The 115,343-nt window shown below is 51.7% G+C and carries 106 protein-coding genes (2 of these 106 only partly in view); 71 read left to right on the top strand and 35 right to left on the bottom strand.

The window, feature by feature from the left end; translation table 11 throughout:
* The 7 genes in view from ycjQ to CHU32_RS02855 are tightly spaced (at most 57 nt apart) and all read left to right on the top strand, a layout consistent with a single transcriptional unit that may run on beyond the window.
* Positions 1 to 40, top strand: partial view of a D-guloside 3-dehydrogenase gene (gene ycjQ / locus CHU32_RS02885; RefSeq protein ID WP_103676505.1) — the final stretch only. Its footprint begins 1,013 nt before the window's first position; the window shows 40 of its 1,053 coding nt (coding positions 1,014-1,053); its start codon lies beyond the left edge, outside the window; its stop codon occupies positions 38 to 40.
* A gap of 18 nt (positions 41 to 58) precedes the next feature.
* Complete coding sequence (gene ycjR / locus CHU32_RS02880) at positions 59 to 847, top strand: 3-dehydro-D-guloside 4-epimerase (protein WP_103676504.1); 789 nt, start codon at positions 59 to 61, stop codon at positions 845 to 847.
* Positions 848 to 857: 10 nt separating this feature from the next.
* Positions 858 to 1,913, top strand: coding sequence for a D-glucoside 3-dehydrogenase (gene ycjS, locus CHU32_RS02875; protein WP_103676503.1), 1,056 nt, complete (start codon positions 858 to 860; stop codon positions 1,911 to 1,913).
* Entirely contained in the window at positions 1,910 to 4,180 is a 2,271-nt protein-coding gene (locus tag CHU32_RS02870) for a glycoside hydrolase family 65 protein (RefSeq protein ID WP_103676502.1), read from the top strand. The genes ycjS and CHU32_RS02870 overlap by 4 nt, the downstream gene beginning before the upstream one ends.
* On the top strand, positions 4,177 to 4,839 hold the full coding sequence (gene pgmB / locus CHU32_RS02865; protein ID WP_103676501.1) for a beta-phosphoglucomutase: 663 nt from the start codon (positions 4,177 to 4,179) through the stop codon (positions 4,837 to 4,839). The genes CHU32_RS02870 and pgmB overlap by 4 nt, the downstream gene beginning before the upstream one ends.
* 10 nt (positions 4,840 to 4,849) lie before the next feature.
* Positions 4,850 to 5,932: an ABC transporter ATP-binding protein gene (locus tag CHU32_RS02860; protein ID WP_103676500.1), complete on the top strand. Its 1,083-nt coding sequence runs from the start codon at positions 4,850 to 4,852 to the stop codon at positions 5,930 to 5,932.
* A 57-nt stretch (positions 5,933 to 5,989) separates the two neighbouring features.
* Positions 5,990 to 6,892, top strand: a complete 903-nt coding sequence (locus CHU32_RS02855) for an OmpG family monomeric porin (RefSeq protein ID WP_103676499.1) — start codon at positions 5,990 to 5,992, stop codon at positions 6,890 to 6,892.
* 41 nt (positions 6,893 to 6,933) lie between these two features.
* Here the strand turns inward: CHU32_RS02855 and CHU32_RS02850 are convergent, their stop codons facing one another.
* Positions 6,934 to 7,944 (bottom strand): LacI family DNA-binding transcriptional regulator, encoded by a 1,011-nt coding sequence (locus CHU32_RS02850; protein ID WP_103676498.1) that lies wholly within the window; start codon positions 7,942 to 7,944, stop codon positions 6,934 to 6,936.
* A gap of 153 nt (positions 7,945 to 8,097) precedes the next feature.
* Here CHU32_RS02850 and CHU32_RS02845 point away from each other — a divergent pair, with 153 nt between their 5' ends.
* From CHU32_RS02845 to tyrR, 3 genes are all read left to right on the top strand, one after another.
* Positions 8,098 to 9,495, top strand: coding sequence for a YcjX family GTP-binding protein (locus tag CHU32_RS02845; RefSeq protein WP_103676497.1), 1,398 nt, complete (start codon positions 8,098 to 8,100; stop codon positions 9,493 to 9,495).
* Positions 9,492 to 10,559, top strand: a complete 1,068-nt coding sequence (locus CHU32_RS02840) for a YcjF family protein (RefSeq protein ID WP_103676496.1) — start codon at positions 9,492 to 9,494, stop codon at positions 10,557 to 10,559. Before CHU32_RS02845 ends, CHU32_RS02840 begins: the two co-directional genes overlap by 4 nt.
* A 711-nt stretch (positions 10,560 to 11,270) precedes the next feature.
* Positions 11,271 to 12,812: a transcriptional regulator TyrR gene (gene tyrR / locus CHU32_RS02830; protein ID WP_103676494.1), complete on the top strand. Its 1,542-nt coding sequence runs from the start codon at positions 11,271 to 11,273 to the stop codon at positions 12,810 to 12,812.
* Between the two features lie 410 nt (positions 12,813 to 13,222).
* Here tyrR and tpx read toward each other — a convergent pair whose 3' ends face one another.
* On the bottom strand, positions 13,223 to 13,729 hold the full coding sequence (tpx, locus tag CHU32_RS02825) for a thiol peroxidase (RefSeq protein ID WP_103676493.1): 507 nt from the start codon (positions 13,727 to 13,729) through the stop codon (positions 13,223 to 13,225).
* A 90-nt stretch (positions 13,730 to 13,819) separates the two neighbouring features.
* On the opposite strand from tpx, the gene ycjG reads away from it, so the two are divergent.
* Positions 13,820 to 14,785 carry an L-Ala-D/L-Glu epimerase gene (ycjG, locus tag CHU32_RS02820; RefSeq protein WP_103676492.1) on the top strand — a complete coding sequence of 322 codons (966 nt, stop codon included), beginning with the start codon at positions 13,820 to 13,822 and terminating at the stop codon, positions 14,783 to 14,785.
* On the opposite strand, the gene mpaA is transcribed toward ycjG, so the two are convergent.
* Positions 14,776 to 15,489 carry a murein tripeptide amidase MpaA gene (gene mpaA, locus CHU32_RS02815; protein ID WP_103676491.1) on the bottom strand — a complete coding sequence of 238 codons (714 nt, stop codon included), beginning with the start codon at positions 15,487 to 15,489 and terminating at the stop codon, positions 14,776 to 14,778. The two genes, ycjG and mpaA, sit on opposite strands and share 10 nt — an antisense overlap.
* 137 nt (positions 15,490 to 15,626) lie before the next feature.
* Here mpaA and CHU32_RS02810 point away from each other — a divergent pair, with 137 nt between their 5' ends.
* Positions 15,627 to 17,240 carry a peptide ABC transporter substrate-binding protein gene (locus CHU32_RS02810; protein ID WP_103676490.1) on the top strand — a complete coding sequence of 538 codons (1,614 nt, stop codon included), beginning with the start codon at positions 15,627 to 15,629 and terminating at the stop codon, positions 17,238 to 17,240.
* A gap of 283 nt (positions 17,241 to 17,523) precedes the next feature.
* Positions 17,524 to 17,760 (top strand): YgdI/YgdR family lipoprotein, encoded by a 237-nt coding sequence (locus CHU32_RS02805; RefSeq protein WP_103676489.1) that lies wholly within the window; start codon positions 17,524 to 17,526, stop codon positions 17,758 to 17,760.
* Positions 17,761 to 17,927: 167 nt separating this feature from the next.
* Here the strand turns inward: CHU32_RS02805 and CHU32_RS02800 are convergent, their stop codons facing one another.
* Positions 17,928 to 18,857 carry an aromatic alcohol reductase gene (locus CHU32_RS02800; protein WP_103676488.1) on the bottom strand — a complete coding sequence of 310 codons (930 nt, stop codon included), beginning with the start codon at positions 18,855 to 18,857 and terminating at the stop codon, positions 17,928 to 17,930.
* Between the two features lie 118 nt (positions 18,858 to 18,975).
* Between CHU32_RS02800 and CHU32_RS02795 the strand changes: the two genes are divergently transcribed.
* Positions 18,976 to 19,899: a LysR family transcriptional regulator gene (locus CHU32_RS02795; RefSeq protein WP_103676487.1), complete on the top strand. Its 924-nt coding sequence runs from the start codon at positions 18,976 to 18,978 to the stop codon at positions 19,897 to 19,899.
* A gap of 24 nt (positions 19,900 to 19,923) precedes the next feature.
* Here CHU32_RS02795 and CHU32_RS02790 read toward each other — a convergent pair whose 3' ends face one another.
* Positions 19,924 to 20,667 (bottom strand): SDR family NAD(P)-dependent oxidoreductase, encoded by a 744-nt coding sequence (locus CHU32_RS02790; protein WP_103676486.1) that lies wholly within the window; start codon positions 20,665 to 20,667, stop codon positions 19,924 to 19,926.
* 86 nt (positions 20,668 to 20,753) lie between these two features.
* On the opposite strand from CHU32_RS02790, the gene CHU32_RS28775 reads away from it, so the two are divergent.
* The 3 genes from CHU32_RS28775 to CHU32_RS02770 all read left to right on the top strand — a co-directional run bounded on the left by CHU32_RS28775 (position 20,754) and on the right by CHU32_RS02770 (position 23,129).
* Positions 20,754 to 21,305 (top strand): TetR/AcrR family transcriptional regulator, encoded by a 552-nt coding sequence (locus CHU32_RS28775; protein ID WP_103676485.1) that lies wholly within the window; start codon positions 20,754 to 20,756, stop codon positions 21,303 to 21,305.
* Between the two features lie 302 nt (positions 21,306 to 21,607).
* Positions 21,608 to 22,744, top strand: a complete 1,137-nt coding sequence (locus CHU32_RS02775) for an MFS transporter (RefSeq protein WP_103676483.1) — start codon at positions 21,608 to 21,610, stop codon at positions 22,742 to 22,744.
* 1 nt (position 22,745) lies between these two features.
* Positions 22,746 to 23,129: a VOC family protein gene (locus CHU32_RS02770; protein ID WP_103676482.1), complete on the top strand. Its 384-nt coding sequence runs from the start codon at positions 22,746 to 22,748 to the stop codon at positions 23,127 to 23,129.
* A 51-nt stretch (positions 23,130 to 23,180) separates the two neighbouring features.
* Here CHU32_RS02770 and CHU32_RS02765 read toward each other — a convergent pair whose 3' ends face one another.
* From CHU32_RS02765 to CHU32_RS02745, 4 genes are all read right to left on the bottom strand, one after another.
* Positions 23,181 to 24,203 (bottom strand): YsnF/AvaK domain-containing protein, encoded by a 1,023-nt coding sequence (locus tag CHU32_RS02765; RefSeq protein WP_103676481.1) that lies wholly within the window; start codon positions 24,201 to 24,203, stop codon positions 23,181 to 23,183.
* Between the two features lie 41 nt (positions 24,204 to 24,244).
* Positions 24,245 to 24,601, bottom strand: a complete 357-nt coding sequence (locus tag CHU32_RS02760; RefSeq protein WP_103676480.1) for a DUF2382 domain-containing protein — start codon at positions 24,599 to 24,601, stop codon at positions 24,245 to 24,247.
* A 489-nt stretch (positions 24,602 to 25,090) separates the two neighbouring features.
* Positions 25,091 to 25,318, bottom strand: a complete 228-nt coding sequence (locus tag CHU32_RS02750) for a YgdI/YgdR family lipoprotein (RefSeq protein WP_103676478.1) — start codon at positions 25,316 to 25,318, stop codon at positions 25,091 to 25,093.
* A 90-nt stretch (positions 25,319 to 25,408) separates the two neighbouring features.
* Positions 25,409 to 27,538 carry a putative bifunctional diguanylate cyclase/phosphodiesterase gene (locus CHU32_RS02745; protein WP_103676477.1) on the bottom strand — a complete coding sequence of 710 codons (2,130 nt, stop codon included), beginning with the start codon at positions 27,536 to 27,538 and terminating at the stop codon, positions 25,409 to 25,411.
* 315 nt (positions 27,539 to 27,853) lie between these two features.
* On the opposite strand from CHU32_RS02745, the gene zntB reads away from it, so the two are divergent.
* The 3 genes from zntB to dbpA all read left to right on the top strand — a co-directional run bounded on the left by zntB (position 27,854) and on the right by dbpA (position 30,696).
* The gene (gene zntB, locus CHU32_RS02740; protein WP_103676476.1) at positions 27,854 to 28,837 is read left to right on the top strand and encodes a zinc transporter ZntB; all 984 of its coding nucleotides are present in this window, start codon (positions 27,854 to 27,856) and stop codon (positions 28,835 to 28,837) included.
* Between the two features lie 275 nt (positions 28,838 to 29,112).
* A complete protein-coding gene (gene ynaL / locus CHU32_RS02735) occupies positions 29,113 to 29,295 on the top strand; it encodes a proline-rich small protein YnaL (protein ID WP_103676475.1) in 183 nt (60 codons plus the stop codon).
* Between the two features lie 27 nt (positions 29,296 to 29,322).
* Complete coding sequence (gene dbpA / locus CHU32_RS02730; protein WP_103676474.1) at positions 29,323 to 30,696, top strand: ATP-dependent RNA helicase DbpA; 1,374 nt, start codon at positions 29,323 to 29,325, stop codon at positions 30,694 to 30,696.
* Positions 30,697 to 30,737: 41 nt separating this feature from the next.
* On the opposite strand, the gene ttcA is transcribed toward dbpA, so the two are convergent.
* The 6 genes from ttcA to nifJ all read right to left on the bottom strand — a co-directional run bounded on the left by ttcA (position 30,738) and on the right by nifJ (position 38,146).
* Complete coding sequence (gene ttcA, locus CHU32_RS02725; RefSeq protein ID WP_103676473.1) at positions 30,738 to 31,673, bottom strand: tRNA 2-thiocytidine(32) synthetase TtcA; 936 nt, start codon at positions 31,671 to 31,673, stop codon at positions 30,738 to 30,740.
* Positions 31,674 to 31,835: 162 nt separating this feature from the next.
* Positions 31,836 to 32,165, bottom strand: coding sequence for a DUF2623 family protein (locus tag CHU32_RS02720; RefSeq protein ID WP_103676472.1), 330 nt, complete (start codon positions 32,163 to 32,165; stop codon positions 31,836 to 31,838).
* 118 nt (positions 32,166 to 32,283) lie between these two features.
* On the bottom strand, positions 32,284 to 32,718 hold the full coding sequence (gene uspF / locus CHU32_RS02715) for a universal stress protein UspF (protein WP_103676471.1): 435 nt from the start codon (positions 32,716 to 32,718) through the stop codon (positions 32,284 to 32,286).
* An 86-nt stretch (positions 32,719 to 32,804) separates the two neighbouring features.
* The gene (locus tag CHU32_RS02710; protein WP_103676470.1) at positions 32,805 to 33,023 is read right to left on the bottom strand and encodes a KTSC domain-containing protein; all 219 of its coding nucleotides are present in this window, start codon (positions 33,021 to 33,023) and stop codon (positions 32,805 to 32,807) included.
* 139 nt (positions 33,024 to 33,162) lie between these two features.
* Positions 33,163 to 34,284, bottom strand: coding sequence for a porin OmpC (gene ompC, locus CHU32_RS02705; RefSeq protein WP_103676469.1), 1,122 nt, complete (start codon positions 34,282 to 34,284; stop codon positions 33,163 to 33,165).
* A 337-nt stretch (positions 34,285 to 34,621) separates the two neighbouring features.
* Positions 34,622 to 38,146, bottom strand: coding sequence for a pyruvate:ferredoxin (flavodoxin) oxidoreductase (nifJ, locus tag CHU32_RS02700; protein ID WP_103676468.1), 3,525 nt, complete (start codon positions 38,144 to 38,146; stop codon positions 34,622 to 34,624).
* A gap of 286 nt (positions 38,147 to 38,432) precedes the next feature.
* Here nifJ and CHU32_RS02695 point away from each other — a divergent pair, with 286 nt between their 5' ends.
* On the top strand, positions 38,433 to 38,702 hold the full coding sequence (locus CHU32_RS02695; protein ID WP_103676467.1) for a putative hemolysin: 270 nt from the start codon (positions 38,433 to 38,435) through the stop codon (positions 38,700 to 38,702).
* Here the strand turns inward: CHU32_RS02695 and hslJ are convergent.
* The 3 genes from hslJ to CHU32_RS02680 all read right to left on the bottom strand — a co-directional run bounded on the left by hslJ (position 38,699) and on the right by CHU32_RS02680 (position 42,346).
* The gene (gene hslJ, locus CHU32_RS02690; RefSeq protein ID WP_103676466.1) at positions 38,699 to 39,136 is read right to left on the bottom strand and encodes a heat shock protein HslJ; all 438 of its coding nucleotides are present in this window, start codon (positions 39,134 to 39,136) and stop codon (positions 38,699 to 38,701) included. The two genes, CHU32_RS02695 and hslJ, sit on opposite strands and share 4 nt — an antisense overlap.
* 278 nt (positions 39,137 to 39,414) lie before the next feature.
* Positions 39,415 to 40,404 (bottom strand): 2-hydroxyacid dehydrogenase, encoded by a 990-nt coding sequence (locus CHU32_RS02685; RefSeq protein ID WP_103676465.1) that lies wholly within the window; start codon positions 40,402 to 40,404, stop codon positions 39,415 to 39,417.
* Between the two features lie 154 nt (positions 40,405 to 40,558).
* A complete protein-coding gene (locus CHU32_RS02680) occupies positions 40,559 to 42,346 on the bottom strand; it encodes an EAL domain-containing protein (RefSeq protein WP_103676464.1) in 1,788 nt (595 codons plus the stop codon).
* A gap of 286 nt (positions 42,347 to 42,632) precedes the next feature.
* Between CHU32_RS02680 and CHU32_RS02675 the strand changes: the two genes are divergently transcribed.
* From CHU32_RS02675 to CHU32_RS02610, 13 genes are all read left to right on the top strand, one after another.
* Positions 42,633 to 45,245, top strand: coding sequence for a YdbH family protein (locus CHU32_RS02675; RefSeq protein ID WP_103676463.1), 2,613 nt, complete (start codon positions 42,633 to 42,635; stop codon positions 45,243 to 45,245).
* Positions 45,246 to 45,254: 9 nt separating this feature from the next.
* Positions 45,255 to 45,446, top strand: coding sequence for a YnbE family lipoprotein (locus CHU32_RS02670; protein ID WP_103676462.1), 192 nt, complete (start codon positions 45,255 to 45,257; stop codon positions 45,444 to 45,446).
* 7 nt (positions 45,447 to 45,453) lie between these two features.
* Positions 45,454 to 45,777, top strand: coding sequence for a YdbL family probable chaperone protein (locus tag CHU32_RS02665; RefSeq protein WP_103676461.1), 324 nt, complete (start codon positions 45,454 to 45,456; stop codon positions 45,775 to 45,777).
* A 45-nt stretch (positions 45,778 to 45,822) separates the two neighbouring features.
* Positions 45,823 to 46,422, top strand: a complete 600-nt coding sequence (locus tag CHU32_RS02660; protein ID WP_103676578.1) for a CDP-alcohol phosphatidyltransferase family protein — start codon at positions 45,823 to 45,825, stop codon at positions 46,420 to 46,422.
* On the top strand, positions 46,422 to 47,339 hold the full coding sequence (locus CHU32_RS02655; RefSeq protein ID WP_103676460.1) for a phosphatidate cytidylyltransferase: 918 nt from the start codon (positions 46,422 to 46,424) through the stop codon (positions 47,337 to 47,339). The genes CHU32_RS02660 and CHU32_RS02655 overlap by 1 nt, the downstream gene beginning before the upstream one ends.
* 4 nt (positions 47,340 to 47,343) lie before the next feature.
* Positions 47,344 to 48,000: a lysophospholipid acyltransferase family protein gene (locus tag CHU32_RS02650; protein WP_103676459.1), complete on the top strand. Its 657-nt coding sequence runs from the start codon at positions 47,344 to 47,346 to the stop codon at positions 47,998 to 48,000.
* Positions 47,978 to 49,735 carry a bifunctional alpha/beta hydrolase/class I SAM-dependent methyltransferase gene (locus CHU32_RS02645; protein ID WP_103676458.1) on the top strand — a complete coding sequence of 586 codons (1,758 nt, stop codon included), beginning with the start codon at positions 47,978 to 47,980 and terminating at the stop codon, positions 49,733 to 49,735. Before CHU32_RS02650 ends, CHU32_RS02645 begins: the two co-directional genes overlap by 23 nt.
* Entirely contained in the window at positions 49,732 to 51,009 is a 1,278-nt protein-coding gene (locus CHU32_RS02640) for a phosphatase PAP2/dual specificity phosphatase family protein (RefSeq protein ID WP_103676457.1), read from the top strand. The genes CHU32_RS02645 and CHU32_RS02640 overlap by 4 nt, the downstream gene beginning before the upstream one ends.
* A complete protein-coding gene (locus CHU32_RS02635; protein ID WP_103750777.1) occupies positions 50,985 to 51,380 on the top strand; it encodes a hypothetical protein in 396 nt (131 codons plus the stop codon). The genes CHU32_RS02640 and CHU32_RS02635 overlap by 25 nt, the downstream gene beginning before the upstream one ends.
* A 43-nt stretch (positions 51,381 to 51,423) precedes the next feature.
* Positions 51,424 to 51,918 (top strand): hypothetical protein, encoded by a 495-nt coding sequence (locus CHU32_RS02630; RefSeq protein ID WP_103676455.1) that lies wholly within the window; start codon positions 51,424 to 51,426, stop codon positions 51,916 to 51,918.
* 791 nt (positions 51,919 to 52,709) lie between these two features.
* Positions 52,710 to 53,114, top strand: coding sequence for a hypothetical protein (locus CHU32_RS02620; protein ID WP_103676453.1), 405 nt, complete (start codon positions 52,710 to 52,712; stop codon positions 53,112 to 53,114).
* The gene (locus CHU32_RS02615; RefSeq protein ID WP_103676452.1) at positions 53,108 to 53,698 is read left to right on the top strand and encodes an aminopeptidase; all 591 of its coding nucleotides are present in this window, start codon (positions 53,108 to 53,110) and stop codon (positions 53,696 to 53,698) included. Before CHU32_RS02620 ends, CHU32_RS02615 begins: the two co-directional genes overlap by 7 nt.
* Positions 53,699 to 54,097: 399 nt before the next feature.
* Positions 54,098 to 54,463, top strand: coding sequence for a hypothetical protein (locus CHU32_RS02610; protein ID WP_133159255.1), 366 nt, complete (start codon positions 54,098 to 54,100; stop codon positions 54,461 to 54,463).
* 1,392 nt (positions 54,464 to 55,855) lie between these two features.
* Here the strand turns inward: CHU32_RS02610 and azoR are convergent.
* On the bottom strand, positions 55,856 to 56,461 hold the full coding sequence (gene azoR, locus CHU32_RS02605) for an FMN-dependent NADH-azoreductase (protein ID WP_103676450.1): 606 nt from the start codon (positions 56,459 to 56,461) through the stop codon (positions 55,856 to 55,858).
* A gap of 200 nt (positions 56,462 to 56,661) precedes the next feature.
* On the opposite strand from azoR, the gene hrpA reads away from it, so the two are divergent.
* From hrpA to CHU32_RS02570, 5 genes are all read left to right on the top strand, one after another.
* Positions 56,662 to 60,564, top strand: coding sequence for an ATP-dependent RNA helicase HrpA (gene hrpA / locus CHU32_RS02600; protein WP_103676577.1), 3,903 nt, complete (start codon positions 56,662 to 56,664; stop codon positions 60,562 to 60,564).
* A 116-nt stretch (positions 60,565 to 60,680) separates the two neighbouring features.
* Positions 60,681 to 61,016, top strand: coding sequence for a hypothetical protein (locus tag CHU32_RS02595; protein WP_103676449.1), 336 nt, complete (start codon positions 60,681 to 60,683; stop codon positions 61,014 to 61,016).
* Positions 61,017 to 61,375: 359 nt separating this feature from the next.
* Positions 61,376 to 61,660: a hypothetical protein gene (locus CHU32_RS28510; RefSeq protein ID WP_245880170.1), complete on the top strand. Its 285-nt coding sequence runs from the start codon at positions 61,376 to 61,378 to the stop codon at positions 61,658 to 61,660.
* A 70-nt stretch (positions 61,661 to 61,730) separates the two neighbouring features.
* On the top strand, positions 61,731 to 61,979 hold the full coding sequence (locus tag CHU32_RS02580) for a hypothetical protein (RefSeq protein WP_103676448.1): 249 nt from the start codon (positions 61,731 to 61,733) through the stop codon (positions 61,977 to 61,979).
* 274 nt (positions 61,980 to 62,253) lie between these two features.
* Positions 62,254 to 62,553, top strand: coding sequence for a hypothetical protein (locus tag CHU32_RS02570; RefSeq protein WP_103676447.1), 300 nt, complete (start codon positions 62,254 to 62,256; stop codon positions 62,551 to 62,553).
* A 101-nt stretch (positions 62,554 to 62,654) separates the two neighbouring features.
* Here the strand turns inward: CHU32_RS02570 and CHU32_RS02565 are convergent, their stop codons facing one another.
* The 3 genes from CHU32_RS02565 to CHU32_RS02555 are packed head-to-tail and all read right to left on the bottom strand — an operon-like array spanning position 62,655 to position 66,785.
* Positions 62,655 to 64,034 carry an efflux transporter outer membrane subunit gene (locus tag CHU32_RS02565; protein WP_103676446.1) on the bottom strand — a complete coding sequence of 460 codons (1,380 nt, stop codon included), beginning with the start codon at positions 64,032 to 64,034 and terminating at the stop codon, positions 62,655 to 62,657.
* Complete coding sequence (locus tag CHU32_RS02560) at positions 64,031 to 65,113, bottom strand: HlyD family secretion protein (RefSeq protein WP_103676445.1); 1,083 nt, start codon at positions 65,111 to 65,113, stop codon at positions 64,031 to 64,033. The genes CHU32_RS02565 and CHU32_RS02560 overlap by 4 nt, the downstream gene beginning before the upstream one ends.
* 19 nt (positions 65,114 to 65,132) lie before the next feature.
* The gene (locus CHU32_RS02555) at positions 65,133 to 66,785 is read right to left on the bottom strand and encodes an MFS transporter (protein WP_425444874.1); all 1,653 of its coding nucleotides are present in this window, start codon (positions 66,783 to 66,785) and stop codon (positions 65,133 to 65,135) included.
* Between the two features lie 205 nt (positions 66,786 to 66,990).
* On the opposite strand from CHU32_RS02555, the gene CHU32_RS02550 reads away from it, so the two are divergent.
* Together CHU32_RS02550 and aldA are read left to right on the top strand one after the other, a co-directional pair.
* Positions 66,991 to 67,779, top strand: a complete 789-nt coding sequence (locus CHU32_RS02550; RefSeq protein WP_103676444.1) for a YdcF family protein — start codon at positions 66,991 to 66,993, stop codon at positions 67,777 to 67,779.
* Positions 67,780 to 67,941: 162 nt separating this feature from the next.
* Positions 67,942 to 69,381, top strand: a complete 1,440-nt coding sequence (aldA, locus tag CHU32_RS02545) for an aldehyde dehydrogenase (protein ID WP_103676443.1) — start codon at positions 67,942 to 67,944, stop codon at positions 69,379 to 69,381.
* A 153-nt stretch (positions 69,382 to 69,534) separates the two neighbouring features.
* On the opposite strand, the gene CHU32_RS02540 is transcribed toward aldA, so the two are convergent.
* The gene (locus CHU32_RS02540) at positions 69,535 to 70,467 is read right to left on the bottom strand and encodes an alpha/beta hydrolase (RefSeq protein WP_103676442.1); all 933 of its coding nucleotides are present in this window, start codon (positions 70,465 to 70,467) and stop codon (positions 69,535 to 69,537) included.
* 189 nt (positions 70,468 to 70,656) lie between these two features.
* On the opposite strand from CHU32_RS02540, the gene cybB reads away from it, so the two are divergent.
* From cybB to CHU32_RS02515, 5 genes are all read left to right on the top strand, one after another.
* Complete coding sequence (gene cybB, locus CHU32_RS02535) at positions 70,657 to 71,187, top strand: cytochrome b561 (protein ID WP_103676441.1); 531 nt, start codon at positions 70,657 to 70,659, stop codon at positions 71,185 to 71,187.
* 181 nt (positions 71,188 to 71,368) lie between these two features.
* The gene (locus CHU32_RS02530; protein WP_103676440.1) at positions 71,369 to 71,569 is read left to right on the top strand and encodes a hypothetical protein; all 201 of its coding nucleotides are present in this window, start codon (positions 71,369 to 71,371) and stop codon (positions 71,567 to 71,569) included.
* Between the two features lie 190 nt (positions 71,570 to 71,759).
* Positions 71,760 to 72,035 carry a metal/formaldehyde-sensitive transcriptional repressor gene (locus CHU32_RS02525; RefSeq protein WP_103676439.1) on the top strand — a complete coding sequence of 92 codons (276 nt, stop codon included), beginning with the start codon at positions 71,760 to 71,762 and terminating at the stop codon, positions 72,033 to 72,035.
* Between the two features lie 32 nt (positions 72,036 to 72,067).
* Positions 72,068 to 73,186 carry an S-(hydroxymethyl)glutathione dehydrogenase/class III alcohol dehydrogenase gene (locus CHU32_RS02520; RefSeq protein WP_103676438.1) on the top strand — a complete coding sequence of 373 codons (1,119 nt, stop codon included), beginning with the start codon at positions 72,068 to 72,070 and terminating at the stop codon, positions 73,184 to 73,186.
* A gap of 152 nt (positions 73,187 to 73,338) precedes the next feature.
* A complete protein-coding gene (locus CHU32_RS02515) occupies positions 73,339 to 75,027 on the top strand; it encodes a methyl-accepting chemotaxis protein (protein WP_103750775.1) in 1,689 nt (562 codons plus the stop codon).
* Positions 75,028 to 75,151: 124 nt separating this feature from the next.
* Here CHU32_RS02515 and CHU32_RS02510 read toward each other — a convergent pair whose 3' ends face one another.
* On the bottom strand, positions 75,152 to 76,075 hold the full coding sequence (locus CHU32_RS02510) for a LysR substrate-binding domain-containing protein (protein WP_103676436.1): 924 nt from the start codon (positions 76,073 to 76,075) through the stop codon (positions 75,152 to 75,154).
* A gap of 322 nt (positions 76,076 to 76,397) precedes the next feature.
* Here CHU32_RS02510 and hglS point away from each other — a divergent pair, with 322 nt between their 5' ends.
* The 3 genes from hglS (at position 76,398) to rimL (ending at position 80,217) form a co-directional block, all read left to right on the top strand.
* The gene (gene hglS / locus CHU32_RS02505) at positions 76,398 to 77,741 is read left to right on the top strand and encodes a 2-oxoadipate dioxygenase/decarboxylase HglS (protein ID WP_103676435.1); all 1,344 of its coding nucleotides are present in this window, start codon (positions 76,398 to 76,400) and stop codon (positions 77,739 to 77,741) included.
* A gap of 216 nt (positions 77,742 to 77,957) precedes the next feature.
* A complete protein-coding gene (locus CHU32_RS02500) occupies positions 77,958 to 79,613 on the top strand; it encodes a glucan biosynthesis protein D (protein ID WP_103676434.1) in 1,656 nt (551 codons plus the stop codon).
* Between the two features lie 46 nt (positions 79,614 to 79,659).
* Complete coding sequence (rimL, locus tag CHU32_RS02495) at positions 79,660 to 80,217, top strand: 50S ribosomal protein L7/L12-serine acetyltransferase (RefSeq protein WP_103676433.1); 558 nt, start codon at positions 79,660 to 79,662, stop codon at positions 80,215 to 80,217.
* Here rimL and ydcK read toward each other — a convergent pair.
* Complete coding sequence (gene ydcK, locus CHU32_RS02490; protein ID WP_103676432.1) at positions 80,209 to 81,189, bottom strand: YdcK family protein; 981 nt, start codon at positions 81,187 to 81,189, stop codon at positions 80,209 to 80,211. The two genes, rimL and ydcK, sit on opposite strands and share 9 nt — an antisense overlap.
* A gap of 114 nt (positions 81,190 to 81,303) precedes the next feature.
* Between ydcK and tehB the strand changes: the two genes are divergently transcribed.
* Positions 81,304 to 81,900 (top strand): tellurite resistance methyltransferase TehB, encoded by a 597-nt coding sequence (tehB, locus tag CHU32_RS02485; protein ID WP_103676431.1) that lies wholly within the window; start codon positions 81,304 to 81,306, stop codon positions 81,898 to 81,900.
* Here the strand turns inward: tehB and pepT are convergent.
* On the bottom strand, positions 81,897 to 83,126 hold the full coding sequence (gene pepT / locus CHU32_RS02480) for a peptidase T (RefSeq protein WP_103676430.1): 1,230 nt from the start codon (positions 83,124 to 83,126) through the stop codon (positions 81,897 to 81,899). The genes tehB and pepT overlap by 4 nt on opposite strands.
* A 118-nt stretch (positions 83,127 to 83,244) precedes the next feature.
* Here pepT and CHU32_RS02475 point away from each other — a divergent pair, with 118 nt between their 5' ends.
* The 13 genes from CHU32_RS02475 to CHU32_RS02415 all read left to right on the top strand — a co-directional run bounded on the left by CHU32_RS02475 (position 83,245) and on the right by CHU32_RS02415 (position 95,984).
* Positions 83,245 to 84,837, top strand: coding sequence for an ABC transporter substrate-binding protein (locus CHU32_RS02475; RefSeq protein ID WP_103676429.1), 1,593 nt, complete (start codon positions 83,245 to 83,247; stop codon positions 84,835 to 84,837).
* Positions 84,838 to 84,964: 127 nt separating this feature from the next.
* Complete coding sequence (locus tag CHU32_RS02470; RefSeq protein WP_103676428.1) at positions 84,965 to 87,571, top strand: sigma 54-interacting transcriptional regulator; 2,607 nt, start codon at positions 84,965 to 84,967, stop codon at positions 87,569 to 87,571.
* 112 nt (positions 87,572 to 87,683) lie between these two features.
* Positions 87,684 to 88,490: a sorbitol-6-phosphate dehydrogenase subunit gene (locus tag CHU32_RS02465; protein WP_103676427.1), complete on the top strand. Its 807-nt coding sequence runs from the start codon at positions 87,684 to 87,686 to the stop codon at positions 88,488 to 88,490.
* Positions 88,491 to 88,514: 24 nt separating this feature from the next.
* A complete protein-coding gene (locus CHU32_RS02460) occupies positions 88,515 to 88,937 on the top strand; it encodes a PTS sugar transporter subunit IIA (protein WP_103676426.1) in 423 nt (140 codons plus the stop codon).
* Entirely contained in the window at positions 88,930 to 89,427 is a 498-nt protein-coding gene (locus tag CHU32_RS02455; RefSeq protein ID WP_103676425.1) for a PTS sugar transporter subunit IIB, read from the top strand. The genes CHU32_RS02460 and CHU32_RS02455 overlap by 8 nt, the downstream gene beginning before the upstream one ends.
* A gap of 2 nt (positions 89,428 to 89,429) precedes the next feature.
* Positions 89,430 to 90,167, top strand: coding sequence for a PTS mannose/fructose/sorbose/N-acetylgalactosamine transporter subunit IIC (locus CHU32_RS02450; RefSeq protein ID WP_103676424.1), 738 nt, complete (start codon positions 89,430 to 89,432; stop codon positions 90,165 to 90,167).
* A 7-nt stretch (positions 90,168 to 90,174) separates the two neighbouring features.
* The gene (locus CHU32_RS02445; protein ID WP_103676423.1) at positions 90,175 to 90,993 is read left to right on the top strand and encodes a PTS system mannose/fructose/sorbose family transporter subunit IID; all 819 of its coding nucleotides are present in this window, start codon (positions 90,175 to 90,177) and stop codon (positions 90,991 to 90,993) included.
* A 12-nt stretch (positions 90,994 to 91,005) separates the two neighbouring features.
* Entirely contained in the window at positions 91,006 to 92,145 is a 1,140-nt protein-coding gene (locus CHU32_RS02440; protein WP_103676422.1) for a mannitol dehydrogenase family protein, read from the top strand.
* Positions 92,146 to 92,172: 27 nt separating this feature from the next.
* Positions 92,173 to 92,835, top strand: a complete 663-nt coding sequence (dhaL, locus tag CHU32_RS02435) for a dihydroxyacetone kinase subunit DhaL (RefSeq protein WP_103676421.1) — start codon at positions 92,173 to 92,175, stop codon at positions 92,833 to 92,835.
* Entirely contained in the window at positions 92,819 to 93,826 is a 1,008-nt protein-coding gene (locus tag CHU32_RS02430; protein WP_103676420.1) for a dihydroxyacetone kinase subunit DhaK, read from the top strand. Before dhaL ends, CHU32_RS02430 begins: the two co-directional genes overlap by 17 nt.
* 9 nt (positions 93,827 to 93,835) lie before the next feature.
* Positions 93,836 to 94,474, top strand: a complete 639-nt coding sequence (gene hxlA / locus CHU32_RS02425) for a 3-hexulose-6-phosphate synthase (RefSeq protein ID WP_342749243.1) — start codon at positions 93,836 to 93,838, stop codon at positions 94,472 to 94,474.
* Positions 94,475 to 94,483: 9 nt separating this feature from the next.
* Positions 94,484 to 95,047: a 6-phospho-3-hexuloisomerase gene (hxlB, locus tag CHU32_RS02420; RefSeq protein WP_103676418.1), complete on the top strand. Its 564-nt coding sequence runs from the start codon at positions 94,484 to 94,486 to the stop codon at positions 95,045 to 95,047.
* A 271-nt stretch (positions 95,048 to 95,318) separates the two neighbouring features.
* Positions 95,319 to 95,984, top strand: a complete 666-nt coding sequence (locus CHU32_RS02415) for a DUF3313 domain-containing protein (RefSeq protein WP_103676417.1) — start codon at positions 95,319 to 95,321, stop codon at positions 95,982 to 95,984.
* Positions 95,985 to 96,030: 46 nt separating this feature from the next.
* Here CHU32_RS02415 and CHU32_RS02410 read toward each other — a convergent pair whose 3' ends face one another.
* Complete coding sequence (locus CHU32_RS02410) at positions 96,031 to 96,936, bottom strand: DMT family transporter (protein WP_103676574.1); 906 nt, start codon at positions 96,934 to 96,936, stop codon at positions 96,031 to 96,033.
* Between the two features lie 183 nt (positions 96,937 to 97,119).
* Here CHU32_RS02410 and CHU32_RS02405 point away from each other — a divergent pair, with 183 nt between their 5' ends.
* Positions 97,120 to 97,992 carry a helix-turn-helix domain-containing protein gene (locus CHU32_RS02405; protein ID WP_103676416.1) on the top strand — a complete coding sequence of 291 codons (873 nt, stop codon included), beginning with the start codon at positions 97,120 to 97,122 and terminating at the stop codon, positions 97,990 to 97,992.
* Here CHU32_RS02405 and CHU32_RS02400 read toward each other — a convergent pair.
* Complete coding sequence (locus CHU32_RS02400) at positions 97,966 to 99,156, bottom strand: benzoate/H(+) symporter BenE family transporter (protein WP_256098358.1); 1,191 nt, start codon at positions 99,154 to 99,156, stop codon at positions 97,966 to 97,968. The two genes, CHU32_RS02405 and CHU32_RS02400, sit on opposite strands and share 27 nt — an antisense overlap.
* A 71-nt stretch (positions 99,157 to 99,227) precedes the next feature.
* On the opposite strand from CHU32_RS02400, the gene CHU32_RS02395 reads away from it, so the two are divergent.
* Both CHU32_RS02395 and CHU32_RS02390 read left to right on the top strand, forming a co-directional pair.
* Positions 99,228 to 99,764 carry a helix-turn-helix domain-containing protein gene (locus tag CHU32_RS02395; RefSeq protein WP_103676414.1) on the top strand — a complete coding sequence of 179 codons (537 nt, stop codon included), beginning with the start codon at positions 99,228 to 99,230 and terminating at the stop codon, positions 99,762 to 99,764.
* A gap of 70 nt (positions 99,765 to 99,834) precedes the next feature.
* Positions 99,835 to 101,799 (top strand): peptidase U32 family protein, encoded by a 1,965-nt coding sequence (locus CHU32_RS02390; RefSeq protein WP_103676413.1) that lies wholly within the window; start codon positions 99,835 to 99,837, stop codon positions 101,797 to 101,799.
* A 223-nt stretch (positions 101,800 to 102,022) separates the two neighbouring features.
* Here CHU32_RS02390 and CHU32_RS02385 read toward each other — a convergent pair whose 3' ends face one another.
* Genes CHU32_RS02385 through CHU32_RS02375 form a run of 3 tightly spaced genes read right to left on the bottom strand, consistent with a single transcriptional unit; the run spans position 102,023 to position 104,561 of the window.
* On the bottom strand, positions 102,023 to 102,151 hold the full coding sequence (locus CHU32_RS02385; RefSeq protein WP_103676412.1) for a DUF2474 domain-containing protein: 129 nt from the start codon (positions 102,149 to 102,151) through the stop codon (positions 102,023 to 102,025).
* A complete protein-coding gene (gene cydB / locus CHU32_RS02380; RefSeq protein ID WP_103676411.1) occupies positions 102,151 to 103,161 on the bottom strand; it encodes a cytochrome d ubiquinol oxidase subunit II in 1,011 nt (336 codons plus the stop codon). The genes CHU32_RS02385 and cydB overlap by 1 nt, the downstream gene beginning before the upstream one ends.
* A complete protein-coding gene (locus tag CHU32_RS02375) occupies positions 103,161 to 104,561 on the bottom strand; it encodes a cytochrome ubiquinol oxidase subunit I (RefSeq protein ID WP_103676410.1) in 1,401 nt (466 codons plus the stop codon). The genes cydB and CHU32_RS02375 overlap by 1 nt, the downstream gene beginning before the upstream one ends.
* Positions 104,562 to 104,730: 169 nt before the next feature.
* Between CHU32_RS02375 and CHU32_RS02370 the strand changes: the two genes are divergently transcribed.
* The 4 genes from CHU32_RS02370 to CHU32_RS02355 all read left to right on the top strand — a co-directional run bounded on the left by CHU32_RS02370 (position 104,731) and on the right by CHU32_RS02355 (position 108,812).
* Entirely contained in the window at positions 104,731 to 106,140 is a 1,410-nt protein-coding gene (locus tag CHU32_RS02370) for an aminotransferase-like domain-containing protein (protein WP_103676409.1), read from the top strand.
* A 169-nt stretch (positions 106,141 to 106,309) separates the two neighbouring features.
* Positions 106,310 to 107,734 carry an aminobutyraldehyde dehydrogenase gene (gene patD, locus CHU32_RS02365; RefSeq protein WP_103676408.1) on the top strand — a complete coding sequence of 475 codons (1,425 nt, stop codon included), beginning with the start codon at positions 106,310 to 106,312 and terminating at the stop codon, positions 107,732 to 107,734.
* A gap of 106 nt (positions 107,735 to 107,840) precedes the next feature.
* Positions 107,841 to 108,356: a hypothetical protein gene (locus CHU32_RS02360; protein WP_103676407.1), complete on the top strand. Its 516-nt coding sequence runs from the start codon at positions 107,841 to 107,843 to the stop codon at positions 108,354 to 108,356.
* 9 nt (positions 108,357 to 108,365) lie between these two features.
* The gene (locus CHU32_RS02355) at positions 108,366 to 108,812 is read left to right on the top strand and encodes a DUF421 domain-containing protein (protein WP_103676406.1); all 447 of its coding nucleotides are present in this window, start codon (positions 108,366 to 108,368) and stop codon (positions 108,810 to 108,812) included.
* A 59-nt stretch (positions 108,813 to 108,871) separates the two neighbouring features.
* On the opposite strand, the gene yncL is transcribed toward CHU32_RS02355, so the two are convergent.
* Positions 108,872 to 108,967 carry a stress response membrane protein YncL gene (gene yncL / locus CHU32_RS02350; protein ID WP_072094343.1) on the bottom strand — a complete coding sequence of 32 codons (96 nt, stop codon included), beginning with the start codon at positions 108,965 to 108,967 and terminating at the stop codon, positions 108,872 to 108,874.
* A 192-nt stretch (positions 108,968 to 109,159) separates the two neighbouring features.
* Between yncL and CHU32_RS02345 the strand changes: the two genes are divergently transcribed.
* Entirely contained in the window at positions 109,160 to 109,333 is a 174-nt protein-coding gene (locus CHU32_RS02345; protein ID WP_103676405.1) for a GhoT/OrtT family toxin, read from the top strand.
* Positions 109,334 to 109,368: 35 nt separating this feature from the next.
* Here the strand turns inward: CHU32_RS02345 and CHU32_RS02340 are convergent, their stop codons facing one another.
* The 3 genes in view from CHU32_RS02340 to CHU32_RS02330 are tightly spaced (at most 4 nt apart) and all read right to left on the bottom strand, a layout consistent with a single transcriptional unit that may run on beyond the window.
* Positions 109,369 to 111,507: a virulence factor SrfC family protein gene (locus CHU32_RS02340; RefSeq protein WP_103676404.1), complete on the bottom strand. Its 2,139-nt coding sequence runs from the start codon at positions 111,505 to 111,507 to the stop codon at positions 109,369 to 109,371.
* Complete coding sequence (locus CHU32_RS02335) at positions 111,504 to 114,473, bottom strand: virulence factor SrfB (protein WP_103676403.1); 2,970 nt, start codon at positions 114,471 to 114,473, stop codon at positions 111,504 to 111,506. Before CHU32_RS02335 ends, CHU32_RS02340 begins: the two co-directional genes overlap by 4 nt.
* 4 nt (positions 114,474 to 114,477) lie before the next feature.
* Positions 114,478 to 115,343, bottom strand: partial view of an SrfA family protein gene (locus CHU32_RS02330; protein WP_103750774.1) — the 3' portion only. Its footprint extends 418 nt past the window's final position; only the last 866 of its 1,284 coding nucleotides appear in the window; its start codon lies off the right edge, out of view; its stop codon occupies positions 114,478 to 114,480.

The following is a 115,343-nucleotide window of genomic DNA, read 5'->3' as shown; positions in this document are numbered from 1 at the left end:
GCATCCGGATCTGAGCATCAAAATGGGCGTGACGTTTTAAGGTTAAGGACAACAAACAATGAAAATCGGAACACAGAATCAGGCTTTCTTCCCGGAAAATATCCTTGAGAAATTCCGCTATATCAAAGAAATGGGCTTCGATGGTTTTGAAATCGACGGCAAACTGCTGGTCAATAACCTGGAAGAAGTGAAAGCTGCCATCAAAGAGACCGGTCTGCCGGTCACCACTGCCTGCGGCGGCTATGACGGCTGGATTGGCGACTTCATTGAAGAGCGCCGCCTGAATGGCTTAGCGCAGATTGAACGCATTCTGGAGGCGCTAAGCGAGGTCGGGGGCAAAGGCATTATTGTCCCTGCCGCCTGGGGAATGTTTACCTTCCGTCTGCCGCCGATGGTGTCACCACGTAGCCTGGAAGGTGACCGCAAAATGGTCAGCGACTCCTTGCGTGTTCTGGATAAAGTGGCCGCCCGCACCGGGACGACCGTCTACCTGGAGCCGCTCAACCGCTACCAGGATCACATGATCAATACTCTGGCCGATGCGCGTCGCTACATTGTGGAAAACGATCTGAAACATGTGCAGATCATCGGTGATTTCTATCACATGAACATCGAAGAAGATGACATGGCGAAAGCACTGCACGACAACCGCGATCTGCTGGGGCATGTACACATTGCGGATAATCATCGCTATCAGCCGGGTACCGGCACGCTGAATTTCAAACAACTCTTTGATCAGCTGCGTAGCGACAATTATCAGGGTTACGTGGTCTATGAAGGGCGTGTGAGGGCGGAGAATCCGGCCGAAGCTTATCGTCAGTCTCTTGCCTGGCTGCGTAACTGCTAAGAGGTCGTTCGTGAAGAGTACAACGAAAACTTCTCCGCTGCGCGTGGCCATTATTGGAGCCGGGCAGGTGGCGGATAAAGTTCACGCCTCGTACTACTGCACCCGTGACGATCTGGAACTGGTGGCTGTCGCAGACAGCCGCCTTTCCCAGGCGCAGGCGCTGGCGGAGAGATATGGCAACGCTCAGGCCTGGGACGATCCTCAGGCGATGCTGCGTGAAGTTCGCCCGGATATCGTCAGCGTTTGCTCGCCGAATCGCTTTCACTATGAACATGTGATGCAGGCGCTGGAGGCAGGTTGTCATGTGATGTGTGAGAAGCCGCCCGCCATGACGCCGGAGCAGGCTGATGAAATGTGCCAGGCCGCGCATCGGGCTGGCAAAGTACTGGGTTATGATTTCCATCATCGTTTTGCCGAAGATGCGCAGCTTCTGCGCCAGCAGGTGCTGGACGGTAAGCTGGGGGAAATTTACGTCACTACCGCAAAAGCGCTGCGTCGCTGCGGCGTACCGGGCTGGGGCGTTTTTACCAATAAAGCGCTTCAGGGCGGCGGGCCGTTGATTGACCTTGGCGTGCATATGCTGGATGCGGCGATGTACGTACTTGGTTTCCCGACGGTAAAAAAGGTTACGGCTCACAGCTATCAAAAAATTGGTACCCGCAAAAACAACGGTCAGTTTGGCGAATGGGACCCTGCAACTTACACGGTAGAAGATGCGTTATTTGGCACCATTGAATTTCACAACGGTGGCATTTTACGTCTGGAAACATCGTTTGCGCTGAACATCGTAGAGCAGTCGATCATGAACGTCTCTTTCTGCGGCGATCGTGCCGGGGCGACGTTATTCCCGCTGCATATTTATGATGATAACAACGGCGAACTGCGTACGTTAATGCAGCGTGAAACGGCCGACGATCGGCGTCATTTTCGCAGTATGGAAGCGTTCATCCGCCATGTGCAGGGTGAGCCAATCATGATTGCCGATGCTGAGCAAGGACGCATCATTCAGCAACTGGTTGCCGCGCTATATCAGGCCGCCGAAACAGGGAAATGTGTAGAGTTATGATGGACGCCACAACGCTTAACGAACCGGCCTTTGGCCCGCACAGTCTGAACAAATATGCCTCTTTAATGGCATCAGGCAATGGATACATGGGTGTCCGGGCAACTCATGAAGAGGATTACACGCTACAGACACGCGGAATGTACCTGGCCGGTTTGTATCATCAGGCAGGCAAAGGTGAAACTAACGAACTGATCAACCTGCCGGACGTCATCGGGGTGCAGATTGAACTCAACGGCGTTCCTTTCTCGCTTTTGAGTGGGCATATTGAGCAATGGCATCGTGAATTGAATTTTGCCACAGGTGAACTGCGGCGATTTGTAGTGTGGCAGTCGCCTTGTGGCGCTCAATTTGCCATCGAAAGCCGACGCTTTGCCTCTGCTGCACAGCCTGAGCTCTTCGCCATGCGCTTAATCATTACGCCGCTGGATAGCGAAGCCAGTATCACACTGGTGACGGGCATTGATGCCACGCAAACCAACGCCGGGCGTCAACACCTTGATGAAACTCAGGTGCGTGTTTTCGGCCATCACTATCTTCAGGGCGTTTACAGCACGCAGGATGATGCGGCAGAAGTGGTGATCTCGTCATTTTGCCATGTCAGCGGTGAGGCGCAATGTAATGTCACGGCGAAGAATCGCCGCCTGTTGCAAAACAGCTCGCTCACTGTAGCCGCCGGGGAAAGCGTCACGCTGGAGAAACTGAACTGGATAACCTGGTCTGACGATCGCCGTGTCGATGTGGACACGTTAAGTCGGCAAAACCTGGAGGCGCTTCGTGGTTGCGCGTCGCTCGGTTATGACAGTTTATATACCGCCTCCAGAGAAGCCTGGCGCGATTACTGGCAGCAGAGCCGTATAGAAGTTGAATCCCGCGATCCGCGCGATCAGCAGGCGCTCGATTATGCGCTTTATCATCTGCATATCATGACGCCGGAACACGATGAGCGCAGCAGTATTGCGGCGAAAGGGCTGACCGGCGAAGGCTATAAAGGGCATGTTTTCTGGGATACCGAAGTTTTCCTGCTGCCGTTTCATCTGTTCACCCGGCCCGCGATTGCCCGCCAGCTGCTGCGCTATCGCTGGCATAATCTGCCCGGCGCACGCGAAAAGGCACGGCGTAATGGCTGGCAGGGCGCGCTGTTTCCGTGGGAAAGCGCGCGTCGCGGCGGGGAAGAAACGCCGGAATTCGCCGCTATCAATATTCGTACCGGCGTGCGTCAAAAAGTGGCCTCGGCGCTGGCGGAGCATCACCTTGTGGCGGACGTGGCCTGGGCAGTCGTGGCTTACTGGCACGCCACTGGCGATGAAAGCTTTATGGCGCATGAAGGCGTTGATCTGCTGATCGACACGGCAAAATTCTGGATAAGCCGTACCGTAGAATGCCATGGTCGCCTGGAGATCCACGATGTAATCGGCCCGGATGAGTACACCGAACACGTTAATAACAACGCTTACACCAACTATCTGGCGCATGAAAATGTGGCTCAGGCCGTCCATTTCGCCCGCCATTTTGCGCGAGCAGATGAGGCATTTTATGCCAGCGCCGAACGCTTTTTAGAACGGCTTTGGCTGCCAGTCTGCGATAAGAATGGTGTACTGGCGCAGGATGACACCTTCCTGGCAAAACCGGCTATTGATCTGACCAAATACAAGTTAAAAGCCGGAAAGCAAACGATCTTGCTGGATTACTCGCGCGCTGAAGTTAACGAGATGCAGATCCTTAAACAGGCCGATGTCGTGATGCTGAACTATATGCTGCCCGATCGCTTTACTCCCCAGGAGTGCAGGGCAAATCTGGCGTTCTATGAACCGCGAACGATTCATGACTCATCGCTGAGCAAAGCCATTCACGGCATTGTTGCAGCACGCTGCGGCGATTTGTCACAGTCTTATCAATTCTGGCATGACGGTATAGACATTGATCTGGGTGAGGAGCCGCACAGCAGTGACGACGGCATCCATGCGGCAGCAACCGGTGCTATCTGGCTCGGAGCTATGCAGGGCTTTGCCGGACTGACCGTCCATCAAGGTGCCTTAAAATTGACGCCACGCCTGCCTGAAAGCTGGCAAAGAATGACCTTTCCACTGCACTGGCAGGGCAAGGCAATGTCCTGCACGCTGACCCACCAGCACGTTACCGTGAAAACGTCTGCACCCGTTAGTTTCTGGCTGTTTGACCAGTGGGTCACCGTGCACGATGAGACGACGTTTACATTGAGTGGCTTTATTTTACCCGCGGCTGGGACCGCGACCACGGAGGGAGAATGAAACTGGAAGCCGTGATCTTCGATCTTGACGGGGTCATTACCGACACAGCGCATCTGCATTTCCAGGCCTGGCGGCAGGTGGCCTGCGAAATTGGGATTGAGATCGACGAAACCTTTAACAATACCCTCAAAGGGATTAGCCGGGGAGAATCACTACGCCGTATCCTCCATTTTGGTGGGTGTGAGGCCGCGTTTACCCAGCCGCAGCGCGACGCGCTGGCGAGCCGTAAAAATGGTATTTACGTTGATTCGCTCAGCCAGCTTACCGCGCAGTCCATCCTCCCTGGCATTCACGAACTGCTGCTTGAACTCAGAGAGCGCCAGATCCCGACCGGGCTGGCGTCAGTGTCCCTTAATGCTCCCACCATCCTCAACATGCTGGGCATTGCGGAATTATTTACTTTCTGTGCTGATGCCGGGCGCATCACCCATTCCAAACCCGACCCGGAGATTTTTCTCGCTGCCTGTGACGGGCTGGGGGTGTCGGCACAGCGCTGCATCGGTATTGAGGACGCTCAGGCGGGGATAGATGCCATCAACGCCTGCGGAATGCATTCCATTGGCATTGGGGCGGGTCTTCAGCATGCCGGGCTTCGTCTTACCTCTACCGACCAACTTACGTGGCCGTGCCTGTCGGCATTCTGGCAACACGCACAATAAGGAAATTACGATGGCACTACTTTCATTGCGGCACATCCAGAAAATCTATGATAACCAGGTTCATGTGGTGAAAGACTTTAACCTGGAGATTGAGGATAAAGAATTCATTGTTTTCGTCGGCCCGTCAGGCTGCGGAAAATCAACTACGCTACGCATGATTGCCGGTCTGGAAGAGATAAGTTCAGGCGATCTGATGATCGACGGCGTGCGAATGAACGATGTTCCGGCCAAGGCGCGTAATATCGCGATGGTCTTTCAGAATTACGCGCTCTATCCGCATATGACCGTCTACGACAATATGGCTTTTGGTCTGAAGATGCAAAAAATCGACGCCAAAATCATTGATGAGCGGGTCAACTGGGCGGCGAATGTCCTCGGTTTGCGTGATTATCTCAAGCGCAAACCGGGCGCGCTTTCCGGCGGACAACGTCAGCGTGTAGCGTTGGGGCGGGCGATTGTCCGTGAAGCAGGCGTCTTTTTGATGGATGAACCACTCTCAAACCTCGACGCCAAACTACGTGTGCAGATGCGTGCTGAGATCAGTAAGCTGCATCAAAAACTCAATACAACGATGATCTATGTGACTCACGATCAAACCGAAGCCATGACGATGGCGACGAGGATTGTGATCCTGAAAGACGGAATTGTTCAGCAGGTTGGGGCACCGAAGACAGTCTATAACCAGCCGGCAAATATGTTTGTCGCCGGTTTTATTGGCTCACCGGCGATGAATTTCATTCGTGGGGCTATTGATGGCAATATGTTTGTCACCGAAACTCTGAAATTAACTATTCCAGAAGATAAACTGACTGTTTTACAGCAGCAGGGATATGAGCATAAAGCAATTGTTATGGGCATTCGTCCGGAAGATATTCATCCGCAAACGCACCAGAATAAGTGTATTGCGGCAAAAATCAGCGTTGCTGAACTAACCGGTGCTGAGTTTATGCTGTATACCACCGTTGGGGGGCACGAGTTTGTGGTTCGTGCCGGAGCCGTCAATGATTATTATGCCGGAGAAAATATTAATATCTATTTTGATATGACCAAGTGTCATTTCTTTGATACTGAAAGCGAAGCAGCGATTCAATAATATTGTTGTGCCGGGAAAGATCCCGGCTTTACCTCTATTATACAAGGATTTTTAATTATGAGTACTCTACTAAAAGGTGCCGCGCTGGCAATGTGCGCGGGAATTACCTGTGCGCAAGCAGCAGAAAATAATGACTGGCATTTTAATATCGGCGCAATGTATGAAATAGAAAACGTGGAGGGTCAGGGTGAGGATATGGATGGTCTGGCTGAGCCATCTATATATTTTAATGCCGCCAATGGCCCCTGGCGTATTGCTATCGCCTATTATCAGGAAGGCCCGGTAGATTACAGCGCCGGAAAACGCGGGACCTGGTTTGATCGCCCGGAACTCGAAGTCCATTATCAGTTTCTGGAAAGCGATAATTTCAGTTTCGGTTTAACCGGCGGTTTTCGTAACTATGGCTACCACTATGTGAATGAAGATGCCGATACGGCGAATATGCAGCGCTGGAAAGTCGCTCCGGACTGGGATGTGAAACTGACAGACGACCTGCGTTTCAGTGGCTGGTTCGCGATGTATCAATTTGTCAACGATCTGAACACCACTGGCTATTCTGACAGCCGTGTGGAAACGGAAACCGGTCTTAATTATACCTTTAATGAAACGGTTGGTTTAACCGTGAATTACTATCTGGAACGCGGCTTCAATATTGACGAAAGCCGCAACAACGGTGAGTTTTCAACGCAGGAAATTCGCGCCTATTTGCCGATCTCATTAGGTAATACCACTCTGACACCGTATACCCGTCTTGGGCTGGATCGCTGGTCAAACTGGGACTGGAGTGACGATCCAGAACGTGAAGGTCATGACTTTAACCGTCTTGGCTTGCTCTATGCCTACGACTTCCAGAACGGCTTATCCATGTCCCTGGAGTATGCTTATGAATGGGAAGATCATGACGAAGGCGAGCGCGATCGTTTCCACTATGCAGGCGTGGGCGTGAACTACGCTTTCTGATAGAAAGACTGCCCGGAAGAAAACGTTTTCCGGGCAATGTCTCAGGCCAGCGATGCGGTAAGGGCGATTTGCGTGCTGACTGTAATAGCCTGTGGGCTGGCCTTTCCGGCAATCCGCTTGAACAGTAAATCGCAACTCTGCTCACCCAACTCACGGGTGGGCACATCAATTCCCCCCGGCGAAGGGGTGAGAATGAAAGAGAGCATTTCGTTACTATAACCGACCACAGCGAGTTGTTGTGGAATATTGATATTTTTCTCAGCCGCCACCCGATATAAACTCATTATTTTTAAACTGTCGGTTGCAAATATAGCGTCAGGTAACTGTGGCTGGCTTAATAAATTACGAGCCGCGTCCAGCGCACTCTCATGCGTATAACCGCCATCGACAATCCATTGCGTACGCAGCGGGTAATCATGGTTCTGTAGACTGGTTTTGTAGCCATTAAGTCGGTCGATTGAGACATGGTAATCGAGCGGCGCATGCAGGCAGGCAATATTTTTATGGCCACGCAGAATTAACGCATCTGTCAATGCAACACTGTCGCGAAAGTTATCGGTATCGACAGAGTAAACATGTTGGTATTGACCTTCAACTTTACCAATAACAACGACCGGGACATTATAGCTATCGAGCCTGACAAAAAAGGATTCATCGGCGGGTGAACTAAGCATAATAATGCCTTTAATCATTTTCTGCTTTATTTTACTCTCACATTTCTGTAAATCATCTTCAGAACTGTGGGATGTCTGTAAAATAACGTCAAATCCTTCGTCTTCTGCCTTTGCCGTGATAGCGTGAAGGACTTCGGAAAAGAAAGGGTTACCGGCAGTGGTCTTCGCCGAGCGGGTAGAAATAACCATGATCGCGTCAAAGCCTGACGAGGTCAGGGCGCGAGCAAGTTTATTAGGCTGGTAATTTAATTGTTCAATGGCCAGCAGCACTTTTTCCCGCGCCTCGGGGGAAATATTGGTCTGCTTATTCAGCACACGTGAGACCGTCGATTTTGATACACCGGACACGCGTGCAATATCATAAATAGTGGGTGACATACTTCCAGACTGCTCCGTCATAGTGTTGACTGCAACTATCTTACTGGAGATGTGTCTGATTACAACAACAGCGATTAGGTTATCAACAACCCGCCCGATGTTAAAGACGGCTGAAAGCGCGTCGAAAACGGCCTGACGGGATAAAGGAAAGGGATGAAGCGACTAAAGAATGAATTAAATGCGCTGATGAATCGTGGTGTAGACCGTCACCTGCGCCTGGCTGTCACCGGCCTGAGTCGCAGCGGAAAAACGGCATTCATTACCTCCATGGTCAATCAGCTTCTTAACCTGCACGCTGGTGCACGTTTACCGCTACTGAGCGCCGTACGCGAGGAACGACTGCTGGGGGTAAAGCGTGTGCCGCAGCGGGATTTTGGCGTACCACGGTTTACCTATGATGAGGGAGTGGCGCAATTATACGCCTCGCCGCCGGCCTGGCCGACAGCGACCCGTGGCGTGAGTGAAATTACGCTGGCGCTGCGCTTTCGCTCCACGGATTCTCTATTGCGTCACTTCAGAGAAACCTCCACGCTCTACCTGGAAATCGTGGATTATCCCGGTGAATGGCTGCTCGATTTGCCGATGCTGGCGCAGGATTATCTGAGCTGGTCCCGGCAAATGGTCGGCCTTTTACAGGGACAGCGTGCCGAATGGTCCGCCGCATGGCGCGAACTGTGCCGGGATCTTGACCCGCTGGCACCCGCTGACGAAAACAGACTGGCGGACATTGCCGCTGCGTGGACCGACTATTTACATCAGTGTAAAAAGCAGGGGCTGCATTTTATTCAGCCCGGGCGTTTTGTCCTGCCCGGTGATATGGCGGGTGCCCCTGCCTTACAATTCTTTCCATGGCCAAATGTAGATGAAACAGGAGAATCACTCCTCGCGCAGGCGGGAAGGCAGACCAATGCTGGCATGCTGCGTGAGCGTTTCAATTATTATTGTGAGAAGGTGGTCAAAGGGTTCTACCGGGAGTACTTCCTGCGTTTTGACCGGCAGATTGTGCTGGTTGACTGCCTGCAACCGCTCAATAGTGGTCCACAGGCATTCAATGATATGCGGCTGGCGCTGACCCAACTGATGCAGAGTTTTCACTACGGCCAGCGCACGTTGTTTCGCCGCCTTTTTTCGCCGGTTATCGACAAATTGCTTTTTGCCGCCACTAAGGCAGACCATGTGACGCTCGATCAGCATGCGAACATGGTATCGCTGCTACAGCAATTAATTCAGGATGCCTGGCAGAATGCGGCCTTCGAAGGGATAGCCATGGATTGTCTGGGCCTGGCATCGGTACAGGCTACGCAGAGCGGGCTGATTGACGCGCAGGGTGAAAAAGTCCCGGCCTTAAGAGGATATCGTCTGGAGGACGGTCAACCGCTGACCGTCTATCCTGGCGAAGTTCCTGCCCGCCTGCCAGGCCAGGCTTTCTGGCAAAAGCAGGGGTTCCAGTTTGAAGCATTTCGTCCTCCGGTGCTGGATGTCGATAAACCGCTACCGCATATCCGCATTGACGCTGCGCTTGAATTTTTGATAGGGGATAAACTGCGATGAACGAACCACTCAAACCGCGTATCGATTTCAGCGGCCCGCTGAGCGCGGAACACGAAGAGTCGTTTAAAGCGGCTCAGCGCTTCAGTGAAGCGGACTCGCAAACCTTCGCCCCCGCGGTGACGGAGGAACCTTTATCCGAAGACGGACCGGTGGAAGCGGTCGTGGATGCAGCATTGCGACCAAAACGCAGTTTGTGGCGCAAAATGGTGATGGCGGGGCTGGCCCTGTTTGGCGTAAGCGTGGTTGGGCAGGGGATACAATGGGCGATGAACGCCTGGCAAACCCAGGATTGGGTGGCGCTCGGAGGCTGCGCGGCTGGCACTCTGATTATTGGTGCCGGGGTGGGGTCGCTTGCAAGTGAATGGCGACGCCTGTGGCGGCTTCGTCAACGTGCGCATGAACGTGATGAGGCGCGTGAACTGCTTGCCAGCCACGGTACGGGTAAAGGTCGCGCTTTTTGTGAGGCGCTGGCGCGTCAGGCGGGTATCGATCAGTCGCATCCTGCCTTGCAGCGCTGGTACGCCGCTATCCATGAAACGCAAAACGATCGGGAAGTGGTAAGCCTGTATGCGCATCTGGTGCAACCTGGTCTGGATGCGCAGGCGCGGCGGGAAATCAGCCGTTCGGCCGCCGAGTCAACGCTCATGATTGCCGTCAGTCCGCTGGCGCTGGTGGACATGGCATTTATAGCATGGCGTAATTTGCGCCTTATCAACCGTATTGCCGGGCTGTACGGCATTGAGCTTGGCTATTACAGTCGCCTGCGCCTGTTCCGCCTGGTGCTGTTGAATATGGCGTTTGCCGGAGCCAGTGAACTGGTGCGGGAAGTGGGTATGGACTGGATGTCTCAGGATCTTGCCGCCCGGCTGTCAACAAGAGCGGCCCAGGGGATTGGTGCAGGTTTGCTGACCGCCAGATTGGGTATTAAAGCGATGGAGCTGTGCCGTCCTTTGCCATGGATCGACGGTGATAAGCCCCGGCTGGGCGATTTTCGCCGTCAGCTTGTGGGGCAGCTTAAAGAAACGCTTCAGCGTAATAAAACGCAGAACGAAAAGCCGCAATAAGGGGGTAAAGACAAACCTGTTATTGCGGCTATGGTGAACATTTGCCGGGTGGCGCTGCGCTTACCCGGCCTACAAAAAAGAGCAACATCAATAAGTTATATGCAACCCGTAGGCCTGCGCAAGCGAAGCGCCGCCAGGCATTATATTTTTACCGGGTGGCGCTGCGCTGTACACCCGTAGGCCTGCGCAAGCGAAGCGCCGCCAGGCATTATATTTTTACCGGGTGGCGCTGCGCTGTACACCTGTAGGCCTGTGCAAGCGAAGCGCCGCCAGGCATTGTGTTTTTGCCGGCTGGCGCTGCGCTGTACACCCGTAGGCCTGCGCAAGCGAAGCGCCGCCAGGCATTGTGTTTTTGCCCGCTGGCGCTGCGCTGTACACCCGTAGGCCTGCGCAAGCGAAGCGCCGCCAGGCATTGTGTTTTTACCCGCTGGCGCTGCTCTGTACACCTGTAGGCCTGTACAAGCGAAGCGCCGCCAGGCATTGTGTTTTTGCCCGCTGGCGCTGCGCTGTACACCCGTAGGCCTGTGCAAGCGAAGCGCCGCCAGGCATCGTGCCACGGTATAACATTTATCATCGCTCAGAATGAGCCTTTTTACTCCCCAGCGGACCCTTTTTACACTAAGCTGTCAATATTTGTTGACAGCTCTCTTCCCGATTCTCCTCGGGTAGCTTATTATTCTTATCATCGTTGACTGTTCAGGGAAAAATCCCATGCGTCTTGAAGTCTTTTGTGAAGATCGTCTCGGTCTGGCTCGCGAATTGCTCGATCTGCTGGTATTACGCGGTATCGACCTGCGAGGTATTGAGATCGATCCGGTTGGGCGAATTTACCTTAACTTTTCCGAACTGGAGTTTGATTCCTTCAGCCGTCTGATGGCAGAGATCCGCCGCATCGCGGGCGTGACCGATGTGCGCACCGTGCCATGGATGCCTTCAGAACGAGAACATCTGGCGCTGAGTGCGTTGCTGGAAGCTATGCCCGATCCCATGCTGTCGCTGGATACTAAAAGCAAAATCGAACTGGCTAATCCGGCCAGTTGCCAGATACTGGGTCAAAGCCAGGCGCGTTTACGTAACCACACCATCGGGCAGTTGATTGGCGACTTCAATTTTCAGCGCTGGCTGGATAACAAACCTACGGAATCTCATACCGAACATGTTGTGGTGAACGGGCAAAACTTCCTGCTGGAGATCACGCCGGTATTCCTCGAAGGGGAAGACGCGCAGCCACTATTAACCGGCGCAGTGGTGATGCTGCGTTCAACTGTACGTATGGGGCGGCAGTTGCAGAATGTCAGCGCTCAGGATGTGAGCGCATTTAGCCAGATTGTGGCCGTGAGCCCGAAAATGCGCCATGTGGTGGAACAGGCGCGCAAACTGGCCATGCTCAGCGCCCCCTTGTTGATTGTCGGTGATACCGGAACCGGAAAAGATCTTATTGCCCATGCCTGTCATCAGGCCAGCCCGCGTGCAGCCATGCCCTACCTGGCGCTTAATTGCGCATCTATTCCTGAAGATGCGGTAGAAAGTGAACTATTTGGTCATGCCCCGGAAGGTAAAAAAGGCTTCTTCGAGCAGGCTAACGGCGGTTCAGTTTTGCTCGATGAAATTGGCGAAATGTCGCCGCGCATGCAGGTTAAATTACTGCGCTTCCTCAATGATGGCACTTTCCGCCGCGTGGGAGAAGATCATGAAATTCATGTTGATGTGCGGGTGATTTGCGCAACACAAAAAAATCTTCAGGAGCTGGTACAAAAAGGACTTTTCCGGGAAGATTTGTATTATCGCCTGAACGTGCTGACGCTGAATCTGCCGCCGCTTCGTGAGCGGACGCAGGATATTATGCCGCTGGTAGAGTTGTTCGTAGCCCGCTTTGCCGACGAGCAGGGGCTTTCCCGGCCCAAACTCGCCGCCGATGTGGGGGGTGTTTTAACGCGCTACACCTGGCCTGGGAATGTGCGGCAATTAAAAAATGCCATTTACCGCGCGTTAACCCAGCTTGAAGGTTATGAACTGCGTTCTCAGGATATTTTATTACCAGCCAGCAATACGCAACCAGATTTACCTGATGAGGAGGCGATGGAAGGCACGCTTGACGACATTACCAGTCGTTTTGAACGCGCCGTTCTTGTTCAGCTTTATCAGAACTACCCGAGCACGCGTAAACTGGCAAAGCGCCTCGGCGTCTCGCATACGGCGATCGCCAACAAACTGCGTGAATACGGTTTAAGTCAGAAAAAAAGCGAAGAGTAGCAATTAAGTATATTCACCCGTCAGCAGTAATAGACGGGTGAATTAGAAAAATCATTATAAATAAACTTACATCATCATTTTTAAGTTTTTTACTTTTTAGTAGTGCTTATTATAGAGACTTTATTTGAAAGATTCGAAAAAATAATCGCGGCCAATCATCTGACTATTCATGATAGCGCATTATTAATTCTTCAATTAATTAATTTTTTGCCAGAGCATGAGCGCGCGCAGGTCTCCCTCACAGGGCGAGATGCCTTTTCTGCAAATGTTATCCGTTGGATTGAGGAATATTTTAAAGAGAATTGCTCGCTGAAAGCGCGGGCAACAGCCATCGGTTGTTCTGAAGGACATGCCTCGCGGAGATTTCGCAAAGAGACCGGCGGCCCGCCAGGGCCACCTGAGATAATTTCTTACGCTTTCAATGTTTCCAGCGCCGCCGCGTAGTCTGGTTCCGTGGTAATTTCATTGACTAACTGACTGAAGACTACATTATCGTTTTCATCAATCACGATCACTGCACGCGCAGAAAGCCCTTTTAATGCACCTTCGGCGATGCCTACACCGTAATCCTGTAAAAATTCAGGGTTACGCAGGGTGGAGAGGGTAACTACATTACTTAACCCTTCTGCGCCACAAAAACGGGAATGGGCGAAAGGCAAGTCTGCGGAAATGCACAGGACGACGGTATTATTCACTTCAGTCGCAAGTTGGTTAAACTTACGGACAGACGCAGCACAAACGCCGGTATCAATACTTGGAAAAATGTTCAACACTTTGCGTTTGCCCGCATACTGGGCGAGGGTGACATCGGAAAGGTCTTTGGCTACCAGTGTAAAAGGCTGAGCCGGGGTACCAGGCTTAGGAATAACGCCTGCAACGGCGACCGGATTGCCCTGGAAATGCACGAGTTGTGACATGATTTTCTTCCTATTTACATATAATTAACGCCGACGCTAGTGTATGACATCAGTAGTTAACACAGCAAACGCTTTTAGCGAGGATTTTTAATGAGAAGCCTGAGAGTTTATGAGGAAGCGTGGCCGCTGCATACGCCATTTGTGATTGCCAGAGGGAGTCGCAGCGAAGCAAAAGTGGTGGTCGTGGAAATGGAAGAAGAGGGCATAAAAGGCATTGGTGAATGTACTCCTTATCCTCGCTATGGTGAAAGTATTGCCTCCGTGATGGCGCAAATTATGACGGTTCATGCGCAGCTCGAAGATGGCGTAACGGCTCAACAAATTCAGCAATTACTTCCCGCCGGTGCTGCGCGAAATGCCATTGACTGTGCCTTGTGGGATCTGGCCGCGCGGAAGGCGGGAAGAACGTTAATGGATTATCTGCACATAGCAACGCCACAGCATATTCGTACTGCGCAAACTGTGGTCATTGGTACGCCAGAACAGATGGCTGCCAGCGCATCAACCTTGTGGCAGAAAGGCGCGCGTTTGCTCAAAATCAAAATGGACGAGCACCTCATCAGTGAACGTATTGTCGCCGTGCGGGCTGCCGCACCTGAGGCGACGCTGATAGTCGATGCCAATGAGTCATGGAACAGTGAAGGGCTGGCTGCCCGCTGTCAACTGTTAGCTGATTTAGGCGTGGCGATGCTTGAACAGCCCCTTCCTGCCGGGCAGGACGACTCATTGTCTAACTTTATTCATCCGTTACCGATTTGCGCTGATGAGAGCTGCCACACCCGCGCAAATCTGGCTACGCTGTCTGGCCGTTATGACATGATCAATATCAAGCTTGATAAAACAGGGGGACTGAGCGAGGCGCTGGCGCTGGCGCAAGAGGCGCGCCAGCAAGGATTCGACCTGATGCTGGGCTGCATGCTTTGTACCTCTCGCGCCATTACTGCCGCGCTGCCGTTGATCAATCAGGTCCGCTTTGCCGATCTGGACGGCCCCACCTGGCTTGCTGTGGATGTAGAGCCGTCGCTATGCTTTACGACCGGCGAGCTTCATCTTTGAGGTTGCCAGCGCAACAGTCCGGTCATCGCGGATAAATAGACTTCGCTGGCTTCATCGTTCGAAACCGGCGGAAATTCTGCGGTAATACAGGGCAAAGCAATATCAGCACACCAACTGCCAAATGATCCTGGGGTGTCATAACCCACGCTACTTACCAGCGGAAGGGCAAATGCATTGGCAAGCCATTCACCCAGCGCTGAGTGGTTCGGGTCTTCAATGCAGGCCAGCGGATCGTGAAAAGACACAACCCAGGCGGGGTGGATGTGCAAAATCAACTGGCAAAGCGCCTGCGTTTCCGGTTCCGATCCGGGCGAATTACCGGTCAGTAATACAACGTCACGCTGTTGTGCGGCGCTGTTCCAGCGATAAACCGTTTCACCAGGCCGCCAGTTTGCCGACGGGAAATTACGGTTTAGATCGACGCCATTGGCATTTGACCGTAAACCAAGCTGACAGCCATCAGGATTCACCGTCAGGATCACGTGATGACGCCGCAGTTCAGGGGCGAGAGTACGCAGCGCACAGGAAAGTGTGACAATGGACGAATTTTCATCGCCATGCGTTCCGGCAATGATTAATCCGGCATCGCGCTCAGCCAGGGGGGCGGGAAACCACAGAAGCGGTGCGCCAAGAGATGTGCGTCCATAATGTTGAGTGCCTGGCGGGAATGTACCACGCTCGGCACGAGGGCGAGTCATTGTCATCGTTCACCTCATTCAGTCCATGTACTTTCACAGTATAGTAATTTGCGGCTACGTCAATTTACTGGAATAAGTCGATTGCATTTCTATTTAGCAAAACAAATAATTAATTCTTACTGATTTTATTGCCGGGGAAGCTCATGAAGTATCCTGTTTCTTTGATCTGCTGTGCGTTATGTTTTAGCTCGCTTTCAACGTTGTCATTGGCTGCGGTTCCACCGGGCACGTCACTTGCTCAGAAACAGGAACTGGTGCGGCATATTAAAGATGAACCGGCTACCCTGGACCCGGCAAAAGCGGTTGGCCTGCCTGAAATTCAGGTTATTCGCGATCTGTTCGAAGGGCTGGTCAATCAGAATGAAAAAGGGGATATTATTCCTGGCGTTGCCAGCAAATGGCAGTCCAGTGATAACCGCGTCTGGACCTTTACCCTGCGCGATAATGCCCAATGGTCGGACGGCACGCCGGTGACCGCACAGGATTTTGTTTATAGCTGGCAACGGCTGGTTGACCCCAAAACGCTGTCTCCTTTTGCCTGGTTCGCCGCGCTTGCCGGTATTGGCAATGCCCAAAATATCATCGACGGTAAAGCAACGCCGGATAAACTGGGCGTGAGTGCGGTAGATGATCGCACCTTGCGGGTGCAACTGGATAAACCGCTCCCCTGGTTTGCCAATCTTACGGCCAACTTTGCCTTTTATCCGGTACAAAAAGCCAATGCAGAAAGCGGAAAAGAGTGGACGCGTCCTGGTAAATTGGTTGGTAACGGCGCGTATGTGTTAAAAGAGCGGGTAGTTAATGAGAAACTGGTCGTTGAACCGAATAGCCATTATTGGGACCACGCCAATACTATCCTGAAAAAAGTCACTTTCGTTCCTATTAACCAGGAATCTGCAGCCACCAAACGCTACCTGGCGGGCGGTATTGATATCACAGAATCCTTCCCCAAAAATCTGTACCAGAAGTTACTTAAGGATATTCCCGGTCAGGTTTATACCCCGCCGCAGCTGGGAACCTATTATTATGCCTTCAACACTGAAAAAGGCCCCACCGCGGATGCGCGGGTTCGGCTGGCGCTGAGCATGACGATTGATCGGCGGTTGATGGCGGAAAAAGTGTTGGGTACCGGTGAGAAACCCGCCTGGCGTTTTACGCCGGATGTCACCGCCGGGTTTACCCCACAAAAAACGCAGATTGAACAACTGAGCCAGGCAGAGCTTAATGCGCAGGCGAAAACGCTGCTTCAGGCGGCAGGTTATGGCCCGGATCGACCGCTTAAGCTTACGCTGTTGTATAACACCTCGGAAAATCATCAAAAAATTGCTATTGCCGTAGCGTCAATGTGGAAGAAAAATCTCGGTGTAGAGGTGAAGCTACAGAATCAGGAATGGAAAACCTATATTGATTCGCGCAATACCGGTAACTTTGACGTGATCCGCGCATCATGGGTAGGCGATTATAACGAGCCTTCAACATTCTTATCATTGCTGACGTCGACGCACACCGGCAATATCGCCCGTTTTAAAAATCCGGCTTACGATAAAATCATTAATCAGGCCACGCTTGAGACGACCGCCGCGGCAAGAAATGCCGATTATAATGCGGCCGAGCATATCATTGCCGAGCAGGCACCGATTGCCCCGATATACCAGTATACCAATGGACGGCTGATCAAACCGTGGTTAAAAGGTTATCCGATCAATAACCCGGAAGATGTGGCATATAGCCGTACCATGTATATTATTAAGCACTAAGTCCCCATTAAGGCTGGTGCCAATTTCAGCGCCAGCTTTATTTTTACAGTGTATCAAAGCACGCTTTTACTCATTATTTAATAAAACGCAGGCAATGTACGCATCCTTTTCAAATTATTTCCTGAAATCTCCAAAAACCTTGCCATCCTGCAGTGGGTGATTATGATATTTTTATTTACAATCTTGCCAGTTGTGACTGGCGAAGAAAGCCATAATTATCCATCCTGCTTTCTACGTTTTCGTTAAGGTGTCCAGAAAACAATGCTATAAACGGAAACCTGAGATGCAAAAGTCTGTTCTTTTTACACTGTTTAGTCTGACAGTACTGATGTTAACCGGATGCACAACAAACTGGACGATGACCACCCGAACGGGACAAAATATCGAAACCCAGGGGGAGCCAGAGGTGGACGCTGCAACGGGTTTGACAAAATATGCTGACGCTTATGGTTACCACCGCGTCATTAAAACCAGTGAAATCGTTAAGACCACAAAAGGAGCAACTACGCTCGGTTGGTGATATAGACCAGCCTGTCTGACACAGAGCCTGTTGTATTGAGGTCCGGGGCGGTTCTTGCAATATATCAAGTTGCGAGACGCGTTAATGTCCAGGCAAAAATGACAACAGGCCATAAATTAATGCGTAGAAAAGGTTCGCATAAAATGGTGTCCTGAAGGATGGGAAAGTTAAATCCGGGTATTTAGCCAGGAAGCGACATCCTGCGTCGGAAAATGATGCTGTGCATTCCAGGTGTCGCGCATTGGCCACCATACGCCGTCTCCCCTGGCAAACGCCGCGCGATAGCAAAGCATCTGATCGTCCGGGTGTAAACGCAGTTCATCCAGCAGAGCGGGCAGGGTGAACACGTCTTTGTGAAAGGTTTGCCCGGTTACGTGTTCAACGGTTTGCGCCAGTTTTCCATAAGAGAGGGTTTCCCCCGCCACAAAAACCACCTCATTGATGATCGGCGGCTGATGCAAATAAATGGCAGTGGTCAGGCGGCCAATATCCGCAGGCGAGGTAACGGTGACCTGGGTTTCCCATCCTCCGAGGGCATTAATGGTGTTGTTGGACAAATTCACCACATCAAATGCCGGCTCGAAAAGAAAGCTGGTAAACATGCCGGTTGAAACAATGACCCATTGCGTTGCGTTCTGTTCCCGCAGCAGTGTTCTGACGTCATATTGGTCATCCCAGACAGGTTGACCGCTGCCTTTACCCACTACATCGTAATTTACGCCGAACTGCCAGGGAAAATAGCGGCGAACGCCTGCCGCCAGTACGGCGCGGGTGATATTTATTTGTGTTCCTGCGCCTGCGACAAAACCCATGCAGTTGATCACGGTATCAAACTTGCTGAACCGATCGGTTAACGTTTCAATTGTACTGGCTGCGATATCAACAGCGATAAATTGTGCCCCCATCTTCGCCAGACGTTGATGTGTCCCGGTCCGTAGATTGCCTTCTTTATCCCAGGATCGGGGCGATACAATAACAGAGACCGTACCTTCAAGCCGGGTTACCGCCAGGATCAGTGCTTCCAGTAGCGCTGCGCCCAATTGTCCTGCACCAAGCACCAATACCCTTTCACCAACCTGACAATTATGGACTTTCATATATGCCTCATCCTATTAATTAGCGTGTAAGTAAAGAGTAAGGCTGTGAACTGCGTTCGATAAGAGGCCAGGAGTGGGTTAGACTGTTCATAAAAATGGGATAATCAACGGGGGAGAAATGGATACGCTGGCGTCAATGCAGGTCTATGTGTGTGTGGTCGACACTCACAGTTTTATCAGGGCGGCAGAAGTGCTCGGTGTTCCACGGTCAACGGTATCGCGGGTTATTAAGGCGCTGGAATCCCGGCTTGGGGTTCAGCTTTTGCAACGTACTACCCGCAAGCTCAGCGTCACCGCAGATGGCCGACGCTACTATGAAGAATGCAAAAGGCTCCTCACGGAAATTGCAACCGTGGAAGCCTCTTTCCCAGGTAAGGCTGCGCGGCCTGAAGGCCGTTTTAAAGTCGGAATGCCACAGTCGCTTGCACGGCATTGCATTATTCCGCACATCCCGGCGTTTTTGCAGCGCTATCCTGAACTGGCGTTAACATTGTGTTCCAGCGACAACGTAGAAGACATTATTGCGCAGGGATTTGATTGCGTGATCCGCGCCGGCAGGATCGAGGATTCTACAACTCTCGTTGCACGTCCGCTGGTGAATTTTAGCTGGCAGGTTCTGGCTGCACCGGACTATATTGCTGCGCATGGAAAACCGCAAACCCCGGACGATCTGGAAAACCACCGGGCTGTTGGTTACCTGAGCCATCGTACCGGACGCACGACCGACTGGTTTTTTACGTTAAATGATGGCGATCGGGTGGTGCGAATGAACGAGTCGCTGGTTGTTGATGATACCGATGCCTACATTCAGGCTGGCGTTCAGGGGCTGGGGCTGATTCGCATTGCCAGCTATCTGGCTGCGCCATATTTACACCGCGGGGCGCTGGTGGCCTGTATGGAGAACTGCGTTTACGATCTGCCTTTATCACTGGTCTATCCGCAAAACCGCTACCTTCCGCCTGCGGTTCGCGCGTTTTACGACTGGAGCAGGAGCGTTCTGAGCCAGCCCGCACATTATTCATCAGTGTGTCGTGCAAAATGACAATCCCTGTCATACGCCAGCGTGTCAGACTGCCATAATCCCGCCATCCACAAATAGCTCGTCGCCTGCAATAAATTCACTGTCTTCAGAAGCCAGGAACAGGACCGCGCGGGCCACTTCATCCACCTCGCCGAGCCGGCCGAACGGGGTCATGTTAATTAAGGCCTCTTCCATGCCGTCATTGGCCTGTAAATATGCCTGCATGGCGGGGGTGAGGATCATGCCCGGCGAAACCACGTTCACCCGTATGCCACGCGCTTTCAAATCGGTGGTCCAGGTGCGGGCAAACGAGCGGATGGCGGCTTTGGTGGCGCTGTAGACCGACAGGCTGGCAATGCCCTTACTGCCCGCTACTGAGCCGGTAAGGATCACTGAACTTCCCGGTGTCATGAGCGGCAGCGCTTTTTGAACGGTGAAAAGTGTGCCTTTGACATTAACGCTGAATACCCGCTCAATATGGGCGTCATCAATGGTGTCAAGAGGCGCGGATTCAGATATACCCGCATTGGCGAAAAGCACGTCAATTCTGCCATGATCGCGCATGATACGTTGATAAAGCCGGTCAAGGCTGGTGGGATCGGCGACATCCCCCTGTATACCGATGGCATCATGACCAATCTCGCTAACCGCCCGATCCAGCGGCTCCTGCCGACGCGCCGTTACGTACACCTGGGCACCCTCAGTAGCAAAGCGTTTCGCGGTCGCCAGGCCGATCCCGTCGCTGCCGCCGGTAATGACGACAACTTTATTGGCAAATTTTTGGCTCATTTCATCACCTGTTTATTAAGTGGAGGGTTGTTCCACTTAACATATGATAGTAGCCTCCGTTTAGCAATCAACATTAAGAGCACACAATGAAAAACGAAACGGGATTGCGTGCCGATGCGCAGCGTAACCGCGAACGTATTCTTGCCGCTGCTGAAACGCTCTTTCTGGAGCGAGGGGCAGGTGCGTCGCTGGAAGAAGTGGCTAAACGCGCCGGCGTGGGTATTGGCACGCTTTATCGGCGCTTTCCGTCGCGAGAGGCGTTGCTGGCGGCCACCTGGAATGCGCGGTTGCTCGCTTTTGCACAGGCCAGTCGCGAGGGGGGAGAGCGCGATCCACTCAACGCCATGCGCGTCTTTCTGGAAGGGCTGGTGCGACATACACAAACATGGCAGGGGATGGCATCGTCACTCGGCACCGTGCTGCAGAGTGGAACGCCTGGTTGTCAGGCGATAACGGAAGAAGGGTGCAGACTGCTGAGCTGTGGCCAGCAGACTGGCACGCTTCGCAGCGATATCACTTTCGACGATATCGTCTACGTGATAACGGCCACTTCTCTGACTGCCGAACAGGAGAACGCCTCAGCGACACGTATCGCTCATCTGATTGATCTGTTTCTGAATGGCATTCACGCGCGATGAGTGCCTGACACCCACCCGATAACAGTATGCTTCTGGGCCGCTGGTATTATCCCATCCAACAACCTTTCCCTCATCGGTATGACATCAAGGGCGCTGTTCACCCTCACCAGATTACACTCGTTCCGGCGCGCCGCACCATAAGGCTGGCTGATGCTGTCCATCCCATTGTACGGAAACATTTCTGCCAGAGAATTGAGGGAAAAGCCTTGTTGCTATAATGACAAGGCTGCATAATCGAGCATAAAGTATCATGATCGAGCGTTTGCAGCTGGTCAGACAACCACATAGGGAAAATACGCGTAATGAATGAAAGAATCGCGACACGGTGTATCTTTTTTATTGCCGGGCTGGCAACGGCGGCCTGGGCGGTGATGGTGCCCTTTGCCAAATTGAATACTGGAGCCAATGACGCGTTACTTGGGATACTTCTTCTCTGCCTGGGGGGTGGTGCTATTGTTTCTATGCCACTCGCGGGGCCTCTGTCATCCCGTTTTGGTTGCCGACGTATAATTAGCTGTGCAGTCATTATCATCCTGATTTCTATGCCTTTCCTAACCCTGGCTGACACCCCTCTGGTACTTGGATTACTGTTATTACTCTTCGGTACGGGCATAGGGCTAACGGATTGTGCGATGAATATTCAGGCCATCCTTGTCGAGAAAAATGAGAACGTCCCTCTCATGTCAGGTTTTCACGGGATGTACAGCGTCGGCGGTATCGCCGGGGCGGGAGTCATGACCGGTTTGCTGAGTCTTGGTTTATCCATTTTAACGGCATCTTTGTTGATAAGTTTACTGGTAGGCCTGTTGCTACTCATCAGCTTCCGCCAGCTACTTTCTTACGCCAGCCCGGCAGAAGGGCCCGCATTTGCCATTCCTAAAGGGGAAGTCCTGCTGTTTGGTGCGATCTGTTTTATTGTTTTTCTCGCCGAAGGGACGGTACTGGACTGGAGTGCTGTTTATCTGGTCGAAGTCAGAAATGTTGCCGAATCTCAGGGAGGGCTTGGGTTTACCTGCTTTGCGCTGGCAATGACCGTCGGGCGGCTGAGTGGTGATGCCATCATTACACGGCTGGGACATTTACGGGTTGTCGTCACTGGCGCACTGCTGGCGTTTGCTGGCTTCTGCCTTATTTTTACCGCCAGTAGTCTTGCGCTGATTCTGGCGGGCTATCTGTGCATTGGCGCTGGATGCGCCAATATCGTCCCGGTAATGTTCAGCCAGATTGGAAAGCAAAAAAGCATGCCGCAGAGTGTGGCCGTACCGGCAGTCACCACGATGGGATACATCGGTGTACTCGCTGGCCCGGCGATAATTGGTTTTATCGCCCATCATAGTTCATTACCTCACGCCTTTGTTTTTGTCGCGGCGTTAATGGTAGTGGTTTTATTGCTCAGTATGATATTGCATAAAAATATGAAATTACGTGAAGAGGTTTAATATGAAAATTGCTCATATGGCATTATGGACCCAGGATCTGGAGCGGCAAGCTGATTTTTGGGTTACCTTTTTTAATAGCGAAATTAATGATAAATATTGCAGCAAAACCAACCACGGTTTTGAATCCTATTTTGTCAGGATTAACAACGATATTGCTATTGAGCTAATGACTAAACCCGGGCTGTCGCGGGTGGTGCCGGATAATAATATGACCGGGTGGGCTCATCTTGCTATCAGTCTGGGCAGTAAGCAGGCTGTGAATGAATTAGCAAAACGGGCAGAGGAGCAGGGTATTCTTATTTCTAAGCCGCGTACCACTGGCGATGGTTACTATGAAGCAGTCATTAGCGATCCGGACGGCAATTTAATTGAAATCGTAGAGTAAATGTTCAGCCCCCGCGAAACGGGGGCTGAAATAACATCTGATAAAAGATTATCAGAATTTTTTATCGTCATTAAAGCGATCTTTATCGGTAGCCGATTTGTCCACTTCAACTTCCTGACGACGGACTGTATCTCGTACCGTTTCAGTACGTTCAGTACGCTCGGTATCAATACCAACCTCTTCACGAATATGCGCGGTTTTATTAACGACCGGCACTTCATGAGATTCTTCGACTTCAATCGTTTTATCTGACCAGTCAACATCATGCAGGTACGCCGGCTCGTCAACGGCAGAACGGAATACGTTAGCGTGATGTTCGGTCAGGGAAATATCCTCAGAAACATCTTCTTCCGTTGTATAACGACGCAGACGGATTTTACCATCGCTGACCCGACGTTTACTGATATCAACTTCTTCTTCCGCCAGCTTGAGCGTTTCACGGTTAACATCATCGGAGAGCGCGTGCTCGCGGGTTAAATCGCGGGTTTCAGAAAGATCGTCAGTATCAGTAATCTCGTCAGAGGTACTCCAGTCACGCGTTCTTTCAGATGCGCTCAGGGTGTCGGTATCAACGGCACGTACGCCACCAACATTTGGCGGGGTATTGCCCGTTGGGGCCACGCCACTCACGCCGCCAACGCCGACACCAGAAACCGGATTGTCGACAGAACGGACGCCGCCAACATCAGCCGCAGAAGTGCTATCAACCTCGCCTAAATAATCGCGCCCGGTGGCAGGATCATAATTGCCTCGAAGTGAGGAGTAGTCACTGGCGTAACTGTCCAGCAATGCTTCTACACGGTCTGCTTCATCTTTATCTACTCGGGCGGTCAACAGGACTCCACCGAGCTGAATAGCTTTGTTGTATTCAGTAGCGTAATCATCATCAACGTCATCACCAAACAAACGTTGCCAAAAGCTGGGGTGACGGATTTCTTTGTCTTCAACTCGTAATCTTTCGCCCGAAATAATATCAATATGACTTTCTGGGATACCTTCCGCGATGAGTTTTTCTTTTGCTACTGCTGCCTGCTGGGGTTGCTCGAAGGCGGTAACGATTTTTTCATGAGCCATCTGAGATTCTCCTCGTGCTTAGGTTACGGGATGTTCAGTTTCTATTCTTCGTCCGTGGAAATATTCAATTCCTGCCGTCTTAACCAGACGCTTTCCTGAAAAGGTTCTTTAGTAACTATTTTCTGTAAGTGAATCTCCTCTACCAGCACCTGACGACGAATTATTTCCACTTCCTCCCGGATGACGGGGATGATATAAACATCACCCTCTTGCCGGGCGGCCGGAATGCGATCAGGTTGTATTATTTCATTTTTAGTAACGCGGTTTATTATTACTTCTTCATGAACAAGATCAGTCTCGACTACTTGCTCATCAGTAACCGTTTTACGAGAAATTTGGATGCGGCGATCGATGATTTTTTGTTTAGTAAGAGCAACTTTCTCTTCCGCTAGCGGCACCGTTTCATCTGGCGTTGGCGTAGTATTTTTATAGCATCTTTATTTCGCATATAACGTTTAAGCCTGTAATTTTAAGAATGTTCTTTACTCTGACAATTAATCATCAAACGTTGCTGTCAATGTATTTAAGCATAGACCAAACGGTATTTTTCGCAGGATTGTAATTATGTAAAAATGTTAACAGATGCTTTTTAAGCACTTCAATGCTGGACATAACGATCGTTTGACATGCGCATTCAGCGAACAGGCGAGAGGTGGGCAGTAAAAAAACTCTCAGGAACATGAAATCCAGATGTTCCTGAGAGAATGCAATGTGCATTATCATTACAAGGATTGCTAATTTAAGGGATAAAAGGGCAAAAAGATAGGTTATTAATAACTTTATTATTTTTGGCGATTATCTATCGCTTTCTAATGAAAGATAATCATGCGAGAGTGGTTAGCCGCAAAGCGGCTAAGGGTGAAAAGCCCCTGACGGGGCTGTTCATATCAATGCGGGACTTCAGAAACGTTTTTTACTTCAGATTTATTGATCTGTTGCTTCACGCCGTTAGCGTCTTTATAGCCCAGCAGTCCAGTTTCAGATTCCTGCGGTTTGCCATCACTGATAATGGTACGACCATCATTGGTATGAATAGCGTAGCTTGTCCGGGTGCAACCTGAGAGCGCAGCGGCGGCCAGCAGAACACTAAGGGGTATAATCAACGCTTTTTTCATGTTAATCCTCGCTACTCTGTTGTTTTGTCAGAACTTCAGTATAGCAGTGAGAGAATAGTTTGCAGGGTAACTACAAAAAATAGCAGGCACTTAGATCTGAGTTTTCACGTCAGGTACCAGCGGCGTGATTAACGTCTGCAAAGGTGGAAGGTTAACAGAAGAGGTCCTGAAGCCGGGTAATAACACAACCTCGCTGGCGGGCATGGGATGGGAAAATAAAAATCCCTGTAAGTAGTCACAACCCATACTGGTTAGTAAAAATTTTTGTTCTGCAGTTTCAATACCCTGTGCTACCACGCTCATATGCATGGAATGGGCTACGTCAATTATATTGGCGACAATAGCCATATTCTTGCCGTTGTAACGAATATCTTTGATTAAACTGCGGTTAATTTTTAGCTGCTGAACAGGTAACGCTTTTAGCAACATAATGTTGGCGTACCCGGTTCCGAAATTATCAATTGCCAGCGCAATGCCTGAAAGCATGAATTCGTTCATCACCCGCATGCTGCGCTCAACGTCGGCGAGCGCGATAGATTCTGCAATTTTTAGCGTAAGACGGGAGGGGGGTAATGAACAAGCTTCCAGCACATCACAGATTTGTTGATGGATCTCTTCCTGTTCAAACTGCGGGGCTGAAAGTGTAATAGATAAGGTGAGCTCAGTATGGCCACCATCGTTCCAGGCTTTAAGTTGGCGGCAGGATTCTTCTATTACCCAGTGACCTACCGGCAGAAGCTGGTCCGTTTTTTCCAGCAGCGGAAAAAATGATTCCGCAAGTAGAAGACCATGTTGCGGATGACGCCAGCGCAAAAGCGCTTCAACCCCCTCAATTGCTTCAGTGCCATTACGGTAGATAGGCTGATAGGCAACTTCGAATTGCTGCCGCGTCAGAGCGTGTAACACATCCTGCTGAAGCGAAGCAGTAATACTGCCTTGTTGCATCGTCAATGGATTGTACATTGCCCAGTGGTTACGCCCCTGATGTTTAACGCTGGTCATGGCAATAACGGCATTAGTCTTAAGCGCCTGTCCACTTTCTCCATGAGCAGGGAATAACGCGATACCTGCGCTGAGAGAAAGCGTAAGTAATTGTCCACTCTCATAAAGCGGGCGGCGAACGGCATCCATCATCGCGGTGATCAGGTCACAGACTTCGCCTTCACTGGTATGCGGTACCAGCAGCATGAATTGATCGCCGCCCAGACGCGCCAGCAGCATTGCAGGCTTTAAGCGTGCGCTCAATCGGTTTGCGACGGCCATCAAGACACGGTCGCCCGCTGCCTGGCCAAGGGTATCATTCAGCAACTTAAAGCGGTCTAAATCAATAACTACCACTGCGAAGGTGACGCGGCCCCGCTGCGCATTTTTGAGGTATTCCTCAATACGGACCTCCATTTGAATGCGATTCGCCAGCCCGGTAAGCGCATCGTTGCGTGACTGACGTTCCAGTTGAAAATTCAACAGCTCAAGATCTTCCGTCAAGCGGGTGGTGCGCACCCGGGAGTCGAACACTGAGAATGCCAGCATAGCCCCTAACAACAGTAACGTAGTGGCGGTAACCCAAAGTGAAAGCCCTTGCGCACTGAGTCCACCCGTTAAATCGGTAGCGTGACCCGCAAACGTCGTCGCACTCATGCCAATATAATGCACTGCAGCGACGGTGATGCCCATCACGAGGGCTGCGATGATCCGCCGGAAAAGCGCATTTCTGCGGCGCTGACGCAGACGAAATGTCAGCCACAGAGCCATACCACAGGCCGTTATAGCAACCAATATGGACAAGGCAATAAGCGGTACGCTCCACCGAAGGGTTCCTGAAAACATCAGCGCTGACATGCCAATATAATGCATCGACACGACGCCAGCACTCAGGATAGCCGTCGCCAACATCCACCTTTTTGGCGAGACAACGCTGGAGGTCACTACAACATGAAGAACCGCGGTGGCACTGGCAATCGCAACCAGCAAGGAGATCAGGGTCAGTAGAAAATCATAGCGAATGGGCAGGGGCATTTTCATCGACAACATGCCGATAAAATGCATTGACCAGATGCCCAGGCCTAACGTCGCACCGGCACAAAGACGCCAAAAAAGATCGGCTCTGCGTTTGGCGTGAGTAATTTTACCTGTGCAGTCCAGTGCCACGAAGGACGCGATGACAGCAACAATAAAGGAAATCCCAATTAACAGTGGGTTCCACGAAACGTGCATCATCATACCGCCCAGAATATAAATAAGATAAGTCTAATTTAGCAGTAAAAAACATGAATGAAGCTAATTATTCTGTTTACGGGCAAAATATTTTTTCAGCAGGCATGGTAATCCCTGCGGCAGTAACGCGTTTTATTTTTTGTTAGCAAGCTAATTAAATGTATGTGTTGATAAAATATGACCATTGATTAATGGCGGCTATGTTTTAAATGAGGAGCCACTTTCCTCTCTCCAGTCCCCACTGGTTATCCTTCGTGTACCGTTGCTTAACGGCCGTAGATGGCTAGACTAACCTCAGTAATAATAAATAAAGGAGGCGCTGTGGACGTCTTAAAGGGATCAGATGTTAATGTGCCTGATGCAGTATTTGCCTGGCAACTGGATGGTAAAGGCGGGGTCACTCCTTTACAAAACGGCGACCGAATTGACGGGCAGCATCCGTGTTGGCTCCATCTGAATTATACCCATGCGGATAGCGCAGAATGGCTTTCGACGACCCCCTTATTACCGAACAATGTTCGGGATGCGCTGGCAGGTGAAAGTCTGCGTCCCCGCGTGAGCCGTCTGGGCGAAGGGACGCTTATCACGTTGCGCTGTATTAACGGCAGTAATGATGAACGTCCCGATCAGCTGGTGGCGATGCGCGTGTATATGGATGAGCGGCTGATCGTTTCCACGCGCCAGCGAAAGGTGCTGGCGCTGGATGACGTGGTGAGCGATCTGCAGGAGGGGACTGGCCCGACAGATTGCGGTGGCTGGCTGGTCGATGTTTGTGATGCCCTGACCGATCATGCCAGTGAATTTATTGAAGAGCTGCATGACCGGATTATCGATCTGGAAGATAATCTGCTCGACCAGGAGATCCCACCGAGGGGCTTTTTAGCCCTGTTGCGTAAGCAGTTGATTGTTATGCGCCGCTATATGGCCCCTCAGCGTGACGTTTTTGCCCGGCTATCAAGTGAACGCCTGCCGTGGATGAACGACGACCAGCGGCGGCGGATGCAGGATATTGCCGACAGGTTGGGACGTGGGCTGGACGAAATCGACGCCTGCATTTCCCGCACGGCGGTAATGACCGATGAAATAACGCAGATTACGCAGGAATCATTGTCGCGGCGTACTTATACCATGTCATTAATGGCAATGGTTTTTTTGCCCAGCACTTTCCTGACCGGACTCTTTGGCGTTAACCTGGGTGGGATTCCGGGAGGAAACTGGCATTATGGTTTTGCCACCTTCTGTATCATGCTGGTCATTTTAATCGGCGGTGTTACCTGGTGGTTGCATCGTAGTAAATGGTTGTAAATTTTAACTTTTTTAACATAAATTGAACATAAAAACGGCGATTTCATTGAGCGAAGTCAATAAAATATCTACCCATTCGGTGCAATATAACTCCCGCAGGTGAATGCAACGTCAAGCGATGGGCGTTGCGCTCCATATTGTCTTACTTCCTTTTTTGAATTACTGCATAGCACAATTGATTCGTACGACGCCGGCTTAGATTAGTCGGCTTTTTTTTGCCTCCTGCACTACAGCATCTACCTTTAAAGAGATGTCCCGTAACCGAGGAGTTAAACATGTCGATTCTCTCGCTGCTTTTGCTTATCCCATCTGCGCAATCCGATCCGGTCCCGGTAGATCCTGTTCCGGTTCCCGATCCTATTCCTCGTCCACAACCGATGCCGGACCCGCCGCCGGACGAGGTACCGATTAAATTGTCGCATCAAAGCCGCATATCTGCGAGGATACGCGCCTGCTGATGATTTACTTAATAACGAGATAAGATTGTGACCGCTTTTTCCACGCTGAATGCTTTGCCTCCCGCCCAGCTCGAGAACCTTAACGAGCTGGGCTATCTTTCGATGACCCCCGTACAGGCGGCAGCGTTGCCCGCTATCCTCGCAGGGCAGGACGTGCGGGTGCAGGCAAAGACCGGGAGCGGGAAGACGGCAGCCTTTGGCCTGGGGCTGTTACAGCATATTGATGCCGGGCGTTTTCAAACTCAGTCACTGATCTTATGTCCCACCAGGGAGCTGGCCGATCAGGTCGCGAATGAGCTGCGGCGTCTGGCGCGGTTTCTGCCAAACATTAAAATTCTCACCCTCTGCGGCGGCCAGCCTTTTGGTGCGCAACGTGATTCTCTGCAACATGCGCCGCATATTATCGTGGCTACACCCGGGCGGTTGCTTGACCATCTGCAAAAAAAGACGGTGTCGCTCGCGGCCTTGCAGACGCTGGTAATGGACGAAGCGGACAGAATGCTGGATATGGGGTTTAGCGACGCCATTGATGAGGTGATTCGCTTTGCGCCGTCCTCGCGACAAACACTGCTCTTTTCAGCGACCTGGCCTGCTGCCATTGCGGCGATCAGTGGCAGAGTACAGCGCGATCCGCTGACGATTGAAATTGACAGCGTTGAGGCGCTTCCCGCCATTGAACAACGATTTTATGAAGTTTCACGCGGTGGAAAAATCCCTTTACTGCAAAAACTCCTCAGTCAGCTTCGCCCGGCATCCTGCGTGGTGTTCTGTAATACCAAAAAGGATTGTCAGGCGGTCTGTGACACCCTTAATGACGCAGGGCAGAGTACGCTGGCACTGCACGGTGATCTGGAACAGCGCGACCGCGATCGGACGCTGGTCCGTTTTGCTAATGGTAGCGCTCGCGTACTGGTGGCAACCGACGTAGCCGCGCGCGGGCTGGATATCAAATCACTTGAACTGGTCATCAACTATGAACTGGCGTGGGACCCGGAAGTTCACGTTCATCGTATCGGGCGAACCGCCCGCGCCGGCAACAGCGGACTGGCGATCAGTTTTTGCGCGCCCGAAGAAGCTCAGCGCGCCAATATTCTCGCCGAAATGCTGCACCTGAAACTTAACTGGCAGAACGCGCCTTCAGGCGTCAATATCACCCCACTGGAAGCTGAAATGGCAACACTATGCATTGAGGGTGGTAAGAAAGCTAAAATGCGGGCCGGGGACGTTCTGGGAGCGCTGACCGGTGATATGGGATTGACGGGCACAGATATAGGTAAAATTGATGTACATCCGGCACATGTATACGTTGCTGTTCGTCAGAGCGTCGCGCGCCAGGCATGGAAACAGTTACAAAACGGAAAAATTAAAGGGAAATCGGTGCGCGTACATTTGTTGAAATAGTGCGTATGGCGCTCAGGCAATAGCTGCCTGAGCGCGGGTTTTTACTTCACTTCTACGATATTCAGACGCATCTCGTCCCGCAGGGCATCGTCATCTTCCGGTTGCCAGCCCAACGGCTGGAGTGGGATCTCTTCGCGGTCGAACGCCAAATCACCGCCGTTGACCACCTCTGACTGATGATTGATACCTTTGAAGTCGAACAGGTTGATATCACTTAAATGCGAAGGCACCACGTTCTGCATGGCACTGAACATGGTTTCAATCCGGCCTGGATAACGCTTATCCCAGTCACGCAACATGTCGCCAATGATCTGACGCTGGAGATTAGGCTGTGAGCCGCACAGATTACACGGAATGATGGGGAATGCTTTCGCCTCTGAAAAGCGCACAATATCTTTCTCACGGCAGTAGGCCAGCGGGCGGATGACAATATGTTTGCCGTCATCGCTCATCAGCTTTGGCGGCATTCCTTTCATTTTTCCGCCGTAAAACATATTGAGGAATAAGGTTTGCAGAATATCATCGCGGTGATGGCCCAACGCAATTTTGGTCGCCCCCAGCTCCGTTGCGGTACGGTATAAAATGCCGCGACGCAGACGCGAGCAAAGCGAGCATGTGGTTTTACCTTCAGGGATTTTTTCTTTTACGATCCCGTAGGTATTTTCTTCTACGATTTTATATTCAACCCCTAACTTCTCCAGATACTCAGGCAAAATATGTTCAGGAAAGCCCGGCTGTTTCTGGTCGAGATTCACCGCCACCAGCGAGAAATTGACCGGTGCACTTTGCTGCAGGTTGCGTAAGATCTCAAGCATGGTATAGCTGTCTTTACCGCCTGAAAGGCAGACCATGATCCGATCGCCTTCTTCAATCATATTAAAGTCAGCAATCGCTTCGCCTACATTGCGGCGCAGGCGCTTCTGAAGCTTGTTGATATTGTACTGTTCTTTCTTACTTACGTCTGGATTCTGACTCATTGACTCGCTACTCAACTATTGAAGGCGCAACCGGCCAGTAGCACGGTTATCTATGGCGTGTATGGTACGGATTACGGCGGCGAATGCCAGCGCGTTTTGCGCCTGAGCCTGGAGTTAACACTTATGCCTGCAACTCGGGACGTAAAAAGAGACGTTTTCCTGCTAACCGCGCAGGGGAATACTGCGGGGTTGTATACGAGGGGGGAGCAGGCATTCCTGATATCCCTGGCGAAAATAGTGCAGATAGGCATCAGAACCAAACTCGGTAAAAAATTCTATCATGATGTTTTTATCGAGATGATACTGGCGAGTTAACAGGCCAGCCTGCCAGGCCGCCAGCTCTTTTTCACCACACTGCTCGCGTAACTGATGACAATACCCCAACACATAGCCACGTTTGTAATCATCATTAAACCCGGTGAAATCGGCCACCTTCCGTGGATGCTGGCCGTTAAGGCCATCAACAATCCCCGTTCCGAAATGATTGGTCATTAGACACCTCAATGCTCGTTATATAATTTATTATATAACGACTGGGCGAAATGTCTCTACCCAAAAATAAGTAAGCAGTGTAAAACGACCCGCCAGCAGGCAGCGGGTCGGGAGAGTACTAGCGGACCACCAGCACTGAGCATTTTGCATGACGTACAACCGCAGCCGCATTCGAACCCAGTAACCATGTCGACATATCCGGGCGATGTGAGGCAAGAATAATTAAATCCGCAGAAAGCGTCGTCGCCAGCTCAAGAATCTTATCTTTTGGCGAACCTTCAGCTATGTGCGTCTGTTTTCGGTCATCCGGTATCTGAAACTGCGCTGCAATCTCTTTTAGTTTGCTGATGGCTTCCCGCTGTAAATCATCCATTGAAGGAAGCTGGCCGGATTGCGCCAGACCCAGCGAAGCATAATAAGGAAATGAAGGTACCACGGTTAAAAAGTGGACCCGGGCATCATCAATATGAGCCTGTGATTCAACGTGAGATACCACACGCTGGGTTAAATCACTCTCAGATACATCAATGGGGACAAGAATTGTTCTGGTCATAACAATCTCCTCGTTAAGTACCCGCTTAAAGTTTAGTCAAATAACTTACAGGCGATACGCTTAGCGAGGGTAAAGTTATGTCTTTGCTAGCGTCCGTTGCGTTTTTTTTCCGGATATTTGCCTTTAATCACACCATCGTAAAAACGGCCTTTCGAAACAACGATAAGGAAGTCACGAAAAATACGCGCAGGGACATTCTGATATTGAATAATATCGGCATTACGGAAAACAATTTCCAGCGTGGATGAGGTTTCATCCCAGGCGACGGAAGCAATTCTGGATGATTTTACGGGATGATGTTCCATGACGCGCATCCTCTACGGCTAATCACTAATAAAGGATATCATCTATCAAGGCAGGGCGATTGCGCAACTGATAACTTATTCTAATGAAAATACTGTGTTCGGCAGTGAAGTAGCCCGCAGTGACTGCGGGCTATAAAGATTAGAACTGGTAAACCATACCCAGCGCGACGACGTCATCGGTATTGATGTCGTTGCTCGAATAGAAGCTGTCGTCGTTATCCAGCAGGTTGATTTTGTAATCAACATAGGTGGAGAAGTTTTTGTTGAAGTAGTAAGTTGCACCTACATCAGCATATTTGACCAGATCTTTGCTGGTGTCGGCATTGCCATTCAGGTCACGGCCTTTAGACATCAGGAAAGAAACGGCCGGACGCAGACCGAAGTCGAACTGATACTGAGCGGTTGCTTCGAAGTTCTGGGTTTCGTTTGCCACGCCTTCACTACCGTAAGGGGTCATGTTGCGGGTTTCTGAATACATGCTTGCCAGGTAAATGTTGTTGGCGTCATATTTCAGACCCACGGTCCATGCATCGGCTTCATCACCACCGGCCACTTTGCCGCCAGCGTTAACTTGATCGTTGGTACGATCGGAGGTGGTGTAGGCTGCGCCGAAGCTTGCTCCCATGCCTAAATCATAGGTAGTAGAAATACCAAAACCGTCGCCGTTTTGATAGCGGATATCGTCACCAGAGGCGCGGTTGTTAGTACCTTCTTCATCACTGCTATTGGATTCGTTGTTACCCTGGTACTGAAGCGCAACGTTCAGGCCATCGACCATGCCGAAGAAATCGGTATTACGGTAGGTTGCGACACCATTGGCACGACCGGTCATGAAGTTATCTGCCTGGGTGTAAGAATCGCCACCAAACTCTGGCAGCATATCGGTCCAGCCTTCAACATCGTACAGCACACCGTAGTTACGGCCATAATCGAAGGAACCATACTCACCGAATTTCAGACCGGCAAAGCCCAGACGGGTCCATGCGTTGGAGCCATCACTTTCGGTGGTGTTTGCCTGAACGTTATATTCCCACTGGCCGTAACCGGTCAGCTGGTCATTAATTTGCGTTTCACCTTTGAAACCAAAGCGCACATAAGTCTGATCGCCATCGGCATTATGGTTATCAGAGAAATAATGCAGGCCGTCTACTTTACCGTAAACGTCGATTTTGTTGCCATCTTTATTATAAAGTTCTGCGGCATTAGCTGCGCCTGCAACTAATAATGCCGGGATCATCAGGGCCAGTACTTTTCTTTTCATTAAAATAATCCTTTAGTTGTTTTTTTGCACTTACTTCCTGTGAAGGAAGCAAATACATGCTAAAGGAGACTATTCTTATATGGTAAATAACATTTGTTACGTGATGAGTAAAATCTTAAGTACTTATATCGCAGGTAACAGTGATAATTTTGGTGAATGGTTTATCTTGAATCATATAAAATAAAAATTATACAGCGCGCCGACTCTCTCGTATTATTACGTCGTTATATGCCTTTATTGTCACTGTTTTATTGACCAGTTAGCCTGTCCGTCAGGCAAACGGTATTTATGACAAGCCCGAATGTGAGTTCGGGCTTTTTTTTACGCGGCAACGAGACTATTCGCTGGCTGTTTTCTCTGCTTTACCTGCCAGTTGAGCCAGAAAGTCGTAGCGCTTTTGTAAATCCGCCGCCGCATCTTTCCAGAGTTGCTCCGCCACTTCAGGCTGCTGAGCATTGAGACGACGGAACCGCTGCTCATTGAGAAGCGTTTCAGCCAGCGCATCTGACGGCGGGCGTGAGTCCAGCGCGAGCGGTATCTTACCTTCTTCTGCACGACGCGGGTCAAAGCGGAAAAGCGGCCAGAAGCCAGTAGTGGTGAGCTGTCGCATTTGATCATGGCTAAGCGCCAGATCGTAACCGTGCTCCTCACAGGGGCTGTAAGCAATAATCAGCGAGGGTCCCGGATAGGCTTCGGCTTCCTGAATCGCTTTCACGGTCTGATTGAGCTGCGCACCAAGAGAGATTTGCGCCACGTAAACATGACCATACATCATCATGCTGACGCCAAGATCTTTACGTGCTTTGCGTTTTCCATGCTCACCAAATTTAGTCACTGCTCCCAGCGGGGTGGCCTTGGAGGCCTGGCCGCCGGTATTGGAGTAGCATTGCGTATCGAGAACCAGAATATTGACGTTTTCTGTCAGACTCATCACATGATCAAGCCCGCCAAAGCCAATATCGTAAGCCCAGCCATCACCGCCAATCAGCCAGATTGATTTCTCGACCAGCGCATCGGCATCGGTAAGTAATTGCTGCGCACCATCAGCGCCTGCCAGATGCTGACGCAAAGCGGCCACTTGTTCACGACGTACCTCGGGTGTGGCATCCTCATGCAGTGCGGCATAAAGATCCGCGGGGAGTTGATCGGCAAAAGTGTCCAGCAGACGCATCACTCGCTGGCGATGTTGATCGACTGACAGCCTGAAGCCCAGACCAAACTCGGCGTTATCTTCAAACAGAGAGTTCGCCCATGCCGGGCCGCGGCCATTGGCATCGGTGGTGTAGGGCGTTGAGGGTAAATTGCCGCCGTAAATGGATGAGCAGCCGGTCGCATTGGCAATCATCATGCGATCGCCATAAAGCTGAGTTAGCAGCTTGATGTACGGTGTTTCCCCACAGCCGGAACAGGCACCGGAGTATTCGAACAGCGGCGTAATTAACTGCGATGTGCGAATATCGATACGTTCCAGTTGGCTGCGGTCAATCTCCGGCAGGTTAAGGAAGTAGTCATAGTTTACTTTTTCCTCTTCCACATGCTCAAGGCGTGACATCATGTTAATCGCCTTGATCTCCGGGTTCTGGCGATCTTTCGCCGGACAGACCTCTACACACAAATTACAACCTGTGCAGTCTTCCGGTGCCACCTGAAGAACATATTTCTGGCCGCGCATATCGCGGGATTTTACATCCAGCGATTGCAGGGCATCTGGTGCCTGTTCCATCGCCTCGGGAGAAACCACTTTCGCGCGAATGGCCGAATGCGGGCAGGCGGCGACGCAGTGGTTGCATTGCGTACAAATTTCTGGCTTCCAGATAGGGATTTCTTCAGCAATGTTACGTTTTTCCCAGCGGGTCGTCCCGACCGGCCAGGTACCGTCTGGCGGCAGGGCGGAAACCGGGAGCGCGTCGCCAAGGCCCGCCAGCATTGCGGCGGTAACGGTTTTTACAAAATCCGGAGCAGCATCCGATACGACCGGTGGACGTTTTGCACTCTGAACATCGACCTCCTGTAGTGGCACCGCAAAAAGCGACTCGCGCGACATCGCTAGCGCCTGCCAGTTACGCTCTACCAGCTCCTGACCTTTACTGCTATAGCTTTTAGCAATGGCACCCTGTAGCGCGGTCAACGCCGTATCGCCGGGCAGAATATTGGTCAAATGGAAGAACGCCATCTGCATGACGGTGTTAATTCGTGCACCGAGCCCACACTCACGGGCGATCCTGGCTGCATTCACCACCCACAGGCGGGCCTGTTTCTGCTTCAATACCGCCTGGACTTCCTGCGGCAGACGTGACCAGACTTCATCCGGTGCGTAAGGGGTGTTGAGCAGGAAAATACCACCGGGTTTTAAGCGCTCCGCCATCTGATATTTGTCAATAAACTGGAGCTGGTGACAGCCGACAAAATCGGCATGCGAAATCAAATAGGCCGAGCGGATCGGGTGCTCGCTGACGCGCAGATGGGAAACGGTCAAGCCGCCCGCTTTTTTAGAATCGTAGACAAAATAGCCCTGGGAATACCACGGCGTTGCGTTACCAATAATCTTAATATTGTTTTTGGTGGCGGAAACACTACCGTCACTGCCTAACCCATAAAACAGCGCTTCCAGTTTGGCTTCTGCGGGCAGCGTGTTTTCCGGCAGCGGTAAAGACAGATTAGTCACATCATCATAAATGCCGACGGTGAAGCGTGATTTAGGTTTGTCCGCATTCAATTCATTAAATACGGCCAGCACGCAATCCGGGCCAAATTCTTTGGAAGACAAACCGTAGCGACCGCCAATCACTCGCGGTAAACGTTCGCGCTCACCCCGGTTAAAGGCTTCGGCCAGCGCAGTCATCACATCCAGATAGAGTGGTTCAGCCTGCGCGCCCGGCTCTTTGGTCCGATCGAGGACGGCAATCGTGCGCGCACTTTCCGGCAGGGCGCTCAGCAGATGGGTTGCGGAGAAAGGGCGATAGAGACGCACTTTCAGCACGCCGACTTTTTCGCCGCGCGTCAGTAATTCATCGACCACTTCTTCACAGGTTCCAATCGCCGAGCCCATCAGTACGATGACACGTTCTGCCTGCGGATGACCGTAGTATTCAAACGGCTGATACTGGCGTCCGGTGGCACTGGCAAAATCATTCATTGCCTCTTCGACGCGATCGTATACTGCGTCGTACCAGGGGTTGGTGGCCTCACGCGATTGAAAATAAGTATCCGGATTGGCAGAGGTACCGCGGATCACCGGATGCTCAGGATTCAGCGCCCGTGCACGGTGGGCATCAATTTCAGCCTGAGGGAGCAGGTTGCGAATGGTGTCATCTGCCAGCGGAACAATTTTATTGATTTCATGTGAGGTACGAAAACCATCGAAGAAATGAATAAATGGCACGCGGGATTTCAGCGTGGCGATATGGGAGATTAGCGCAAAGTCCTGCGCTTCCTGAACGTTCGCCGCGCAGAGCATCGCGCAGCCGGTCTGACGTACCGACATCACATCCGAGTGATCGCCAAAAATTGACAGCGCATGGGTTGCCACGGTGCGCGCGGCGACGTGCAGTACGAACGGCGTGAGTTGACCTGCAAGTTTATACAGCGTCGGGATCATCAACAGTAATCCCTGTGATGACGTGAACGAGGTAGACAGCGCGCCGGTTTGCAGCGCGCCGTGCACAGCCGCTATCGCTCCCGCTTCAGACTGCATTTCCACCACGCGCGGTACATCACCCCACACGTTTTTTACGCCATTTCCCGCCCAGGCATCAGCCTGTTCAGCCATCGTGGAACTGGGTGTAATGGGATAAATGGCGATAACTTCACTCGTACGGAACGCAACCGAGGCGGCCGCGCCATTACCGTCAATCGTGATCATATGACCTCATACATTGCTCAAAAAAGGGCATAGAAAAACCCTGAAAGAATCTCCCTATTTTAGCAAAGGTTACGGCGCTTCATTTTTGCTTTTGTGTCCTTAGCCTTGTGCGCATTAATGACGGGCGCAGTTTTAATGAAGAAAAATTGCCAGAAAATGTTTCATCGGCCGTAAATGCGGGTTTCATCTCTCGACGAACCGGATTCGTCTGCTTATTATGCTCTGGCGACGTCTGCGATAAGCGCCGGGCGACGATTTGTTTTGGCCTAACAAAAGGGGAGAAAAGATGCGAGCAGCTTTTTTAATCGGATTTGCCGCGGTGGTATTAACAGCGTGCAGCAGCAATGAACCTGTCCAGCAGGCAACGGCGGCACACGTTGCACCAGGAATGAAAGCGGCACTGTCCAGTTCGGGCCAGGCAAATTGCGCTATGATTGGGGGCTCTCTTTCCGTGGCGCGTCAGCTTGACGGCTCAAGCACCGGCATGTGTGCTCTGCCAAATGGCAAACGCTGCACTGAACAGTCGCTTGCCAGTGGTACGTGTGGAAGTTATTAACTCGCCTGATTAACGCGTTTAAAGGTTAACGTTTGATTGGCTGTGGCCAGCGTCAGTTGATCGCCGGTCAGATCGACTTGTGCCCCGGCGCTAAGCATTGCACTTATCGTATGATCGAGGGTATTCAACTGGGGATCGCTGCACATCATTCGCGTCATCGCCATATCTTTTACCTTCAGCTCGCCGGCAGACATTTTACCGGAGCCAGTAAAGCGATTGCACATTGAGCCTGATACCTGAACATGCTCCAGCGCAGTGGTTTTATCGCCAAAGGCCAGTTCAAGCGGTTTGTCACTGGCTTTAACAGGCTCTCCGTTTGCCGTTTCCAGCACAAAGCGCTGTTGTTGTAATTTCTCCGCCGTGACGGAAGTGTCTTTGTCTGTCACGCACCCGGCCAGTAATAAGGCGCAAAGTAGCGCAATACCTTTCTTCATGGATCTATACCTGTTCATTCATATGACTAATACGAGTTATTGTAGGGAAATTACGCGCGAGGTCTTCGGGGTTATTCTGAAAACAAGACAAATGACAAACCAGATTTTGCTGGCATGAGCACCGTTTTGCCGGGGAGCGTTTTCGCTTCGCCCGGCCTGTAAATCCACCCTGAGGCATTAGTCATGGACCTGTGCGAGCGAATTGCCTTCAGGCACTCATCCACAGGCTGACGTTTGTCCGCCGTCTGCTTGCTCCCCGCAGGCGAGGAGCATTACGGTTACACCAGCGCGTTAGGGCAGACATCATTGTTCTCAAGCTGACGAAGATTTTCCAGCGTGGTTTCAGAAATACTGATCAGAGCCTCGGCGGTAAGGAATGCCTGATGGCCAGTAAACAGGACGTTATGGCAGGCAGAAAGGCGGCGGAAGACGTCATCCTGAATGACATCATTTGATTTGTCCTCAAAAAACAGATCGCGCTCGTTTTCATAAACGTCCATTCCCAGTGCGCCAATTTTTTGAGTTTTTAGCGCATCAATTGCCGCCTGGGAGTCAATTAGGCCACCACGACTGGTATTAATGATCATCACGCCGTTTTTCATCCTGTCGAAGGCACTATGATTGAGCAGATGATAGTTTTCAGGCGTCATGGGACAATGAAGCGAAATCACATCGGACTGTGAGAGCAGAGTGTCAAGATCAACGTACTCTGCGCCAATATCCAGCACCGCAGCGTTAGGATAAGGATCTACCGCCAACAACCGCATGCCAAAACCTTTCAGAATACGCAGTGTTGCCAGACCAATTTTTCCGGTGCCTATAACCCCCGCCGTTTTACCATGCATAGTAAAACCGGTCAGCCCTTCAAGCGAGAAGTTAGCATCACGCGTGCGCTGATAAGCGCGATGAATACGACGGTTTAACGTCATCATCATGCCAACCGCATGTTCCGCGACCGCTTCCGGTGAATAGGCGGGCACGCGAACGACGCGCAGGCCCAGCGCTTTCGCGGCATCAAGATCAACGTTATTGAAACCCGCACAGCGCAGCGCGATAAATTTTACCCCGTGTGCTTTAAGCTCTTCGAGGACCGGGCGGCTGGCATCGTCATTAACAAAAATGCATACCCCCTCGCAACCATTAGCCGTTTTTGCCGTCTTTTCGGTAAGCAAAAAGTCAAAAAATTCCAGTTCGAAGCCATAAGCGTCGTTAACCTGTTGCAGGTATTTTTTATCGTACTGTTTGGTACTGTAAACGGCGAGTTTCATAAGACTTTCTCCGATGATTTTCTGCGATCAGATTAACATTTCTAAAATAATCTGACAATTTATAAAAAATAATTGAATGGGCGGGGTTATCCCTCAATTTTAGTCTTTTTCGCAGAATAATCACCGTCGAAGGTGAGGGCAGCAGGTGATAACGTTACAGTTTTCCTGGGGTTGAATTGGCGGCAATCCAGGTAGGGATTTCTTCAGGTGGCATGGGCATGGCAAAGTAATAACCCTGAGCTTCATCACAGCCAAACGATTTCAGCAGCAGTGCGGTTTCCCTGTCTTCGACACCTTCGGCCAGCACCGTGTAATTCAGTTCTTTAAGCATCACCACCACATTGCGGGCAATAATACGACTTCCGGGGTCGGACGTGATCTGGCTTATCAATGAACGATCAAGTTTGATGATATCGACAGGTATTCGCCGCAGGTAGTTGATATTGCTATTCCCGGCACCAAAGTCATCCAGCAGAATAATGAATCCGACAGATTTTAATATATCCAGTTCACTAAGCGCGGCCGGGCTCTCCAGCATTTTTTCCGTCTCAAGGCACTCAATGCGAATGTCTGCTGGAGTGAGTCCGGCGGCAATAATTTGCCGGGTCAACTTCAGCGAAAAACCCGTGCTGGAAAAATCGCTAACGGTAATGTTAATCGATACCGGAACACTCACGCCGCCTGCCTGCCACACTTTTATCTGGGACAACGTTCGGCGGATAACCCATTGCGTGATTTCAGACATCAGGCTGGTCCGTTCCGCCAGCGCAACGATTATTGCCGGAGACACATTACCGAGTGTTGGATGCTGCCACCGTAACAGGGCTTCCACCCCGATCACTGAACCGTCCCGCAATGAAATTTTCGGCTGAAAAGCCAGATAAAGCTGCCCCTGGGTTTTTAGGGCTTCACCAAGATCATAAAGAAGTCTGAACTCATCGTTTCTTTTCTCATCCATCAATGGATCAAATGCTCTTACCGGCACATTCTGGCGGATAGCCTCATGCAAAGCGCTTACCGTTTTACGCAGCACATCCTGGGGTTGTACCGTCGCAGGATCAAAGGTGAGATAGCCGACGTGCATACTCAGCGATATTTCAATATCGCCGGTAATTTTGGCAAGCGTCGCCGGAAAAACGACGGCTTTCTGAATGAGCTCGTCGGCCATTTCTTCCTGCATCAACAACGCATAACGGGCAGTAGCAAATGCATAAAGCGTGATCGACGGGTCGAGCTCAAGGCGAATACGTAGCAGCGGGGCGAAATTGCGGAGCATGTTTTCAACGGCCGCAATCCCCAGATAGCGGGATAATTCGTAAGCCCGGTTAATATCAATGCAGTCAAAAATAATAAGCGTGTAATTACCTGCATTTCCTAATAACGCTAAGCTATTTATTTCTTCGAGCAAACTTTGCCGGTTAGGTAAGGCCGTCAGAGCGTCCATGCGACCAACGGAATACCACGACTCAAGATAGGCGCTGGCAAGGGCGGCTAATTGTAAAAACTGGTCGATCTGATGGGGGGACGGTGTGACGGGGTGGGTATCACAAACACACAGGGTGCCAAGTACAAAGTTATCTTTGGTTTTTAGCGGTGCGGCAGCGTAGAACACAATTGCCCCTTCAATAACCAGCGGATGACGGGCAAAGCGTGGATCGAGACGCGCATCCGGGCAAATCACCGGCTGGCAGGTCCCGACCGAATATTTACACATCGTCTCGTCGACAGGCAATGTGTCAGGAACAGAAGAGAGGTTGAACGCATACTTTATGTATTGATACTTATCGTCAAAGATAGTCACAAAACAGCCGGAAACGTCAATAAGTTGCCTTGCCAGTTGTGCAAAGCCACCAAGTGCTTCATCGCGCAGTGCGTTTTCCTTGCGAAGCAATTCAAATGCAGCAAGCTTTTTGGTTTCGTTTTCATTTAACCCTGAGAACATGCATTGCTCCTGCGGGAAGGATCAACCGTCTTTTGCCGTCATACATCCTCTTTATTAACAAAATAATGACATAAAAAACACATAATGACAGTAGTGGTTGCCTTTATTTACATGATTAACAGCCATTGTCCATAAATAGCCTGCCAGGCGAGACGGGGAAAGCCGCTTATACTTACTCCTATTAAAGATGCAAGCTCGCGATCGTGGGTTCATCTCAGTGGCGTTACCTGTCACAATGAGCGGCTCCCGGACCAGTAATCGCGAATAACCAGGATATGAATTGCCCATGAAGGGTAGGTATAAAGCCGCACTTGCGCTCCTTTTACTCATAATACTTCTGCCGCTCGCGCTCTTGATGACGCTTGGCTGGTGGGTTCCTAAGCTTGCGGGCATCTGGCTGCCAGAAGGCACACGAATTGCACTGGAACGCGCACCTGAGTTATCTCTGCGCGCACTGCGTATTCCTGATATGCGTTATATTGTGGCCGATTGTGAACTGGCACATGTGAAGCAGGGTGAATTAACGCATCCCAGTCGCTGGCGTCTTACTATCGCTGAGTTGACGATCAATTCAGCGTGCTTAAGTAAACTGCCTCAAACAGAGCCCTCTGTCGTCGCCCCTCGCACCCTGGCGCAATGGCAATCCATGCTTCCCTATAGCTGGGTGAATATTGATCACCTGATCCTGTCCCCCTGGCAACAATGGCAGGGATCGCTCGCACTTGATCTCAGTGCGCAAAAACAGGCCATTCGTTATCAGGGCAAGGCTCTCTCTCTGGCGGCGCAATTGCGTGGTCAGGCACTGGTTGTTGATGAGTTTGCGCTGCGCGTACAGGCCGATCAGCCGCCAATAACTCTGAGTGGACAGTTCGTCATGCCGCTGGTGCCGGATGGTTTACCCGTTGAAGGTCATACGCGTGCCACCTTGCAGGTGCCAGCGATCCCGTCTCCGGTGGATATCGACCTGGAATGGCGCGACGGGCAGGGGCAACTTCTGGCGCTGGCGCGAGAATCAGGTGACGCCCTTGTCGATCTTCCCTGGCAACTGACAGCACAACAACTCACTATCAGTGATGGTCGCTGGAACTGGCCCTGGCAGGCGTTTCCGCTCAGCGGGCGTCTGGGTGTGAACGTGAAAAACTGGCAGCAGGGGCTTGATAAGGCCGTCATCAGCGGTCGGATGAATGTGATCACTACCGGTAACGCTGGCAAGGGCAATGCGGTACTTAATTTTGGGCCGGGTAAGCTTAGTCCTGAAAGTAGTGATATGCCAATGCAACTCACTGGCGAGGCAAAACATGACGATTTGATTTTTTATGCCGTTTTGCCTGCGCACCTTAGCGGAAGGCTTGATGATCCGCAGCTGGCATTGATGCCGGGCGCGCTATTACGTTCGCGCGGTCGGGTCATCGACTCCCTCAATCTTGATGAAATCCGTTGGCCGCTGGCAGGCGTGAAGGTGTCTCAACGGGGTATTGACGGGCGTTTACAGGCGATCCTGCGTGCGCATGAATCACAAATGGGTGATTTCATTCTCCACCTTGATGGCAAGGCACAGGATTTTTTGCCGGATAACGGCCTCTGGCAGTGGCGCTACTGGGGTGACGGCAGTTTTACTCCAATGCAGGCGCGCTGGGATGTGGCCGGCACCGGTGAGTGGCGGGATGAGCGCATCATCCTGAAAACCCTCTCGACGGGATTTAACCAGTTACGCTATGGTGCCATGCAGATGAATACCCCGCGCCTTGTGCTGGATAAACCCGTCATCTGGCAACGGGATCGGCTGCATCCGCGCTTTACAGGTGCGCTGACGCTAAATGCGGGGCAGACCACGTTTAGTGGTGGTAGCGTCCTGCCGCCTTCTTTACTCAATTTCAGCGTAGAAGGCAGCGACCCTACATTGTTCCAGTTTAAAGGCGATCTTCACGCGCAGGCCATCGGCCCGGTGCGGGTCAACGGACGCTGGGACGGCGAACGTCTGCGCGGGCAGGCATGGTGGCCTGAACAGTCGCTCACCGTCTTTCAGCCGCTGCTACCGCCGGACTGGAAAATCGATCTGCGCGACGGCACGCTTTACGCCCAGGTTGCCTTCTCTGCCGCCGCCGGGCAAGGGTTTACCGCTGGCGGACACGGTGTGGTTAATGCGGGAAGCGCATGGCTACCGGACAACAAAATTAACGGCGTCGATTTTGTTCTGCCGTTCCGTTATGGCGAGGGTAGCTGGCAGTTGGGGACCCACGGGCCGGTTTCATTACGCATCGCCGAAATCGAAAACCAGTTTACCGCCAAGAATGTTACTGCCCATTTGCAGGGACGCTGGCCGTGGAGCGAAGATGATCCGCTGTTGTTCAGCGATGTCAGCGTCGATATTCTGGGTGGCAAAATTACCCTGCTACAGTTGCGTATGCCCCAGCACGATGCGGCGCTATTGCGGGTGCAGAATATTTCCGCCGGCGAACTAATTAGCGCCATTAATCCGAAACAATTCACAATGTCCGGTCCGGTCAGTGGCGCGCTCCCTCTGTGGCTGAATAATGAAAAATGGCTTATTAAAGACGGCTGGTTAACCAACCCCGGTCCGCTTACCCTGCGCATCGATAAAGATACCGCGGATGCTATTGTCAACGATAATATGGCGGCTGGCGCGGCAATTAACTGGCTGCGCTATATCGAAATATCCCGTTCGTGGACCACAATTAACGTAGATAACCTGGGATTGCTGACGTTACAGGCAACGATTAGCGGCCTTAGCCGGGTTGAGGGAAAAAGCAATGCTATCAACCTGAACTATCATCATCAGGAGAATGTCTTCACACTGTGGCGTAGTCTGCGCTTTGGCGATAACTTACAGTCATGGCTTGAAAAAAATGCGACGCTCCCGGATAAGCAAGGAAAGTGAGGAATAATAATGAAAACTGCGATCGCGTTATTACCTGTTCTGGCCGTCGCGCTGTTTACCGGCTGTACGCCACGTATTGAAGTCGCCGCGCCGGATACGCCGATTACCATTAATATGAATGTTAAAATTGAACATGAAATTCATATTAAGGTAGATAAAGACGTTGAAACGCTGCTGAAATCACGCAGCGATTTGTTCTGAGGCGACGATGAAAAAACAGCTTATTCTGTTGTTTCTGGCACTGAGTATGTTCGGTCAAAATGCCAGCGCCCTTTCCCTGAATGATGCCCGCGCGCAGGGGCGGGTGGGAGAAACCCTGAGCGGCTACATCGCACCGCTACGCGAGGATGCCGAAACACAGGCACTGGTGAAGCATATAAACCAGGCGCGGAGTGAAAGTTATCAACGGCTGGCGGATGCTAATAATCTTCCGATGGATGAAGTAGCAAAAATGGCCGGGCAAAAATTGGTTGAGCGCGCCCGGCCCGGAGAGTATGTTCAGGGCATCAACGGGAAGTGGTTACAAAAATAATTCAGCTTTAATAAGTGATTAGCCACAGTCAGGGAGTCGGCCATGATAACGCTTTACGATATTAAACCCCGCTTTCAGGCATTATTACGTCCGCTATTGCGCCGCCTGCATAAAGCGGGCATCAGTGCCAATCAAATCACGCTTTTGGCGCTGGTGATGTCTGTGATTACTGGCATCGTTCTGGCGATTGTGCGCGATCCTTACTGGTTTATGTTATTACCCGTAGTGCTGTTTATCCGTATGGCACTTAATGCTCTCGACGGAATGATGGCGCGTGAATATCACCAGCAAACGCGGCTGGGCGCTATTCTCAATGAAACTGGCGATGTACTCTCCGATATCGCGCTTTATTTACCGTTTATGTTTCTGCCGCAAAGCAGCGTACCGCTGATAATGGCGATGCTTTTTTGCACCATCATGACCGAGTTCTGCGGCATCCTTGCACAAACTATTCATTCAGTACGCAGTTATGCCGGGCCATTTGGCAAAAGCGATCGCGCGCTGGTATTTGGCGGCTGGGGGCTTTTTATTGCGCTATGGCCACAGCTTAATACCTGGAATAACGTAGTATGGGGTGCGGCATTGCTTTTGCTGATCTGGACGGCCATTAACCGTTGCCGTTCGGTATTACGGGAGCCGTCCTGATGTCATTACTGTTTATCGCCCTGGCGGTGATTTTCTCACTGCTGATTTTCGCCTCACTGATTAATGGGCTACTGGTGTGTTGCCGCCCGCAAAAGGACTGGCGGGAGCTGACTTTGCGTATCCGCACCTGGTGGATCATTATTTTATTTTTTTCACTGGCGATGATAAGCCCCCGCTGGCTGGCGTTGACGCTCTTTGCACTGGTGAGCTTTCTCGCCCTGAAAGAATTTTTGACCCTGATCCCTTCCCGCCGCTCAGACCGGATGCCGCTGCTGTGGATGTTTCTTGCCATCCCGATCAGCTACTGGTTCATCGGCTGCAACTGGTATGGCATGTTTATTATTTTCATTCCGGTCTATGCGTTTCTTTTTCTGCCTGCCCGCATGGTGCTGACCGGCAACACCGACGGCTTCCTGCGGGCCGCATCTCAGCACCATTGGGCGCTCATGACCACCATTTTTGCGTTTGGTCACGTGAGCTATCTGCTGGTTCTGCCTGATGATGGCGGGCAAACCGGCGCGCTGCTGGTGCTGTTTTTGGTGGGTTTAACCGAATTTAATGACATAGCCCAATATCTATGGGGGAAATCGCTGGGAAGAATAAAGGTTACGCCGCGCGTCAGCCCCAATAAAACCCTCGCCGGGCTGGTCGGTGGCGTTGCCAGTACCGCCCTGGTTGCCATGATTCTCGGCCCGCTAATAACGCCGATGAGCTGGAGCATGGCGCTGGCCGCCGGGTTTTTCATCGGCGTGACCGGTTTTTGTGGCGATGTCGTTATGTCGGCTGTAAAACGTGATATTGGCGTAAAAGACAGCGGCACGCTGCTGCCCGGACACGGCGGCATTCTCGACCGGCTGGATTCCCTGATTTTTACCGCGCCGGTATTTTTCCACTTCATCCGTTATTTTTATTATTGAACTTATGGGTAAAAAAGCGCTGCGCCTGTTATTTACCATGATCATTGTCTGGCCGGTTATCTGGCTGTGGCTTGGCCTGCGGGTTAAGCATCGCCATCATATTCCCGCGGCCGGACCGGCCATCGTGGTGGCGAATCATAATAGTCATATGGATGTCTTTGCCTTGCTCTCACTCTTTTCCTTACGCTCTCAGCAGCAGGTGCACCCGGTGGCCGCTGCGGATTATTTTTTGCGTAATCGCTGGCTGGCATGGTTCACCCTCAATATCCTCAATATTATTCCAGTGACGCGTAAGGGCGCTGAAGCCGATCCGCTGGCAGGCTGTGAGCAGGCGCTGAGGCAAAATAAAATCCTGATCCTCTTCCCGGAAGGTTCGCGTGGCGAGCCGGGCACGCTGTCACCGCTGAAATCCGGTATCTGGCATCTGCTTGAGCGCGTACCGGAAACTACCGTGATCCCGGTATGGCTTGCGGGTACGGAAAAAGTCATGGCGAAGGGGAACCGCATTCCGCTGCCGCTCTTTATTGATGTCATTGTCGGGGAAGCGCTCGCGCCACACCCGGACAAACGTATTTTTATGGATAATCTTTTGCAGACCTTACTGCGCCTGCAACCTCATTCACAGGGGACTGAAGCGAATGACCATCCACCGCACGCCTGAGGAACACACTTTTCAGACCAGCGATAACCAGACGCTGTTTTATCGCCATTGGCCGGCGCAAAGCGAGACGCCGGTGCGTAAAGTCATCGTTATGTTTCATCGGGGGCATGAACATTCTGGTCGTCTGCAACATATCGTTGATGAGCTGATGATGCCGGATACCGCGTTCTATGCCTGGGACGCGCGGGGCCACGGGCACACTGAGGGCGCGCGCGGCTATAGCCCGTCTTTGGCACGCTCGGTGCAGGATGTTGACGAATTTGTCCGCTTTGCCGCTGAGGATAGCCAGCTTACCTTAGCTGACGTCGTAGTGGTGGCGCAAAGCGTAGGGGCGGTACTGGCTGCGACCTGGGTGCATGATTATGCGCCGCAACTGCGCGGCTTAATCCTTGCTTCACCGGCCTTTAAGGTCAAACTATATGTACCTTTTGCCCGTCCGGGGCTGGGCCTGATGCAGCGTTTTCGCGGGTTGTTCTACGTTAATTCTTACGTTAAAGGCAAATATCTGACCCACGATGCCCAGCGGGTAGAAAGCTTCAATCACGATCCGCTCATTACACGCGCGATCGCCGTAAATATTTTACTTGAACTGTACAAGACCTCGGAACGGATTGTCAGCGACGCTGCCGCTATCGTTGTCCCGGTGCAGATGCTGGTTTCCGGTGCGGATTTTGTCGTCCACCGCCAGCCGCAGATCGATTTTTATCAGCGTCTGCGCAGCCCGCAGAAAGAACTGCATATATTGCCGGGGTTTTATCACGACACGCTGGGCGAACAGGACCGGCACCTGGCGTTTGATAAAATGCGTGATTTTATCGACCGTCTCTACGCAGCTCCGCTGGCGCAATTTGACTATAGTGACGAAGACCGTCACAGCCCCGGCGCGGATGCCTGGCGCATTCTCAGTGGCGGACCGGAACCCTGGTCGGTTGACGATCTGGCGTACCGGGGCCTACGTTACGGCATGAAAGCCCTGGGCACCCAGTCCAGTGGGGTGAAACTCGGATTCGAAACCGGTTTTGACTCCGGCAGTACTCTGGATTATGTCTATCGTAACCAGCCGCAGGGCAGTAGCGCTTTGGGCCGGATGATTGATAAAAACTATCTTAATAGCGTGGGCTGGCAGGGTATTCGCCAGCGTAAAATCCATCTGGATACGCTCATTAAACGGGCGGTAGAGCGGCTGGTTGAAGAGGGCAAACCCGTATGCATCGTGGATGTCGCGGCGGGTCACGGGCGTTACGTGCTGGATGCGCTTCAGGGCAATCCGGCAGTCAGCAGCATTTTACTGCGCGATTACAGCGAGCTGAACGTGGCAAAAGGGCAGGAGATGATCGCCCAACGTGGTATGACGGAGGTGGCGCGATTTGAACGTGGCGATGCCTTTAACCGCGACGAACTGGCAGCGCTTGAACCGGCTCCGACGCTTGGCATTGTTTCCGGCTTGTATGAACTGTTCCCGGACAACGCACCGGTACGCGCATCACTTGCCGGATTAGCGGCGGCTATTCCTCCCGGAGGCGTATTAATTTATACCGGTCAGCCCTGGCATCCGCAGTTGAAGACCATCGCCTGGTCGCTGACCAGCCACAAAGACGGCAAGCCCTGGGTGATGCGCGTTCGTACTCAGGGTGAGATGGATGCGCTTGTGCGCGAAGCCGGATTTGATAAATGCGCTCAGTTAATCGATCAATGGGGCATTTTTACCGTTTCCATGGCGGTACGTCGCGCATGATAAGAATGGAGCGGCGTATAGTGCTTCAGGGGATAGGCTGGATAATCTTGCTCGGACCGTTTTTCTTTTTGACGTACGGGCAAGTTAATCTTTATACCGCCAGCCGCAACGATGTGGAGAGCATCGTGTTTGGCTGGGAGAGGCATATCCCTTTTATCCCGCTGAGCATTATTCCCTACTGGAGTCTGGATCTGCTCTACGGGCTGTCGCTCCTGTGTTGCCGAACGTTGAGTGAGCAACGGCGGCTGGCATGCAGGCTGCTGCTGGCATCGGCACTGGCCTGCCTGGGCTTTTTGCTATATCCGCTGCGTTTTACTTTCACCCGGCCACACGTAGAAGGCGCAGCCGGCTGGCTATTCAGCCAGCTTGAGCAGTTCGATTTACCGTTTAATCAGTCGCCGTCATTGCATATTATTCTGTGCTGGGTAATTTGGTGGCATTTTCATCAGCGTCTTACTGGCGTCTGGCAAAAAGTGTCTGACGGCTGGTTTTTACTGATTGCCGTGTCGGTTGTGACCACCTGGCAACATCATGTCATTGACGTGATTACCGGACTGGCTGTCGGAATGCTGATTAGCTGGCTGATACCTGATCGGGGAAACTGGCGTTTGCGCCGCCCTGACAGCGGACGTAAAAAACTGGCCCTGCGCTATTTTGCCGGTGCGATGTTGTGTCTGACCACGCCCTGCCTGAGCTGGGGAGCAATATCGTTGCTTATGGTAACGCTGGCCTATATGGCATTTGGCGCACCGGCAATGCAGAAAGATGCAAAGGGACGTATAGCTCCCGCCGCATACTGGCTGTTACTTCCCTGGCGTGTGGGAACACATCTTTCGGCCCTGTGGTTTACCCGCAACGTGCCCACCGTCGCGCCCGTGACGGACGGCATTTTTCTTGGCAGTTATCCGCGTCAGCCGACAACCCAGCAGGCTGTACTCGATCTGACCTGCGAATTTCCCCGCGCAGCGTCGACTGCGCACCAGTTTTATTACTGTGTACCAATGCTCGATCTGGTGGTACCTGAGGACGTGCAATTGACGCTGGCGGTTGACCAACTTGCACGATTGCGCGCTGAACATGGTACGGTGCTGGTTCACTGTGCGCTGGGGCTTTCGCGCAGCGCGCTGGTGGTTGCGGCCTGGATGTTGCGTACAGGTCAGGCCCGGACCGCAGAAGAGGCGGTGGCGGCGATCCGCGCCTGTCGCCCGCAGATTGTCATCAAACCCGGTCAACTGGAGGTGCTACAGCAATGGCAGAAAACGGCGATAATCTGACGACCAGAACGCTGCTGACGCATTCTCTGGCGAGCTGGAAATTTTTTATGCCCCTGGGGGCGCTGCCGTTACTGTGGGCAATGATAAAATTGCCTGCCGGAGGGTTGCAAATTCTGTTCATTCTCAACGCGGCTTATATTGCTTTTGGCTGCTGGCGACTCTGGCTGGATGAAGGGTATTTCCGCGTTATCGGCCAGGATAACCTCGCAGAGTGCGGAAAAATGCTGGCCTTTGTCTGGCAGCGTGAACGACTGAGCACCTTAACGTTAACTGAGCGAGAACAGGGTGCGCGGCGGCAACTGCATCTCACATTGAAGGCAACGATGCTTGCGTGGATGTTATGGTTGCTTGCGTTGGTCATCACTATTTAGCCTGACGGCGGCACGCAAAATCCGCCTTCAGCAGGAAAGAATAATGAAAATTGCTGTTTTCGTGCTTTTGTTTTTAAGCCTGGGTCAGCAGACCGCGTTTGCTGCCAGCCCGACGAAAAGCGTATGGCAAATAATACACATCCTGCGCAACAGATCCGCCATGACACCGGAAAGCGTTGAACAGGATTTAAATACCCGGCTTAGATTACAACAGCAGAACGAATATACAGTATTTTACACTGGTGAAGGCCCGGCGCTTAATGATGAACTGCGCATCGCTCACGTCGATTTCAGAATGCCCGTTACGTCGCCGCGCAACAGCTTCCTGGTACTTAGCCTGGAGGGCAAAGGATGTATCACGTTGGAGGATGTGAAAAAGCACTACGGCGGGTTAGCGCTCAGCCAGGTGCCGCATGGGCATTCTCTGGAAGAACAGACCGGATACCGCACGGTATTCAACCACTGGGCGCTGGGGTTTGGTTTCAAGGAGAAGCGACCAGACTGTCTGGCAAGCGTCGTATTTGATTCCGACAAGTGATTAAATAAAGCACTATTCATTGTTTTCAAAGAAAGGAAAAGTGCTTAAACCCTGTGGTTTTTAATTCCTGTTTTATATGAACAAATTAAGCGTTAAAATTGTATCGTGCAGATGACGGTAAGGGAATATCAGGGTGGGGCGGTAGCGTATCGCTATTTCATAATTAATGAATGTCTTTCATTTGAAATTAATAATTTTTACTGCGAATGTTTTGATGTGAATTATTTGTGAGGTCAATGTTATTGGTTGAGATTATTAATTTAATATTCCATCCTGTGTGATATTATTCTGATTGCTGAGAAAGATAATTCTATGTATGACGCGTCACTGATTGAGATGACATAGTCATGAAACTTTAAATAACATCATCCGCAGTGTTAAGCAAAGATAAGCTCTTTTTTCTGTGTTGCCTGTTTTTCTTTATGGGCACTCTGGGCGTTGAGATGGAGTACTATCCCTGGGAAGAACATAACGTGATAGAATTACCCACCCTGTTTGTTAAGCATGATGTAAACTTTCAGGCTTTTTTTGAAGCACCCACGCCGGGTGAAATGCTCAGGCCTTCACGACTCACAACTCAAGAAAATCATCGCTTAATTAACTATTGCCATATACGCTTCGGCACGACATTACCCGAATGCAGAAAAAAACTCTTCGAGAAGGCAATTGCGAATGGGTTTTATATACCTGGTTAGCGTTTGCGTAACGATTGCGTAACGATTGCATTGGATGAGAGGGATTTTATCAGGGATTCATAAATGATATGGTAATTCTATTTTGGAGCCATAAAAATGAGGCTTAAGCTGTTGGTTGCAATGGTTTATTTAATTCCATTTTTTCTGGTGGCTAAACAACAAACTGTTGTTGGCTGCTTCAGTTCCGGAAGAATTAATGTAAAACTTATACAAATAGCGGACAGGAATGTTGTTTTGGCTTATTTGATTTATGGAAAATCATCAAAATTTATACCGCTTGCTTTTATAAAAAAAACAGAAGAGGTTTTTGATGGCAGGCCATCAGAATTCACTATTTACTGGAGTGAGGTTATAGATGGGAAAATTAACGGTTTGTATGTAATTTCCTCACAAGGAGCAAGGTATAATAGATTCTATTATAGATCAAAAAGTGGACGGGAAGTCCAATTTCAGGAGAATTTAGAAGTCTATAATAATGATCGCAGTAACTGTATATGGTGATAAAAACGAGTTTACATATTATATCCGCAATGATTGAAGATAAATGCCGTAATATCATGAATGTTAATATGTGGTATAATCTTCCAGATAGTTTATTTTGGCCGATTGTTGATGCTATGGATATAAATAATGAAGAATTTGTAGTAAATACATATAAAAAAATTGAAAGACACTATCTTGATATTCTATTGCATACTCCTGTTTTGATTTCGATTGTTGAATCATTGCAAAGTAGTTTGATGGTTGAATTCATTAAGTCTATTTGTGAAAAAGAGCAAGATTCTGATGGCTTCCTCTTGTTTGATGTTGAGTCTTGTCTTTTTGTTAATTACGAAGATGATGCTGTGGAAAAAGCGGAATTGTTTAATAAAATATACAATGAGCTAAAAGAAATGGTGAATCTATCGAGGAAACATATCCATGATGAGAAGATGGTTTTTGACGATCTGAAGAAAATAACAAAATTTATCGAAATAAATAAATACGAATATTTTTCTTATGTAAGAGCATATTGGCTCAGTCTGTATTTTTACGAGATATCTCAGATAATAGATAAAACTAAGCTGCTATCCTTTAAAGATTAACTATCTCGTGTATTTTTAAACGTAAAAGTTTAACCGATGTTTGATTATATTAGGGGGCGGGGGGGAATAAGTAAATTAATAAAGATTTATCCATATTATCTTGAAATGGGCGTCAGAGGGCAACCAGAGCAAGATCACGCTGTGCCGCAGCATGTGACGCGAATTTGTGTATAAGCTTGTGAAGTGATGGTGGCAGGCCCGCCAAAAGTTGCTGACGGAAGCCGCTTTCAAACAGCCCCGACTGCCGTGGTAATGTTTCTAATGAGATGACATGGTGATATTATCAAGAAAGAGATTCTAACGAAAATTGTTTTAATTAGATATGCATTGATTCCGCGCCAATTATTAGCTTTTGACTACGGGTATACTAAAGACTTATATGAGTTTAATAAAGAAATCATGATCAATAAAAAGAGGATTTTATCTGAAGTTGAAAGTATAGTAAATTTATTAAATAGTGGAATAAATATCTTGTCTTATGGGGATAAATGTAAATGTATTATCAAATTCGGCACTTGCTTGCCGTTCATTGATATGGATTTAACACAGGATGAAGTTAATTATTTTGATGATTACCCATTGTCAGAAATAGATGATTTTTTCCTGGGGCGTTATATCCCTGACTCCATGGATTCAAGTACGGATGAAGCATGTATTTTTTATGCTGAGGAACCTGACCTTTTTTATAGCTGGTATAATGGATTAGATAATAAAAAATTGCCTAAACTTGTATCTTTCTATGCGGATTTAATAAAACAGATATAAATTTTTATCGTTGTCGTGATGTTTCATTGGCAAGTAAATCACGACAGCGGGAACGGTCTAAGGCAGGATCACGTAGTGCCGCTGGTACACGAGTTAGTAATACAACGGACGTAACGCTAACTTATGTATAAGCTTGTGAAGACATGGTTTTTGAGCAGAGAAAAAAGTGTGATTTAACACAAACGTAGTTCATGCTTTTTCCCTACACATTGGGTATGGTGCTATTAGGTGTATCTACTGTTATTACTGGAGGATAGTATGAATAACTTTGTTCGTATGCTAGAACCGTTTTTCCCGGTATACAACAATCTTATATTTAGATTTTTTTAGGCATCGCTTTGTATCTTTTGTCAATATATATTATATTTCATTCTGTTCGAGATATACTATCATTAAAAATAGTACATATGCTTGGCGTTTATGCTTTTATTTATTATTCAATATTTTCAATAATAGATGGGGGCACCAAACGGTTAGCCTCATTTCACATAAAGTATAATAGTTCCAATATTAATAAACAACCAGTGAAATGGTATTTATCTAATCAATTTAATATATCAAAAGCCTTTAAGTTATTTTTTAACCTTGTATATGTATATATTTGCTACACGTATTTTGTATATATGGCATAGTATATTGGCGTTTAATTAGTAGCTGGCTTCAAATTTTTATTCATTCTATGTGACAGAAAACGGTATTCAAGAGGGTTGTGAGCATTCGGAATCTTACCCTGCCGTATAGGCCAGCTCAAACCACAGGATAGCTTTGAAGGATGGAAACCATACGAATGCCAGACCAAAAGAAACGCCTTCATGTTTCTAAACTGGAACTAGTGGCTCGTGATGCTACGAGGAATGCGCTCAGAAAACGCATTGCGGAAGGAAAAGACTGAATCACACCAGAACAGAAAAATCACCTGACCCTGGGAACTTTTATCGAAAACGATATATGCACTTTTGAACTTTATATTGCAGCCGATAAACCCTCTGAAGGCTTAATTATATCCAGAGCTTAAGTGGACCGTTATACAGGGAATGTGAGCGGAAATGTGGAGGTTTTTCTCCCCCCTATATTTGAATGCCAACTACCAAAATAAAGGCAGGGTGGACTAAGCTTGACTACATCCTGGACGTATGATGCTAAATATAACCTTTGTCATAGTTTTGGTGATTTGTGAAGGCTCAATTTAACCTTCAGACGAACCAACTATATTGGGGAGTCAGACAAGCATCCAAACTCTTTGCGATTATATTGAGATGGTTTAAGTCCCCGCTAGCGATTTAAAATGTGAACCAGGTCATTCGATAGCGGGTCTTCTGAGCGAGAAATCGGCTTAGCGTTTCATTTGCTAAGTAACGTTCCTCCCGCCTTTCGCGGAAGGAACGTAAACACTCAGGCAGCAACCAGCCCGTCAATGGCCGCTTTCGCATCGTTTTGCGCCTGTGCGGCAACATCCGGGCCGTAGGCAATACCTTCAGCGAAGACGAAATTAACATCGGTGATGCCGATGAAGCCAAGGAACAGCGTCAGGTAAGGGGCTACCAGGTCGGTCGGGGTATCTTTATGAATACCACCACGGCTGGAAAGGATCACCGCGCGTTTGCCGGTGACCAGACCTTCAGGACCTTTCTCGGTATAACGGAAGGTTACACCTGCGCGCGCGACCAGATCAAAATAGTTTTTCAGCTGGGTCGGGATATTGAAGTTATACATCGGCGCGTTGATGACGATAATATCGTGAGCCTGAAGTTCAGCAATCAGCTCGTCAGAAAGTGCCAGCGCTTCCTGCTGACGTGGGGTTAACGGAGCGTCGCTCGGGCGTAACGCACCGACCAGTTCACCGTCCAGCACCGGTACAGGATTTGCTGCCAGATCGCGTACGGTCACTTCATCACCGGGATGTTTTTCACTCCACTGCTCAACAAAGTAGTCAGAAAGCTGACCAGACTGTGAATACCCTGCCAGGATGCTCGATTTAAGAACCAATACTTTGCTCATGGGTGTTTCCTTTTATGTGTTTGAAGGGGGATAGCCCGCTACTTGTTGACACTCTATTCACAATTGCGCCGCAGTGATAGCGCAATATATCGAATTCTATATTCGATTTTTTTGAATAAGGCGGTCAAACCGCCAGTGTGTTACGCTATACCTATCTTAAAAGTACCTTTATCTATGGCATGTTATTGCCTCATAACACGATGACAGAACAACAGAAATTGACGCCTGCGGACCTGCACCAGCAGCTTGACGCGCTGATGCTCCGCGACAAACAGCGTTTTGCCAAACGGCTATACGGCGCGAAGAAAGTTAAAAATCCTGAAGCTCAGCAAGGTATTCTTGCGACACTTGCTGGCGAAATCCAGCAGGCCGCGCGGAAGGTTGCGCTGCGCCTTGCCGCCCGTCCGGCGATCACCTACCCGGACAACCTGCCAGTCAGCCAGAAAAAACAGGCTATTCTGGAGGCCGTGCGCGATAATCAGGTGGTGATTGTCGCCGGGGAAACCGGCTCCGGTAAAACCACGCAATTACCCAAAATTTGTATGGAGCTGGGGCGCGGCGTGAAGGGGCTGATTGGTCATACCCAGCCGCGCAGACTGGCGGCGCGCACGGTTGCCAATCGTATTGCCGAAGAGCTGCAAACTGAGCCAGGCGGCTGCGTGGGTTACAAAGTTCGTTTTAGCGATCATGTCAGCGAAAACACCATGGTCAAACTGATGACCGACGGTATTCTGCTGGCCGAAATCCAGCAGGACCGCCTGCTGATGCAGTACGACACCATCATTATCGACGAAGCCCATGAACGCAGTCTGAATATCGACTTTCTGCTTGGCTACCTGCGCGAGCTGCTGCCGCGACGTCCCGATCTGAAAATTATTATCACATCGGCAACCATCGACCCGGAACGGTTTTCCCGCCACTTTAATAATGCGCCGATCATTGAAGTCTCCGGACGAACTTATCCAGTCGAGGTGCGCTATCGTCCGATCGTTGAAGAGGCGGACGATACTGAACGCGACCAGCTTCAGGCTATTTTTGATGCCGTCGATGAACTGGGACGTGAAAGCGCGGGCGACATCCTCATTTTTATGAGCGGCGAGCGCGAAATCCGCGATACGGCGGATGCGCTGAACAAACTGAATTTGCGTCATACCGAAGTGCTGCCGCTGTATGCGCGCCTGTCGAACAGCGAGCAGAACCGCGTCTTCCAGTCGCATAGTGGGAGACGTATTGTCCTGGCCACCAACGTCGCGGAAACCTCACTGACGGTGCCGGGCATTAAATATGTCATCGACCCGGGTACCGCGCGCATCAGCCGCTATAGCTTCCGTACCAAGGTCCAGCGTTTGCCGATTGAGCCGGTTTCCCAGGCCTCGGCCAACCAGCGTAAAGGTCGCTGTGGCCGTGTGTCGGAAGGTATCTGTATCCGGCTTTATTCAGAAGATGATTTTCTGTCACGCCCGGAATTTACCGACCCGGAGATCCTGCGCACCAACCTGGCGTCAGTTATTCTGCAAATGACCGCGCTGGGATTAGGCGATATCGCCGCTTTCCCATTTGTCGAAGCGCCGGACAAGCGCAACATTCAGGATGGCGTTCGCCTGCTGGAAGAACTCGGGGCGATTACCACCGATGCACAGCAAACGGCCTACAAACTGACGCCAATGGGCAGGCAGCTCTCGCAGCTGCCGGTCGATCCGCGTCTGGCACGGATGGTGCTGGAAGCGCAAAAACATGGCTGCGTGCGGGAAGCGATGATCATCACCTCCGCATTGTCTATTCAGGACCCGCGTGAGCGCCCAATGGACAAGCAGCAGGCTTCTGACGAAAAGCATCGCCGTTTCCACGACAAAGAATCTGATTTCCTGGCGTTTGTGAATCTGTGGAATTACCTCGGCGAACAGCAGAAGGCACTGTCTTCTAATGCGTTTCGCCGCCTGTGCCGTACCGAATATCTTAACTATTTACGCGTGCGTGAGTGGCAGGATATCTATACCCAACTGCGTCAGGTGGTCAAAGAGCTGGGCATTCCGGTCAACAGCGAGCCGGCGGAATATCGGGAGATTCATATCGCTTTGTTGACCGGTTTACTCTCGCATATTGGCATGAAAGACGCCGACAAGCAGGAATTTACTGGCGCGCGCAATGCCCGCTTCTCTATCTTCCCCGGTTCTGGATTGTTCAAAAAACCGCCCAAATGGACGATGGTGGCCGAACTGGTGGAAACCAGCCGTTTGTGGGGCCGCATTGCCGCGCGAATCGATCCCGAATGGGTGGAGCCGGTTGCGCAACATTTACTGAAGCGATCTTACAGCGAACCGCACTGGGAGCGAGCGCAGGGCGCAGTCATGGCCACCGAGAAAGTGACCGTCTACGGCCTGCCGATCGTCGCGGCGCGAAAAGTTAACTATAGCCAGATTGACCCGGCACTGTGTCGCGAGCTATTTATCCGCCATGCGCTGGTGGAAGGCGACTGGCAGACGCGCCATGCTTTCTTCCGCGAAAACCTGAAACTGCGCGCGGAAGTAGAAGAGCTGGAGCACAAATCGCGTCGTCGCGACATTCTGGTCGATGACGAAACGCTGTTCGAATTTTATGACCAGCGGGTTGGGGTTGATGTTATCTCCGCCCGTCATTTTGACAGCTGGTGGAAAAAGGTTAGCCGCGAGACGCCGGACCTGCTCAACTTTGAAAAAAGTATGTTGATCAAAGAAGGTGCGGAGTCGATCAGCAAGCTGGATTACCCTAACTTCTGGCACCAGGGGAACCTCAAGCTGCGCCTGAGCTACCAGTTTGAGCCGGGGGCTGATGCTGATGGCGTTACCGTGCACATCCCGCTGCCGCTATTAAACCAGGTCGAAGAGGCCGGTTTTGAATGGCAAATTCCCGGCCTGCGAAGAGAACTGGTGATCGCCTTAATTAAATCCTTGCCCAAGCCGGTGCGGCGCAATTTTGTCCCGGCACCTAATTATGCCGAAGCATTTTTAGGCCGCATTAGTGCGATGGAACTGCCGTTGCTGGAGGCGCTGGAGCGCGAGCTGCGGCGAATGACCGGCAACACGATTGATCGTGAAGACTGGCATTGGGATCAGGTGCCAGATCATTTGAAAATCACCTTCCGGGTGGTGGATGACAAAAACAAAAAGCTGCTTGAAGGTCGCGATCTCACGGCGCTGAAAGAAAGCCTGAAAGGTAAAGTACAGGAAACGCTGTCGGCGGTAGCGGATGACGGTATTGAGCAAAGTGGCCTGCACATCTGGAGTTTTGGCACCCTCGCAGAAAGCTACGAGCAGAAGCGCGGCAACTATAAAGTCAAAGCCTGGCCCGCGCTGGTTGATGAGCGCGACAGCGTGGGGATCAAACTGTTTGATAACCCACTGGAACAGCAGCAGGCGATGTGGCGCGGCTTGCGGCGTTTGTTGTTGCTGAACATCCCGTCGCCCATCAAGTATTTGCACGAGAAGCTACCGAACAAAGCCAAGCTGGGGCTCTACTTTAATCCTTATGGCAAAGTGCTTGATCTGATCGATGACTGTATTTCCTGCGGCGTCGATAAACTGATCGACGAGGCGGGCGGCCCGGTATGGACGCAAGAAGGGTTCACTAAGCTTCATGAAAAGGTGCGTGCTGAACTCAACGACACGGTGGTTGGGATCGCTAAACAGGTTGAACAGATCCTGACCGCTGTGTTTACCATCAATAAACGGCTTAAAGGCCGGGTGGATATGACCATGGCGCTTGGGCTGTCAGATATCAAAGCGCAAATGAACGGCCTGGTGTACCGCGGCTTCGTCACCGGCAACGGCTTTAAACGTCTCGGCGACACGCTGCGCTATTTACAGGCGATTGAAAAACGGCTGGAAAAACTGGCGGTCGATCCACATCGTGACCGTGCGCAGATGCTGAAAGTTGAACAGGTCCAGCAGGCGTGGCAGCAGTGGCTCAATAAACTGCCGCCCGCTCGTCGCGAGGATGACGACGTGAAAGAAATCCGCTGGATGATCGAGGAGCTACGCGTCAGTTACTTTGCCCAGCAACTGGGTACGCCGTATCCGATATCAGACAAGCGGGTATTGCAGGCGATGGAGCAGATTAGCGCTTAAGTCTGTTAGTTATTTATACTCCTTAAAACCCGGTTCGCATAACGCGGCCGGGTGTCTTTATTTAATGCTAACAAGGAAAGGCTTTTTGGTTCTTTCAAAGTATGTGGAGAATAACGATGAAAGATTATATTTTTTCATTTAAAGAAAATAAAGAATATGCCCTTATAGAATATAACAAGATTGATAAAATTGATTATTATTATGAAGGGGTTATTATTGATGCTAATTTCCCTGAAGAAATACTATATCTGATTAACGAATGCAACGAGATTATTAAAAATATGGCCATATCTCTTTTGGATGAGGTTGAGCTAAACTTATATTCTCATGATATTGGTTTAAAAGAAAATGGTTCAAGGATATTTGATGTTGAAATTGACGGTAATAATATATCCTTTTTTACAAAGTATCCATCAAGTGATGGGTATTTAGATAGGTATCCAGAAAGTTAATATTTTCTCTCTAAGCCGGGGCAGTATGAAATCTTCCCGGCTTTTATTTTTATGCTTCTTTCAATACGCCGGATATCCCGACTTTTATTCCTTTAATTATCTGTTTAACCTGATAAATTTACTTCCGTAGCTCCTGCACCTCGCACTATGCTCCGCATGACCAAGATGGTTGGTCAGCTCTGCATTGAGCGCCATTTCAATGGTCAACTTCGCCTCAGGCAGGCGAGAGCGTAATCTCGTAAGGTGTGGATGATTAACCAGAGTCGAGCGGTAATAAATACCAAATACCAAAAACCAAACCTCAAACATTATGCGATGAGATCATTGCTATGTCGGAATATTACAAATAAGGGGCTGCAATGAGTATAATTCTTCCCGTCAATGCCATTTTTGATATAGCAGGGGTTACAGTTATCAGTATTAAGTATAATGAAAAAATAGAACTTCCTTGTCATTGCTGGTTATCATCACCTACGTTGGAATTTAGGATTAATACTTATTTAGAAAAGGAGTTATTCATTAAGCGAATCAAACAAAACGAGGATCGGGCTTTTGTATTACGGGATAGGTTGTATTATTCTATCAATGAGATTATGAGAAAGGATTGTTTATTGGTTATGGATAATAAAACATCTGAAAATTAGCGATGGGATTTTTATCTATCTCCATGCAATCCTTAACAACTGTGCCATTTCATAACGAAAGGTTAAAATAATGTTTAAGCTGGAGATGGTTCGAACAACGCCTTTAGGTCAGAAAGATAATGAGGATCTTTCTGTATCGGAGGCTATTTCTTCCACATGCTCAGATTACGAAACCGATATTCATTTGTTTTTTGGTGATTTAATTTTGTGTTTAAGTAAAAGAGGAGATATCAGCGATATCTACAACGATATTATTGATATTTTTAAGCAATTGAATTGCGGTGCGAAGCGATTTTTTTATGAACTTTCTGTCCAGTAGTTTTACAACGCGCTGGGATTTCGAATTGATTGAGCCGAACAGAATTAAGATAAGTGCGCAATGGTTTGATGTCATTTATGTTGATAACACGCAATCAGTGATTGAACAGTCTGAAATTGAAGTCAGTGTATCTGAGTCCAAAAGCAGTGGAAAAAAATTCTTTTGCCAATAAAAAGAGACCTCCTTAAACTGGGATATACGAAACAACTGGCGGGTTTCGTTTTTTTAGAGGGTATAAAGGAGTATTAAACGCGCCATCAATCTGGAGAATGTAATGAAGTACCTTTCAACGTTATCTGCATTACTCATTGCAACATACTTATTGGTTTTGTTAGTAGGCATAGTTTTGAATCGTGTAATAGAGTTAGACATGTTTGGTGGTGCTTTTTTATTAGTAATCTTGGTGTTGTTTTATGGAATGGGCAAGGTATGGTGGCATATATTATTTTTGGTTTTCGTTGCAATCCTGTTTAAGCAAGGTAAGAAGCGGTGGCTGGTGGTTGTCGCGTATTTTTATGTACTGGTTTTTGGCGTAATAGAGGTGATGCTTATACCAAGTAAGGTCTTCATATAAATATTACATGATGTCTATGAGTATTGAGATGGACAGGAAGCGGCCACTCTTACTGATTATAAAGTGATCCTCAGCCCTGTCCCTGACTACATTACACTACCTTATCCACCATTCCAGCCGCCGCCCAGCGCGCGGTATAAATCTATTTGCGCCTGCAACAGGCTGTTTTTCACCTGCACCACATTAAGCTGGGTTGAAAAGAGCGTGCGCTGGGCGTCCAGTTCATCCAGATAAGATGAATAACCATTGCGATAGCGGTTCTGTGCAATGCGCAATGTCTCCTGAGCCACCGTCTCCTGTTCTTCCAGCTCCTGTAGTTGTTCCTGTAAACGCCGGATTGCATCGAGGCTATCGTTCACCTCTTTAAACGCATTACGTACCGTATTTTCATAGCTGTACAGCGCCTGATTACGTTGCGACATAGAAACATCGACCTGCGCATTCAGCGCCTGGCGATTTAGCAGCGGCGCGAGAATACTGCCGCCAATGCTCCAGAGCTGGAGCGGATTATCCAGCAGGCCGGGCAGGGTACGATCCTGAACGGAGCCGGTGGCAGTCAGGTTAATAGACGGCAATAGCTGGGCACGCGACGCCGCCAGCGTCGCGTCGGCGGCAACAAGCTGGCGCTCGGCCTGAATGATATCCGGACGCCGGTTCAACAGCGAGGACGGCAGCTGCGAGGGGAGAGTCAGCGGGGTAAGCCGATCAAACGTCCCGCCACGAACAACGCTCTGCGGATTTGCGCCCAGCAGCAGGCTGAGCGCATTCTCCTGCTCAGCTATTTGATGGCGAATTTGCGGTACCTGCGCCCGCGTGGCACGCAGTTCTGAGTCTGCCTGCATCAGCTCCAGGCGTGAACTGTAGCCGGTTTCAAACTGGCGCTGTGCCAGTCGAAAAGAAGCTTCACGCGCTTCAAGGGTCGCCAGCGTGACTTTCAGTTGCTCATCAAGGGACAACAGCGTCACATAGCCACCCGCGACCGACGAGGCGACGGTCAGGTTAGCCGCCGCCGCCGCGGCTTTCTGCGCGTCGAGACCTGCTTCAGCCGCTTCGGTAGCACTGCGGTTGGCACCCCAAATATCAACATCGTAGCTGGCCGTCAGGTTGCCTTTATACAGCGTGCTGTAGACGGGCTGGCCGGTGGCGGCAGATTGCGAACGGGCGCGGGTGGCGCTCAACCCCGCATCAAGAGTCGGGAAAAGATCGCCCTGTGAGGCATAGACCCGCGCCTGATACTCATTAATGCGCTCGCGGGCAATCAAGACATCGGTATTGTATTGCAGCGCCTGGTCGACGTAGCGATTGAGGGCGCTGTCGTGAAAATGACGCCACCATACGCCTTCCACCGGGCTGGCCGGGCCTACGGCCAGCCGCCATTGCGGCGGAATATGCAGCGACGGTTTAGCAGGTTTAACGTCAACGGACTGACAGGCGGCGAGGAGCACGGCGGCCAGCAGCAGGGCGATGGGGCGCTGTTTCATCGCTGGGCCTCACGCGTATCGATCGTCACCTGTACCGACATCCCTGGCCGCAAATGGGCAATCTCCTCCGGTTTACCCAACACTTCAATGCGCACCGGAATGCGCTGGGCGATTTTGACGAAGTTGCCGGTGGCGTTATCCGGCGAAATGGCGCTGAACTCGACGCCGGTTGCCGGAGAGATACTCTGTACCCGGCCATCGAAATGGCGGTTATTGAGCGCATCAACGCTAAAGCGCACCGGCTGACCAACGCGGATCTCCGCCAGCTGCGTCTCTTTAACATTCGCGATCACCCAGTGTTGCGCGGGCACCAGCGAGGTCAGATGCGTTCCCGCTGCCACATACGCGCCAAGCCGGACGGCAATCTGCCCGAGTTGCCCATCCTGAGGAGCCACAATGCGCGTATTTTGCAGATCGATTTGTGCCAGTTCGAGGGCCGCTTTGGCATTTTCGACATCGGCTTCCAGCGCGGCACGGTTCACAATGGTGGTTTGCAAATCCTGACGCGACATTTCCAGCGTCGCCTGTGCCTGCGCGATGTCGGCGTTACCCTGCGCTGCGCTGGCAAGCGCGGCGTCACGCTCCCGAATTGACAGGGAACCGTCGGCGGTTAAGTCTTTCACCCGGCGCAGGTCGGCCTGGGTTTTCTGGCTTTGCGCGCGCGCATTTTGCAGCGCCGCCTGATTACGGGCGATGACTGCCTCGGCGCTTTTGCGCTGCTGAAGGTTGTTGTTTAACGCAGCGACTTTCATATCCAGTTGCGCCTGGGCCTGGTGAACGCGCTGTTTGTAGATGCGATCATCGATCTGCATCAGCACGTCGCCACGTTTGACCTGGACAAAATCCTGTACCTTTACCTCAGTGATGTAACCGTTCACCTGCGGGCTGATAAAGGTGGTTTGCCCGCGAACGTAGGCATTGTCGGTGAACTGGGTATGACGGGTGAAGGGCGGTAACTGCCAGGCGTACAGGATCGCCAGCACCCCGACAATCGCAATCGCGGCGGCGGCAAAAATTGAGACCACGCGCACGTTGCTGCGCGTATTCGCCCGCTCTTTGGCGGCGTCCTGCTGGCTCATAACTTCTCCTGAAATAACATTATTTGGCACCCGTAGCGCGTTTAAGACCAAGGCGTGCGGTAATACGCAAGCGCAGCAAGCGCCAGAAAATCCACAGCATCGTTGCGGCGGCAACAGAGGCGGTGAGTAAGTAAGTATCGTTATAAGCCAGAATATTTGCCTCAAGCGTGGAGGCGGTTTGTAACTGTTGACCCGCTTGTACACTCAGCAGGTCGCTGTCGCCAATTACGCTTTTCAGGCTTTGGCTGTAGAGTTGCAGGCGCTCGTTAACCAGTGGATTAAGGGTAGTCAACTGGTCGGCAAGCAGGCTGGAGTGATACTTTTCCCGCCAGGTCTGAAAGGTCCCGAGGATTGCCGACCCCAGCAGGCCGCCGATGTTCTGGCTCATGCCAAACAGCACCGAGAAACTGACCAGGTTACGCGGCTCCGCCACGACGCCACCAATGCCTGCCAGCATCGCGGGCGCAAGAAAAAAAGCACTGCCAAAGCCGAGCAGAAACTGACTGAATAATAATTGATTCGGGCGGGTCAGACTGGTGGAATGGCTGTCCAGCCACGAGGCGATAATCATCAGTGCCAGCGAGGTGAGTATCGGCCACGCCAGACGTTGCGGTTTGATAGTCAGACAACTGGCGGTGATACCGCACACAATACCAGCAAAAATAGCCCACGCCAGCGAGGTCATTTGTTCGTTTTGTAATCCAACGTACTGGAGCCAGCCAATTACCCCGGTGTTTTGTTCTGCCAGCACAATGCGGATGAGCAGCATGATCAGCCCGAGGCGTAAAATGCTACCGCTCGATAGCCAGCGAGTGTTTAACAGCGGGTTTTGCCGGTTATGTTCAAATACGATCGCTGAGATGATCAGCACCAGCGCCCCCGCCAGTGCCCAGCCAATCCACGGCGTTTCAAACCACCACTCCAGCCGTCCCAGCGACAGGACGGCGCACAACAGCGCCATGCCGGGAGCCAGTAGAATAAACGTCAGAAAGTCTTTCTTTTCGAACACTTTTTTGCGATCGCCGGGCGGAAGCTTGAGTAATATCACACAGGCCAGCGAGATCAGCGCCAGCCCGAGTTCAAAGAAATAAAGTCCACGCCATTCGTCCAGTTGCAATAAATCGCTGGAAAAGAGCCGCGCAAGAGGAATGGCCAGCGACGAGCCGGTAATGCCAATGGTCAGCGCTTTAAGCCGATGGCGCGCAGGCCAGGCCTGAATCTGATAATAAATTCCCAGTGAACTGAGCGCCGCTGCCACCATGCCATGCGCAGCACGCACCATCAGGGCCGAACTGAGATCGTTAACGAAAAGGTGAAAGAAGGTCACCAGCACATACAGCACCAGAAAACCTTCGGTAAAGGCACGTAGTCCATACTGCTGACGGAATTTCACCAATAGCAAATTGATTGACACATTGGTCATGACATATACCGCAGGCAACCAGGCGATTTCGGTTGACCAGGCAGCAAACGTACCCTGCAAATTTTGCAAATTAGCGGTTACAACCGCATTTCCCAGCGCCCCGGTCAGGCAGACCAGCAGGCCAACGATGCCGTAAGCAATGCGTTTTGGCGTGCTGTGCAGGGGCGTCGAAGGAGAGCCCAGCAGCATGGGTTTCTCATGAGGTGCCCACTCGCGCGGCGCGTAAGGATCACGTCCTGGCAGGCGCATAATGATTTTCCACCTTGTATTTCAGTATCTTCAGCACCCGGCGTTCGAGTGTACAACCGGAACGATTCATAATTCAAGTGAATGAAAATATAGACCAGCAGCGGGGGAAAACAGAAAGGATTACACTGTCGTTTTAAGAGTGATCCGCTGTGAAGGAACGTGACAAATGTTACGCTCCAGGGAGTTACCGCAAGGAGTAAAGTAAATGACAGGTATTTTTCCACAACTGCCCGCGACCACCCTTCAGGCCGCCAATCTGCTGGGACAATGGCTGGCGCAGAGTGAGTCTGTCGACGGAGATATCGACCTGGTCGTGTTGGCAGGAAACGGCGTTATTCCGACTATTGATGCGGCCTGTGCGCTGGCTGCAGGGCAATCATGCCCGCTGTTGATTAGCGGTGGCATTGGACATTCAACCACCTTCTTATACGCGGCGATAGCCCGTCATCCGCGCTACAACAAGGTTCAGACCACCGGGCGTTCCGAAGCGGAAATACTGGCCCAGATAGCGCAGCAGTTCTGGGATATCCCGACTGAGCGCGTGATGCCAGAGACTAAATCCACCAACTGTGGCGAGAATGCGCGCTTCACACGCCAGATGCTGGAGGTTACGGGCCTTACGTGTACAGACATTGTGGTAGTGCAGGACCCTACCATGCAGCGTCGGACAATGGCCACCTTTGCTCATGAGTTCCGTGAAAACCATATGCAGCGGCGCTGGGTGAGTTATCCAGGCATTGTGCCGCAATTGCGCAATAGCGAAAATGGACTCGCGCTGGTGGATAACGTAAAAGGCCTTTGGCCGGTTGAGCGTTATCTGTCGCTGATCCTCGGAGAAATACCGCGTCTGCGTGATGATGCCGATGGCTATGGGCCAAAGGGGAGAGGATTCATCACCCACGTCAATATTCCGGCTGAGATAGAGCAGGCCTGGCACACGCTCAAAGATGATGAGCGTCTAATTGATGCGCTTAAGAACCGTTCTTTGCTTTAATCTGCCGCCCGTTTTTCAATAAACGGGCATTTTCCTCAGGCGGCGCACTTTTTGAGATACCTCACATAATGAGTCCTTAACAGTAGGAATTACGTTCTGTAGTTGTATTGTTTTTTAACAAAGAATTTACTTATTTAAAACAATGCAATCACAGGAGTAGTCATGACAACACCCGTGCAGCACGCAATGTATATTGATGGGCAGTTCACAGACTGGCAGGGCGAAAACTGGATCGATGTCATTAACCCGGCAACCGAGGCAGTGTTATCCCGAATTCCGGATGGTAGCGCCCGGCAGGCAAGCGAAGCGATAGAGGCGGCGCACCGGGCGCAGCCAGCCTGGGAAGCGTTACCCGCTATTGAGCGTGCTGGCTGGTTAAAGAAAATCGCGGCGGGCATACGCGCACGCGCCGGTGAAATCAGCGCGCTAATCGTGGCGGAAGGCGGAAAAACGCAGCAGCTTGCTGAAGTGGAAGTCTCCTTCACCGCTGACTATATCGATTACATGGCTGAATGGGCACGTCGCTATGAAGGTGAAATCCTGCAAAGCGATCGTCCAGGTGAAAATATTCTTGTCTTCAAACGAGCGCTCGGCGTAACGACGGGTATTCTGCCGTGGAACTTTCCGTTTTTCCTTATTGCGCGCAAGCTGGCTCCGGCATTGATCACTGGCAACACGATTGTGATCAAACCCAGCGAGTTTACGCCGAATAATGCCATCGCTTTTGCCCAAATCGTTCATGACATTGGGCTGCCGAAAGGCGTCTTTAACCTGGTGCTTGGACGCGGCGAAACGGTGGGACAGGAGCTGGCGGGCAATCCTAAAGTGGCAATGGTTAGCATGACCGGAAGTGTGACCGCAGGCGAGAAAATTATGGCTGCTGCGGCAAAAAATATTACGAAAGTCTGCCTGGAGCTGGGGGGCAAAGCGCCAGCCATTGTGATGGATGATGCCGATCTGGAATTGGCTGTTAAGGCGATTGTGGATTCGCGGGTCATTAATACCGGGCAGGTCTGTAACTGTGCCGAACGCGTATATGTCCAGAAAGGCATATACGATCGCTTTGTCAGCCGGATTGGCGAGGCGCTCAGCGCCGTGGAATATGGCGATCCCGGCAAACGTAATGACATCGCCATGGGGCCGCTTATCAATGCCGCGGCGCTCGAGCGCGTACAGCAAAAAGTGGCTCGTGCGGTTGAAGAGGGCGCAAAAGTGATACTGGGCGGTAAGGTTGGAGAAGGTAAGGGTTACTTCTACCCACCGACGCTGCTGCTTGATGTTCAGCAGGAGATGTCGATTGTACATGAAGAAACCTTTGGGCCTGTTCTGCCGGTCATTGCTTTTGACACGCTTGAAGAGGCGCTGGCAATGGCCAACGACAGCGATTATGGCCTGACGTCGGCAGTCTATACCCAGAATCTTAATACTGCGATGAAAGCCATTAAAGGGCTCAAGTTTGGTGAGACCTATATTAATCGTGAAAACTTTGAAGCCATGCAGGGGTTCCATGCCGGATGGCGTAAATCCGGTATTGGTGGAGCCGATGGCCGTCACGGGCTGGAGGAGTATCTGCAAACCCAGGTGGTTTATTTGCAGTCCTGACGAGCTAGTGTATTTGCCAGCGATCCCCTGCTGGCGCAGACCCGGCGGCGCAGCGTTTGCCGGGCCTGTGATTGATCTTCACTGCATTGATAGTCACTTGATTTTAAGCCGGGTAAGTGGCAACCGCTACCCGGCAAACACGCCGCGCCAGCGCTAAGCCCACGATTTACTCTCAATCCAGTCCATCAAAAGTTCTGGCCAGCAAGACACTGGCAGTCCCTGCGCATCACGAATGCCGAAACCGTGTCCGCCTTGTTCAAACAAATGCATCTCCACCGGCACGCCGTGCTGACGTAACGCATTAAACATCACCAGACTGTTTTCCATGTTTACCGTCGGATCGTCCACCGCGTGAAGCAGGAACGTGGGCGGCGTTTGCTTATCGACCCGTTGCTCCAGCGAGTAATGGGCTATCTGCGCCGCGTCCGGATTAGGGCCAATAAGGGCCTGACGCGACCCCGGATGATCAATTTCATCGCGCATGGTGATAACCGGATAAAGTAACGCCATAAAATCCGGACGTGCCGACAGCGCGTCAATTTCATCCAATGACGGATAAACCTGTTCCTCATAACGCGTGCCAAGGCTCGCGGCAACATGGCCTCCGGCGGAAAAACCCAGCACGCCGAGTCGGTTGATCCCCAGTTGCCATTGCGCCGCACGGTGGCGAAGCGTACGCATGGCACGCTGTACATCTGCAAGCGGTGCATTAGCGCCTTCAGCATGCCCGTCGTCAGGCATCCGGTAGGTCATCACAAACAGCGTATAACCGCGGGCGTTAAAAAAAGGGGCCAACGCGCTGCCTTCTTTATCTATTGCCACGCGCTTATATGACCCGCCCGGTGTGACCAGAATGCCCGTTCCGTTCGGTTCTGCGGGAGCAAAGACCGTGATCTGCGGGGCGCAAACACCGGTGACCGCGCGGTCGAACGCCGAATTACCGGTGTGATTTTCTTCCAGAATAAATTGTGCATTGCTGGTCACTGATCCCGGCGCGTCACCCTGAGGCCAGACCGGAAAAGTAGCCGCTCTGCGGGTGGCTTCGGCCATCAACGGGATCAGTTCTTCTGTGGGAATAGAAAGCATGCTTTTTCTCCTGCAAAGGACAAAAGGAGGTTATAGCACAGCGCAACGGTAAAAAAGTTAAGCCAGTCGACAAAGTACATTGCGGTTTCACTGCCTGACTTTCATCAGCTTCACCCGCTAAAAAGTAATGAATTTTTAACGAAACCCCGCTATGTTGGCTTCTTGTTGTTGATAATTCAGGAAACTCTGATGAGTAATAAGTATTCCGGCGTGCAAATTGCCATTCACTGGCTGGTCTTTCTGTTAGTTGTAGTGGCTTACTGCGCAATGGAATTTCGCGGGCTGGCCCCAAGGAGCGCCCGGCTGTGGTTTAACATGGTGCATGTCTCCTGTGGCATTTCGGTGCTGGTCCTGATGCTGGCGCGCCTGCTGCTGCGTCTGAAATATAAAACGCCGGCGATTGTACCTAAACCCAAACCTATGATGACCGGTATGGCGCATCTGGGCCATCTGGTGATTTATTTACTGTTCATCGCACTACCCATTCTGGGTCTGGTGATGATGTATAACCGTGGTCATCCGTGGATGGCGTTTGGCGTCGTCATGCCTTATGCGACCCAGGCTAACTTCGATGTCGTAGACGTGGTAAAGGATTACCATATTTTACTGGCAAAACTCGGTTACTGGGTGATTGGGCTCCATGCGCTGGCTGCGCTGCTTCATCATTATTTCTGGAAAGATAATACGCTGTTACGCATGATGCCGAAAAAGCGCTCGTGATACCGTCTCTTCTGGCCCTGCATTCGCAGGGCTTTTTCTGGCCTGAGTACAAAGCCGATGCAGGCAACGTTTGACAGACATCTATCATGCCAGCCACTTATAACGCAGCGGTGACTGGAAAATGGGTAAACATCAGCCACACTTAGCGTATGTCGTCTCTGTTCAGTTAGGGAGAGAAGTGATGAAAAAAATCGTAATGGCAGGTGTGCTTTTGGTGTTAACAGGCTGTTCACAGACCACCTATACGGAGGCCACACGGGCAGATGATCCTGCTGCTGCCGAACATGCCGCACCTGCGCCAGGCACTAAAATCACTACCGCTGGCGGTGCGTGTGTCGACTCCACCGGTGCGCCTGCATCCTGCCCGACACCGGGAATGTGACGTTATCTTAACTACCTGAGTGTTCTCCTCGCCAGATCAGTCACTATGACGTCATTTTTCTGGCGTCTTACTTGCCACTTTTGACGTGATCGCCTTTATGCCTGAATGCAAGGGGTTGCGGCCCTCATGGTTTGCAAGCGTATACCTGTTTTGTTACTATACCCCCCTATAGTACCTTACGGAGTTTTTCATGCCGCAGTCACCCGAAGATAAAAAACGCGCACTGACGCGTGTCAGACGCATCCGTGGTCAGGTCGACGCGCTGGAAAGGGCGCTGGAGTCTGGTGAGCCCTGTATTGCCATCCTGCAACAAATTGCAGCCATCCGCGGTGCGGCTAACGGCCTGATGGGCGAGATGGTTGAAATTCACCTCAAAGACGAACTGGTCAGTGGCGAAACGACGTCCGATCAGCGTGCAGTACGGATGGCAGAAATCGGCCATTTACTGCGTTCGTATCTAAAATAAATGATTAACATCGCAACAAGAGAAGAGAAAATATGAAATCACGTGCAGCAGTAGCGTTTGGCCCGGGCCAGCCGCTAAAAATTGTTGAAATCGACGTTGCGCCGCCGAAGAAAGGCGAAGTCCTGATCAAAATTACTCATACGGGTGTCTGTCATACCGATGCCTTTACGCTCTCGGGCGACGATCCGGAAGGCGTATTCCCGGCAGTGCTCGGTCATGAAGGCGGCGGTATCGTAGTGGAAGTGGGCGAGGGCGTTACCAGTCTGAAACCGGGCGATCACGTTATCCCGCTGTATACCGCAGAATGTGGCGAGTGTAAGTTCTGTAAATCGGGAAAAACGAACCTCTGTCAGGCGGTCCGCGCCACACAGGGCAAAGGATTGATGCCGGATGGCACGACGCGTTTCTCTTACAATGGTGAGCCGATTTATCACTATATGGGTACCAGTACCTTCAGCGAATATACCGTTTGTGCCGAGATTTCACTGGCAAAAGTTAATCCCGAAGCGCCGCTGGATAAAGTCTGCCTGCTGGGCTGCGGCGTGACGACCGGCATCGGCGCGGTACGTAATACGGCGAAAGTCAAAGAAGGTGATACGGTTGCCATTTTCGGTCTCGGCGGCATCGGCCTTGCAGCCATTCAGGGCGCGGTGCAGGCGAAAGCCGGGCGCATTCTTGCCATTGATACCAATCCGGACAAATTCACCCTCGCCAAAGAAATGGGCGCAACCGACGTTATTAACCCGAAAGAGCACGATCGTCCCATTCAGGAGGTGATCGTGGAAATGACCGACGGTGGGGTCGATTTCAGCTTTGAATGTATCGGCAACGTCAATGTAATGCGTGCGGCGCTGGAATGCTGCCATAAGGGCTGGGGTGAGAGCGTGATCATCGGCGTGGCAGGTGCGGGTCAGGAGATCAGCACACGTCCGTTCCAGTTAGTGACGGGCCGTGTATGGCGCGGGTCCGCTTTTGGCGGCGTGAAAGGACGTTCGCAACTGCCGGGTATGGTTGAGGATGCGATGGCGGGCAAGATCAAACTTGATCCTTTTATCACGCACCGTTTGCCGCTAAATAAAATCAATGACGCTTTTGATTTGATGCATCAGGGAAAATCAATCCGTACCGTTATCCATTTTGGCGATAAATAACTCATCTGCCAGCGGTTCCTGCCGCTGGCAAATCTACCAATGTTATGAACTGTGAGCCAGGTACCGCTTTTCACCGTAATTAATTGCGCTTAAATGCCGATGACTATCAGACGGGCGTGTTTGTACGCTTCTTTCACTGAGAGTCGATAGCCATGGACAATAAAACAGCGCTGCAACCTGCGCAAAAGCTGAGTTTTTTACATCATATCCGCCTGGTTCCTCTGTTCTCCACCATCCTCGGTGGCATCCTTGTTTTATTCGCCCTGAGCGCAGGGTTAGCCGGCTATTTTTTGATGCAGGCCGATCGCGATCAAAAGGACGTCACCGAAGAAATTCAGGTGCGAATGGGGCTTTCTAACAGCGCGAATCATCTGCGCACCGCGCGTATCAACCTGATCCACGCCGGAGCGGCCAGTCGCATCGCCGAAATGGAGGCGATGAAGGCCAATATTGCCGAAGCCGAAAAGCGCATCAAACAATCGCAAGATGGTTTTGCGCTTTACATGAACCGCGAGGTTAAAACCCCTGCTGATGAAGCGCTGGACGAGGCGCTGAATGCCCGTTTTTCTGACTACATCAAAGGCATGCAGCCGATGCTCAAATTTGCCAAAAACGGCATGTTTGAAGCCATTATTAATCATGAAAATGAACAGGCTCGTCCGTTGGATGAAGCCTATAACGCCGTGCTCTTGAAGGCGATTCAGTTACGTACTGAAAGGGCGAATAGTCTGCGAGAGCAGGCGCATGATCGTAGCCAACTGGGAATGGTGTTTATGGCGGCAGCATTTGCCATTGCGCTGATACTCACCTTACTAACCTTTGTCGTCCTGCGTCGCACGGTCATTTCTCCGCTCCAGCGCGCCGCGCAGCGTATCGAAAACATCGCCGCAGGCGATTTGACCCTGGCAGATGAAGTCACGGGCCGCAGCGAAATCGGACACTTGAGCCGCGATCTGCAAAAAATGCAGCATTCTCTGGTCCGTACTGTCGGCACTGTCCGCATGGGTGCGGATGAAATCTACCGTGGGACCAGTGAAATCTCGGCGGGCAACACCGACCTCTCAGCGCGTACTGAAGAGCAGGCTGCTGCGATCGAGCAGACCGCTGCCAGTATGGAGCAGTTGACCGCAACGGTGAAGCAGAATGCGGATAATGCGCACCATGCCAGTAAACTGGCGGAAGATGCGTCCGGCAAAGCCAGCCGGGGCGGACAGATCGTCTCGGGCGTGGTGACGACGATGGGGAATATCTCCGCCAGCTCGAAAAAAATCTCGGAAATTACCGCCGTCATTAACAGTATCGCGTTCCAGACCAACATCCTGGCACTAAATGCGGCGGTGGAAGCGGCGCGTGCGGGTGAGCAGGGACGAGGGTTTGCGGTCGTGGCCAGTGAAGTCCGGACCCTTGCCAGCCGCAGTGCACAGGCGGCAAAAGAGATTGAAGGGCTGATTAGCGAATCGGTGACGCTGATCGAGCGCGGCTCCGGTGAAGTGGTCGCCGCAGGCGGCACGATGAAAGAAATCGTCGAGGCAGTGAGGCGTGTGACCGATATCATGCTCGAAATCGCCGCCGCGTCCGATGAGCAAAGCCGGGGGATAACGCAGGTCAGCCAGGCAATCAGTGAAATGGACAATGTCACTCAACAAAACGCCTCGCTGGTGGAAGAAGCCTCAGCCTCCGCAGCGTCGCTTGAAGAACAGGCAGCACGTTTGACTGAAGCCGTTGGCGCTTTCCGCCTGAATAACGGTGCCACCGGACAACGCCCGCCAGCGGTGCAGACACCGGTGTTCGCGCCACAGCGCCCGGCAGTGGCATCAGGAGATAACTGGGAGACGTTTTAAGCGCTGGCCTGTAGCCTGCTGTGCCGGGTGGCGGCTTCGCCTTACCCGGCCTGCAAGCTATCTATATTAATAACGTACTGGTAATTTGTAGGCTTGTACAAGCGCCAGGCATGTTTCCACGCAATCACTCTGGCAACGTTTTACGAATCGCACTCAGCAATGTTTGCGCCCCCGCTGAGAGCGTGGCGTCAATACGGGTTAAGATGCCGATAGGTTCGCCAGTGCCTTGAGTGGTCACGGGCAAGGCAACCAGCGAGCCGACGCGTAAATCATCTTTCACCGCGCCGGAAGGCACAAACCACACGTAGTTGTAATCCACCGTCAGCTGTCGGGAAAGCGAGGCGGAGAGCGTTTCGATGCAGCCTGCCGGCATTTTGCAACCCTGGCTGAGCAACAAGTCCTCGGCATTCTGCCGTGGAGTGGTTCCTCTGGGGGTGACCACTACCGGCCATTCGAGTACGCGGCTGAAGGTAATATTTTCCTGTAGCAGAGGGTGATCGGGACGCACCACCAGCTTTAGCGATTCAAGAAACAACAATTCGTAGTTCAGTCCGCTCATCAACTCAGGATCGGACATACGCCCGATACCCACATCAATCTCGCCGGACTTTAGCGCCGCCAGTAGCATCGGGTTACTCATCGTGGCGACCTGCAGTGTGATATCTTTTTGCTGTTTATGAAATTGGCCGATCACTGCCGGTAATATGCCCAGCGCCGCCGTAGGCAGCGCGCCGATGCGCACAATATCATTATTCACGCCCTCTTTGCGGTTCAGTGATTGCCCGGCAGTGTTCAGCGCGTCCAGCACCTTGACGGCATGGGTCAGAAACTGTTCGCCGACCAGTGTAAGATGTGCGCCCAGGCGTCCACGGTCGAAAAGCCGCACACCCGTCAGTTGCTCAAGTTCATTGAGCGTTTTTGACAGTGCTGGCTGGCTGAGGTTAAGCGTTTCAGCCGCCCGCCCCAGCGTCCCTTGTTGGGCGACGGCAACGAACGTATGCAAGTGACGCAAGCGAATGCGCTGATTAAAAAGGCCATTTTTTTCCATAAACGAATGTTAAAAACAGAGCGACAGGGTGACAAGTAGAGTTATCTAATTTTGATAACTTGCTAGCAAAATTTCATTAACATTTTCGTTTTGTGGTTTATCAACTAATTAGCCCATAAATCAGCCTATTGTCAAAATGGCGGGGCCAGGTAAGTTAATTTTAAGTGAAATTTGCAGTGTTATTCATAAGCAGGGGTCATATAAAAGGTGAATAATCACTGCCGCGCAGGAAGATCGGCGGCGATCACAATTCGTAAATTCTTCCCCCCGTTTTGAAGGCGCTTCTCTACACTCCAGAGAGTATTCACTGGAGGCAGACATCATGGCGAACACCATCACGGCTGATGATATTCGGGAACTATTTTCGCAGGCTATGTCGGCCATGTACCAGCAGGAAGTGCCTCAGTACGGCACGTTACTGGAGCTGGTGGCAGATGTGAATCTGGCGGTGCTGGAGAATAATCCGGCGCTGCATGAGCACCTGGCGAACGCGGATGAGCTGGCACGATTAAATGTTGAACGTCACGGTGCGATCCGCGTCGGTACTGCCCATGAGCTCAGCACGCTGCGCCGACTGTTCGCCGTTATGGGGATGTTTCCTGTAGGTTATTACGACCTTTCACAGGCGGGAGTTCCGGTGCATTCAACCGCGTTTCGACCGATTGATGACGCAGCACTGGCGCGTAATCCGTTTCGAATTTTCACTTCTTTATTACGTCCTGAACTGATTGACGATACAAAGCTGCGGGAACGGGCGATATCAGCCCTCGCACTCCGGGATATTTTTACGCCGCGCTGTCGGGTTCTGCTTGACAGGTTTGATGAGCAGGGGGCGTTTACCCAGGCCGAAGGTGAGGAATTTGTACAGGAAGCACTAGAGACCTTTCGCTGGCATCGTCATGCCACGGTTGATGAAGAGACCTATCATGCGCTGAACAACGAGCACCGTTTGATCGCCGATGTGGTCTGCTTTCCCGGTTGTCACATCAACCATCTTACGCCGCGTACTCTGGATATTGATCGGGTGCAGGCGCTAATGCCGGGCAGCGGCATTGAACCCAAAACGCTCATAGAAGGCCCGCCTCGTCGTGAGGTGCCGATTTTACTGCGCCAGACCAGTTTTAGAGCGCTGGAGGAGCCGGTACTGTTTGCCGGTAGCCATCAGGGAACCCATACCGCGCGTTTTGGCGAAATTGAACAACGCGGCGTGGCACTGACGCCGAAGGGCCGTGAATTATATGACCGGCTATTGGGTGAAGCTGGTATTGGTAAGGATAATCTGACGCATCAGCTCCATTTGCAGGAGGTCTTTAAAGGCTTCCCCGATAGCGATGTTTTACTGCGTCGTCAGGGACTGGCCTATTATCGCTACCGACTGACGCCCTCGGGGGAGGCACATCGTAACGCTATTCATCCCGGTGACGATCCGCAGCCATTGATTGAGCGAGGCTGGGTAATCGCGCAGCCGATTATTTACGAGGATTTTTTACCCGTCAGCGCCGCCGGTATCTTTCAGTCCAACCTGGGGGATGAAAACCACGCGCACCGCCACGGTAACGCTTCGCGGCAGGCATTTGAACAGGCGCTAGGTTGCCCGGTCATGGATGAATTCGCGCTTTACCAACAGGCGCAAGACCGTAGTAAAAAGCGTTGCGGGCTTCTGTAAAGCATTTTGCTAACAATAAAGGGTCTTTTTTATACACAACTTTACCGATGATTCGGTTTGCTCTCATCGACAGAAAATTTTTGCTGCCTGAGGCATTTTTTCCAGCGTCAACAATTGGTTTATTAACGGATTTTGTCTAAAGTGGGCGCTTTCGGGTGCGCTGCCGTCACCGGCAAGGGCGGCTCCATTTGTTGACTAAAGGACGATTTTCCAGGCATGAATCGCAGAAGATTTCTTAAAAATACTATGGCAGTCGCCGCCGTGTACGGCACTTCCGGGATTTCGACGCTGTTCTCGCGTGCAGCCTTCGCTGAGGAGTCGGATATCGCCGACGGCCAGACCCGGCCTTTTGACTTTTCCGTCCTTCAGTCAGACGCCCGCAATCTGGCGAAACAGCCGTGGGTTGGCGCGCCGCGTCCGTTACCCAATACCCTGGCGACACTGACGCCGCAGGCTTACAACAGTATCCAGTATGATGCGGCGCATTCCTTATGGAATAACGTCGAAGGTCGTGAACTGGACGTTCAGTTTTTCCACGTTGGCATGGGCTTCCGCCGTCGGGTGCGCATGTTTTCGCTGGATTCTGCCACCCAGCATGCGCGGGAAATCCATTTTCGCCCCGAGCTGTTCCAGTACAACGATGCGGGCGTTGATACCCGGCAACTGGTAGGGCAGACCGATCTGGGATTTGCCGGGTTCCGTGCCTTTAAAGCCCCGGAGCTGGCGCGGCGAGATATCGTGTCCTTCCTTGGCGCAAGCTATTTCCGTGCGGTAGACAGCACTTACCAGTATGGCCTCTCCGCACGCGGTCTGGCGGTCGATACCTTTACTGACACACCGGAAGAATTCCCGGATTTCACCTCGTTCTGGTTTGAAACCGTCAAACCGGGCGCGACGACGTTCACGGTTTACGCTCTGCTGGACAGCGCCAGCGTGACCGGAGCCTATAAGTTCGTTATCCATTGCGAAGAAAGCCAGGTCATTATGGATGTGGAAAACCATATCTATGCGCGCAAAGACATTAAACAACTCGGTATTGCGCCAATGACCAGTATGTTTAGCTGCGGCAACAATGAGCGCCGGATGTGCGACACCATTCATCCACAAATCCATGACTCTGACCGGCTGGCGATGTGGCGTGGTAACGGCGAGTGGATTTGTCGGCCGCTGAATAATCCACAGAAATTGCAGTTCAACGCTTTTGTCGATAACAATCCGAAAGGCTTTGGTCTTTTACAACTCGACCGTGATTTCTCACACTATCAGGATGTCATGGGCTGGTACAACAAACGTCCGAGCCTGTGGGTCGAGCCGCGCAGTAAATGGGGGAAAGGGGCGGTCAGCCTGATGGAAATCCCGACGACGGGCGAAACGCTGGATAACATTGTTTGCTTCTGGCAGCCGGAAAAAGCGATCCGCGCAGGCGACGAGCTGGACTTTAAATACCGTCTTTACTGGAGCGCCCAACCACCAGTTCGCTCGCCGCTGGCCCGGGTGATGGCAACGCGAACCGGAATGGGCTCTTTCCCGGAAGGATGGGCACCGGGTGAGCATTTTCCTGAGAAATGGTCGCGCCGTTTTGCCATTGATTTTGTCGGCGGCGATTTGAAGGCGGCCGCGCCAAAAGGTATTGAACCGGTGATCACGCTCTCCAGCGGCGAGGCGAAACAGGTCGAAATCCTCTACGTCGAACCTTTCGACGGTTATCGTATTTTGTTCGACTGGTATCCGACATCTGACGCCACCGATCCGGTGGAGATGCGCCTGTTCCTGCGCTGCCAGGGCGACGCGATCAGTGAAACCTGGCTGTATCAATATTTTCCGCCAGCAGCAGACAAACGCAATTACGTAGACGATCGCGTGATGCGCTAGCTGACATTGCCGGGCGGTTAATCTGTCCGGCCATTAAGGAGGTCTTATGAAAGCCAGTCCGGTTAACACGCCAGACATTATCCCGGTTAATGACGCCATCAGTTTGCGTGCCGTCGATGAGATTTTCGTTGCGCCGCTATATCAACTTACGCTGAAAAATAAAGCCTGGTTGCAGCAAACTCTGAACTGGCCACAGTTTGTGAATGAAGAGGCCGACACTCGTCAAACCGTGCAGGGCAATGTAATGCTGCATCAGCGTGGATACGCCAAAATGTATCTGATTTTTCATCACGAGGCTCTGATAGGCGTGCTGTCCTTTAACCTGATCGAACCGTTAAATAAAACGGCGTATATTGGCTACTGGCTGGACGAAGATGCGCAGGGGCAGGGCATTGTCTCCCGGTCGCTACAGGCTCTGATGCAACACTACGTTGAACGCGGCGAGCTGCGCCGCTTCGTCATAAAATGCCGGGTCGATAATGCCAGCAGCAATGCGCTGGCGGTGCGTAATGGCTTTAGCCTTGAAGGATGCCTGAAGCAGGCTGAATATCTTAATGGCGCGTATGACGATCAGAATATCTACGCCCGTATCTTCTCAGAGTAACCCCACCAGCGGTGTGCGGGTGATATGTTGTGTGCCGTTAATCACTTTGTGATCGCGCAGGTGGAGCACATCGCCTGCTGCCGCTTCAATCACCGCGTCGTCGGTTAACTCGATAAAATGCTCAATGACAACATCTCCACTCACTCTGGCGCGCCCCTGAATCACCACATTGTCGTCGATAAGGATCGGACCGCCGCGTAGCCACGCTTCGCCGCCTATCAGTACATGGTGCTTCAGCACGCAGTTGCCCTCGACGACTGCCTTTTCGGCTACCTGTGCGCTATAACGTAGCGTCGGGATGGCATCTTCTTGCGTTCCGGCAATCAGCCGTGCATGGCCATATACTTTGGCACAATCGCACACCCAGACGTTATTTTCCTCATTCCCCTCAAGCAGCGCGAACCCAAACACTTCGGCCCGGTGTTCAATAAATGCATGATTAATGATGGAATCGCCGTAAATCTGCGCCTGATGAACAATCCGGGAGGCGCTGACAGTGGCCCGATCATAGATTTGCAGGATCTGGTCGTGTTCCAGCGTCAGGCCGCGAACGGCAATAATGTCGCTATGGTGTAGCACCCGTGCATCGTTGCGAATCAGGCATTCGCCGCGCACAGTGGAGTTCTGGATAGTGACGTTGTCACTTATGATGGCGTTATCGCTGACGTGTGCCGCATCCAGCCAGGCATTGTCCCGTATCTGCGCCCGGTGGCTGATGCAACAACACTGGGTCAGGCGGGCGTTGCCTTCTATCCTCGCTCCGGCAAATACCACGCTATTCACGTCGTAAATCCAGCAATCGCCCGTTTGGCTTAACGCTGCCTCGCTCTCAATCCAGCCGCCTTCATCGCCCGCCATCACATCCGCAAAGTCCCGCAATGCGACAATCTGATAAAGCGTAACGCGGCAGTTTTCCCCATTTTCCTGATAGCTGTAATGGCGAGTTTCCTCGCGCAGGCGATATTTTTGCATGCTTTTCTCCCGACAGACCTTTGATAAAGGTAGCAGAGGTTATAGCACTGGCTATTAAGAACAGATTTTCTTAAAATGCATAAAAAATACATCTTATAACGCTCAGGAAAAATCATGACGGTACGCGACGAAAATTACTTTACTGAAAAATATGGCTTAACTCGCACGCATTCGGATGTGGTTGAAGCGGCAACGCATATGTCGCCGGGTAAAACGCTGGATTTAGGCTGCGGCAATGGACGCAACAGTTTATGGCTGGCAGCAAATGGGTATGACGTCACCGCATGGGATCGTAACCCAATGAGCATCAACACGCTGGAAACTATCCGGGCGGCAGAAGGTCTGGAAAACCTGCATCCTGCGATTCAGGATCTGAACACGCTGCGTTTTGAAGGGGAGTATGATTTTATTCTCTCGACCGTGGTGATGATGTTCCTTGAGGCGCAGACGATCCCGGGTCTGATTGCCAACATGCAGCGCTGTACCGTACCCGGCGGCTATAACCTTATCGTGGCGGCGATGGATACCGACGATTACCCCTGTACCGTTGGCTTTCCTTTTGCGTTCAGGCGTGGCGAACTGCGTGACTACTACGCTGGCTGGGAATTCATAAAATATAACGAAGACGTCGGTGAACTGCATCGCACCGACGCCAGTGGTAATCGCATCAAGCTGCGTTTTGCCACCATGCTCGCGCGTAAGTCCGCTTAACGCGCGGCCAGCAGGCATAGTTGCCGCGCAACCTGATAAGAGGCCTCGAAGGACTTCAGCGGTAAAAACTCAAACTTTGAGTGGAAGTTGTGCGCACCGGTGAAGAAATTCGGGGTCAGTAATCCTTTCGCCGAAAGCGCCGCCCCATCTGTACCGCCGCGCATCGGCGTGGGTTTAGCCGTAATACCAAGATCCTTCATCGCCTCAAAAATCAAATCCACTGCCCGGCGGTCCTCGCCAATCGCATTGCTGATATTGCTGTAGATATCAGTAATATGGTACTCCACCTTCGCACTTGGATGTCGTTCGGCGATATGACGCGCCACCTCACCAATTTGCTGTTTGCGCTGTTCAAAGCGGGGCAGATCGAAATCACGGATGCTGGCCTGCACTACGGCATAACTTTGCACGGCTTCCATGCCGTTGAACCAGATATAACCTTCGCGGTCGGCGGTATGCTCCGGCGTCTCCAGACGGTCGAATTCGTTGATAAAATCGCAGGCCATCAACAGGGGATTGACCAGAACGCCTTTTGCCGACATCGGATGTGCCGTCACGCCGGTAAAGCGGATCTCAGCGGAAGCTGCATTAAAATTCTCGTAAACCACTTCACCCAGTTCGCAGCAGTCGATAGTCCACGCGAAATCCACCGCAAAACGCTGCAAATCCAGTGCCTTTGCCCCACGTAAACCGACCTCTTCGTCAGGCACGAAAGCCACCACAATATCACCGTGTCGCTGTTCCGCCGTCAGATTCTCCAGCACGGTCATCACCACCGTGACCGCCGCTTTATTATCCGCACCCAGCACGCTGGTGCCGTCGCTGAAAATAATTTCTTCGCCGGGGTAGGCCTTAATTTCCGGATGCTCCTCCACCCGCAGCCAGATGTCTTTCTGTGCATTCAGGCAGAGATCTTCACCAGTAAAACGCAGGATTTGTGGATGAATATCCGGTGACAGCCCGACGTCCACGGTATCGATGTGGGTAATGAAGCCCACGCGAGGCGCGCCGGGCACATTGCCTTTTTTGACTGCCGTGACCGTGGCGTGCTCATCAATAACAATGTCATCAAGCCCCAGTTGTGTCAGCTCTGCTGCCAACGCCCGTGCCATCTCATGTTGGCCGGTGGTTGTCGGCAGAGTGGTTGCCGCCGCATCACTCTGACTGCTGATGGCAAGATAGCGAAAGAAGCGTTGGGTTAATTGACTGGCTAACGGCGAGGACATGGTTTTTCCTTCTTTATTTATGTTATCAGGTGCTTGCAAGGTGTTTTTAGTGGTATCTATGGGACAGCAAACGACACGTACGTCATCCGCCTCTGGTTCAAGAAAACAGGAAAAAATGATGAAAAGCAAATTCTCAACCCTTGCTCTGGCCCTTGCCGCGTTAACGGTAAGTTCAACCGTGGCGGCGAAAACACTGGTTTATTGCTCGGAAGGATCGCCGGAAAATTTTAACCCGCAGCTTTATACTTCCGGCACCAGCGTGGATGCCAGCGCCGTGCCAGTCTACAACCGGCTGGTGGATTTCAAGGTGGGTACTACCGAGTTAATACCGAGCCTGGCAGAAAGCTGGGATGTCAGCGAGGACGGTAAAACGTACACCTTCCATTTGCGCAAGGGGGTGAAGTTTCAGAGCAATAAATACTTTAAACCAACCCGCGATTTTAACGCCGATGACGTGATTTTCTCGTTTATGCGCCAGAAAGATCCCAACAATCCTTATCACAAGATTTCTGGTGGTACCTACTCTAACTTTGAAAGTCTGGAGTTCGGCACGCTGATTACCCGTATTGATAAAGTGGATGACTATACGGTGCGCTTTAACCTCGCTCACCCGGAAGCGCCGTTTGTTGCCGACCTGGGCTGGTATTTCGCCTCGATCCTGTCTGCTGAATATGCCGATAGCATGCTGAAAGCGGGCACGCCGGAGCGGGTGGATATGGAGCCGGTGGGCACCGGGCCGTTCAAGCTGGCGCAGTATCAGAAAGATTCGCGTATTTTGTACACCGCCTTCCCGGAGTACTGGGGCGGAAAAGCGAAGCTGGATCGGCTGGTGTTCAGCATTACCCCGGACGCCTCAGTACGCTTCGCCAAGCTTGAGAAAAACGAGTGTCAGGTGATGCCGTTCCCCAATCCTGCTGATTTAGAGCGCATGAAAGCCAATAACGATCTCAACCTGATGAGCAAAGCCGGGCTGAATACCGGTTTCCTCGCCTTTAACACCCAGAAAGCGCCACTAGATAACGTTAAGGTCCGGCAGGCACTGGCGCTGGCGATCAATAAGCCAGCCATTATTGAGGCGGTATTTCACGGCACCGGCACGGCGGCCAAAAACCTTCTGCCGCCCGGCGTATGGAGTGCCGACAGCGAGCTGAAGGATTACGACTACGATCCGCAAAAAGCGAAAGCGCTACTGAAAGAGGCCGGGCTACCGGAGGGAACAACCATCGACTTATGGGCCATGCCGGTGCAGCGTCCTTATAATCCGAACGCGAAACGGATGGCGGAGATGATTCAGGCCGACTGGGCAAAAGTCGGCGTTAAAGCCAAAATCGTAACCTATGAATGGGGTGAATACCTCCAGCGTGTGAAGAGTGGCGAGCATCAGGCGGCGTTGATGGGCTGGACCACTGCGACCGGCGATCCGGATAACTTCTTCGGCCCTCTGTTTACCTGCACATCAGCCAATGGCGGGTCAAACTCGGCAAAATGGTGCTACAAGCCGTTTGATAAGCTGATTGCCGACGCCAAAGTGATAACCGATCAGGAAAAACGCACTGCGTTGTATAAACAGGCGCAGCAGATGATGCACGATCAAATGCCTGCGGTCATGATCGCCCACTCGACTATTTTTGAACCGGTACGCAAAGAGGTGACTGGCTATGAAATTGATCCGTTTGGCAAACACATTTTTTATCAGGTGGATATGAAGTAACGCTCAGGTCTGGCCGGCGCGACAGTGGAAAATGTGAGCCAGGTTGGTTTCACATCGCTCGCTGCTTGCGCGGGGCCAGCTTTAGCAACATGGTGCCCACAGGGTTAAGGATACTCAAGAGGGCACTATGTCAGCGAAAGAAGATCTTTATCATAAACTCAATGCCACATGGCGGACGCCTCTGTGCAGTTTTACAACTCAGGACTGCGAGAACTTTACCTCCGCCAGCCGTAGCGTTATCAGCCTTTATCTCAATCAACTTTGCGAAGACGGTTATCTGCGCAAAGAGGCAACACGCCCGGTTCGTTTCTGGCTGACTGAACACTGTCTGGAGCAGGATAGATCAAACACCGCCACGGCGTTCAACGCACTCATCGGATCAATGGGCAGCCTTAAGACGGCGGTCGAACTCTGTGTTGCGGCGGTGAATTACCCCGAGGGAGGGTTGCCTGTTTTGTTGACAGGCGAAAGCGGAGTAGGGAAAAGTTATCTGGCACAATTGCTTCATCAATATGCCTGTGAAACCGGGGCGGTGGCGACCGGGGCAAGACTGGTTGAACTGAACTGTGCCGACTATGCCAACAATCCGGAGTTGCTTTCCGGTACACTTTTTGGCTATGTAAAGGGAGCCTTTACCGGTGCGGATCGTCATAAAACCGGCCTGCTTGATGATGCTGATGGCGGTTTTTTGTTTCTTGATGAAGTGCATCGCCTCTCGGCGGAAAATCAGGAAAAGCTATTTTTGTTTATGGATAAAGGCTATTTTTACCGCCTCGGTGATAACAGTCAGCCCTGTAAGGCCCGCGTACGTTTCGTTTTTGCGACCACTGAAAATACCGGGAATGTCCTGCTGACCACCTTCCGTCGCCGTATTCCGGTAAATATCCAGTTGCCCTCATGGGAATCACGGCCATTTATGGAGCAACTTACCCTGATCTCCAGCTTTTTCTCCCACGAGACCAGACGGTTTCGTCAGGACATTCACGTCGATAATGCCCTGATCCGCCAGTTAATTGCCACCCCGGTGCAAGGTAATATTGGCGAATTAAAAAATCATATTAAAGTACTTTGCGCTTCTGCCTGGGCGCGGCGAAACCAGACCGGTATTTGCATTGATGGCCCGACGGGCAGACATAACGAAAAAGACCGGGTGACATTCAGCGCCCTTGATAACGCGCCTGATATGTCCTCTTTGTCTTCGTTCTACAGCGGGCCAGATGAAAATCTGCTGGAGAATTTTTGCCGCAGCGCTAATGTGCCGTTATTTATTCGCAAGCTGGAAGAGCAGGCCGGAAGACTGCCAGCCAATCGTTTTTATCAGGGAACCCTCTGGCAACTCACTAAAGATAGCCTGGTGGAATTTAACGATTTGACGGGTATTACTGTGGGACCGGTGATGGAAAAAGCGGTTTTTCACTGTCTGCAATGGTCGCTGAATGAGCCAGTAGAGGAAGAGAGGGTTAAATACCTTAATGAGGTAACCGGCTACGCGCCGCTACGTGCACGCTTGCTGGCGCAGGAGTGTGTCACACTGTTTGAGAAGCACTTTACGCCCGCGCAAATTTGTTTAATGGAGCCTTTGCTTAGCGCAATCTTCAGCCATCAGGTAGAGCCGGAGCCATTAATTCAGGGAATCATTGTCTCACATGGCTCCTCCACCGCCTCAAGTATCGCAGGTACTGCCAATAAATTACTCGGCGGCTTCTATCTGAAAGCATTTGATATGCCTCTGTCGGTGAATACTAAAGGGATTATATCCCGGTTAAAAGAGTGGATTATTCGCCTTAAAGAACAAAATGGTATGATCATCCTGGTGGATATGGGGTCGCTACAGGATATTTATAGCGAAATAAAACTGCATATCCAGGGTGACCTGTTAGTGATGAACAATGTCAGTACTGCCATGGCACTGGATATTGCCGGAAAAATCCAGCACAAACTGGCGATGAAGGAGATTGTGGACAATATCAAAGGCGCATGGGAGGTAGAAGCCCGCTACTATTCGGGCATTGTCGAGGGGAATAAAATTATTATTTCCTGTATCTCAGGTGAAGGGGTTGCCCGCCAATTACAGGAGATTACCCGTCGCTATATTAGCGATGAGTCCATTGATATCGTAACGATGGAATATGACGATCTGAAATGGAAAATTTCCAAAGCGGATAGTGCACTTTACGGCACGCGATTGTTAATCACTACGACCGAAATAGATGCCGGATACTTACCCCAAATCAACACCCGCCAGCTGATCGGCGAAAAACCTGAGCTTTTGTGGAAAAATTACTTTTCGCAAATCATGCCTATTCAGGAAATGCAGCGCATGATCGATGAAATTGTCATTCTGTTCACCCTTGAAGGTGTGGCCGGCCACCTTTCTTTCCTCAATCCACGTATTATTATCGACGAAGTGGAGAACGTGGTGAAGTTTTTTGAGTTGACCTATGGCATCCACTTTGAGAGCTATTTGCGTATTAATCTCTTCATGCATCTGGCGGCAATGATTGAGCGATTATTAACCCACGACGGGCTTTCACATCGTGACGAATTTGAGCTTACGCCTCATCAGCATGCCTATATGGCGCTCGTGCCGGAAGCATTTCGTACGCTTATTACCAAATATCGTATTACGCTGACGACGACCGAAGCATTAATGATTTATGAATTGATGGAACCCTGGATCACAGTAGCGTCTGAAGATACGTTAGTGTTGAAGAACCATCATAACAGTGTTTAAACCCGAATCATGAATACACACAACAAACAACTTCCTGATTAATATAGGGAAATAAAAATGGCACGCTATTTGTATTAATCTTCGTAGCTATTGCATAACGGAGGTAAACCAGATGGCGTCAACACAGTGGATTTCACTGAATCAGAAAATCATTATTGTGACCGGAGGCAGTTCCGGCATTGGAGAAAAAATAGTAGGAGGGTTGTCACAAAATAACGCCCAGGTTGTGGTGGCCGACTTACAGCTCCCGTCAGAAGAGCAGAAAGTCGCAGGCGTTGATTATCAACTATGTGATATCACCGATCGCAATGCTGTGCGCAGCCTGATGCACGGTGTCGTTCAGCGTTATGGCCGTATTGATGGCCTGGTGAATAACGCGGCGGTCAATCGTGCGCGACTGCTGGTCGATTATTACGGGCAGGCACCAGAATATGAACTTAGCGATGACGATTTCGATTTTATGATCAATATAAATCAAAAAGGGACGTTTATTTGTGCGCAGGAAAGCGCTCGTCAGATGATTGTACAAAAGTCTGGCGTCATCATTAACATTCTTTCTGAAGCGGGCATTGAAGGGTCCAAAGGGCAGAGCTGCTATGCGGCCACCAAAGCGGCGGTGCATGGGTTTACGCTTTCATGGGCGAAAGAACTGGGCGCATTCGGCATTCGTGTCGTAGGGGTTGCGCCTGGTATTAACGAGCCAACACCTATGGGCAACATGGCGCACCGCAAAGCCCTGGCCTACACCCGTGGCGTGGCCGTCACGGATATTGATGAGGATTACAGTCATAAAATCCCTCTGGGGCGACCGGGACGACTGACGGAAATCGCCGATCTGGTGATATGGCTGGCATCGGATCAGGCCAGTTATATCACCGGAACGACGATTAATATTACCGGAGGAAAGTCTCGCGGTTAACCCTATTTTTTTCAGGATTATTTTATGGATCAGAAAATAATGCCGCCCTGGCTGGTGGTTATCTCACACGGTAATTTTGGCAAGGAACTGGTAAACAGCTGTGAGATGATCTTAGGAAAAGTTGATAACATTTACTGTTTTTCTCTGGAGCCGGGTATGGCTCCTGAGCAACTGCTGGAGAATGTTACTGAACTACTCCATGATGCACCACAAAATGTGGTTATTTTCACCGATATTTATGCGGGTACGCCGTCCAATGTGGCAACCATATTCGCTAAACAAAAACGTTATCAGGTCATTTGTGGCATGAATTTGCCGATGCTAATTGAAGCAGAAATGCAACGTTATGATGTCGCTTTTGAGGATCTTATCGCAAAGATTATCGCTGCCGGAAACGACAGCATTATAAACATTACCTCATTAACCCATGGTAGAGAGTATGAATAATATAAAACTGGTTCGAATCGACTTTCGCCTTATTCATGGTCAGGTTATAACAAAATGGCGAAATATTATTGCAGCCACCGAAATTGTTATTGTTGACGATAAACTATCTAAAGACAGTTTCTTAGCCGATATCTATGTAATGGCTGCACCGCCGGGCGTCGCGGTACACGTTCTGTCACAAGATGATTTTCTTAAGGGCATACACGCCGGCGAGTACAGTAATGGTAAAAGCAACGTCCTGGTGTTATTTAAATCAATTGGTAATTTGCGCCATCTGGTTGAACAGGAGGTTAACTTCCCGGCAGTACAAATCGGTGGGCTGGGCGGAGGCGTTAATCGGCGTAGTGTTGTCAACGGTATTTCTATCGACGATCAAGATTTGCAGGATTTAAAGTTTATACAGGAACGGGGGGCCGAAGTGTATTTTCAGGTCACGCCTGAAGAGGTCAGATTAACGCTGGATAAAGCCATTGCCCGACTGGAGGGATAATCATGGTTGAAATCGCAATTTTCACAGGTATCTGGTACTGGATTTGTAAAACTGATATCGGCTACGCCATTACCCATGCTATACGCCAGCCTTTATTTTCTTCCGTCATTATCGGCTTAATCATGGGCGATGTGACTCAGGCTGTGATTATCGGCGCGGCGATCCAGATCCTCTATATTGGTCTGGTGGCAGCCGGGTCCAACTTACCGGCGGACGATTGCCTGGCTGGCCTCATCGCAATCCCACTGGCACTCAATACCGGCCTGTCACCGACGCTGGCGATTGCTATCGCGGTGCCAGTCGGCGTGATGGGCGTGTTTCTCGATCAGTTCCGTAAAACGGTTAATGCTGTGTTCGTGCACATGGCGGATAAGTACGCGGAGGAGGGAAACGTCCGGCAAATAAAACTCTGTGCGGTTGTCTGGCCAACGGTATTAGGCTTCTTTATCCGCTTCCCGGTACCGTTCCTTGCCAATATGTACGGTAAAGATAGCATTAATACTTTTCTGGCCAGCGTTCCCGAATGGCTGATTCATGGTTTCAGCGTGGCGGGAGGATTGTTACCCGCGCTCGGCTTTGCGCTGACTATTTTTGTTATCGGCAAGAAAGCGCTGCTGCCATGGTTTTTTATCGGTTATTTCCTCGTTCAGTTCAGCGGCATCCCGGTTTTCGGCGCGGCTATTTTCGGCCTGAGTGCAGTGCTGCTTATTTCGTATTACCAGAATCATAGAGACGCATAAGGAGCCGATGATGGAAACCAAATTGATTACTGAAAAAGACGTCAAAAATAGCTGGCTCTATTACTACATTGTGGCAGAAATGGGCATTTCTTATGAACGTTTACAGGCGCTGGGTTTTACCACCGCGATCCTGCCCATTCTGCAAAAACTGTATCCGGACCCGGAAGATTTAAAACAGGCCATCAAGCGGCACCTGGTCTTCTATAACACCGAAGCAGTTTACGGTGCACCGATAAACGGTATTGTTATTGCGATGGAAGAGCAAAAAGCGCGCGGCGCGGATATTGATGACGATACCATCACCGGGATTAAAACTGGTCTGATGGGGCCGATGGCCGGGATAGGAGACTCCATCGACTGGGCGACACTTAAGCCGATTATTTTCGGGCTGGCGGTAACGCTATCGACCAACGGCAGTGTACTGGGGGCATTTTTCCTGCTTTTGCTGCCGCTGATACAGATCGTCGTCGGGCGAAAACTGGCGGCGTATGGCTATCGTGCTGGGCAGGCGTCAATTCGAGAGATCCTCCATTCAGGCCACATTCGTACGCTTATCACCGGTGCAAGCACGCTGGGGCTATTTATGATGGGCGCGCTTTCGTCCACCTACGTGAAGCTCAGTACGCCACTGGAATTCAGTTTTGGTTCACAGAATAAACCCTTTGTCCTTCAGCAGGTCATCGACAATATTGTACCCGGTATCTTACCGTTACTGGCCGTGTTTGGTATTTACTGGTGGTTGCTCAAGCGTAACCAGAACTTTACCATCATTATGGTATTAATTATTGCTGTTTCAATTATTGGGTCTCTTGTTGGGTTATTTTAAAGGAGCGTAAGCATGCAAGCTTTACATTTTGGTGCAGGGAGCATCGGTCGGGGTTTTATCGGCGATCTGCTCTATGAGTCCGGCTATGATATTATTTTTGTTGATACCAATAGCCAGCTTAATGAACAAATAAATCGGCAAGGTGGTTATGATATTTATGCGATTGAAAATGCATATCAGCGAAAATTTATTCCGGTAAAAAAAGCGCTTTCGCCACTGACACAGCGAGACGACATTATTCGCCAATGCGTGAATGCCGATCTGATAACCACCGCCGTCTGGGCCGATAATCTTTGTAAAATCGCACCGCTGCTGCTGGCCGGGCTACAGGCCAGGCAGCGAGCTGGGAAAGAGAAAATAAATGTTATCGTCTGCGAAAACGCGTTATTCAATGGTCAGCTCCTGCGTCGTGAATTACTGACGCTGGGAGAAGAGGCGGTAGATGAACTGGCCGCCTTTCCGGACACGGCTGTCGATCGAATGGTGCTTACCGCCCAGCGCGATGGTAAAGATGTCATTGACGTTGGTGTTGACTATGAACTGGTCATCGACCGCAAGGCACTGCTTGACCCGCAGCACCAGCCACTGCGCGGGGCTATTTATACTGATAATTTGCAAAAATACCTGGAGCGTAAATTATATATAATTAACGGTGGTCATGCGTGGGCTGGATTTGTCGGCCGTGTAAAAGGTTACGACACCATGCAGCAGATCTTTGCTGATACTGGTCTGGTCGCAGAAATTAAAGAAAGTATGCGTGAAACGGCGAGGCTATTGCACATTAAATATGCTTTTCCACTTGCGGAACTGGAAGCTTATATCCAGTTTGTCATTAATCGTTTTAGCACCCCGGGAATTGTTGACACTGTACAACGCGTTTGCCGCTCGCCTGTGCGTAAACTGGCAGCGGGCGATCGGTTAACTGGCCCATGCGAACAATGTGAAGCGGCCGGATTGCCTGCGGATTATTTAGTCAAAGGCATCGCGGCGGCTTTACATTATAACGATCCAGATGATGATCAAAGCGTAGCGTTGCAAAAATATATTGCTGAACACAATGTTAGTCAGGCAATTACTCACTTTACCGGCATACAAGAGAATACTCATTTGCATGACCGTATATTATTCCACTATGCAGAAATGATGTCCTGATTTGAATTAAAAAAATAAGAGGTGTTTATGTCTTTTACTAATAAAGACGGGCTGGCTATTGCGTTGGCGATGGTGAAAACCATTCAGGAGAAGAAAGTATGGCTCAGCGAAATAGACGGTGCAGCAGGCGATGGCGATCATGGAATCAATATGAACAAAGGTTTTACCCTGGCGCTCAATAAAATAGATCCCGCGATGAATATGAGCGAAGCCTTCCTGATTATTAGCCAGGTTTTACTGGAAGAAATTGGCGGATCAATGGGGCCACTTTATGGCATCTGGTTCCGCAGGCTAAGCCGTGAATCAGCGGAACATGATGTTATCAATACTTCGTTATTACGCACCATGTTCTCAGCGGCGCTAATCGATTTGCAAACGCTCACGGCGGCGGTACCCGGCGATAAAACGCTGCTGGACGTATTGATACCGGCGACACAGCAATTTAACGCTGCGCTGGCAGCGGGGGAAAGCTGTGCCGGAAGCCTTTTGAAGATGCAGCAGGCCGCCGAAGATGGATTTGACGCTACCCGCCAGATGTATCCTCGCGTGGGACGAGCCAGCCGGGTTGGCGAGCGTAGCGTAGGGCATCCGGATGCTGGAGCCGGCTCCTGCATGTTGCTGTTACAGGCTTTTACCAGAACGACAATGTCATTAATCAAAAAGGAGGCTAACCATGCAGAGGCTGATTAACGATCCGGATAACGTCGTGGATGACATGCTAAGCGGATTTCTGCAAGTACATGGCGATCGTGTACAGGCAAGCGTAGCGAACCCGCGGGTAATCTTCAGCAAACGGGCCGCGGATGAACCTGCTCGCGTTGGCTTAGTCAGCGGTGGCGGTAGCGGTCACGAACCTGCCTTTATTGGCTATGTGGGGGAGGGATTACTGGATGCCGTCGCCGTGGGCGAAGTGTTTTCTTCGCCTGGCCCTGGTGCTTTTCTGGAAGCGATACGCGGTGCAGATCGGGGTAACGGCGTCGCCTGCCTGTTTGGTAATTACGCCGGGGACTCCATGAATGTTCAGATGGCCATCCGACTGGCAGAAGAAGAGGGACGGCGCGTAGCGGTGGTCAAAGCACGGGACGATATCGCCTCCGCCCCGAAAAGCGAGGCGGAGAAACGCCATGGCATTGCTGGCGGCGTACTGATGTGGAAAACCGCTGGCGCAATCGCCGCACAAGGCGGAACGCTGGAAGAGGTCACCACTATTGCCACGCAGACCGCGCAACGCACCCGCAGCGTGTGCATTGGCCTTGCACCATGCACGATCCCGGCGGCGGGAAAACCCAATTTTACCATTGATGCCGGAAATTTTGAGTTCGGTATTGGTCATCATGGTGAAACGGGCCAATACGTTGCGCCGCTGGACAGTGCGCAAAACATTGCTAAGACCATGGTGGCCGCACTGCTGACAGATTTTAATTTGCCGGCGGGCAATGAATTTGCCGTGATGGTCTCCGGCCTTGGCGCAACGCCGTTAATGGAACAGTACCTGATGGCTGGACATGTTATCGAGGCGCTACGCCGCGAGGGGCATACCGTCTGGCGTTGCTACACGGGCGATTATGTCACCTCGCTCGACATGAATGGCCTGTGTCTTACGTTTCTGCAACTTGATGAACATCTTAAACCGCTTCTCTCCTTTCCGGCGTCAGCGTCGGGACTGGCATCTTTGTACTGAAAAAAGGAACTGAAAATCAAACTGCAACTGGCTCTTGATGAATTACCGTTGGATGAGGCGCTCGCACTGGCAGAGACGTTGCGCCAATACATTGACATCATTGAAATTGGCACGCCGTTTGTGATTGCCGAAGGCATGAAGGCGGTACGCGTTTTTCATGAACGTTTTCCTGAAAAGGAAATTCTGTCCGATGAAAAAATCATGGACGGAGGTTACTTTGAAAGCAAACTGGCTTTTGATGCCGGAGCAAATTATGTTACCGCATTAGGTGTTACCGATATTCTGACGGTTAAGGCTTGTCTGCGCGCTGCCGAAGAGGCAGGACGTCACCTGGTCATCGACATGATTTGTGTCGAGGATTTACCTGGCCGCATTCAGGAACTGGAAGCGGCGGGGGTCAAACATCTCGCCGTCCATACCGGAGCCGATCAGCAGGCGGCAGGCCGTCAGCCTATTGAAGACTTAAAAGTCATGAAACAGCACGCTCGTCAGGCGCGCATTTCGGTGGCCGGGGGCATAAATAGTAAAACCATTGCCCAGTACGTCGCCCTGAAACCGGATGTCATTATCGTTGGCTCAGCAATTACCCGCGCACAGGTTCCGCTTGAAGAAGCGCGATTAATCAAAATGGCTATGCAGGCGGCGTAAGGAGGATATATGACACAGTGTCAACACTTGCAGGCAATTCTGGCCGAACTCACGGCAGATGCACACGCTATTGATGGTGAGGCCGTTAAGGCGCTGGGAGAGGCTATCCTGCGTGCTAACCGGGTCTTTGTTGCCGGTGCAGGCCGGTCCGGTTTTGCGGCGCGGGCTTTTTCTAACCGACTGATGCATCTGGGCTTTAACGTCTGGTTTGTCGGCGAACCCACCACGCCGTCCATACAGCAAGGCGATTTGTTGATTGTTGGTTCGGGGTCTGGCGAGACCGCAAGCCTGGTGACAATGGCGCAAAAAGCGCACAAGCAGGGCGCGGAAATCGCCACTCTCACCATTTACCCTGACCATACCATTGGTCGGCTGGCGACAACGATTATTCGTATTCCGGGTATCACCGCCAAAAGCGACGACGCCTCAACCAAGGCTGAGACCATCCAGCCAACAGGATCGTCATTTGAACAATTGAGCTGGTTGATTTACGACAGTGTGGTGATCGCCCTTAAGGATACGACGGCGCAAACCGACGCGCAGATGTTCAGTCGTCATGCCAATCTTGAGTAAATGAAGTAGTTTTCCCCAACGTAAACGTCTCCTCGCCAGTAAAATGGCAGGAGACGTTTGATGTTTTACGAGCCTCAGATCATTCGGCTGGAGGTTGGTTTTGTCCACTTCAGGACATTATGCAACCACGGAATAATATACCGCCGTCGCAACTCTGACGTCAGTCATCCATCAGCCAACTATTTTCACGCGGGCACCCTTTTTGTCACAACAGGCACTTGCTTTTTTGCTATAACTTAACAAGTTGAATAATCATATCAGGGACATATTCATGCGTACTCAGGCTTTTTTTAAGGTTGCCGCGCTCTGCAGCATGTTGGCGTTAGCAGGTTGTGCATCAAAAGTAACGCAGCCAGAGAAGTATTCTGGATTTTTGAATGACTACTCAGGGTTGCAGGAGACCACTTCAGCAACGGGTAAACCCGTGCTGCGCTGGGTTGCCCCTGATTTTAACGCCGCGAATTATGACAGCATTGATTATCGTCCGGTCACCTATTACCCCATTCCTAAGCCGACGACCCAGGTGGGTAAAGACGTGCTGGATGGTGTGCTGACCTATACCAATAGCAAACTCAAGGCCGCCGCGGCTGAGCGTAAGCCACTGGTGACCACCCCCGGGCCGCGTACACTTATATTCCGCGGCGCAATTACCGGGGTGAATACCAGTGAGAAAGGGCTGCAGTTCTATGAAGTCATTCCGGTAGCGCTGCTGGTGGCAGGAACTCAAATGGCAACCGGCCACCGTACGATGGATACCCATCTCTATTTTGAGGGCGAGCTGATTGATGCTGCCACCAATAAACCGGTGGTAAGAGTCGTGCGCATGGGCGAGGGTGAAAGCCTGAGTAACGAAAACACGCCGATGACCATTGATACGTTAAAACAGGTTGTGGACGATATGGCGACAGATGCTACGATGTTTGACGCAGCGAAATAACCATTTGAAAAACCCGGCATATTACTGGCCGGGTTTTTAATCCCGTTTAAACGTGACGTTGTAACTTTTGGCGGCGCGGCAGGGTTAACGGTTTAGCAAACATGACCAGATTGCCGGTTAGAATGAGAGCCAGTCCCAGTACCGCGTTGAGATGCCAGACATAGCCTTCATAGAACGTGGAAATAGTTAATGCCACCAGTGGGAAGAGCAACGTACTATACGCCGCGCTGCCCGGCCCGATGCGGCCTACCAGGGTAAAATACGCACCAAATCCAATCACCGACCCAAATATCGCCAGATAAAATAGCGCCCCGAGGTAACTTACCGTCCAGTCTGGAGTAAAATTATCGCCACGCACCAGCGCAACCCCTCCCATAATTAACGTCCCCCAAAGCATTGCCCAGGCGTTGGTCGTCATAGTTTCAAGGCCTTTTTGTTGGTGGCGCAGGCTAATCATATTGCCTAAGGAAAAGCCATAAGTCCCCACCAGCGAAAGGCCGGTGCCTAAGAGCAGATGATGGCTGATCCCTGATGCAGCCAGGTCCTGCCAGAAGAGGGTGATAATACCCGTCAGCCCCAGCGTGGCTGCCAGATAAAAGCGACGCGGCGGTTTTTTGGCAAAAAAGATAAAGCTGTTAATCGCATTAAATAATACCGCCATCGAGAAAATCACTGATTCAAGGCCGGTGTTAATCCATCCGGCGGCGGTATAGAAACACCAAAAGTTAAAACCGAATACGCATCCTCCTTGCAGCAGGCAAAAAAAGTGATCGCGTGCGGACAACTGGCGTAAGCGGCGGGTAAGGCTGAGGATGAGCAATAACGTCATGCTGGCGACGGCGAAGCGCCAGAAAATCGATACCGGTGCAGGAACGTCGCCCTGCTGAAGAAAAATCGCAATCCAGGTCGTTCCCCAAATCACAACCACCAGGCCATAAAGCAGTGCGTTCATACATTCATCTCTGTTATGTTTAATGAAGGCAGTATGCGCACTTGCCTGGTCTTCAGCTTGCAGCAGCCTGCGCCAGACTTGCAAATTCTTGCGCTTTTTTTCACGCGCAGGACGCGCGGCGCTGGAATATGCCGGAGTGTGTCCATAGACTGCAATAATGATCCCACAGAGGTTATACACGCGATGGCAGAAACCTATGGCGCATTTGAAAATCTTCGCAATCATAAGGCTGTTTTGCATGATACGGTGTCGCTGAATTCAGGTATCCGTCTCGCGGCGTGGTCAAATAAACGCGACAACATTACTCAGTATTGCGACCATCATACGCTGAGCCTGTATGTTGCCGACGGCTATGAGAGCTATCATAAAACGGCTGGTGGCTGGAAAAACGGCGGCGGGCCGGATCGTTTTTGTCTGATGCCGAAAGAGAGCGAATCAAGCTGGGATATTCGCGACGACCTTTCTTTTGTGCATCTTTATTGTACGGATGCCCATCTGCGGGATATTGGTGAAAAAATCTGGGATCGCAGCCCGCATTCGCTGACGCTTAATGAAAAAACCTTTGGCAGCGATGCGCAGATAACGACCGTATATCGTCAGTTTTTGTTGGGCAATAGCTGGCGCGAGCAGGCGAATCAGATGATGCTCAGCACTGCCTCAACGTTGCTCCTGACTCACGTGATCCGCCACTACAGTAATGTGCAATGGCACCTGCCTGCTGTAAAAGGCGGACTGTCTCCCTCCGTGTTGCGCAATGTGCTGGCCTGGATCGATGAACATCTTCCGCAGGCGCTAACACTCAATGACCTGGCGCAGGTTGCCTCGCTCAGTGAATACCATTTTGCACGTATGTTTCGCCAGTCCATGCAGATGGCACCGCATCAGTATGTGATGCAGCGACGGATGGAAAAGGCCCTGCAACTGGTGCGTTACTCCGGGCTGCCGCTCACTGACGTTGCACTGGCCTGTGGTTTTAGTTCGGCCAGCCATTTCAGCAATCGTTTTAAAAGCGTTAATGGCGTCACGCCATCACAGCTGCGTGCCGCGCAGACGTGACGTCAGGAGCATACATACGCCGCCCGCCATCAATCCCCAAAAGGCAGAGCCTATTCCCAGCAGAGTGATGCCGCTTGCTGTCAGCAGAAAAGTGATCATCGCTGCATCGCGCTCACGCTCGCCAGCCAGCGCCAGATGCAGGCTGCCCGTCAGGGTATTAAACAGCGCCAGTCCTGCCAGAACCTGAATCCAGCTGACCGGCAACGCGCCAATCAGCGCCGTGATGGAGCCGCCCAGTATGCCAGCCAGCAGATAAAACCCACCAGCGGCGGCGGCGGCGAGCCAGCGCTTGTTTTTGTCCGGATGGGCATCGGGGCTTTGACAAATCGCGGCGGTGATCGCGGCGATGCAGATGGAATAGACGCCGAAAGGCGACAGCAGCAGCGCCATGCCGCCGGTAACTATCATCAGCGGTGAGACGGCGACGGGATAGCCCGCTGCCTGCATGGTGGCCACGCCCGGTGCGTTTTGCGATGCCATCGTGACCAGAAACAGAGGCAGTCCGATGCTCATTAATAACGGCAGAGAAAAGTGGGGCACAATAAACGCTGGCATGACCAGCGCCAAATGCATATTTTCGGTGACAACGTCACCCTGTAGACTAGCAATCACTAAGCCTGCGAGTAAAGTAGCGATGATGGCGTAGCGCGGGGCAACCCGCCGGGTCAGAAGCCAGACAAGAAACATGCCGCCGCACAGGGCTAAATGATCCGGCATGGGGGTAAAGGTCTGAAGACCAAAGCGAAGCAGAATGCCCGCCAGCATGGCCGCCGCCAGCCCCGGCGGCACAATCTTCATCAGGCGGGCGAACAACCCGGTAAGGCCGCAGAGCAGGATTAGCGCATTTGCAAACATGAATATTCCCACCGCGTCATTGAGGGAAACGCCCTTCAGGCTGGTAGCAAGCAACGCCGCGCCGGGCGTTGACCAGGCGGTAAGTACCGGCGTTTTATACCATAGGGTCAGGGCCAGGGTGCTGATGCCCATACCCAAACCCAGCGCTGTCATCCAGCCCGCGATCTGCATGTCACTGGCACCAGCCACAGCAGCGGCCTGCCAGATGATGGCGGCAGAACTGGCGTACCCCACCAGAACGGCGACAAAGCCCGCCAGCAGCGGTGAAAAGGAAAGTGAGAAGGGGCGCATAATTACTCCGTGCGTTATAGCGTCCGTGAAATCTATCACTGTGCGCTATAGCGGACAAGTGATAAACTGGTTGCTTCAAAGGAGAACCGATGGATATTGCATATTATCTGGCGACAACGCTAAAACGCCTGCGCCAGCAGCGGGGCTGGAGTCTTTCTCGCCTTGCAAACGAAACCGGCGTCTCGAAAGCCATGCTCGGACAGATTGAACGTCATGAGTCAAGTCCGACGGTGGCTACGCTCTGGAAAATCGCCACCGGGCTAAATGTGCCGTTCTCGGTATTTATCGTCCCTGAACACCATGATCCCCGCCCGGTTTACGATCCGCAACAGCAGGCGATGGTCATTACACCGCTTTTTCCTTTCGATAAGGCGCTGCGTTTTGATCACCTCTCGATTACCCTTGCCCCGGGCGCGTTCAGCGAATCAACGCCGCATGAGAAAGGTGTTATTGAACATGTCGTGGTAATAAATGGCATATTGGATCTGTGCATTGCGGGGCAGTGGCAAACCGTGAGCGCTAATCACGGCGTCCGTTTTGCAGGCGACCAGACGCACGCTTATCGTAATAGCACGGCTGAAACGGTGCTTTTTCACTCCTTGATCCACTACGCGCAAACACCATAAATCCATTTCGAAACTGTGGTCTTCTGTCTACAATAGCCGTCATTTTCTTTATCTGGATAACGACGATTGTATGCGCCTGCACCCTCATCATCTTGAACTGTTAAGCCCGGCCCGTGACACCGCTATTGCTCGTGAGGCGATCCTGCATGGTGCGGATGCCGTCTACATTGGCGGCCCTGGCTTTGGTGCGCGGCATAATGCCAGTAACTCGCTGCGCGATATTGCGGAACTGGTGCCGTTTGCCCATCGTTATGGCGCGAAAATCTTTGTTACTCTTAACACCATTTTGCATGACGATGAGCTGGAGCCAGCGCAAAAGCTGATTGCCAGTCTTTATCAGACGGGCGTCGATGCACTTATCGTGCAGGACATGGGAATTCTGGAGCTGGATATCCCGCCTGTTGAGCTGCATGCCAGCACCCAGTGTGATATTCGCAGCGTAGAGAAGGCCAAATTTCTCGCTGACGTCGGTTTTAGCCAAATCGTCCTTGCCCGTGAGCTTAATCTGGATCAAATCAGCGCCATTCATCAGGCTACCGATGCCACGATTGAGTTTTTCGTTCACGGCGCATTATGCGTGGCGTATTCCGGCCAGTGCTACATTTCCCATGCGCAGACCGGACGTAGTGCCAATCGTGGCGACTGTTCTCAGGCGTGCCGCCTGCCGTATACGCTCAAAGACGACCAGGGACGCGTTGTCGCGTATGAAAAACACTTGCTCTCAATGAAAGATAATGACCAGACTGCCAACCTGGCAGCACTGATCGATGCTGGCGTGCGTTCTTTCAAAATTGAAGGGCGCTATAAAGACATGAGCTATGTGAAGAATATTACCGCGCATTATCGGCAGAAGCTGGACGCGCTCATCGAAACGCGTGGCGATCTGGCAAGGGCGTCGGCGGGGCGCACCGAACATTTCTTTATTCCTTCAACAGACAAGACATTTCATCGCGGCAGCACCGACTATTTTGTTAATCAGCGTCAGGGCGACATCGGCGCGTTTGATTCGCCGAAATTTATTGGCCTGCCGATAGGTGAAGTGCTGAGCGTCGCCAACGATCACCTGGACGTTAGCGTTACCGCGCCACTGGCAAATGGCGACGGTCTTAACGTTATGATCAAGCGTGAAGTGGTCGGTTTTCGCGCCAATACCGTCGAAAAAATAGCGGAGCAGCACTACCGCGTCTGGCCGAATGAAATGCCTGCGCAAATGCAGACGCTGCGCCCACACCATCCGCTGAACCGCAATCTCGACCACCACTGGCAGCAGGCGCTGTTAAAAACCTCCAGCGATCGGCGAATTGGAGTAAACATCGAACTCAGTGGCTGGCAGGAACAGCTTATTCTGACACTGACTTGTGAAGATGGCATCAGTGTGACCCATATGCTTGAGGGGCAGTTTGATGAGGCTAATCAAGCAGAGAAAGCGCTTGCCAGCCTGCAGGACGGCCTCGTCAAACTGGGGCAGACGAATTATTACCCCCTCAATGTCACTATTACGCTGCCCGGCGCACTGTTTGTGCCAGCTCGTCTGCTTAACCAGCTGCGCCGTGAAACGGTGGAGCAACTGGACGAGGCGCGGCTGGCGGGGTATCAGCGTGGCAAGCGTAAAGCGGTAGCGCAGCCCGCACCGGTTTATCCGCAAACACATCTGAGTTTTCTGGCGAACGTTTACAACCATAAAGCGCGCGCGTTTTATCAGCGTTACGGCGTGAGCCTTATTGACGCCGCCTATGAGGCGCATAAGGAGAAGGGCGATGTACCGGTGATGATCACCAAACACTGCCTGCGCTTTGCGTTCAACCTGTGCCCGAAACAGGCGAAAGGGGTCACCGGTGTGAAAGCCGGACGCGCCACGCCGATGCAACTGGTGCACGGTGACGACGTATTAACTCTGCGCTTTGACTGCAAACCGTGCGAAATGCATGTGATTGGCAAAATCAAAAACCATATCCTGAAAATTCCGCTGGCGGGCAGCGTTGTCGCCTCGGTCAGTCCGCAAGAATTGCTGAAGACGCTTCCCGTACGGAAATAGCATGGAACAGTATCTTTGCCCGGTGGCGCTGCGCTTACCGGGCCTACGCAAATCTGTAATTTACTGAAATCGGCGGTATTCCTGCGTCTCTGCCCGGTGGCGCTGCGCTTATCGGGCCTACAGATTTATTATAGCTCTTTGAATTCGTAGTGATTTCGTAGGCCGGGTAAGGCGCAGCCGCCACCCGGCATTATCGCCTCACGGCGGCAATGTCTTACCTGTTCTAGTGCGACTTAAAGCCGGCGGCGGTCATCAACAGGCGAAAAAACATGCCTACCACCGCCAGCGCCAGCACGCTGCCGCCCCAGATAATCACCAGCCAGAACAGGCGTTTAATCCACGGCTGCCGCATCAATGATACCCCTCACCATGCTGAACCTTGCCGCGGAAAACGTAATAACTCCACGAGGTATAGACCAGGATCACCGGAATAATCAGTAGCGCGCCGGGTAGCATAAAGCCCTGACTCTGCGCGGGGGAGGCGGCCTGCCAGAGCGTAATGGACGGCGGAATAATATGCGGCCAGATGCTGATCCCAAGCCCGCTAAAGCCGAGAAACACTAATCCCAGCGTCAGCAAAAAAGGGCGGGTATGGCTATGTGGATTATTCAGGCAGCGCCACTGCCAGGCACTCAACACCAGCACCAGTAGCGGAACCGGCAGCAGGAAAAACAGGTTGGGCAGGCTGAACCAGCGGTCAGCAATCGCCGGATGGGTTAACGGCGTCCAGGCGCTGATCACGGCGATAATCACCAGCAGCGCGAGCAAAAGTCGCTTTGCAACATAACGCATGCGGTCCTGAAGCGGATTACTGCTTTTCATGACAAGCCAGGTTGCGCCTAATAGCGCGTAGGCGACCACCAGCCCCAGCCCGCAGAACACATTAAACGGCGTCAGCCAGTCCAGCGCGCCGCCGCTGTAGCTGCGTCCTGTCACCCGAAAGCCATTTATCACCGCGCCCACGGCGATACCCTGACAAAATGTCGCCAGGATCGAGCCGCCGATAAACGCCTTATCCCAGAAAGGACGATGCGAGGGCGTCGCTTTAAATCGAAATTCAAACGCGACACCGCGAAAAATCAGGCCGATCAGCATCAGGGTCAGCGGTACTGTCAATGCGTCGATAATTACCGCGTAAGCCAGTGGAAATGCGCCAAACAGTCCTGCACCGCCAAGTACCAGCCAGGTTTCGTTGCCGTCCCATACGGGGGCGACGCTATTAACCATTACATCGCGATCTTCGGCACTGCGGGTGGCAGGAAATAAAATGCCAATCCCCAAATCAAAACCATCCATCACGATATACATCAACGTGGCGAAGACGATAATCACAAACCAGATAACAGAGAGATCGATACTCATTATACATTCTCCTTTGTATCAAACTCTTCGCGCGCCGCTGACAGCGGACGGGCAGGAGTACCCTGAGTCGGGAGTTCATCAAACGGCTGGGGTCCTTTTTTAATCATACTGCCGATATAGGCGTAACCAACGCCAAATACCGACGAATACACGACAAAGAAAGCCAGCAACGTCAGACTCATATGCAGCTCACCGTGGGCAGAAACCGCATCAATCGTGCGTTGAAAACCGTAGACCACCCACGGCTGGCGGCCTACTTCGGTCGTGATCCAGCCTGCCAGCAGGGCAATCAGTCCGGCGGGCCCCATCCACAAGGCAAAATAATGAAAAGGTCGGGAGACATACAGCCGGTGCTTATAGCGCAGCCAGAGTGAGAGCACCCCCAGCAGCATCATCAGCAGGCCCATTGCGACCATCACGCGGAAGGACCAGAAAACGATAGTCGAATTTGGTCGGTCTTCCTTCGGGAAGTCCTTCAGCGCGGGAACCTGTTTATCAACACTATGAGTCAGGATCAGGCTGCCCAGCGCCGGGATCGCCAGCCCGTATCGGGTGCGCTCCTGCTCCATATCCGGCAGGCCAAACAAGAGCAGCGGCGTTGCCTCGCCCGGGCGATTTTCCCAGTGCCCTTCAATTGCCGCGATTTTTGCGGGCTGATGTTCAAGCGTGTTAAGACCGTGCATATCGCCAATCATGGCCTGAATGGGAGCGACGATTAGCGCCATCCACAGCGCCATCGAAAACATGGTGCGGATCGCAGGCGTGTTATTTCCCTTTAACAGATGCCAGGCAGCGGATGCGCCAACAAAAAGTGCGCTGCACAAGAAAGCCGCGATGGTCATGTGCAGCAGTCGATACGGAAATGAGGGATTAAAAATGACCGCAAACCAGTCGACCGGAATAACCTGGCCATTAACGATTTCAAACCCCTGAGGCGTATGCATCCAGCTATTTGAGGCCAGAATCCAGAATGTTGAAATGAGGGTTCCCAGTGCCACCATGCAGGTAGAGAAGAAGTGCAGCCCTGGTCCCACTTTAGTCCAGCCAAACAGCATTACGCCGAGAAACCCTGCTTCCAGAAAGAAGGCGGTCAGCACTTCATACGTCAATAGCGGCCCGGTGATACTGCCCGCAAACTGGGAAAATCCGCTCCAGTTCGTGCCAAATTGATAGGCCATGACCAGGCCGGAGACGACCCCCATCCCAAAGTTAACGGCAAAGATTTTCAGCCAGAAATGATAGAGCGATCGCCAGACCGGATTTTTACTCTTTAGCCACAATCCTTCAAGCACCGCCAGGTAACTGGCCAGGCCAATAGTTATCGCCGGAAAAAGAATGTGAAAGGATACGGTAAAAGCGAACTGGACCCTCGCAAGATGAAACGCATCGAGACCAAACATGGACTACCCCGAAACAGAATAACGATGATCATAGGGTAGACACTGCAAGCGGCAACTGTCAGACACAGAAGTGTTCTTTTTATCTATAACAGTTGCTAAAAATGTTTTATTTATCAGCAACTGATATAATTTATTTTTAACAATTCGTCTACAGGCTTACCTTTTGGCAATGAAAAAGTATCAGCGTCTGGCACAGCAGCTTATTGAGCAGATAGATTTAGGCGTCTGGCAACCCGGCGACCGTCTGCCGTCTCTGCGTGAACAGGTGGTCAGCAGCGGAATGAGTTTTATGACCGTCAGCCACGCTTATCAGATGCTGGAAAGTCAGGGGCGGATTGTGGCCCGTCCGCAGTCGGGGTACTACGTTGCACCGCGTGCGGTCAGCAAAAAGCCCGCGCCACCAGCGCGGGTAATAAGCGACGAATCCGTCGATATCAACACCTGTATTTTTGAGGTATTGCAGGCCAGCCGCGAACCTTCGGTGCTGCCGTTTGCCTCTGCTTTTCCCGATCCGCATCTGTTTCCGCTGCGTCAGCTCAACCGCTCCCTGGCACAGGTGAGTAAAACCGCCAGCGCCATGAGCGTGATTGAAAATCTGCCGCCGGGAAATCGTGAGCTCCGCCACGCCATCGCCCGTCGCTATGCACTTCAGGGCATTCCGGTATCGCCGGATGACATTGTCATTACCGCCGGAGCGCTGGAGGCGCTTAATCTCAGTTTGCAGGCCGTGACCGAGCCTGGCGACTGGGTGATTGTCGAAAACCCCTGTTTTTACGGTGCGCTGCAAGCCCTTGAACGGCTGCGGTTAAAAGCCCTGGCGGTGGCCAGCGATGTGAAAGATGGCATCGATCTCGACGCGCTGGCACAGGCGCTGGCGACCTGGCCGGTGAAAGCCTGCTGGTTGATGACCAATAGCCAGAACCCGCTCGGTTTTACCCTCAGCGCAGAAAAGAAGGCCCGGCTGGTTGCGCTACTGGCCGCACACAATGTGGTGCTGATTGAAGATGATGTCTACAGCGAACTCTATTTTGGCCGGGAAAAACCGCTTCCCGCCAAAGCCTGGGATCGCACTGACATGACGCTTCACTGTTCATCATTCTCCAAATGCCTGGTACCGGGATTCCGTATTGGCTGGGTCGCGGCGGGCAAACACGCCCGACGTATTCAACAACTGCAATTAATGAGCACGTTGTCCAGCAGTTCCCCGATGCAGCTGGCGCTGGTGGATTACCTTTCCACCCGCCGGTACGACGCCCATTTACGACGGCTGCGCCGCCAGCTGGCAGAACGTAAACAGCTGGCCTGGCAGGCGATGCTGCGCTATTTCCCCTCAGAGGTGAAGATTCATCATAACGACAGCGGCTATTTTCTGTGGCTCGAGCTGCCAGCGCATCTTGATGCCAGCGAGCTGAGTGAACGGGCGCTGGCACATCATATCAGCATTGCACCAGGTAAGATGTTTTCCACCTCCGGTGCGTGGCGGCCTTTTTTTCGCTTCAATACCTCCTGGGGCTGGGGTGAAAAAGAGGACAGCGCCGTGCATACGCTGGGGGATCTTATCCGCCAGATGCTGAAATAGTTTCTGCACTCATGGCGTGCACCACTGTTCAGTAATGTGGCGGCGGTAACATTCTGCGCCCGCCGCTCCTTCCGGTTGCCATCTATCCTTTTAACTATATCGACGTGCCGGGCACACCTGGCACGCTTGCTGCATTTTGGTTTTCGGACCCTCTGAACAGGACAACACTATGCAACATCATTTACTGATTAATGGCGAACTGGTGGCCGGAGAAGGCGAAAAGCAGGCTGTTTATAATCCTGCTACCGGAGACGTGCTGCTGGAGATTGCCGAAGCCTCAGCGGCGCAGGTGGATGCGGCGGTAAACGCGGCTGATGCGGCCTTTGCCCGATGGGGACAGACAACGCCGAAGACCCGCGCCGAATGCCTGCTCAAACTGGCAGATGCCATTGAGGCTCACGCCGATACCTTTGCCAGGCTGGAGTCGCAAAACTGCGGCAAGCCGCTACACTGCGTGGTGAATGATGAAATACCGGCCGTGGTCGATGTCTTTCGATTTTTCGCCGGGGCAGCCCGCTGCCTGAATGGCCTGGCGGCAGGAGAATATCTGGAAGGGCATACCTCCATGATCCGCCGCGATCCCGTCGGTGTGGTCGCCTCCATCGCGCCGTGGAATTATCCGCTCATGATGGCGGCCTGGAAACTGGCTCCGGCGCTGGCCGCGGGCAACTGCGTGGTCATTAAACCCTCTGAGATCACCCCGCTTACCGCACTGGCGCTGGGCGAGCTGGCAAAAGATATTTTCCCGCCCGGGGTGATCAACGTCCTGTTCGGACGGGGCAAAACCGTGGGTGATCCGCTGACCGGTCATGAGAAGGTGAGGATGGTCTCGCTGACCGGCTCTATTGCCACAGGGCAACATATTATCAGCCACACCGCCTCATCGGTAAAACGCACCCATATGGAGCTGGGCGGCAAAGCGCCGGTGATCGTCTTTGAGGATGCTGATCTGGAGGCCGTTGTTGAGGGGGTGCGGACCTTTGGTTTTTATAACGCCGGACAGGACTGTACTGCCGCTTGCCGCCTGTATGTGCATCAGGACATTTATGACCGGCTGGTTGAAAAACTCGGCGCGGCAGTCGCCAGTCTGAAAATGGGCGCGCCGGAGGATGACGCCACGGAACTGGGGCCGCTGAGTTCACAGGCGCACGTGGATCGGGTGAGCGAGGCGGTGGAAAAGGCGAAGGCGCTGGCGCATATCACAGTTGTTACCGGTGGAAATAAAGCGCAAGGAACAGGCTATTATTTTCAGCCGACGTTGCTGGCAGGCGCAAAGCAGGAAGATGAGATCGTTCAGCGCGAGGTCTTCGGCCCGGTGGTGAGCGTCACGAAGTTTAGCGATGAGGAACAGGTACTGGGCTGGGCGAACGACTCGCCGTACGGGCTGGCCTCATCGGTCTGGACCCGCGACGTCGGGCGGGCGCATCGGCTGAGTGCGCGTCTGCAATACGGTTGTACCTGGGTTAACACCCATTTTATGCTGGTCAGTGAAATGCCTCACGGCGGACAAAAACGTTCTGGCTACGGGAAAGACATGTCGCTGTACGGTCTGGAAGACTACACCGTCGTGCGCCATATCATGATTAAACACTAAGCTTTCATGCGCTTACGGGAGAAAAATGTTTTCCGTAAGCGCAACGACACTTTTCTGCTTCTGAGCCATACTTCCATTACCTCCGGCCACTTTTGCAGGCTAAGTGATGCGTAAAAATAATTCTATCATTCATCATAATGCGCCTCAGCCCGTGTACGATAACGACATCTGGCTGCGCTTTGAAGCAGGCTGCCGACGGTGGGGTTTTTTACTGTTGCTTCTCATCCTCATTGCTGGCATTTGTGGGCTTTTCTCCAGCGGATTGTTCAGTGATACCACGGCTACCAGTGCCAACCAACGCCTCTCCGTTGACTATGAACGCTTTGCCCGACAAACCAGCGATATGTCAATAAAAGTGCGGGTTCGCGGTGAACCGGGGCGGGGATTTACCCTTTCTCTTGGTGGCGACATCATGGCGCGCTACGAGATCCGCACGCTACAACCGCAGCCACAGCGTACTCAAAGTCAAAATAATAGCCTGCTCCTTGAATATCCAGGCAGCGGGCCGGGCGAGCATAGCGTTTGGATTGGACTGGAGCCGCTTACTCCTGGCAACCGCCATAATACGATTACCCTTAACGGCGCTGAAGCGGTGACTTTTTCTCAATTTATTTATCCGTAGGAACAGAATATGGACATGATAATCAGAGCGGTGGCGATTTATCTGGTGCTGCTGGTGGTGTTTAAAATCGCGGGCCGGCGCACGCTATTACAAATGACCTCTTTTGATCTTATCTTGCTGCTTATCATCAGCGAAGCTACCCAGCAGGCGCTGTTAGGGAATGATTTTTCCATCACCGGGGCGGCGTTAACCATCATCACCTTAGTTGTTATCGATATGCTTTTTGGCATGGTCAAAAAGTATGTATCCGGGGCGGAATCAATGATAGACGGCTCCCCGGTCATTCTGGTGGAAAATGGTGAGCTACTTTATGAGAAGATGAAACTGGCCGACATTTCCTGTGATGACATTATGGCGTCAGCGCGCAACAACCAGGGAATTTATAAAATTGCGGATATAAAATTCGCGATCCTTGAGCGTAACGGTCATATTTCAATTATTACGAAGGAATCGTAGAGGAAGGGGATGAACGCCCGGCATGCGCCGGGCGTTGCGTCACTGAAGTGACAAAATCGTCAGAGGAACCATCCAAAACGCAATGAAAGCAGGCTAAACAATCCCAGCGCTGCAAAAACATTAATCATCACCACTGTTTTGTCCGAAACTTCCATAGTGTAGTAACCCTCAAAAGTTTGACCAAATGGTAGGCTGCGCGCAGAAAAATCGGGTCAAAAACCCAATACTTTTGTTTGCGCAGATTTGATTTTAGTTTGGGTTTAGGATTTTGCGCCAGAAAAACTTGATGTAAGTCAAAAAAAGGGGCATATTTCGCGGCGTTTTTCTCCAGGGAGGAGACATTGAGTATGACGTTTTATCAAAAGATGTTGGTTTTCTATGTGGTAATGGCTGTTTTTTGTGCATTCGTAACCTGGTTTCTCACCAAAGAGCGTCGCAACATCCGTCTGATAGCTGCACTGCTGGTCGGCGCGACCTGGCCTTTTAGTTTTCCGATGGCACTCCTGTTGTCGATGTTTTAATACTTGTGCCCGGCCACTTTGCCGCCGGGCAAGGTTCAGTTAAGGCATGTTTTCAGCTGTTCCCGGTCGGCAGGGGTAATATCCAGCGGATTCAGGTAATGCTGATTTTCAGTGGCGCGGGTATAAAGTGCTACCAGCCAATCGTACACATAGCGGGTGGCCGCATGCACAGGTTGCTCTCCCAGACGATCCAGTCGGACCATCAGGTTAGCGGTGGTGGGGGCAAAAATAACGCTACCTTTGGCGATGCGGCTTGCCGGACGTTGCTCCGGCAGGACATCGGTATAGCCGAGCCAGGCAATAAAGTTCCCCACGACCGCCTGTAGCTGTGCGCCGCAGGGACGGTCAAGGTGGATCGCTTCCTGTAGTTTGCCTGCCAGATCCAGCCGATAGCTGGTAACAATCAGACAATCTGCCAGCCGTTGTAACGTAACCGGTGTTAATCCCAGCCGCCGGGCAGTATCTTGCTGGCGACTCCACTGACGAAGATATTGCACCCACAGAAGGTGCGCTCTTTGCCCAGTGGTTTGCGCCACATCGCTCCCTTGCGGCATGCTCGTATCTTCCGCAAAAAGATCGATAACTTCATTAAACAGCTCGCTGACTTTTTCTTCACGCGACAGCTGGACATGCCATAGTGGGTCGAATAGGGTCACATCGGGCAGCAGGTCTGCCAGGATTTCTCCTTGCACTGAAACGTGACGTTGTAACTCTTTGACCATCTCTGCGAGGTCTGTGTCGGTCATATTGCCCTGCGCCGTCAGCCAGGGCAGCATTAGCGCCCTAAGCTGGTGCTGATAACGTTCGCTGAGCAACTGCAGACGGGCTTCACGCAGGGGCAGCGAGGTTGCCTGAGCCAGCCACTCAAGTAGACGTTGTACGCTTGCGGCATCCAGCGCCTGAAGCGTGCCCCAGCGCTGACCCGGATTGCCCAATAACTGCTGCACCGCTTCATCAAGATTGCGTTTGCGGGTAAAACGATCGTCCTGTGGGGTAATCGCCCATACCAGTCCTGGCAGGGATGCGTCCTGAGCCGGCTGCGTTTCATCGACCCACTGGCGAAACGCAGCTGCTGCCAGTGGTGTCTGAGAACGTTCAGCCACAGCATTGCATACGACCAGTACATCGGGCTGTAGATGCTGACGATAGCGATCCAGGAGCCAGCGGCATTTGCTCACCCAAAGCGGTGGCATACTTTGAGGTGCGGGTGCCGGAATATCAATGATATCTACGCCGGGTAACGCGCCATGTTCACAGGGTAATACCAGTTCGCAGGTCAGCAATGACAGGGTGGCTATCGGCAAACTGATTGCATTGCGTCGTGGATTATCTGTCCACGCATGTACCACCACTTCACCTTCAGCTTCGCTTTCTGCCACTAAAAAACCTTCTGCTGGCAGTGCAAAGGCATCCACCAGTAAACTTAGCGGCGCGGCCAGTTCACGGGCATTGCCGGTTTGGTGCAATACCTGCGCCAGTGCCAGCCACTGCTGCGTCAACCCCTGTTGCTCGCCCCAGAGTAAAGACCAGGCGCTGGCCCGGGTACTGAGATCCAGGAAAGGAAGCAGGTCGGCGAACTGATACCACAGAGTGTCATCAATGTGTTGTACCGACGACGGCACCACGCCACGCCAGAAGCGGGCAATGGCGGCTACGTCACTGGCCTGTAAGCCGGGAACGCTATGGGGCTGGCGCAGCGCCCGCCATGAATGGAGACGCGCCTCAATAACCGCACGGTCCACGCTCCGTGAAGCTGCCTGCGCTCCGGCATGAACAATGAACAGCTGGACCAGTTCGGCTTCTGAAATCAGTCCCAGGCGCAGGGGAAATTCCTCATCTGGCGTAGCGTGATGAGGACTGAAACGCAGCGCCATCCGGGTCAATAAATGGCCCGGATTAATATGACTAAAATAGTCGAGGATCTTTTCGCCAGGAGACACCGTCAGGCGTCCACGCTCATTAGCGCACAGCATGGCTAAAAGATGCGCTTTTGCCGCCTGCGAATGCCCGTACAATGCCACGCTGGCAGCGCTTTTCTGCGTCTGCGCCAGCCTGCCGGACTGCGCGCTTAACGTGGCAATCCCCATCTGTAGCGCATCGGCGTCATTATCAAGTAGTGCGGAGCGCTGACGGGTGGATTCAATCCATTCGCTTACTGACTGTAATTGATTCATTTCAGGTAAATGCTCCCGCTGTCGATCCAATAATGGCTGCCGCTATGGCGACGGTCGGCCAGCGTGTTTAACTTCAGCGTCAACGCATCGGCAGCCACTGGCGTGCCGTCCTGCAGCCAGGCATCACTGAGCGTGAAGGCTTCTGGTCCGGAAGCTTTGTCACCACCGGTTAACTGCAAACGCACATTAAGCACGCCATCGCCGGCAATAGCTTTCGCCAGCTCAGGCGAGTTGATGCTTAAGGTATAAAGTGGCGTGGCAGGCCAGCGGGTATTTGCCAACTGACGAAAACCCAGCGTAACGTTGCCGCGTAGCGGGAAGTGCAGGCGGGTATCAAGCTTGCCACCACTTTTATCCAAATCAATGTCATGGTACCAGACGTTTTCATCACGCAGGGTATTGACCGTGTTATCCAGCACGCCGAGATAGCGCACCGTGGAGTAAGCCCCAATGTCCGCTGCTTTGAAGTTGAAACGAGGCAGGCGCAGGTCGAGCGCCAGGCTACATAACATTGCGCCAACCGCTGCCGTGGATTTGGGATTACCGATTCGTCCCTGCTGGCTAAACGGATACCATTCATGTACCTGGTATTGATCCAGCCACACCATGCGGCTCACTGGCACCGGCTGAAGATGGCGGATGAGCACCTGAACGCCGGGCAGACGTCCCGGACGGCCTGTGATGAGCAGGACATCACAAACGTAATGCGAAATGGCCTCACACAACGCATGCAGCGGAGCGGCAAGCGTAAATTCACCGGCCAGCATCGCCCGTTGTAACTCTGCAAAACTCACCGCCAGCGGTACGGCCAGAATGTCGAACGTCGCTGCCTCTGCAGGCAGCGCATGTTCGATAGCCTGGGTGAGATAATTCATCACATTGCGGCCCGGCGGTTGTTCAAGCAACTCGCCAAAGGTGGCATGTATGCCTGCCAGCGGATCGTTAGCATCGCTCTGTTCCCAGGCAGAAAGGATCGCGTGGCCGACAGGCATAAACAGTTGTAGCGTGGTTTGCTGACGCAGCACCGCCTGGGTATCAATGCGTCCGGAATCCCCGAACAGTGTCGCCATCAGCGCCGCGGCATCAACAATGCCCGATTTTTGTAGCCAGGTTTGCAGGGCAGGCAAAATATAACGCTGAATAATATCCAGCAGCACATCATCGCCCGCCACCTTAAAGCCTTCGCGGAACAGTAAATGCGGGGTAATTTTTACGTTACTGCCCGTGCCGTCATCCAGTTGATAATGGGTGATGGCCATATCCGTGGTACCGCCGCCAATATCAATAGACGCCACCCGCAGCGTGCGATCCATCGATGTTGCCCGATCGGGCCGGATGCGGGAGGCAAAGAAGGCTTCGGTTTGTCCGCCAAAATGCGACATCGCTTCGTTATACAGCCATACCAGTTGACCACAGCTGGCTTCATCCCACTCCATCTGGATCTCAGGCACCGGGATCAGGCTTTTGTCACGCTGTTTCTGGCTGACAAAGTCGTCATCCTGTGGATGCCAGCCCATCGCTTTCCACACCAGCGCGATGGCTTCAAACATCCGGCGGCGAAAAATCTCCCGCTCCTGTTTAGGCATGGCTGAGGGTAGCGTAAGGATGATAGTGCGTAGCTGGCGCGGGGAGGCAGGAAAGCCGAGCCGCAAGCGGGTGGCGACGCTATTAATTTGTCCCAGCGCCTGCGCCAGTAGCTCGCAAAGCATATGCGTCATCAGCGTGCTACGGCTGTATAAAGGAGAAAATACCGGCAGACGTTCATCCTGCGGCAGGGTAAACAGCGGTTGACCGTCATCATTCATCAGATGCATCAGTGGGAACGCCGTCGCCAGCGGCTCACGCTGCGTGCGCGGGTTTATCTGACTGAAACGCCAGTCCTGAAGCACTGGCGATTCATCCCACAAATAACGTCGCGGGCTGGAAATGCCGCTGTTGCCTTCGGTGCCGAGCCGTTGCATTGCCAGTTTTCGCGCTTCGTCGCCAACACGAACGATCGACGGCCAGATAAATGCATCTTCACGGCCGCTTTGCACGGAAAAATGCTGTTTACCAAAACGCGCCTCGGAAAATTCAACGCGGCTGGTAAATAAAGGATCGTTAAAAAACTGGGGTTCGCTCAGGGAGCGCACCTGTAGCTCCGCCGTCTGGCGCAGGCCATCGTTGGCGTCGCCGTGATCTTCAATGATCACGCCGCAGGTATGGGTGTTACCCACATCCAGGATCAAATCCACCGCAATGGCAGGTGTGCTGAGGGTGGCCGTCACCAGCTTCACTTCCGGTACGCTAATCTGTTCGCCTAACAGGGCGAGCAAATTAAGCCAGTGGCCCTGATACTCAAAGCCGCGTAGCGCCTGCGCGACCTCCGTCTCGCTGCGTGTTTCCTGCGTAGTGACAGCGTGGGTAAACACCTCGCGCAGCCAGCCATCGATCCAGGTCTGGTCAACAAAATCCGCCAGTTCGTCATCCTGCCATGCCAGCGCAAAGCGGGTACCGTTGAGCAGATCATTTTCAACCGGGGCGAGGGCCGCAGTAGCGTGCTCGCTGATTTGTGTATCCAGCGCCAGCGTCAGGCGGTGCGTGTTACCCGCGCTGTCCGGCTGATGCAATTTACGGATCTGCATCCGTCCCCAGTTATCCGGCCCTTCAACAAAGGTGCGCGGCGGATTAAAGCGTAAGAACGGCAGCGGCAGCCAGACGCCGTCAAGTAGCGCGAGAGAATGTGTCAATGACAGCGTGCTCTCGGGTTTTACCACTTCTGCTGGTGCGCCATCGCGCCCGGCGAGCATATAGCGCTCGTTTAGCAGATCGTAATCCAGACGCAACAGCGGACCGTTGGCCGTTTTACGGACAAAACGGCCGCTGTGCGGTGCATCCTGCGGTGTCAGGCCAAAATCAAGAAACTGTACACCACTGTTAGCAATTAACGTGACGCTCTGTTTGTAGTCGCAGAGATTTACCAGCATGAGATCAGGCCCCTATTTTTCGAAACGTTGCCGGCACGGCATGAGCGGCATCGTAGCGGGCAACGCATTGTGCAACGTCATTCATACCTGCTTTACAGGTGATTTCCGGCATTGGATAGCGGGAGCCATCGCTACAGCGGGCATTGTTACGACTTTTAATCATTAACTCGCCGGTTTGATGCAGGCCAGAGAAAATCTCCGCGCGGCAGACAATATTTTTTCCATGTACCAGTCGCGCAGTGCCTTTGTTGTTCTGGATTTGAAAGCGCAGGCCAGGTGCGTTGCCGGTGGCTGGATCTTGTATTGCGACCTGCACCTGCCAGTTGCCATTGAGGAAGCGGGTCATCCCAGCTCTGACCTGGCTGGCATCCATTACCAGCGCTTCTTTCGGGATGGCGGCGATCACGACCGGCTTCGCGGGTTCTGGTGGTGCGGGTTTAACCACGTCCGCCTGATGTAACGGTAGTTGGGCAATTATTTCCGGCAGCGGCGCACGAGTTTTCCCGGTGACGTCTACGGTTGGCATTTCCGTTTGCGTCACCGACGTCGGGATGAGCAGCGGTACCACCGCGATAGCAATCGCGACAGCGACCAGGGTGGCGATCCAGAACGGGAACCGGCGTCGCGGTGTCGCCCGCGCCGGTTGTTCCGCTGCCATGGCTGGTGGCTCAGGAAGCACCATGGCAGGCGGTTTTGCAACGAGCGCGGGTGGCGATAATAGCGGTTCATCGATTTGGCTCAGGGTGACAACCGGCGGGGTGGCCGTTTTCTCATCAGGCAGCGACATGATTGTCGGCTCATTAATGGCGGACTGGCGCAGGCAGTCGAGCACATCCTCCCGGGCGTTTTCATTCAGGTTAACAAATCCCC

It is taken from the genome of Superficieibacter electus (genome assembly GCF_002915575.1).
Taxonomy (GTDB): domain Bacteria; phylum Pseudomonadota; class Gammaproteobacteria; order Enterobacterales; family Enterobacteriaceae; genus Superficieibacter; species Superficieibacter electus.
Note: the sequence above shows the minus strand (reverse complement) of the source record. Positions and strands in the feature narration are given on the sequence as shown.

Bases quoted from the DNA above. Each gene is read 5' to 3' on its own strand.
- ycjR (WP_103676504.1), top strand. From the start codon at position 59: ATGAAAATCGGAACACAGAATCAGGCTTTCTTCCCGGAAAATATCCTT.
- CHU32_RS02870 (WP_103676502.1), top strand. From the start codon at position 1,910: ATGATGGACGCCACAACGCTTAACGAACCGGCCTTTGGCCCGCACAGT.
- pgmB (WP_103676501.1), top strand. From the start codon at position 4,177: ATGAAACTGGAAGCCGTGATCTTCGATCTTGACGGGGTCATTACCGAC.
- CHU32_RS02860 (WP_103676500.1), top strand. From the start codon at position 4,850: ATGGCACTACTTTCATTGCGGCACATCCAGAAAATCTATGATAACCAG.
- CHU32_RS02855 (WP_103676499.1), top strand. From the start codon at position 5,990: ATGAGTACTCTACTAAAAGGTGCCGCGCTGGCAATGTGCGCGGGAATT.
- CHU32_RS02850 (WP_103676498.1), bottom strand. From the start codon at position 7,944: ATGTCACCCACTATTTATGATATTGCACGCGTGTCCGGTGTATCAAAA.
- CHU32_RS02845 (WP_103676497.1), top strand. From the start codon at position 8,098: ATGAAGCGACTAAAGAATGAATTAAATGCGCTGATGAATCGTGGTGTA.
- CHU32_RS02840 (WP_103676496.1), top strand. From the start codon at position 9,492: ATGAACGAACCACTCAAACCGCGTATCGATTTCAGCGGCCCGCTGAGC.
- tyrR (WP_103676494.1), top strand. From the start codon at position 11,271: ATGCGTCTTGAAGTCTTTTGTGAAGATCGTCTCGGTCTGGCTCGCGAA.
- tpx (WP_103676493.1), bottom strand. From the start codon at position 13,729: ATGTCACAACTCGTGCATTTCCAGGGCAATCCGGTCGCCGTTGCAGGC.
- ycjG (WP_103676492.1), top strand. From the start codon at position 13,820: ATGAGAAGCCTGAGAGTTTATGAGGAAGCGTGGCCGCTGCATACGCCA.
- mpaA (WP_103676491.1), bottom strand. From the start codon at position 15,489: ATGACAATGACTCGCCCTCGTGCCGAGCGTGGTACATTCCCGCCAGGC.
- CHU32_RS02810 (WP_103676490.1), top strand. From the start codon at position 15,627: ATGAAGTATCCTGTTTCTTTGATCTGCTGTGCGTTATGTTTTAGCTCG.
- CHU32_RS02805 (WP_103676489.1), top strand. From the start codon at position 17,524: ATGCAAAAGTCTGTTCTTTTTACACTGTTTAGTCTGACAGTACTGATG.
- CHU32_RS02800 (WP_103676488.1), bottom strand. From the start codon at position 18,857: ATGAAAGTCCATAATTGTCAGGTTGGTGAAAGGGTATTGGTGCTTGGT.
- CHU32_RS02795 (WP_103676487.1), top strand. From the start codon at position 18,976: ATGGATACGCTGGCGTCAATGCAGGTCTATGTGTGTGTGGTCGACACT.
- CHU32_RS02790 (WP_103676486.1), bottom strand. From the start codon at position 20,667: ATGAGCCAAAAATTTGCCAATAAAGTTGTCGTCATTACCGGCGGCAGC.
- CHU32_RS28775 (WP_103676485.1), top strand. From the start codon at position 20,754: ATGAAAAACGAAACGGGATTGCGTGCCGATGCGCAGCGTAACCGCGAA.
- CHU32_RS02775 (WP_103676483.1), top strand. From the start codon at position 21,608: ATGAATGAAAGAATCGCGACACGGTGTATCTTTTTTATTGCCGGGCTG.
- CHU32_RS02770 (WP_103676482.1), top strand. From the start codon at position 22,746: ATGAAAATTGCTCATATGGCATTATGGACCCAGGATCTGGAGCGGCAA.
- CHU32_RS02765 (WP_103676481.1), bottom strand. From the start codon at position 24,203: ATGGCTCATGAAAAAATCGTTACCGCCTTCGAGCAACCCCAGCAGGCA.
- CHU32_RS02750 (WP_103676478.1), bottom strand. From the start codon at position 25,318: ATGAAAAAAGCGTTGATTATACCCCTTAGTGTTCTGCTGGCCGCCGCT.
- CHU32_RS02745 (WP_103676477.1), bottom strand. From the start codon at position 27,538: ATGATGATGCACGTTTCGTGGAACCCACTGTTAATTGGGATTTCCTTT.
- ynaL (WP_103676475.1), top strand. From the start codon at position 29,113: ATGTCGATTCTCTCGCTGCTTTTGCTTATCCCATCTGCGCAATCCGAT.
- ttcA (WP_103676473.1), bottom strand. From the start codon at position 31,673: ATGAGTCAGAATCCAGACGTAAGTAAGAAAGAACAGTACAATATCAAC.
- CHU32_RS02720 (WP_103676472.1), bottom strand. From the start codon at position 32,165: ATGACCAATCATTTCGGAACGGGGATTGTTGATGGCCTTAACGGCCAG.
- uspF (WP_103676471.1), bottom strand. From the start codon at position 32,718: ATGACCAGAACAATTCTTGTCCCCATTGATGTATCTGAGAGTGATTTA.
- CHU32_RS02710 (WP_103676470.1), bottom strand. From the start codon at position 33,023: ATGGAACATCATCCCGTAAAATCATCCAGAATTGCTTCCGTCGCCTGG.
- ompC (WP_103676469.1), bottom strand. From the start codon at position 34,284: ATGAAAAGAAAAGTACTGGCCCTGATGATCCCGGCATTATTAGTTGCA.
- nifJ (WP_103676468.1), bottom strand. From the start codon at position 38,146: ATGATCACGATTGACGGTAATGGCGCGGCCGCCTCGGTTGCGTTCCGT.
- CHU32_RS02695 (WP_103676467.1), top strand. From the start codon at position 38,433: ATGCGAGCAGCTTTTTTAATCGGATTTGCCGCGGTGGTATTAACAGCG.
- hslJ (WP_103676466.1), bottom strand. From the start codon at position 39,136: ATGAAGAAAGGTATTGCGCTACTTTGCGCCTTATTACTGGCCGGGTGC.
- CHU32_RS02685 (WP_103676465.1), bottom strand. From the start codon at position 40,404: ATGAAACTCGCCGTTTACAGTACCAAACAGTACGATAAAAAATACCTG.
- CHU32_RS02680 (WP_103676464.1), bottom strand. From the start codon at position 42,346: ATGTTCTCAGGGTTAAATGAAAACGAAACCAAAAAGCTTGCTGCATTT.
- CHU32_RS02675 (WP_103676463.1), top strand. From the start codon at position 42,633: ATGAAGGGTAGGTATAAAGCCGCACTTGCGCTCCTTTTACTCATAATA.
- CHU32_RS02670 (WP_103676462.1), top strand. From the start codon at position 45,255: ATGAAAACTGCGATCGCGTTATTACCTGTTCTGGCCGTCGCGCTGTTT.
- CHU32_RS02665 (WP_103676461.1), top strand. From the start codon at position 45,454: ATGAAAAAACAGCTTATTCTGTTGTTTCTGGCACTGAGTATGTTCGGT.
- CHU32_RS02655 (WP_103676460.1), top strand. From the start codon at position 46,422: ATGTCATTACTGTTTATCGCCCTGGCGGTGATTTTCTCACTGCTGATT.
- CHU32_RS02650 (WP_103676459.1), top strand. From the start codon at position 47,344: ATGGGTAAAAAAGCGCTGCGCCTGTTATTTACCATGATCATTGTCTGG.
- CHU32_RS02645 (WP_103676458.1), top strand. From the start codon at position 47,978: ATGACCATCCACCGCACGCCTGAGGAACACACTTTTCAGACCAGCGAT.
- CHU32_RS02640 (WP_103676457.1), top strand. From the start codon at position 49,732: ATGATAAGAATGGAGCGGCGTATAGTGCTTCAGGGGATAGGCTGGATA.
- CHU32_RS02635 (WP_103750777.1), top strand. From the start codon at position 50,985: ATGGCAGAAAACGGCGATAATCTGACGACCAGAACGCTGCTGACGCAT.
- CHU32_RS02630 (WP_103676455.1), top strand. From the start codon at position 51,424: ATGAAAATTGCTGTTTTCGTGCTTTTGTTTTTAAGCCTGGGTCAGCAG.
- CHU32_RS02620 (WP_103676453.1), top strand. From the start codon at position 52,710: ATGAGGCTTAAGCTGTTGGTTGCAATGGTTTATTTAATTCCATTTTTT.
- CHU32_RS02615 (WP_103676452.1), top strand. From the start codon at position 53,108: ATGGTGATAAAAACGAGTTTACATATTATATCCGCAATGATTGAAGAT.
- CHU32_RS02610 (WP_133159255.1), top strand. From the start codon at position 54,098: ATGATCAATAAAAAGAGGATTTTATCTGAAGTTGAAAGTATAGTAAAT.
- azoR (WP_103676450.1), bottom strand. From the start codon at position 56,461: ATGAGCAAAGTATTGGTTCTTAAATCGAGCATCCTGGCAGGGTATTCA.
- hrpA (WP_103676577.1), top strand. From the start codon at position 56,662: ATGACAGAACAACAGAAATTGACGCCTGCGGACCTGCACCAGCAGCTT.
- CHU32_RS02595 (WP_103676449.1), top strand. From the start codon at position 60,681: ATGAAAGATTATATTTTTTCATTTAAAGAAAATAAAGAATATGCCCTT.
- CHU32_RS28510 (WP_245880170.1), top strand. From the start codon at position 61,376: ATGAGTATAATTCTTCCCGTCAATGCCATTTTTGATATAGCAGGGGTT.
- CHU32_RS02580 (WP_103676448.1), top strand. From the start codon at position 61,731: ATGTTTAAGCTGGAGATGGTTCGAACAACGCCTTTAGGTCAGAAAGAT.
- CHU32_RS02570 (WP_103676447.1), top strand. From the start codon at position 62,254: ATGAAGTACCTTTCAACGTTATCTGCATTACTCATTGCAACATACTTA.
- CHU32_RS02565 (WP_103676446.1), bottom strand. From the start codon at position 64,034: ATGAAACAGCGCCCCATCGCCCTGCTGCTGGCCGCCGTGCTCCTCGCC.
- CHU32_RS02560 (WP_103676445.1), bottom strand. From the start codon at position 65,113: ATGAGCCAGCAGGACGCCGCCAAAGAGCGGGCGAATACGCGCAGCAAC.
- CHU32_RS02555 (WP_425444874.1), bottom strand. From the start codon at position 66,785: ATGCGCCTGCCAGGACGTGATCCTTACGCGCCGCGCGAGTGGGCACCT.
- CHU32_RS02550 (WP_103676444.1), top strand. From the start codon at position 66,991: ATGACAGGTATTTTTCCACAACTGCCCGCGACCACCCTTCAGGCCGCC.
- aldA (WP_103676443.1), top strand. From the start codon at position 67,942: ATGACAACACCCGTGCAGCACGCAATGTATATTGATGGGCAGTTCACA.
- CHU32_RS02540 (WP_103676442.1), bottom strand. From the start codon at position 70,467: ATGCTTTCTATTCCCACAGAAGAACTGATCCCGTTGATGGCCGAAGCC.
- cybB (WP_103676441.1), top strand. From the start codon at position 70,657: ATGAGTAATAAGTATTCCGGCGTGCAAATTGCCATTCACTGGCTGGTC.
- CHU32_RS02530 (WP_103676440.1), top strand. From the start codon at position 71,369: ATGAAAAAAATCGTAATGGCAGGTGTGCTTTTGGTGTTAACAGGCTGT.
- CHU32_RS02525 (WP_103676439.1), top strand. From the start codon at position 71,760: ATGCCGCAGTCACCCGAAGATAAAAAACGCGCACTGACGCGTGTCAGA.
- CHU32_RS02520 (WP_103676438.1), top strand. From the start codon at position 72,068: ATGAAATCACGTGCAGCAGTAGCGTTTGGCCCGGGCCAGCCGCTAAAA.
- CHU32_RS02515 (WP_103750775.1), top strand. From the start codon at position 73,339: ATGGACAATAAAACAGCGCTGCAACCTGCGCAAAAGCTGAGTTTTTTA.
- CHU32_RS02510 (WP_103676436.1), bottom strand. From the start codon at position 76,075: ATGGAAAAAAATGGCCTTTTTAATCAGCGCATTCGCTTGCGTCACTTG.
- hglS (WP_103676435.1), top strand. From the start codon at position 76,398: ATGGCGAACACCATCACGGCTGATGATATTCGGGAACTATTTTCGCAG.
- CHU32_RS02500 (WP_103676434.1), top strand. From the start codon at position 77,958: ATGAATCGCAGAAGATTTCTTAAAAATACTATGGCAGTCGCCGCCGTG.
- rimL (WP_103676433.1), top strand. From the start codon at position 79,660: ATGAAAGCCAGTCCGGTTAACACGCCAGACATTATCCCGGTTAATGAC.
- ydcK (WP_103676432.1), bottom strand. From the start codon at position 81,189: ATGCAAAAATATCGCCTGCGCGAGGAAACTCGCCATTACAGCTATCAG.
- tehB (WP_103676431.1), top strand. From the start codon at position 81,304: ATGACGGTACGCGACGAAAATTACTTTACTGAAAAATATGGCTTAACT.
- pepT (WP_103676430.1), bottom strand. From the start codon at position 83,126: ATGTCCTCGCCGTTAGCCAGTCAATTAACCCAACGCTTCTTTCGCTAT.
- CHU32_RS02475 (WP_103676429.1), top strand. From the start codon at position 83,245: ATGAAAAGCAAATTCTCAACCCTTGCTCTGGCCCTTGCCGCGTTAACG.
- CHU32_RS02470 (WP_103676428.1), top strand. From the start codon at position 84,965: ATGTCAGCGAAAGAAGATCTTTATCATAAACTCAATGCCACATGGCGG.
- CHU32_RS02465 (WP_103676427.1), top strand. From the start codon at position 87,684: ATGGCGTCAACACAGTGGATTTCACTGAATCAGAAAATCATTATTGTG.
- CHU32_RS02460 (WP_103676426.1), top strand. From the start codon at position 88,515: ATGGATCAGAAAATAATGCCGCCCTGGCTGGTGGTTATCTCACACGGT.
- CHU32_RS02455 (WP_103676425.1), top strand. From the start codon at position 88,930: ATGAATAATATAAAACTGGTTCGAATCGACTTTCGCCTTATTCATGGT.
- CHU32_RS02450 (WP_103676424.1), top strand. From the start codon at position 89,430: ATGGTTGAAATCGCAATTTTCACAGGTATCTGGTACTGGATTTGTAAA.
- CHU32_RS02445 (WP_103676423.1), top strand. From the start codon at position 90,175: ATGATGGAAACCAAATTGATTACTGAAAAAGACGTCAAAAATAGCTGG.
- CHU32_RS02440 (WP_103676422.1), top strand. From the start codon at position 91,006: ATGCAAGCTTTACATTTTGGTGCAGGGAGCATCGGTCGGGGTTTTATC.
- dhaL (WP_103676421.1), top strand. From the start codon at position 92,173: ATGTCTTTTACTAATAAAGACGGGCTGGCTATTGCGTTGGCGATGGTG.
- CHU32_RS02430 (WP_103676420.1), top strand. From the start codon at position 92,819: ATGCAGAGGCTGATTAACGATCCGGATAACGTCGTGGATGACATGCTA.
- hxlB (WP_103676418.1), top strand. From the start codon at position 94,484: ATGACACAGTGTCAACACTTGCAGGCAATTCTGGCCGAACTCACGGCA.
- CHU32_RS02415 (WP_103676417.1), top strand. From the start codon at position 95,319: ATGCGTACTCAGGCTTTTTTTAAGGTTGCCGCGCTCTGCAGCATGTTG.
- CHU32_RS02410 (WP_103676574.1), bottom strand. From the start codon at position 96,936: ATGAACGCACTGCTTTATGGCCTGGTGGTTGTGATTTGGGGAACGACC.
- CHU32_RS02405 (WP_103676416.1), top strand. From the start codon at position 97,120: ATGGCAGAAACCTATGGCGCATTTGAAAATCTTCGCAATCATAAGGCT.
- CHU32_RS02395 (WP_103676414.1), top strand. From the start codon at position 99,228: ATGGATATTGCATATTATCTGGCGACAACGCTAAAACGCCTGCGCCAG.
- CHU32_RS02390 (WP_103676413.1), top strand. From the start codon at position 99,835: ATGCGCCTGCACCCTCATCATCTTGAACTGTTAAGCCCGGCCCGTGAC.
- CHU32_RS02385 (WP_103676412.1), bottom strand. From the start codon at position 102,151: ATGCGGCAGCCGTGGATTAAACGCCTGTTCTGGCTGGTGATTATCTGG.
- cydB (WP_103676411.1), bottom strand. From the start codon at position 103,161: ATGAGTATCGATCTCTCTGTTATCTGGTTTGTGATTATCGTCTTCGCC.
- CHU32_RS02375 (WP_103676410.1), bottom strand. From the start codon at position 104,561: ATGTTTGGTCTCGATGCGTTTCATCTTGCGAGGGTCCAGTTCGCTTTT.
- CHU32_RS02370 (WP_103676409.1), top strand. From the start codon at position 104,731: ATGAAAAAGTATCAGCGTCTGGCACAGCAGCTTATTGAGCAGATAGAT.
- patD (WP_103676408.1), top strand. From the start codon at position 106,310: ATGCAACATCATTTACTGATTAATGGCGAACTGGTGGCCGGAGAAGGC.
- CHU32_RS02360 (WP_103676407.1), top strand. From the start codon at position 107,841: ATGCGTAAAAATAATTCTATCATTCATCATAATGCGCCTCAGCCCGTG.
- CHU32_RS02355 (WP_103676406.1), top strand. From the start codon at position 108,366: ATGGACATGATAATCAGAGCGGTGGCGATTTATCTGGTGCTGCTGGTG.
- yncL (WP_072094343.1), bottom strand. From the start codon at position 108,967: ATGGAAGTTTCGGACAAAACAGTGGTGATGATTAATGTTTTTGCAGCG.
- CHU32_RS02345 (WP_103676405.1), top strand. From the start codon at position 109,160: ATGACGTTTTATCAAAAGATGTTGGTTTTCTATGTGGTAATGGCTGTT.
- CHU32_RS02340 (WP_103676404.1), bottom strand. From the start codon at position 111,507: ATGAATCAATTACAGTCAGTAAGCGAATGGATTGAATCCACCCGTCAG.
- CHU32_RS02335 (WP_103676403.1), bottom strand. From the start codon at position 114,473: ATGCTGGTAAATCTCTGCGACTACAAACAGAGCGTCACGTTAATTGCT.